Origin of the sequence: Nitratireductor mangrovi (assembly GCF_007922615.2) — a bacterium.
Lineage (GTDB): Bacteria > Pseudomonadota > Alphaproteobacteria > Rhizobiales > Rhizobiaceae > Mangrovimarina > Mangrovimarina mangrovi.
This window is the reverse complement of record NZ_CP042301.2, coordinates 171177-284029: the sequence shown is the minus strand read 5'-3', so window position 1 is coordinate 284029 and position 112853 is coordinate 171177. Positions and strand designations below refer to the sequence as shown.

The 112853-nt window shown below is 64.8% G+C and carries 106 protein-coding genes and 1 riboswitch (2 of these 107 cut by a window edge); of the genes, 56 read left to right on the top strand and 50 right to left on the bottom strand.

Annotated features, from left to right (window positions below; genetic code table 11):
* A protein-coding gene (locus FQ775_RS01320) for an FAD-binding oxidoreductase (protein WP_146299120.1) crosses the window boundary here: on the bottom strand, window positions 1-955 show its 5' portion. The gene continues 476 nt to the left of window position 1, outside the view; 955 of the gene's 1431 nt are visible here — the first part of the coding sequence; it begins with the start codon at window positions 953-955; its stop codon lies beyond the left edge, outside the window.
* A 9-nt stretch (window positions 956-964) separates the two neighbouring features.
* Window positions 965-1939: an L-threonylcarbamoyladenylate synthase gene (locus tag FQ775_RS01315; RefSeq protein ID WP_146299119.1), complete on the bottom strand. Its 975-nt coding sequence runs from the start codon at window positions 1937-1939 to the stop codon at window positions 965-967.
* Window positions 1940-2114: 175 nt separating this feature from the next.
* On the opposite strand from FQ775_RS01315, the gene FQ775_RS01310 reads away from it, so the two are divergent.
* On the top strand, window positions 2115-2747 hold the full coding sequence (locus FQ775_RS01310) for a hypothetical protein (RefSeq protein ID WP_146299118.1): 633 nt from the start codon (window positions 2115-2117) through the stop codon (window positions 2745-2747).
* 41 nt (window positions 2748-2788) lie between these two features.
* On the opposite strand, the gene glyS is transcribed toward FQ775_RS01310, so the two are convergent.
* A complete protein-coding gene (gene glyS / locus FQ775_RS01305; RefSeq protein ID WP_146299117.1) occupies window positions 2789-5260 on the bottom strand; it encodes a glycine--tRNA ligase subunit beta in 2472 nt (823 codons plus the stop codon).
* A gap of 339 nt (window positions 5261-5599) precedes the next feature.
* Between glyS and FQ775_RS01300 the strand changes: the two genes are divergently transcribed.
* Window positions 5600-5776, top strand: a complete 177-nt coding sequence (locus FQ775_RS01300; protein ID WP_167812722.1) for a hypothetical protein — start codon at window positions 5600-5602, stop codon at window positions 5774-5776.
* Window positions 5777-5788: 12 nt separating this feature from the next.
* Here the strand turns inward: FQ775_RS01300 and FQ775_RS01295 are convergent, their stop codons facing one another.
* Together FQ775_RS01295 and FQ775_RS01290 are read right to left on the bottom strand one after the other, a co-directional pair.
* A complete protein-coding gene (locus FQ775_RS01295) occupies window positions 5789-6061 on the bottom strand; it encodes a hypothetical protein (protein ID WP_146299116.1) in 273 nt (90 codons plus the stop codon).
* A 73-nt stretch (window positions 6062-6134) separates the two neighbouring features.
* Window positions 6135-7076 (bottom strand): glycine--tRNA ligase subunit alpha, encoded by a 942-nt coding sequence (locus FQ775_RS01290; protein WP_146299115.1) that lies wholly within the window; start codon window positions 7074-7076, stop codon window positions 6135-6137.
* A gap of 175 nt (window positions 7077-7251) precedes the next feature.
* Here FQ775_RS01290 and FQ775_RS01285 point away from each other — a divergent pair, with 175 nt between their 5' ends.
* A complete protein-coding gene (locus FQ775_RS01285; RefSeq protein WP_146299114.1) occupies window positions 7252-7554 on the top strand; it encodes a hypothetical protein in 303 nt (100 codons plus the stop codon).
* Window positions 7555-7689: 135 nt separating this feature from the next.
* Complete coding sequence (locus FQ775_RS01280) at window positions 7690-7998, top strand: hypothetical protein (RefSeq protein ID WP_146299113.1); 309 nt, start codon at window positions 7690-7692, stop codon at window positions 7996-7998.
* Between the two features lie 19 nt (window positions 7999-8017).
* Here the strand turns inward: FQ775_RS01280 and FQ775_RS01275 are convergent, their stop codons facing one another.
* Together FQ775_RS01275 and FQ775_RS01270 are read right to left on the bottom strand one after the other, a co-directional pair.
* Complete coding sequence (locus FQ775_RS01275; RefSeq protein ID WP_146299112.1) at window positions 8018-9994, bottom strand: tetratricopeptide repeat protein; 1977 nt, start codon at window positions 9992-9994, stop codon at window positions 8018-8020.
* 137 nt (window positions 9995-10131) lie between these two features.
* Entirely contained in the window at window positions 10132-11148 is a 1017-nt protein-coding gene (locus FQ775_RS01270; protein ID WP_146299111.1) for a polyprenyl synthetase family protein, read from the bottom strand.
* A gap of 160 nt (window positions 11149-11308) precedes the next feature.
* Here FQ775_RS01270 and FQ775_RS01265 point away from each other — a divergent pair, with 160 nt between their 5' ends.
* From FQ775_RS01265 to moaB, 6 genes are all read left to right on the top strand, one after another.
* Window positions 11309-11533, top strand: a complete 225-nt coding sequence (locus tag FQ775_RS01265; protein ID WP_146299110.1) for a putative signal transducing protein — start codon at window positions 11309-11311, stop codon at window positions 11531-11533.
* A gap of 1 nt (window position 11534) precedes the next feature.
* Window positions 11535-12329 (top strand): tRNA1(Val) (adenine(37)-N6)-methyltransferase, encoded by a 795-nt coding sequence (locus tag FQ775_RS01260; protein WP_146299109.1) that lies wholly within the window; start codon window positions 11535-11537, stop codon window positions 12327-12329.
* Between the two features lie 105 nt (window positions 12330-12434).
* Window positions 12435-13268: a S49 family peptidase gene (locus tag FQ775_RS01255; protein WP_432420059.1), complete on the top strand. Its 834-nt coding sequence runs from the start codon at window positions 12435-12437 to the stop codon at window positions 13266-13268.
* A gap of 86 nt (window positions 13269-13354) precedes the next feature.
* Window positions 13355-13540: a hypothetical protein gene (locus tag FQ775_RS01250; protein ID WP_146299107.1), complete on the top strand. Its 186-nt coding sequence runs from the start codon at window positions 13355-13357 to the stop codon at window positions 13538-13540.
* Between the two features lie 17 nt (window positions 13541-13557).
* On the top strand, window positions 13558-14436 hold the full coding sequence (locus tag FQ775_RS01245; RefSeq protein ID WP_146299106.1) for a 4-(cytidine 5'-diphospho)-2-C-methyl-D-erythritol kinase: 879 nt from the start codon (window positions 13558-13560) through the stop codon (window positions 14434-14436).
* Complete coding sequence (gene moaB, locus FQ775_RS01240; protein WP_146299105.1) at window positions 14433-14993, top strand: molybdenum cofactor biosynthesis protein B; 561 nt, start codon at window positions 14433-14435, stop codon at window positions 14991-14993. The genes FQ775_RS01245 and moaB overlap by 4 nt, the downstream gene beginning before the upstream one ends.
* On the opposite strand, the gene FQ775_RS01235 is transcribed toward moaB, so the two are convergent.
* Window positions 14986-15504, bottom strand: a complete 519-nt coding sequence (locus FQ775_RS01235; RefSeq protein ID WP_146299104.1) for a glycosyltransferase — start codon at window positions 15502-15504, stop codon at window positions 14986-14988. The two genes, moaB and FQ775_RS01235, sit on opposite strands and share 8 nt — an antisense overlap.
* A 136-nt stretch (window positions 15505-15640) precedes the next feature.
* On the opposite strand from FQ775_RS01235, the gene FQ775_RS01230 reads away from it, so the two are divergent.
* Both FQ775_RS01230 and rnhB read left to right on the top strand, forming a co-directional pair.
* Window positions 15641-16795: a PA0069 family radical SAM protein gene (locus tag FQ775_RS01230; RefSeq protein WP_146299103.1), complete on the top strand. Its 1155-nt coding sequence runs from the start codon at window positions 15641-15643 to the stop codon at window positions 16793-16795.
* 151 nt (window positions 16796-16946) lie between these two features.
* Complete coding sequence (rnhB, locus tag FQ775_RS01225; RefSeq protein WP_146299102.1) at window positions 16947-17648, top strand: ribonuclease HII; 702 nt, start codon at window positions 16947-16949, stop codon at window positions 17646-17648.
* Window positions 17649-17704: 56 nt separating this feature from the next.
* Here rnhB and FQ775_RS01220 read toward each other — a convergent pair whose 3' ends face one another.
* The 9 genes from FQ775_RS01220 to FQ775_RS01180 form a co-directional block, all read right to left on the bottom strand.
* The gene (locus FQ775_RS01220) at window positions 17705-18184 is read right to left on the bottom strand and encodes a F0F1 ATP synthase subunit B (protein WP_146299101.1); all 480 of its coding nucleotides are present in this window, start codon (window positions 18182-18184) and stop codon (window positions 17705-17707) included.
* 9 nt (window positions 18185-18193) lie between these two features.
* Entirely contained in the window at window positions 18194-18769 is a 576-nt protein-coding gene (locus FQ775_RS01215) for a F0F1 ATP synthase subunit B (RefSeq protein ID WP_146299100.1), read from the bottom strand.
* Window positions 18770-18838: 69 nt separating this feature from the next.
* Window positions 18839-19063, bottom strand: coding sequence for a F0F1 ATP synthase subunit C (locus FQ775_RS01210; protein ID WP_146299099.1), 225 nt, complete (start codon window positions 19061-19063; stop codon window positions 18839-18841).
* A 68-nt stretch (window positions 19064-19131) separates the two neighbouring features.
* Window positions 19132-19881, bottom strand: coding sequence for a F0F1 ATP synthase subunit A (locus FQ775_RS01205; RefSeq protein WP_146299098.1), 750 nt, complete (start codon window positions 19879-19881; stop codon window positions 19132-19134).
* Window positions 19882-19920: 39 nt separating this feature from the next.
* Window positions 19921-20268 carry an AtpZ/AtpI family protein gene (locus FQ775_RS01200; RefSeq protein WP_246730242.1) on the bottom strand — a complete coding sequence of 116 codons (348 nt, stop codon included), beginning with the start codon at window positions 20266-20268 and terminating at the stop codon, window positions 19921-19923.
* A gap of 291 nt (window positions 20269-20559) precedes the next feature.
* Window positions 20560-21750: a cell wall hydrolase gene (locus FQ775_RS01195; protein ID WP_146299096.1), complete on the bottom strand. Its 1191-nt coding sequence runs from the start codon at window positions 21748-21750 to the stop codon at window positions 20560-20562.
* 123 nt (window positions 21751-21873) lie between these two features.
* Window positions 21874-23304, bottom strand: coding sequence for a ribosome biogenesis GTPase Der (gene der, locus FQ775_RS01190; RefSeq protein ID WP_146299095.1), 1431 nt, complete (start codon window positions 23302-23304; stop codon window positions 21874-21876).
* 10 nt (window positions 23305-23314) lie between these two features.
* Window positions 23315-23980, bottom strand: a complete 666-nt coding sequence (locus FQ775_RS01185; RefSeq protein ID WP_146299094.1) for a tetratricopeptide repeat protein — start codon at window positions 23978-23980, stop codon at window positions 23315-23317.
* Between the two features lie 109 nt (window positions 23981-24089).
* The gene (locus FQ775_RS01180) at window positions 24090-24662 is read right to left on the bottom strand and encodes an NnrU family protein (RefSeq protein ID WP_146299093.1); all 573 of its coding nucleotides are present in this window, start codon (window positions 24660-24662) and stop codon (window positions 24090-24092) included.
* Between the two features lie 134 nt (window positions 24663-24796).
* Between FQ775_RS01180 and FQ775_RS01175 the strand changes: the two genes are divergently transcribed.
* The gene (locus tag FQ775_RS01175) at window positions 24797-25786 is read left to right on the top strand and encodes a polysaccharide deacetylase family protein (RefSeq protein ID WP_146299092.1); all 990 of its coding nucleotides are present in this window, start codon (window positions 24797-24799) and stop codon (window positions 25784-25786) included.
* Between the two features lie 6 nt (window positions 25787-25792).
* Here the strand turns inward: FQ775_RS01175 and sbmA are convergent, their stop codons facing one another.
* From sbmA to FQ775_RS01160, 3 genes are all read right to left on the bottom strand, one after another.
* Window positions 25793-27085, bottom strand: coding sequence for a peptide antibiotic transporter SbmA (gene sbmA / locus FQ775_RS01170; RefSeq protein ID WP_146299091.1), 1293 nt, complete (start codon window positions 27083-27085; stop codon window positions 25793-25795).
* 177 nt (window positions 27086-27262) lie between these two features.
* Window positions 27263-28441 (bottom strand): YbfB/YjiJ family MFS transporter, encoded by a 1179-nt coding sequence (locus tag FQ775_RS01165; protein ID WP_146299090.1) that lies wholly within the window; start codon window positions 28439-28441, stop codon window positions 27263-27265.
* 93 nt (window positions 28442-28534) lie between these two features.
* The gene (locus tag FQ775_RS01160) at window positions 28535-30148 is read right to left on the bottom strand and encodes a BCCT family transporter (RefSeq protein WP_146299089.1); all 1614 of its coding nucleotides are present in this window, start codon (window positions 30146-30148) and stop codon (window positions 28535-28537) included.
* 295 nt (window positions 30149-30443) lie between these two features.
* Here FQ775_RS01160 and FQ775_RS01155 point away from each other — a divergent pair, with 295 nt between their 5' ends.
* The 3 genes from FQ775_RS01155 to FQ775_RS01145 are packed head-to-tail and all read left to right on the top strand — an operon-like array spanning window position 30444 to window position 31934.
* Window positions 30444-30779 (top strand): ArsR/SmtB family transcription factor, encoded by a 336-nt coding sequence (locus FQ775_RS01155; RefSeq protein WP_146299088.1) that lies wholly within the window; start codon window positions 30444-30446, stop codon window positions 30777-30779.
* Window positions 30763-31209 (top strand): SRPBCC family protein, encoded by a 447-nt coding sequence (locus FQ775_RS01150; RefSeq protein WP_146299087.1) that lies wholly within the window; start codon window positions 30763-30765, stop codon window positions 31207-31209. The genes FQ775_RS01155 and FQ775_RS01150 overlap by 17 nt, the downstream gene beginning before the upstream one ends.
* Before the next feature lie 29 nt (window positions 31210-31238).
* Window positions 31239-31934, top strand: a complete 696-nt coding sequence (locus FQ775_RS01145; RefSeq protein ID WP_146299086.1) for a DUF899 domain-containing protein — start codon at window positions 31239-31241, stop codon at window positions 31932-31934.
* On the opposite strand, the gene FQ775_RS01140 is transcribed toward FQ775_RS01145, so the two are convergent.
* Window positions 31919-32197, bottom strand: coding sequence for a hypothetical protein (locus FQ775_RS01140; protein WP_146299085.1), 279 nt, complete (start codon window positions 32195-32197; stop codon window positions 31919-31921). The two genes, FQ775_RS01145 and FQ775_RS01140, sit on opposite strands and share 16 nt — an antisense overlap.
* A gap of 92 nt (window positions 32198-32289) precedes the next feature.
* Between FQ775_RS01140 and FQ775_RS01135 the strand changes: the two genes are divergently transcribed.
* Window positions 32290-33204: a LysR substrate-binding domain-containing protein gene (locus tag FQ775_RS01135; RefSeq protein WP_146299084.1), complete on the top strand. Its 915-nt coding sequence runs from the start codon at window positions 32290-32292 to the stop codon at window positions 33202-33204.
* Here FQ775_RS01135 and FQ775_RS01130 read toward each other — a convergent pair.
* Window positions 33180-33530: an ArsC family reductase gene (locus FQ775_RS01130; protein ID WP_146299083.1), complete on the bottom strand. Its 351-nt coding sequence runs from the start codon at window positions 33528-33530 to the stop codon at window positions 33180-33182. The two genes, FQ775_RS01135 and FQ775_RS01130, sit on opposite strands and share 25 nt — an antisense overlap.
* Before the next feature lie 184 nt (window positions 33531-33714).
* Between FQ775_RS01130 and FQ775_RS01125 the strand changes: the two genes are divergently transcribed.
* Window positions 33715-34692 carry a sugar-binding transcriptional regulator gene (locus FQ775_RS01125; protein WP_146299082.1) on the top strand — a complete coding sequence of 326 codons (978 nt, stop codon included), beginning with the start codon at window positions 33715-33717 and terminating at the stop codon, window positions 34690-34692.
* A 71-nt stretch (window positions 34693-34763) separates the two neighbouring features.
* On the opposite strand, the gene FQ775_RS01120 is transcribed toward FQ775_RS01125, so the two are convergent.
* The 3 genes from FQ775_RS01120 to FQ775_RS01110 are packed head-to-tail and all read right to left on the bottom strand — an operon-like array spanning window position 34764 to window position 38441.
* Window positions 34764-35816 (bottom strand): substrate-binding domain-containing protein, encoded by a 1053-nt coding sequence (locus FQ775_RS01120; RefSeq protein WP_146299081.1) that lies wholly within the window; start codon window positions 35814-35816, stop codon window positions 34764-34766.
* Between the two features lie 34 nt (window positions 35817-35850).
* The gene (locus tag FQ775_RS01115; RefSeq protein ID WP_246730241.1) at window positions 35851-36909 is read right to left on the bottom strand and encodes an ABC transporter permease; all 1059 of its coding nucleotides are present in this window, start codon (window positions 36907-36909) and stop codon (window positions 35851-35853) included.
* Between the two features lie 20 nt (window positions 36910-36929).
* Window positions 36930-38441: a sugar ABC transporter ATP-binding protein gene (locus tag FQ775_RS01110; RefSeq protein WP_146299080.1), complete on the bottom strand. Its 1512-nt coding sequence runs from the start codon at window positions 38439-38441 to the stop codon at window positions 36930-36932.
* 140 nt (window positions 38442-38581) lie between these two features.
* Between FQ775_RS01110 and mtnK the strand changes: the two genes are divergently transcribed.
* Entirely contained in the window at window positions 38582-39850 is a 1269-nt protein-coding gene (gene mtnK / locus FQ775_RS01105; RefSeq protein ID WP_146301890.1) for an S-methyl-5-thioribose kinase, read from the top strand.
* Complete coding sequence (mtnA, locus tag FQ775_RS01100; RefSeq protein WP_146299079.1) at window positions 39847-40950, top strand: S-methyl-5-thioribose-1-phosphate isomerase; 1104 nt, start codon at window positions 39847-39849, stop codon at window positions 40948-40950. Before mtnK ends, mtnA begins: the two co-directional genes overlap by 4 nt.
* 37 nt (window positions 40951-40987) lie before the next feature.
* Here mtnA and FQ775_RS01095 read toward each other — a convergent pair whose 3' ends face one another.
* From FQ775_RS01095 to FQ775_RS01085, 3 genes are all read right to left on the bottom strand, one after another.
* Window positions 40988-41620, bottom strand: coding sequence for a 2-dehydro-3-deoxy-6-phosphogalactonate aldolase (locus tag FQ775_RS01095; RefSeq protein WP_146299078.1), 633 nt, complete (start codon window positions 41618-41620; stop codon window positions 40988-40990).
* Window positions 41621-41635: 15 nt separating this feature from the next.
* On the bottom strand, window positions 41636-42568 hold the full coding sequence (locus FQ775_RS01090) for a 2-dehydro-3-deoxygalactonokinase (protein ID WP_246730240.1): 933 nt from the start codon (window positions 42566-42568) through the stop codon (window positions 41636-41638).
* A 132-nt stretch (window positions 42569-42700) separates the two neighbouring features.
* On the bottom strand, window positions 42701-43696 hold the full coding sequence (locus tag FQ775_RS01085) for a LysR family transcriptional regulator (RefSeq protein WP_146299077.1): 996 nt from the start codon (window positions 43694-43696) through the stop codon (window positions 42701-42703).
* 231 nt (window positions 43697-43927) lie between these two features.
* Between FQ775_RS01085 and chvE the strand changes: the two genes are divergently transcribed.
* From chvE to FQ775_RS01055, 6 genes are all read left to right on the top strand, one after another.
* The gene (gene chvE / locus FQ775_RS01080; protein ID WP_146299076.1) at window positions 43928-44995 is read left to right on the top strand and encodes a multiple monosaccharide ABC transporter substrate-binding protein; all 1068 of its coding nucleotides are present in this window, start codon (window positions 43928-43930) and stop codon (window positions 44993-44995) included.
* Between the two features lie 86 nt (window positions 44996-45081).
* Window positions 45082-46602 (top strand): multiple monosaccharide ABC transporter ATP-binding protein, encoded by a 1521-nt coding sequence (gene mmsA, locus FQ775_RS01075; protein ID WP_146299075.1) that lies wholly within the window; start codon window positions 45082-45084, stop codon window positions 46600-46602.
* A 12-nt stretch (window positions 46603-46614) separates the two neighbouring features.
* Window positions 46615-47814: a multiple monosaccharide ABC transporter permease gene (mmsB, locus tag FQ775_RS01070; protein ID WP_146299074.1), complete on the top strand. Its 1200-nt coding sequence runs from the start codon at window positions 46615-46617 to the stop codon at window positions 47812-47814.
* A 14-nt stretch (window positions 47815-47828) separates the two neighbouring features.
* Entirely contained in the window at window positions 47829-48830 is a 1002-nt protein-coding gene (gene araD1, locus FQ775_RS01065; RefSeq protein WP_146299073.1) for an AraD1 family protein, read from the top strand.
* Between the two features lie 12 nt (window positions 48831-48842).
* On the top strand, window positions 48843-50585 hold the full coding sequence (gene araD, locus FQ775_RS01060; protein ID WP_146299072.1) for an L-arabinonate dehydratase: 1743 nt from the start codon (window positions 48843-48845) through the stop codon (window positions 50583-50585).
* The gene (locus tag FQ775_RS01055) at window positions 50572-51567 is read left to right on the top strand and encodes a Gfo/Idh/MocA family protein (protein ID WP_246730239.1); all 996 of its coding nucleotides are present in this window, start codon (window positions 50572-50574) and stop codon (window positions 51565-51567) included. The genes araD and FQ775_RS01055 overlap by 14 nt, the downstream gene beginning before the upstream one ends.
* A gap of 57 nt (window positions 51568-51624) precedes the next feature.
* Here FQ775_RS01055 and FQ775_RS01050 read toward each other — a convergent pair whose 3' ends face one another.
* Genes FQ775_RS01050 through FQ775_RS01040 form a run of 3 tightly spaced genes read right to left on the bottom strand, consistent with a single transcriptional unit; the run spans window position 51625 to window position 54576 of the window.
* The gene (locus FQ775_RS01050) at window positions 51625-52104 is read right to left on the bottom strand and encodes a GNAT family N-acetyltransferase (RefSeq protein ID WP_246730238.1); all 480 of its coding nucleotides are present in this window, start codon (window positions 52102-52104) and stop codon (window positions 51625-51627) included.
* Window positions 52101-53933 (bottom strand): ABC-F family ATP-binding cassette domain-containing protein, encoded by a 1833-nt coding sequence (locus FQ775_RS01045; protein ID WP_146299069.1) that lies wholly within the window; start codon window positions 53931-53933, stop codon window positions 52101-52103. Before FQ775_RS01045 ends, FQ775_RS01050 begins: the two co-directional genes overlap by 4 nt.
* Window position 53934: 1 nt before the next feature.
* Entirely contained in the window at window positions 53935-54576 is a 642-nt protein-coding gene (locus FQ775_RS01040; protein WP_146299068.1) for a thiamine diphosphokinase, read from the bottom strand.
* A gap of 123 nt (window positions 54577-54699) precedes the next feature.
* Window positions 54700-54823: riboswitch (TPP riboswitch) on the top strand.
* A gap of 41 nt (window positions 54824-54864) precedes the next feature.
* Here FQ775_RS01040 and thiB point away from each other — a divergent pair.
* The 4 genes from thiB (at window position 54865) to FQ775_RS01020 (ending at window position 59916) form a co-directional block, all read left to right on the top strand.
* A complete protein-coding gene (gene thiB / locus FQ775_RS01035) occupies window positions 54865-55872 on the top strand; it encodes a thiamine ABC transporter substrate binding subunit (protein WP_432420036.1) in 1008 nt (335 codons plus the stop codon).
* Window positions 55848-57485 (top strand): thiamine/thiamine pyrophosphate ABC transporter permease, encoded by a 1638-nt coding sequence (gene thiP, locus FQ775_RS01030; RefSeq protein WP_146299067.1) that lies wholly within the window; start codon window positions 55848-55850, stop codon window positions 57483-57485. The genes thiB and thiP overlap by 25 nt, the downstream gene beginning before the upstream one ends.
* Window positions 57482-58210, top strand: a complete 729-nt coding sequence (gene thiQ, locus FQ775_RS01025) for a thiamine ABC transporter ATP-binding protein (RefSeq protein ID WP_146299066.1) — start codon at window positions 57482-57484, stop codon at window positions 58208-58210. Before thiP ends, thiQ begins: the two co-directional genes overlap by 4 nt.
* Before the next feature lie 209 nt (window positions 58211-58419).
* Complete coding sequence (locus FQ775_RS01020) at window positions 58420-59916, top strand: M48 family metalloprotease (RefSeq protein ID WP_146299065.1); 1497 nt, start codon at window positions 58420-58422, stop codon at window positions 59914-59916.
* A 51-nt stretch (window positions 59917-59967) separates the two neighbouring features.
* Here the strand turns inward: FQ775_RS01020 and FQ775_RS01015 are convergent, their stop codons facing one another.
* Window positions 59968-60834, bottom strand: coding sequence for an RNA polymerase factor sigma-32 (locus FQ775_RS01015; protein WP_256378204.1), 867 nt, complete (start codon window positions 60832-60834; stop codon window positions 59968-59970).
* Window positions 60835-60989: 155 nt separating this feature from the next.
* On the opposite strand from FQ775_RS01015, the gene FQ775_RS01010 reads away from it, so the two are divergent.
* Window positions 60990-62780 (top strand): acyl-CoA dehydrogenase family protein, encoded by a 1791-nt coding sequence (locus FQ775_RS01010; protein WP_146299064.1) that lies wholly within the window; start codon window positions 60990-60992, stop codon window positions 62778-62780.
* Between the two features lie 25 nt (window positions 62781-62805).
* Here FQ775_RS01010 and FQ775_RS01005 read toward each other — a convergent pair whose 3' ends face one another.
* The 4 genes from FQ775_RS01005 to hpaR form a co-directional block, all read right to left on the bottom strand.
* Window positions 62806-64059 (bottom strand): sensor histidine kinase, encoded by a 1254-nt coding sequence (locus FQ775_RS01005; protein ID WP_146299063.1) that lies wholly within the window; start codon window positions 64057-64059, stop codon window positions 62806-62808.
* Window positions 64060-64067: 8 nt separating this feature from the next.
* Window positions 64068-64766, bottom strand: coding sequence for a response regulator (locus FQ775_RS01000; RefSeq protein WP_146299062.1), 699 nt, complete (start codon window positions 64764-64766; stop codon window positions 64068-64070).
* 37 nt (window positions 64767-64803) lie between these two features.
* On the bottom strand, window positions 64804-65352 hold the full coding sequence (locus tag FQ775_RS00995; protein ID WP_146299061.1) for a Spy/CpxP family protein refolding chaperone: 549 nt from the start codon (window positions 65350-65352) through the stop codon (window positions 64804-64806).
* A 359-nt stretch (window positions 65353-65711) separates the two neighbouring features.
* The gene (gene hpaR, locus FQ775_RS00990; RefSeq protein ID WP_146299060.1) at window positions 65712-66284 is read right to left on the bottom strand and encodes a homoprotocatechuate degradation operon regulator HpaR; all 573 of its coding nucleotides are present in this window, start codon (window positions 66282-66284) and stop codon (window positions 65712-65714) included.
* A gap of 387 nt (window positions 66285-66671) precedes the next feature.
* Between hpaR and hpaE the strand changes: the two genes are divergently transcribed.
* The 4 genes from hpaE (at window position 66672) to hpaH (ending at window position 71079) form a co-directional block, all read left to right on the top strand.
* Complete coding sequence (hpaE, locus tag FQ775_RS00985; protein WP_146299059.1) at window positions 66672-68189, top strand: 5-carboxymethyl-2-hydroxymuconate semialdehyde dehydrogenase; 1518 nt, start codon at window positions 66672-66674, stop codon at window positions 68187-68189.
* An 88-nt stretch (window positions 68190-68277) separates the two neighbouring features.
* The gene (gene hpaD / locus FQ775_RS00980) at window positions 68278-69258 is read left to right on the top strand and encodes a 3,4-dihydroxyphenylacetate 2,3-dioxygenase (RefSeq protein ID WP_146299058.1); all 981 of its coding nucleotides are present in this window, start codon (window positions 68278-68280) and stop codon (window positions 69256-69258) included.
* A 154-nt stretch (window positions 69259-69412) separates the two neighbouring features.
* Window positions 69413-70273: a fumarylacetoacetate hydrolase family protein gene (locus FQ775_RS00975; RefSeq protein ID WP_146299057.1), complete on the top strand. Its 861-nt coding sequence runs from the start codon at window positions 69413-69415 to the stop codon at window positions 70271-70273.
* Complete coding sequence (gene hpaH, locus FQ775_RS00970; RefSeq protein WP_146299056.1) at window positions 70273-71079, top strand: 2-oxo-hept-4-ene-1,7-dioate hydratase; 807 nt, start codon at window positions 70273-70275, stop codon at window positions 71077-71079. The genes FQ775_RS00975 and hpaH overlap by 1 nt, the downstream gene beginning before the upstream one ends.
* A 30-nt stretch (window positions 71080-71109) precedes the next feature.
* Here hpaH and FQ775_RS00965 read toward each other — a convergent pair whose 3' ends face one another.
* The 3 genes from FQ775_RS00965 to FQ775_RS00955 all read right to left on the bottom strand — a co-directional run bounded on the left by FQ775_RS00965 (window position 71110) and on the right by FQ775_RS00955 (window position 74051).
* Window positions 71110-72144 carry a LacI family DNA-binding transcriptional regulator gene (locus FQ775_RS00965; RefSeq protein WP_246730237.1) on the bottom strand — a complete coding sequence of 345 codons (1035 nt, stop codon included), beginning with the start codon at window positions 72142-72144 and terminating at the stop codon, window positions 71110-71112.
* Window positions 72145-72295: 151 nt separating this feature from the next.
* On the bottom strand, window positions 72296-73294 hold the full coding sequence (locus FQ775_RS00960) for an ABC transporter permease (RefSeq protein ID WP_146299055.1): 999 nt from the start codon (window positions 73292-73294) through the stop codon (window positions 72296-72298).
* Between the two features lie 10 nt (window positions 73295-73304).
* Window positions 73305-74051, bottom strand: a complete 747-nt coding sequence (locus FQ775_RS00955) for an ATP-binding cassette domain-containing protein (protein WP_146299054.1) — start codon at window positions 74049-74051, stop codon at window positions 73305-73307.
* A gap of 96 nt (window positions 74052-74147) precedes the next feature.
* Here FQ775_RS00955 and FQ775_RS00950 point away from each other — a divergent pair, with 96 nt between their 5' ends.
* The 5 genes from FQ775_RS00950 to FQ775_RS00930 all read left to right on the top strand — a co-directional run bounded on the left by FQ775_RS00950 (window position 74148) and on the right by FQ775_RS00930 (window position 80102).
* Window positions 74148-75128, top strand: a complete 981-nt coding sequence (locus tag FQ775_RS00950) for an NAD-dependent epimerase/dehydratase family protein (RefSeq protein WP_146299053.1) — start codon at window positions 74148-74150, stop codon at window positions 75126-75128.
* A gap of 41 nt (window positions 75129-75169) precedes the next feature.
* A complete protein-coding gene (locus FQ775_RS00945; protein WP_146299052.1) occupies window positions 75170-76162 on the top strand; it encodes a substrate-binding domain-containing protein in 993 nt (330 codons plus the stop codon).
* 307 nt (window positions 76163-76469) lie between these two features.
* The gene (locus FQ775_RS00940) at window positions 76470-77417 is read left to right on the top strand and encodes a sugar-binding protein (protein WP_146299051.1); all 948 of its coding nucleotides are present in this window, start codon (window positions 76470-76472) and stop codon (window positions 77415-77417) included.
* A gap of 123 nt (window positions 77418-77540) precedes the next feature.
* Window positions 77541-79034, top strand: a complete 1494-nt coding sequence (locus FQ775_RS00935; protein ID WP_146299050.1) for a sugar ABC transporter ATP-binding protein — start codon at window positions 77541-77543, stop codon at window positions 79032-79034.
* Window positions 79035-79046: 12 nt separating this feature from the next.
* A complete protein-coding gene (locus tag FQ775_RS00930; protein ID WP_146299049.1) occupies window positions 79047-80102 on the top strand; it encodes an ABC transporter permease in 1056 nt (351 codons plus the stop codon).
* Between the two features lie 150 nt (window positions 80103-80252).
* Here the strand turns inward: FQ775_RS00930 and FQ775_RS00925 are convergent, their stop codons facing one another.
* Genes FQ775_RS00925 through FQ775_RS00910 form a run of 4 tightly spaced genes read right to left on the bottom strand, consistent with a single transcriptional unit; the run spans window position 80253 to window position 84327 of the window.
* Window positions 80253-81602 carry an aminotransferase class III-fold pyridoxal phosphate-dependent enzyme gene (locus FQ775_RS00925; protein WP_146299048.1) on the bottom strand — a complete coding sequence of 450 codons (1350 nt, stop codon included), beginning with the start codon at window positions 81600-81602 and terminating at the stop codon, window positions 80253-80255.
* 15 nt (window positions 81603-81617) lie between these two features.
* Entirely contained in the window at window positions 81618-82274 is a 657-nt protein-coding gene (locus FQ775_RS00920) for an HAD family hydrolase (RefSeq protein ID WP_146299047.1), read from the bottom strand.
* Complete coding sequence (locus FQ775_RS00915) at window positions 82271-83554, bottom strand: Tm-1-like ATP-binding domain-containing protein (RefSeq protein WP_146299046.1); 1284 nt, start codon at window positions 83552-83554, stop codon at window positions 82271-82273. The genes FQ775_RS00920 and FQ775_RS00915 overlap by 4 nt, the downstream gene beginning before the upstream one ends.
* The gene (locus FQ775_RS00910; RefSeq protein ID WP_146299045.1) at window positions 83551-84327 is read right to left on the bottom strand and encodes an IclR family transcriptional regulator; all 777 of its coding nucleotides are present in this window, start codon (window positions 84325-84327) and stop codon (window positions 83551-83553) included. The genes FQ775_RS00915 and FQ775_RS00910 overlap by 4 nt, the downstream gene beginning before the upstream one ends.
* A gap of 148 nt (window positions 84328-84475) precedes the next feature.
* Here FQ775_RS00910 and FQ775_RS00905 point away from each other — a divergent pair, with 148 nt between their 5' ends.
* The 5 genes from FQ775_RS00905 (at window position 84476) to FQ775_RS00885 (ending at window position 90446) form a co-directional block, all read left to right on the top strand.
* Entirely contained in the window at window positions 84476-85420 is a 945-nt protein-coding gene (locus FQ775_RS00905) for a tripartite tricarboxylate transporter substrate binding protein (RefSeq protein WP_146299044.1), read from the top strand.
* A gap of 66 nt (window positions 85421-85486) precedes the next feature.
* On the top strand, window positions 85487-86044 hold the full coding sequence (locus FQ775_RS00900; protein WP_146299043.1) for a tripartite tricarboxylate transporter TctB family protein: 558 nt from the start codon (window positions 85487-85489) through the stop codon (window positions 86042-86044).
* Window positions 86045-86050: 6 nt separating this feature from the next.
* Entirely contained in the window at window positions 86051-87568 is a 1518-nt protein-coding gene (locus tag FQ775_RS00895; protein WP_146299042.1) for a tripartite tricarboxylate transporter permease, read from the top strand.
* A complete protein-coding gene (locus FQ775_RS00890; RefSeq protein ID WP_146299041.1) occupies window positions 87546-89033 on the top strand; it encodes an aldehyde dehydrogenase in 1488 nt (495 codons plus the stop codon). Before FQ775_RS00895 ends, FQ775_RS00890 begins: the two co-directional genes overlap by 23 nt.
* Before the next feature lie 153 nt (window positions 89034-89186).
* A complete protein-coding gene (locus FQ775_RS00885; RefSeq protein WP_146299040.1) occupies window positions 89187-90446 on the top strand; it encodes a glycerate kinase type-2 family protein in 1260 nt (419 codons plus the stop codon).
* 179 nt (window positions 90447-90625) lie between these two features.
* On the opposite strand, the gene FQ775_RS00880 is transcribed toward FQ775_RS00885, so the two are convergent.
* Both FQ775_RS00880 and gcvA read right to left on the bottom strand, forming a co-directional pair.
* Entirely contained in the window at window positions 90626-91792 is a 1167-nt protein-coding gene (locus tag FQ775_RS00880) for an aminotransferase (RefSeq protein ID WP_146299039.1), read from the bottom strand.
* Window positions 91789-92811 (bottom strand): transcriptional regulator GcvA, encoded by a 1023-nt coding sequence (gcvA, locus tag FQ775_RS00875; protein WP_146299038.1) that lies wholly within the window; start codon window positions 92809-92811, stop codon window positions 91789-91791. Before gcvA ends, FQ775_RS00880 begins: the two co-directional genes overlap by 4 nt.
* Before the next feature lie 109 nt (window positions 92812-92920).
* Here gcvA and speB point away from each other — a divergent pair, with 109 nt between their 5' ends.
* The 7 genes from speB to FQ775_RS00840 all read left to right on the top strand — a co-directional run bounded on the left by speB (window position 92921) and on the right by FQ775_RS00840 (window position 99922).
* Complete coding sequence (gene speB / locus FQ775_RS00870) at window positions 92921-93982, top strand: agmatinase (protein ID WP_146299037.1); 1062 nt, start codon at window positions 92921-92923, stop codon at window positions 93980-93982.
* A gap of 64 nt (window positions 93983-94046) precedes the next feature.
* Window positions 94047-95135, top strand: coding sequence for an ABC transporter substrate-binding protein (locus FQ775_RS00865; protein ID WP_146299036.1), 1089 nt, complete (start codon window positions 94047-94049; stop codon window positions 95133-95135).
* Between the two features lie 150 nt (window positions 95136-95285).
* Entirely contained in the window at window positions 95286-96323 is a 1038-nt protein-coding gene (locus FQ775_RS00860) for an ABC transporter ATP-binding protein (protein WP_146301885.1), read from the top strand.
* The gene (locus FQ775_RS00855) at window positions 96320-97171 is read left to right on the top strand and encodes an ABC transporter permease (protein ID WP_146299035.1); all 852 of its coding nucleotides are present in this window, start codon (window positions 96320-96322) and stop codon (window positions 97169-97171) included. The genes FQ775_RS00860 and FQ775_RS00855 overlap by 4 nt, the downstream gene beginning before the upstream one ends.
* Window positions 97171-97968, top strand: coding sequence for an ABC transporter permease (locus FQ775_RS00850; protein ID WP_146299034.1), 798 nt, complete (start codon window positions 97171-97173; stop codon window positions 97966-97968). Before FQ775_RS00855 ends, FQ775_RS00850 begins: the two co-directional genes overlap by 1 nt.
* On the top strand, window positions 97965-98759 hold the full coding sequence (locus FQ775_RS00845) for a carbon-nitrogen hydrolase family protein (RefSeq protein WP_167812719.1): 795 nt from the start codon (window positions 97965-97967) through the stop codon (window positions 98757-98759). The genes FQ775_RS00850 and FQ775_RS00845 overlap by 4 nt, the downstream gene beginning before the upstream one ends.
* Before the next feature lie 26 nt (window positions 98760-98785).
* Entirely contained in the window at window positions 98786-99922 is a 1137-nt protein-coding gene (locus FQ775_RS00840) for an NAD(P)/FAD-dependent oxidoreductase (RefSeq protein ID WP_146299032.1), read from the top strand.
* 175 nt (window positions 99923-100097) lie between these two features.
* Here the strand turns inward: FQ775_RS00840 and guaA are convergent, their stop codons facing one another.
* The 4 genes from guaA to katG all read right to left on the bottom strand — a co-directional run bounded on the left by guaA (window position 100098) and on the right by katG (window position 105982).
* The gene (gene guaA, locus FQ775_RS00835; RefSeq protein ID WP_146299031.1) at window positions 100098-101660 is read right to left on the bottom strand and encodes a glutamine-hydrolyzing GMP synthase; all 1563 of its coding nucleotides are present in this window, start codon (window positions 101658-101660) and stop codon (window positions 100098-100100) included.
* Between the two features lie 144 nt (window positions 101661-101804).
* Window positions 101805-102263, bottom strand: coding sequence for a PaaI family thioesterase (locus tag FQ775_RS00830; protein WP_146299030.1), 459 nt, complete (start codon window positions 102261-102263; stop codon window positions 101805-101807).
* A 99-nt stretch (window positions 102264-102362) separates the two neighbouring features.
* Window positions 102363-103652 (bottom strand): RsmB/NOP family class I SAM-dependent RNA methyltransferase, encoded by a 1290-nt coding sequence (locus FQ775_RS00825; protein ID WP_146299029.1) that lies wholly within the window; start codon window positions 103650-103652, stop codon window positions 102363-102365.
* A gap of 137 nt (window positions 103653-103789) precedes the next feature.
* The gene (gene katG, locus FQ775_RS00820; protein ID WP_146299028.1) at window positions 103790-105982 is read right to left on the bottom strand and encodes a catalase/peroxidase HPI; all 2193 of its coding nucleotides are present in this window, start codon (window positions 105980-105982) and stop codon (window positions 103790-103792) included.
* A 291-nt stretch (window positions 105983-106273) separates the two neighbouring features.
* On the opposite strand from katG, the gene FQ775_RS00815 reads away from it, so the two are divergent.
* The 3 genes from FQ775_RS00815 (at window position 106274) to FQ775_RS00805 (ending at window position 109857) form a co-directional block, all read left to right on the top strand.
* Window positions 106274-107224, top strand: coding sequence for a hydrogen peroxide-inducible genes activator (locus FQ775_RS00815; RefSeq protein WP_146299027.1), 951 nt, complete (start codon window positions 106274-106276; stop codon window positions 107222-107224).
* Between the two features lie 412 nt (window positions 107225-107636).
* Entirely contained in the window at window positions 107637-107888 is a 252-nt protein-coding gene (locus tag FQ775_RS00810; protein WP_146299026.1) for a helix-turn-helix domain-containing protein, read from the top strand.
* A gap of 319 nt (window positions 107889-108207) precedes the next feature.
* Window positions 108208-109857 carry a flavin-containing monooxygenase gene (locus FQ775_RS00805; RefSeq protein WP_146299025.1) on the top strand — a complete coding sequence of 550 codons (1650 nt, stop codon included), beginning with the start codon at window positions 108208-108210 and terminating at the stop codon, window positions 109855-109857.
* Window positions 109858-109873: 16 nt separating this feature from the next.
* Here the strand turns inward: FQ775_RS00805 and FQ775_RS00800 are convergent, their stop codons facing one another.
* The gene (locus FQ775_RS00800) at window positions 109874-111076 is read right to left on the bottom strand and encodes an NADH:flavin oxidoreductase/NADH oxidase (protein ID WP_146299024.1); all 1203 of its coding nucleotides are present in this window, start codon (window positions 111074-111076) and stop codon (window positions 109874-109876) included.
* 195 nt (window positions 111077-111271) lie between these two features.
* Here FQ775_RS00800 and FQ775_RS00795 point away from each other — a divergent pair, with 195 nt between their 5' ends.
* A protein-coding gene (locus FQ775_RS00795; RefSeq protein WP_146301884.1) for a long-chain-fatty-acid--CoA ligase crosses the window boundary here: on the top strand, window positions 111272-112853 show its 5' portion. It continues 65 nt past the right edge of the window; the window shows 1582 of its 1647 coding nt (coding positions 1-1582); its start codon is at window positions 111272-111274; its stop codon lies off the right edge, out of view.

Here is a 112853-nt window from a genome sequence, read left to right as displayed (position 1 = left end):
TCAGGCCCTGTTCCAGTCCGCCGCCGAGCACGTCCTCGATGAGGGCGCGCGCATCCTCGGGCGAACGGCCCGAGGAGATTTCCATCAGCACGTACCAGTCGTGCTCGCCGGCAAGCGGCGCGATGTTGCCCGCAACGTGGCGCGAGGCGAACTCGACTGCGACCCTGGCGCAGAGTTCGAAGCCTGTCAGGGCACTGCCCGCCTTTTCCAGCGCCTGCCCGAACAGCGTCAGCGCATCCCGCGGGGAGGCGATCCCCAGCCAGGCAACCTCCAGGCCCTTCGGCTTTGGGAAAAGCTTCAGCACCGCGGCCGTGATGATGCCGAGCGTGCCCTCGGCGCCGATGAAAAGGTCCTTCAGGTCGTAGCCGGTATTGTCCTTCGTCAGCTTGCGCAGATCGTCGAGCACCTCGCCGGTCGGCAACACCACTTCGAGCCCGAGGCAGAGGTCGCGGGCATTGCCATAGGCCAGCACACCGGTGCCGCCGGCGTTGGAAGAAAGGTTGCCGCCGATCTGGCAACTGCCCTGCGAGCCGAGCGAAAGCGGAAACAGCCGGTCGGCGGCGTCGGCCTCCTCCTGGACATGCTGCAGGATGACGCCGGCCTCCACCGTCATCGTGTTGGAGGCAAGGTCGACCTCGCGGATGCGATTGAGGCGCGACAGCGACAGCACCACCTGGCGACCGTTCCGATCCGGCATCTGGCCGCCGACGAGGCCGGTATTGCCGCCCTGCGGCACGATCGGCGTGCCGGTCTCGCTGGCAAGCGCCATGATGCGTGACACCTCCTCGACGCTTCCTGGCCGCAGCACCAGTTCCGTGCGGCCGGGAAACAGGCCGCGCAATTCGCTGACATGAGGCGCGATTTCGTGGGCCGCCCGCAGCGCGTACCTTTCGCCTACGATCTCGGCAAAACGTTCGGCAAGGACCGGCGGCAGGTGAGGCGCTTCGTCGTTCATGGCCGCAGGCTATTGACCGGCGGGGAGCTTGTCACGCGGCGCCGCGGCACGGCGCAGGCGGTCGTTGATCGCCTCGCCAAGACCCGTTTCCGGCACCCGTTCGGCGGCGATCGCGGTCGCGCCCGAGCGATCGAGCTGTTGCAGCATGGAAAAGAGGTTGGCGGCCGCCTCGCGCAGATCGCCGGCAAGCGAGAGATTGGCCACGGCCACCGCAGCCCCGCCGCCCGCGATGCGCGTCGGCCCGAAGGCGAGCAGCGCCTCGCCGGGCTCAAGGCTGGTCGCGCCGACGCGCAGCCTGGCCGACGGTGCATAGTGGGAAAGCAGCATGCCTGGCGCCTCGACCTTTTCGGACGCGCCGCGCGCCAGCTTCATGCCCGCCACCGCCTCGATTTCCTCGGCGGCAATACCGCCCGGCCTCAGAAGCCGCAATTCGCCATCCGCGACCTTCACGATGGTCGATTCCAGTCCGACGGGCGTCGGCCCGCCGTCGACGATGAGGTCGACGCGCTCGCCAAGGTCGCCCGCCACGGCGGCGGCGCTGGTGGCGCTGATGCGGCCGGAGGAATTGGCGCTGGGGGCAGCGAGCGGACGCCCGGTCTCGGCGATCAGTCTGGCCGCGAAACCGCGCGGCAGGCGCAGGCCGACCGTGTCGAGCCCCGCCGTCACCAGCGGATGCACCGGTGAGGCGGGCGCGAGCGGCACCACCAGCGTCAGCGGCCCGGGCCAGAACGCTTCCGCCAACTTCTCCGACAGGGGATCGAAGCGGCCGATCGTCCTTGCCATCGCCATGTCGGCGACATGCACGATTAGCGGGTTGAAGCGCGGCCGGCCCTTGGCCTCGAAAATGCGCGCCACGGCCTCGCCGCTGGTGGCGTCCGCGGCAAGACCGTAGACGGTCTCCGTCGGCAGCGCGACCGGCCGGCCGGCGAGCACCTGCTCCGCCGCCCATGCGAGCGCCTCTTCCTCTGCAACGATTTGCGCCATGTGTTCCTTCACCGCCGAGCCGCGTGCTGCCTATCCCGCCGGCGAACCTACGACAAGTAACGCTGCGTCATCATTTCGTTAATCGGTCGAATGTTAGCCTTTCCGGCAAGGGGATCGAAAACCCTGTGTGCCAGGATTTCGATGATAGTAACGCCGCGTATCTGGCGGGAGAGCAATGAAGCTTCTGGGAGCGGCAGCGATCGCCACGGGACTGCTTTTGGTGCATGACGCCGAAGCATCGTCCTTTGTCGTGCTCGACGCCCCGCGTTCCGATGTCTCGCGCTCGATCCTGGTTCTGGGCGAACCCGCGCTTGGCGACCCGCCGGTCGTGCACGCGGCGCCGGACGAGACGATCAAGACCGCAGCCCTGGCCACAGGCTCGCCCGCGCACGCGGCGACCGCGCTTTTCGGCGAGGACGTTTCCGAAACCGCGGAAAGGCCCGCCGCCCCGTTGAGCCGCTCCATGATCCTGCTGGGCAAGCCGGCGCCGAAAAACGGCCCGGCTGAAAAGCGCACGGCCGCGCTCGACGGGCGCGCATCGCTGCCGATGGTGATCCGCGGCGGGCTGGTCGGCGAGGCCTTCCCCGTCGCCAGCCGTGCTACGCAACCGCGCGCGACCCAGTTGCCGATCCCGGAAGAAATCGCGCCGGAAGCGCCGCCGACGCCCGAGACGCCGGTCGTCACCGAACGGCGCACCGCATCCAGCAAGGGCCCGCCGCCACCCGGCGGCAACCGGGAGCCGCCCGAACCGCCGGCGCTGCCCGCGGCTCCGCCGCCTCCCCCGCCGCCGACACGGACGCTGGAATAGCCCCGGCGGCCTGGACGCGTCGGCCTCAATGGAACCGGCGATCAGCCTGCGATCTTCGAAAAATCCGCCACCTGGCCGGTGGCCGCGCGGATGCGCGCAAGCAGCGCCAGTCGATTGGCTCGCACTTGCTCGTCCTCGGCGTTGACCAGCACCTTGTCGAAGAAGGCATCAACCGGCCCGCGCAGGCCGGCCAGCGCGCGCATCGCGGCCTCGTAGTCGATACCGGCAATGGCATTTGTCGCATCGGTTTCGGCCATGGTGACCGCCGCGAACAGCGCCTTTTCCTCATCCTCGTCGAAAAGCGCCGGATCGACAGTGTCGGCCATCGCCGTGCCCTTCTTTTCCTCGGCCGCAAGGATGTTGGCGGCGCGCTTGGTGCCGGCGAGCAGGTTCTTGCCGTCCTCGCTGTCGAGCAGTGCGCCCAGCGCCTCCACGCGGCGGACGATGAGCAGGAGGTCGTCGTTCGACGCCTGGCCGATCTCCCCCCTTGTGGGGGAGATACCCGGCAGGGCAGAGGGGGGCAACGTAGAGCGCCCTTCATCAACCTGCGGAGATGTCGGCTGGACAGCGCCCCACTCTGTCGGCTGCGCCGACATCTCCCCCTCAAGGGGGGAGATCGGGCGCGAACCTAGAACAGCATCAATCAGATCATACCGCGCACCCTGGTCGCGGAGATAGACCTTGAGCCGGTCGTGAAAGAAGGAGAGGAGGTCGAGGGTATCACGCCCGGCCAACTCAGCAATTACGGTTGCAGGCGGAGCCAAATCGATATCGCTAGATTCGAGCACATGGTCTGCAAGACCAATCTGGCGAGTTAAATGCCTTATCGCTTCGGTACGTTTGCCTAACTCGTTCTCTCGATGGCGTGCGTACCAAACTTCGAACTCACTGAAGCGCCCTTCAAGCAAATGGACGAGAGGCAACCCCACCCCGTTCTCCACCACGATCCGAATCACCCCCAGCGCCGCTCGCCTCAGCGCGTAGGGGTCCTTGGAGCCGGTAGGCTTCTCATCTATGGCCCAGAAGCCGACCAGCATGTCGAGCTTGTCGGCCAGCGCGACGGCGACCGAGACCGGGTCGGTCGGCACCGCGTCGGACGGCCCCAGCGGGCGGTAATGTTCCTCCAGCGCAGCGGCGACCGAAGCGTGTTCGCCCTGGAGGCCAGCATATTTGCGCCCCATCGCCCCCTGCAATTCTGGAAACTCGCCCACCACCTCGGTCTGCAGATCGGCCTTGGCCAGAACGGCGGCGCGCTGCGCCAGCTTCGGGTCCGCTCCTACGACCGGGGCCAGTTCCTCGGCCAGCCGGGCGATGCGCTCGACCCGCTCACCCTGCGTTCCAAGCCTGGCATGGAAGGTGACGCCGAGATGGTCGAGGCGCGCCATGCGCTGATCGAGCGGCTTCTTCAGGTCGAGCCCGAATTTTTCCGCCGAGGTCGCAACCTCGCCGAGGTCGGGCAGATCGGCCTGGTCGGTCTTCCAGAAATGCACGGCGTCGGACAGCCGGGCCCGCACCACCTTGCCGTTGCCGTGCGCGATCTCGACGCCGCCATCCTTCGCCTCGATATTGGAGACCAGCACGAAGCGGTTGGAGAGGCGCGGCTGGTCGATCTCCCCTTCCGAGGGAGAGAGCGGCCGCGTGACGAAACATTTCTGGTTGGCGCGGATGGTCAGCCGGATGATTTCGGCCGGAATGTCGAGGAAGCTCTCCTCGAATGCGCCGAGCAGCACCACCGGCCACTCGACCAGTCCCGCAACCTCCTCCAAAAGCGCATCGTCCTCGACCAGTTCCAGCCCGCTCGCGAAGGCGAGGTTTTTGGCATCGTCGCGGATGATGGCCTTGCGGCGCTCGGGATCGAGCACCACCTTCGCCGCCTCCAGCCCGGCGACGTAATCGTCGAAGCGGCGCACGGCAAATGGCTCCGGCGCGTGGAAGCGATGGCCGCGGGTGAGGTTGGAGGCACGGATGCCGTCGACCTCGAAATCGACCACCACCGGTTCCTCGGTCTCGGGCCCGAAGGTGCACAGGATCGACTGCAGCGGCCGCACCCAGCGCAGCGATCCGGGCTCCGCAGACGCCTTGCCCCAGCGCATCGATTTCGGCCACGGGAAGTTGCGGATCACGCCGGGCATCAGTTCGGCAACGATCTCCTCGGCCCCGCGCCCCGGTCTCTCGATCACGGCGACGTAGAAGTCGCCCTTCTTCGGGTCGGTCGCGACGCTCAGCTGCTCGGTCGAGGAGAAGCCGGCCTTGCGCAGAAAACCCTGAACCGCCTGCTCCGGCGCCTTCACCGGCGGCCCCTTGATCTCCTCGCGCACATCCTTGGAGCGCGCGGTAACACCGCGAATGTCGAGCGCCAGACGGCGCGGCGTCCAGTATTCGCGCGCCGCCTCGTAGGTCAGCCCGGCCTCGACCAGACCGTCAGTGACCAGCTTCCTCAGGTCACCGGCGGCCTTGCGCTGCATGCGCGCGGGGATTTCCTCGGAACGGAGTTCGAGCAGAAGATCAGGCATTTTCGTACTCCGCGCGCATGCCTTTCCTCACTCTGCGCGTCCGGGCGGCAAAGCCGCCGCGGTCGCGCGGCAGCGCGGGGATTTCCTTCGAACGGAGTTCAAGAAGCAGGTCGGGCATGGAGGGGCTCGCGGGTGCGGTTTCAGGCGAGCCGCATAGCAACTCCCTCCGCGCCTGTCACCTCCGCCGGCACTTCGAAGGCCGTCGCCATGAACGGCCGCTGAACGCCCCGGCCACCGCCGGTTCAGGCCGAATGTGAAAAATTTGCGGCAAGCATGAACCTTCAGCCGCGCTCAGGCGACGAAAGGACAAGGAAGCCGAAAGCGCGAAGGGACAAACCGATGAAGACCGCCTCCACCATGATCCAGGCCATCGCGCTCACCGCCTGCTTCGCCGCCTACGCCGCCGGGACCGGAGAACTCAAGTCGGGTGTCCGCCGCGCCATGCAGACGATCGGCGCCACCGTCGAGATGCCCGCCTCCCAGTCCGACACCCAGAGCGGCTTCGACAACGCCTGAAGAACTTCCCTGTCAGCGAATGGAAATCAGCAGGCAACTGCGTCCGTTGCCTTCGCAACCCGCCTTCGCCTCGCGGTTGGCCTGCTCCTGGCTCGAACTACCCCAGACCGCGTGGCAAAGCCGCCCGTTGGAAGACAGCGCAAAGGCCTTGAAGGCCGGCTTGCCCGACATTTGCGCGAACAGGTTCTTGCAATAATTGCTCTTGATCGTCGTGGTAGATTGCGCGCTCGCGCCCGCTGGAAAGAAAGCCAGTACGACCGCGCCCACGAACAGAAGATTTCGCATTCCAGACCCCGTGAAATTTCGCCCGCGGCGAGCCTCACGGCAGAAACGGGCGAAATTGAGGGATCGCTGAAACTCAGGCGGCGACCAGACCGCCGGCCTCGGTCTTGAGGAATGCTTCGCCGCAGGCCTTTGCGAGATTGCGCACCCGCAGGATGTAGCTCTGGCGCTCGGTGACGGAAATCACGCCGCGCGCGTCGAGAAGGTTGAAGACGTGCGAAGCCTTGATGCACTGGTCGTAGGCTGGCAGCACAAGGCGATGGAGCGCGCCGTCATTGGCGGGCGCGCCAGCGCCAAGCAGCGCCGTGCATTCCTTCTCGGCATCCTCGAAGTGGCGAAACAGCATCGACGTGTCGGCATATTCGAAGTTGAAACGCGAATATTCCTGTTCCGCCTGCAGGAAGACGTCGCCATAACTGACCTTTTCGACCCCCTCGCGGCCGTTGAAGTTGAGCTCGTAGACGTTGTCGACGCCCTGGACATACATGGCCAGCCGTTCCAGCCCGTAGGTGAGTTCGCCCGAAACCGGGGCGCATTCTATGCCGCAGACCTGCTGGAAATAGGTGAACTGCGAGACCTCCATGCCGTCGCACCAGCATTCCCAGCCGAGCCCCCAGGCGCCGAGCGTCGGACTTTCCCAATCGTCTTCGACGAAGCGGATGTCGTGGAGCAGCGGATCGATGCCGATCGCCTCAAGCGAGCCGAGATAAAGCTCCTGCAGGTCGGGCGGGTTCGGCTTCAGGATTACCTGGTACTGGTAATAATGCTGGAGGCGGTTAGGGTTTTCGCCGTAGCGGCCGTCCTTGGGCCGGCGCGACGGCTGCACATAGGCCGCGTTCCACGGTTTCGGCCCCAGCGAGCGCAAGGTCGTGGCGGGATGGAAGGTGCCGGCGCCGACCTCCATGTCGTAGGGCTGCAGCACGACGCAGCCCTTGTCCGCCCAGTAGGCGTGCAGGGCAAGAATGAGCCCCTGAAAGGAGTTCGTCGGGCGCATATGCGGCGGCAGTTCGACGGTCACGCGGTGCCTCGGTCGCTGGGGTGCGGGAACGGCAACCTCCTATTGAGGGGGGCGGGCAAGGTCAAGCGTCGCGGCCGGGCCACCGACGGCAGCGGCGGAATTCGAGGCGCTTCCCTTGCACGGCTTGGATTCAGCGCCAAATAAGCTAAGTCTAGGGGAAATCGAGGAACCGCCGATGATACGCTCCCTTTCCAGGCCGTTCGCTGCCGTGGCGCTCGCCGCCATCCTGGGACTTGCCGCCGCAGGTGCAGCCAGCGCCAGCGCCTGGCCCGACAGGAACAGCAACACGCGCGACGACGTTACCGGCTATCTGTGCATCACGCCGGGCTGCGACGTGGTGCGCCTGCCGCAGACCAAGTGCCTGTGCACCAAGGATAATCCGTCAGAGCGTAACCTGCGCAAGCTGCGGCTCACCTGTCACATCTCGGAAGCCGGCCGCTGGCAGGCCTGCCCGGTGAGCCCGCCCTTCGGAAACTGAGCAAGGCGCGGCCTGCGGCATTGATCGCGCCAAGTTGATGGGCTGGTGAGGACCGGCAAGCCGCATTGTGCTTATAGTAAAGCATGCCGGGAGCTCCGTCGGAGTTCGCCGGCGCTTCTTTCGGGAGTGCCCCCAATGTCCATCCGCGTATCTGCCTGCGTGCGCCGGCTGCTTCCGGTCGCGGCCGCAACGGTATTGCTCTCGCTTTCGGCAAGTGGCCCCGGGTATGGCCAGAACGGCTTCGTCGGCGACGTCAACGACCCGGTCACGGGCTGGCGCTGCGTGACCCCGTTCTGCGACACGCTGCTGATGCCGAAGACGCAGTGTCTCTGCCAGAAGCTCAACCCGACCGAGCGGACGCTGTCGAAGCTGAAGCTGAAATGCGTCCCGCCACGGCGCGATTCGCCTCAGGCCTGCACGCTGCCGCGCGGTTTCGGCGGATAGGCTTTCACCTCGGCCGGGTTCAGTTGGCGGGCAGGATCAGTTCCTGTCCGGGCTGGATGTTGCCCGGGTTGCCGCGCAGTCGCGGGTTGAGGTCGAGAATCTCGATATAGCGCTCGCCACTGCCCAGCCGTTCGTTGGCGATCGACCACAGCGACTGGCCCGGACGAACCACATGGCTTGCCGGCTGCGGCTCGGCCGGAGCGTCGGCAACCGCCGGCGTAACGTCCTCTGACCGCTTTTCCGGCTCGGGCAGCACGATCGGCGGAATCTCGGCCTTGCGCTCCTCGACCGGCGGCAGGCCTTCGGCCAGCTTGCGCTCGACTTCGACGAGAACGTCGGCGTCGGGCTTCATGTCGCGCGCATGCGCCCACTGGAACGTCGCTTCAAGGCGGCGGCCGACACGCCAGTAGGCGTCGCCGAGATGATCGTTGAGGATCGGATCGTCGGGCTTAAGCTGTACCGCGCGTTCGAGCTCGGTGACCGCCTCCTCGAAGCGCCCGAGGCGATAATAGGCCCAGCCCAGCGAATCGACGATATAGCCGTCATTCGGCCGGCGGCTGACCGCGCGGCGGATGAGGTCGAGCCCCTCCTCCAGGTTCATGTTCATGTCGACCCATGAATAGCCGAGATAGTTCAGCACCTGGGGCTGATCCGGATAAAGCTCCAGCGCCTTGCGGAAATTGGGTTCCGCCTTCGGCCACTCCTTGAGCCGTTCGTAGGCGATGCCGCGCTGGTAGAAGATGTTCCAGTCGCCGCGCTCCGGTTCGGCGATGCGCTCGACCGCGTCGTCATAGAGTTGCGCGGCTTCGGCATATTCCTCCTTGGAGGCAAGGACGCCGCCGAGCGCGAGATAGGCGCGCATGTCATCCGGATCCTCTGCCAGCAGTTCGCGCAGATGCGTCTTGGCCTCGTCGTGACGGTCGAGATCGGCAAGGTTCAGCCCCAACTGCAACCCGGCGATGCGGCTGAGCGGCGAACTGTCCTTCACCTTCTCGTAGAACGAGATTGCCTCGGCCGAGTTTTCCTGCTGCTCGGCAACCTGGCCCAGTTGCAGCAGCGCGGCATCGAAATCGGGCTTCAGCGCCAGCGCCAATTGCAGGTACAGCCGCACGAACGCCTCGCCGCCGCCGCGGTTCAGCGCGCTGCCGAGATCGAGCAGCACTTCGGCCGCACCATCCTCGACAGTGGCGACCATGGGTCCGATGTCGGCGCCCGTCTCGATGTCGCGCCGCAACGCGGTTATCGCGGGCCTGCCGGCCGAAAACGCATCGGCGCGATCGAGTTCGGCAAGTGCTTCGTCGTTGCGTCCCTGCCGGACCAGGAGCCGTGCATAAGCCTCGAGCGCGCGCAGATAGGTGTCGGGCGCGGCTCCCCCGGCAACGCCGTTGGCGGCGGTGCGGCCATAGGCTTCGAACGCGTCGTCGACCATGCCGGCGCTTTCGGCGATCAGGCCCTCATGGAAGGAGGTGAAGATCGAGAACCAGTCCGGTCCCTCCAGCGCTCGGATATGCGCGAGGCCGTCCGCCGTCTCGCCTGCCCCGTGCAGCGCCCAGCCGGTCATCAGCCCCGTGATGAGGCGGTCGAGGTCGGATTCGAGCGCAAGCTTGAGATAATTCTCGGCGGCGCTGTAGTCTTTCTTGCGGAAGGCGTCGATGGCGAGCGCCACCCGGGAAAACCGCTCCACCTGGGGAACCGTCTTCAGCTTCTCGGCATATTGCAGCGATTCATCGAAATCGCCGCGCGATATCAGGGCCAGCAGGAGGCTCTGCTGCAGGCCCTCATTGTCGCGGTCGAAGGAAAGCGCACGGCGGTAATATTCGATCGCTCCGTCGAGATCGTTGTCGACCTCGGCAACGCGCGCCGCGAGGAAGGCGCCCGAAAGCGAGCCGATGCGCACATGCCGCTCATTGTCGGCGGCGGCGGGTCCGACCGGTCCGAGAACGAGGAGCGCCGTCAGGGACGCCGCGCTCATGCCACTCAAAATGCTGCGATGCATCTTTCTCCTTCCCGATCGCCCGTTGGCGGCATGCTTATCCCCGTCGAGAATGGCATTTTTGAGAGGTGCTATTCAACGACCGGCCCGCACGCGGAACCAGCATGTCATCGTCACGACCGGCGACAGGCCCGGTCCGGTCATGAAACGCGGTTGACGCAGAAATCGATCACTTCGAGCAGCGCGCTCTTCTGCGGGGTTTCCTTGAGCGGCGCCAGCGCGTCGCGGGCGATGTCGCCGAAGTGCCGCGCACGTGCGATCGTATCACCGATCGCGTTGTAGCGCGACATCAGACCAACCGCCTTTTCGAGGGAGGCATCGTCAGCACGGCCTTCCTCGATGCTGGCCTTCCAGAACTGCCGTTCATCGGCGGAGCCGCGGCGGTAGCAGAGGATGACAGGCAGCGTCACCTTGCCCTCGCGGAAGTCGTCGCCGACATTCTTGCCCAGATCCTTGGCATTGCCGCCATAGTCGAGCGCGTCGTCGATCAGTTGGAAGGCGAGGCCGAGATTGGTGCCGTAGGAACGCAACGCGGCCCGTTCGGCACGGCTGGCCGAGGCGATCACCGGGCCGACTTCCGCCGCGGCCGAGAAGAGCGCCGCGGTCTTGGCGCGAATCACGGCGAGGTACTCGTCCTCGGTCGTCTCCAGGTTCTGCGCGGCGACCAGTTGCATCACCTCGCCCTCGGCGATGATGGACGCGGCCGTCGACAGGATGTCGAGCGCCTCGATCGAACCGACCTCGACCATCATGCGGAACGCCTGGCCGAGCAGGAAATCGCCAACCAGCACGCTGGCCTGGTTGCCCCATATCATGCGCGCCGTCTTCTTGCCGCGCCGCAGGCCGCTTTCGTCGACGACATCGTCGTGCAACAGCGTGGCGGTGTGCATGAATTCGACACTCGTCGCCAGCTTGACGTGGCCTTCGGCGGCGTAGCCGAACATGCGCGCGGCAGCGAGCGTGATCATCGGCCGCAGCCGCTTGCCGCCCGACGAGATCAGATGGTTGGCCACCTCCGGGATCATTTCGACGTCGGAACCGGCCTTGGAAATGATCAGTTCGTTGACGCGGGACATGTCCTGCGCCGTCAATTCCATCAGCGGCCCGATCGAGGCCTGACCCTTCTTTCCATCTTCAAGTGAAACGACGACGCCCACAAAAACTCCCCGCGTTGCAGCCTGCTGCGGTTATCTGCCGGTCTATCTAGGGTGTTGCTCGGGCCCGCCGCAAGTGGCGAATTGGCGCGGGAGATGGGGAACGGATGGCCTTCACGGGGAAATGAAGTTACATCGTCGGCGCAGGAGGCCTTGCAGAGCGATGATCGAACTCGTGCGCACCAACGACCCGGTCGTCATCTCGTTCATCGAGGCGCTTTTGCGCGACGCCAGGATCGAATTCTTCGTTGCCGACCAGAATATGAGCATCGTGGAAGGTTCGTTGGGCGTGCTGCCGCGACGCGTGATGGTCGCTTCCGACGAGATCGAGCGCGCGAAACGGCTGCTCGTCGACGCCGGCATCAAGGACGAAATCCGCGACGCTTGACATGATGGCGCTACCGGACGAACTGGCTGGGTCGGCTTTCACCGTCGATGTCTTTCACCGAGGCGGTTTCCATCTCGTGCAGCCGGCCGGCAACGGCCACCGCGCCGGCATGGATGCGATGATGCTCGCCGCCGCGGTGCCGTCGATTTTCCCCGGCGATGTCGCCGATCTTGGGGCTGGAGCCGGAGCGGCTGGGCTGGCCGTACTTTCGCGCTGTCCGGCAAGGCATTGCCTGCTGGTCGAGCGCGCGCCCGAAATGGCCGACTGCGCCGAACGCAGCCTGGCGCACCCCGGCAACAACCGGCTGGCCGGGCGAGCGAGCGTGCTGGTTACCGATGTCGCCCTCACCGGCAAGGAGCGACGTGCGGCCGGGCTCGCCGACAATTCGTTCGACTTCGTCATCATGAACCCGCCCTTCAACAGGCCAGGCGACAGGCGCAGCCCTGACGCATTGCGCGAAGCGGCGCATGTGATGGAGGACGGGCTGTTTGAAAGATGGCTGCGCACGGCGGCAGCCATCTTGCGTCCACAAGGAAGGCTCGCACTCATCTTCCGGCCGCAGTCTCTTGCCGAGGCACTGGCCGCGCTTCAGGGCCGGTTTGGCGCGGTCGAGATCAAGCCGATCCATCCGCGTCCGAACGCCGCCGCGATCCGCGTGGTGATTCGCGCGGCTCGCGGCGCACGCAGGGCATCGCAGATATTGCCGCCGCTCTACCTGCACGACGCCGAAGGCAACGGGTTCAGCGCCGCGGCGGACGCCATCAACAATGGCCGCGGATCGCTTTTCGGCGACTGAGCGCCCAGGCATTGTGCCGCCGCCCGGAATGCCTACATGCAAGCCACCAGGACACGGGAGCTGCCATTCGTGAGACGCTATCTCCAACCGCTGTTGCCGCCATCGATGCGCGCCGACACTGTGACGATACCCGTCGTCCGGCTGCATGGCGCGATCATGCCGGGCGGCAGCGCGCTCAGGCAGACGCTGTCGCTGGCGGGAACGGCGGGCGTGCTTGAAAAGGCGTTCTCCTTCAAGCGGTCTCCCGCTGTCGCAATCTCGATCAATTCGCCGGGCGGCTCGCCGGTGCAGTCGCGGCTGATCTTCAGGCGTATCCGCGACCTCGCGGCCGAGAAGAACAAGAAGGTGTTCGTCTTCGTCGAAGACCTGGCCGCCTCGGGTGGCTACATGATCGCGATCGCAGGCGATGAGATCATCGCCGACCCGTCCTCGATCGTCGGCTCGATCGGCGTGGTGCACGCCTCCTTCGGCTTCCAGGAGATGATCAAGAAGATTGGCGTCGAGCGCCGCGTCCACACCGCCGGCAAGAACAAGGTGACGCTCGATCCGTTCTCGCCCGAGAAGAAAGAAGATGTCGCGCGGCTCGAAAAGCTGCAGCTCGACGTCCACCAGACCTTCATCGACCTCGTCAAGGAACGCCGCGCCGGCAAGCTGGCCGCCGACGATGATCTTTTCACGGGGTTGTTCTGGAGCGGCACGCGCGGCCTGGAACTCGGCCTCGTTGACGAGCTCGGCGACATGCGCAGTTTTCTCAAGGGCCGCTACGGTGAAAAGACCCAGATGCGGCTGGTGACGCCACCGCGCGGGCTGTTCGGTCGCCGGCTCAATCTTTTCGGCACGCGGGCCGGCCTCGATCCGGCAGCCATTGCCTCGGCCGCTGCTGATGGTCTGGTCGACGCGCTGGAGGAACGCGCCCTGTGGTCGCGCTTCGGACTTTGATCGCATCCAAGGGCACGATAAGATGCTCGTCATGGGAAGACCGTTTTTCGGGCCCATAGTGCCCGGACTCGCTGGAGGAGCGTGACATGCCGCAACTCATCTTCTTCGCTGTCGTCGCGGCCGTTGCATTTTTCGGCTACCGCGCCTTCCTGCGCGAAGCCGAACGGGTATCGGCGCGCGTCAGACGCGCCGAGCGCGAGGCCGCCACGCGGGCGTCCGGCACGCTGGTGAAGGACCCGGAGACCGGCGAGTACCGGCCGGCTAAGGACTGAAGCGGCCGCAAATCTGCATGCACGGGCCAGGCCTTCGAACTCTCGCCCCGGCGAAGATCAATCTCGCCCTGCACGTGACCGGGCGCCGCACCGACGGCTATCACCTGATCGACACGCTGGTGACCTTCGCCGAGGCCGGCGACGCTCTCGAATTGAAGCCGGCGGTTCTCGACAGTTTTACCGTGTCGGGGCGCTATGGCGGCGACGTTCCCATCGACGGCGACAATCTGGTTCTCAAGGCCCGTGACCTCTTGCGACGACGCTTCGGAGTGGTGGCCACCCGTCCCGTCTCGATCCGGCTGGTGAAGAACCTGCCGGTCGCGTCAGGGATCGGCGGCGGTTCGAGCGACGCAGCGGCGCTGCTGCGTGGCCTCGACGCGATGCTGGGCATCGATGCGGGACCGGAGGCACTGGGCAGAATCGGGCTGGAGCTCGGAGCGGATCTGCCGATGTGCGTTGCCGGCCAGCCGCTGACCGCGCGCGGCATCGGCGATGAGACCGATCCGGTCGCGCCATGGCCGCAACTGCCGATCGTGCTCGCCAACCCCGGTGTTGCGGTTGCCACACCTGACGTCTTCGCCCAGCTGACGCGGCGCGACGGCACCGCCCTGCCGCCACTGCCGGAGCGGCGCGACGTCGCTGCAGTCCTTGCCTGGCTTGCTGCGACCCGCAACGATCTCGAGCCTCCGGCCATCGCCCTGGCGCCGGCCATTTCGGAGGCATTGGCGGCGCTGGACGCCAACGGCGCGCGCTTCTCGCGCATGTCCGGCTCCGGCGCGACGTGCTTCGGCGTCTTTGAGACCATGGCCGCGGCCGATACCGCAGCGCGCGCGATCGGAGCGGCGCAACCGGGGTGGTTTGTGGCCGCGACCCAGACCAGAGGAACGACACCATGAACCCCGGACGGCTTGACGAAACCCGCCCCTTCATCCCGGTCGGCATCGCCGTGCTGACGGTGTCGGACACGCGCAGCCTCGAAGAGGACAAATCGGGGCGGGCGCTGGCCGAACGCATCGCGGCGGCCGGGCACCGCCTGGCCGACCGCGCGATCGTGCCCGACGAGGCCGCAAGGATCGCGGAAACCGTGCTCGGCTGGTCGAAGGATACAGCTGTCGACGTGATCATCACCACCGGTGGCACCGGCTTCACCGGACGCGACGTCACGCCCGAAGCAATCGAGCCGCTGTTCGAAAAGCGCATGGACGGCTTTTCAGAGGTCTTTCACCGCATTTCCTACGACAAGATCGGCACGTCGACGATCCAGTCGCGCGCGACAGGCGGCCTCGTCAACCAGACCTTCGTCTTCGTTCTACCCGGCTCGCCCGGCGCGTGCCGCGACGCCTGGGACGGCATCCTTGCCGCGCAGCTCGACTACCGGCATATGCCGTGCAACTTCGTGGAGATCATGCCGCGCCTCGACGAACATCTGAAGCGCGGCGGCAGCCTCACCTGACGGCGCGGCGCGGCGCCGCGGGCCGGATCTCGGCCTTCAGCCGCTTGCGCGGCGAGCGCCGCGCCAGTGCCTCGACGCCGTCCTCGGGACGGAGCCGGGCAAGCGCGTCGCCCTTCATCACCAGGACACCGTCGGCGAGCGGGTTTGCCCGCCTGAAAAGCCGCATCAGCTTTTCCGCACGTCCGTTCGCGGCGCGGGAAAACCGGACCGGATGGCCGGCGCTGCCGGTATGTTCCATCACGGCGTCCATCCAGCCGTCGAGCAGGCGCGCTCCCGGTTCCAGCACCAGGATCCAGTCACCCCTGGCGCGGGCCAGGCTCGACGCCAGCGCGCCCTCCCGCACGAGGGTGCAGCCGGTGTGATCGATCACCGCGGCGGTGCGGTCGGTCGAGCCGCGATCATGGACGAGGACCTCGCGAACGACCCCCTCGACGGCGGCCGAGACCAGCGAGCCCAGCGTGCTCGCCAAGGCGTCCTCATCGTTGCGGGTTTCGATCACCACCGTCAGCATTTGGCGTTGGATAGCGCAAACCGGCGTCGAGCGCCAGTTGTGCAGCGCACAACCAGAAAGTTCTTGCTTTGTTCTCATTTCGCCGATAGGAATAGATTCATCAGGAACACGATCCGATAGCAAGCGGAGAGCGACGATGGAGCAGTTCGACCGCGCCGACACGGCGGCGTTCGGCGGTGGCGGGGCGGCCTTGGCCAACACCGTCATCGACGAAAGCGGCCTGCGCATCGGCGACGATCGCCGCCGTGGGCGCGCCGCCGGCATCAACCCGTCTGGACGGTTCGAGGCGCTGCGCCGCGACGTCTTCGACGATGGCTGGAACACGATCGACGAGCTGCCGCCTTTCAAGACCGAGGTTCAGGTCGAAAAGCCGCGCACGATCATCACCCGCAACGAATCGCCCGACATCTCCTTCGACCGGTCGATCAATCCCTATCGCGGTTGCGAACATGGCTGCGTCTACTGTTTCGCGCGGCCCACGCACGCCTTCATGGGCCTCTCGGCGGGGCTCGATTTCGAGTCGCGGCTGTTTTCCAAACCCGAGGCGGCGAAGCTATTGGAGCGCGAACTGGCGCGCGAGGGTTACGAGCCGCGCACGATCGCGATCGGCACCAACACCGACCCCTACCAGCCGGTCGAGAGGCAGTGGCGCATCATGCGAGAGATCCTCGAAGTGCTGGAGGCGCATGGTCATCCGGTCGGCATTGTGACGAAGTCGGCGCTGGTCGTGCGTGATGCCGACATCCTGTCGCGAATGGCCGAACGCGGCCTGGTCAAGGTCGCGTTCTCGGTCACGACGCTCGACCGCAAGCTCGCCCGTACCATGGAGCCGCGCGCCGCCACGCCGACAAGGCGGCTGGAGGCGATGAAGGAACTCGCCGGAGCCGGCATTCCGGTCTCCGTCATGGCGGCGCCGCTCATCCCGGGCCTGACCGACCATGAAGTCGAGCGCATTCTGGAATCGGCCTATGCTATGGGCGCGCGCGAAGCCGGCTACATCATCCTGCGCCTGCCGCTGGAGGTGAGCCCGATCTTCAAGGACTGGCTGCTCAGGCATTTTCCGGACCGCTATCGACATGTGATGTCGCTGATCCGCTCGATGCGGGACGGCAAGGACTACGATTCTTCCTGGGGCAAGCGCATGCGCGGCACCGGTCCCTATGCCTGGCAGATCGGGCGGCGGTTCGAGATCGCGGCGCGGCGCATCGGCTTCGACCGGACACGGCGCGAACTGCGCACGGACCTTTTCAACCCGCCGCCGCGCGCCGGCGAACAGCTCAGCCTCTTGTAGGCGACGACACTCAGCGTAGAGCGCGGCCTGTCCAAGGCTTCCCGTCCGGCTAATCCCCCCGCCCTAGCCGACGGCCCCTTCCCCGCCTGCCGCCCCCTTCGGGCCGGGAAGGACTTGCGGAGAACCGGAGGCGGTGCGACCATCGCCGCACATGAGTCGCTCGCCTTCCGGTTCTCCGACCCTTTTCGAACTTCCTGACGCGCCGGACTTCGAGGCCGAGGAGCGTGCGATCAGGCGCGGGCAGGCGCCGGTCTGCGGGCTGGACGAGGCCGGCCGCGGGCCGCTGGCAGGCCCGGTGGTGGCGGCGGCCGTCATCCTCGATCCCGACCGCATTCCCGAAGGCCTCGACGATTCCAAAAAGCTCACCGCCGCCGAGCGCGAAAGGCTGTTCGGCGAACTCCTGGGCCATGCGACGGCGATCTCGATTGCCGCCGTTTCCGCCGATGCGATCGACGGCTCCAACATCCTGCGCGCCAGCCTGGAGGCGATGCGGCGCGCCACGGCGCTGCTCGCCCTGACGCCACGGTACGCCCTCGTCGACGGCCGCGACATTCCGCCCGACCTGCCCTGCGAGGCGATTGCGCTGGTCAAGGGCGACCGCCGCTCGCTCTCGATAGCGGCGGCGTCGATCGTGGCCAAGGTGGCGCGGGACCGCATGATGGCGCGCTGCGCGGCCTGCCACGACGGTTATGGTTTCGAAAGCCATATGGGGTATGCCACCGCGGTCCACCGTAGCGCGATCACCGAGCGCGGCCCGCTGGCGCGGATCCATCGGCTGTCCTTCGCGCCGTTTCGCGAGACGGGCGAAGAGCCGGTCCCGGTCGAGGCCGAATTGGTGCCGGCGGCCGAATAGAGAAAGCCGCCCGTCATCGGGGCGGCTTCGGTGCTTTCCCGTCGCTTTCGAGGCGATCAGTTGAGCTTGGTCTTCACGTCCTGCAGCGATGACTTGAACAGGTCGCCCGCCAGCTTGGTGTCGACGCGGTCCTGAAGAATGCGCCGCGCCGCCTCGACCGCGATGTCGGCCGCCTGCACACGAACCTCGTTGACGGCGTCGCGTTCGGCCTGCGCGATCTTCTGCTCGGCCAGCGCGGTGCGGCGCGCGACATATTCCTCGGTCTTCTGTTTGGCTTCCTCGACCATGAGCGCCGCCTCGTGTTCGGCCGCCGACACGATGTCTTCGGCCTCCTTCTCGGCTTCCTTGCGGCGCCGCTGATACTCGGCGAGCACCTCCTGGGCTTCCTCGCGAAGCTTGCGCGCCTGGTCGAGTTCGTTGCGGATGCGCTCGGCCCGGTCGTCGAGCGACTTGGCGATCATGCCCGGCACCTTCAGATAGAAGACGATGCCGATGAAGAGGAAAAGCGCGATTGTTGCCCAGAATGTGGCGTCCATGACCCTCTCCTAGCGCGATGCCTTGACCGCGGCACCGGCATCGGCCTTGGTGACCGAGCCGCCACCCAGCGCCTGCACGATGGCGCCGGCGGTTTCCTCGGCAATGGTGCCGACGTCGCTCATCGCCGACGCCTTGATCTCGGCGATGCGTGTTTCGGCGGCGGCCAGCTTCTCGTCCAGTTCCGCCTCGACGCCGCGGCGCGCCTCGTCGGCCTCCGCCTTGGCACCGTCGCGCGCCTTCTGTCCAATCTCGTTGGCCTTCTGGCGGGCTTCGGCGAGCGCCTGCTCGTAGGCAGCGATCGCTTCGTCGGATTCCTGCTTGAGGCGGGCCGCCTGGTCGAGATCCTGGGCGATGCGGTCGCGGCGCACCTCGATGATGCCCGCCAGCCTTGGCAACGCCACCCGCTTCAGGAACAGGTAGAAAAGGCCGAAGGTGATTGCCAGCCAGAGGATCTGCGAGGGAAACGTCGAGGTCTCGAACGGCGGGAAGCCCGCTTCCGTACCGCCGTGACCCGCTTCCGTCGTTGCGTGCGTATCGCCTTGTGCCGGTTCTTCCGACGCGGCGAATGCCGTTGCCACAAACATGGGTTCTTCCTGTCGTTGTCCCACCGGCCGCCCCATGGCGGCCGGTCACCCAGCGCGAATGGCCGGCTCTTAGGTGAAGAGCAGCAGCAGAGCGACGAGCAGGGAGAAGATGCCGAGCGCCTCGGTCACGGCGAAGCCGAAGATGAGGCGGCCGAACTGGCCGTCGGCGGCCGACGGGTTACGCAGCGCACCGGAGAGGAAGTTGCCGAACATGTGGCCGAGGCCGATGCCGACGCCGCCCATTCCGAGGCAGGCGATGCCTGCGCCAATTGCCTTCGCTGCATCTACTTCCATTGGGAAACTCCTTTTCCAAAGCTTGAGATTGGGTTGATGCTCGTTGAGGGCGCCGCTTCCGGCCAGCCCTAGTGTCCGGGGTGAAGCGCGTCGTTGAGGTACATGCAGGTCAGGACGGCAAAGACATAGGCCTGCAGGAACGCGACGAGGAATTCGAGGCCGGTCAGCGCGACCGTCATGCCGAGCGGCAGCACGGCGCCGGCGACACCCGCGACGCCGTAGGCGGTGAGCGAGGTAACGAAGCCGGCGAAAACCTTCAGGGTAATGTGACCGGCCAGCATGTTGGCGAACAGACGCACCGAGAGGCTGACCGGGCGCGACAGGAACGAGATCACCTCGATCGCCACGACGAGCGGCAGCAGCACGCCGGGCACGCCGCTGGGCACGAACAGGTGCAGGAAGCCGAGACCGTGCTTCCAGAAGCCGTAGACGATGACCGTGCCGATCACGAGGATGGCCAGCGCGAAGGTGACGATGATGTGGCTGGTGACCGTGAAGAAATACGGGAACATGCCGAAAAGATTGGCGACCAGCACGAAGACGAAGAGCGAGAACACGAACGGGAAGAAGCGCATGCCCTGCGAGCCCGCCGCGTCGCGCAGCATGTTGGCCACGAATTCGTAGGCCATCTCCGCCACCGACTGCATGCGGCCCGGCACGAGGCCGCGGCTTGCCGTGCTCAGAAACAGGAACGCGCCGGCCGCAACGACGGTCGCGACCATGAACGCCGACGAGTTGGTGAACGAGAAGTCGAGGCCGCCGATCTCGATCGGGACCAGCTTGCTGATGTGGAACTGGTGGATGGGATCGTTGGCCACCTGTTTACCCCGCCTTCCTGTTGGCGCCCGCGGCGCCGGTCACTTCTTTTCGGTTCCGTCGCCGTCCGACCTGGACCGGCGCGACCCGAATTCGGCCAACTGCCCCGTCGAACGCAGGGCGTTGAGAACTCCGGCACAGAAGCCAAGCAGCAGGAACACGACAAGACCAAAAGGCGACGTCCCCGCCAGCTTGTCAATTACCCAGCCGATGACCGCCCCGACCACGATTCCCGCGATAAACTCGCTGGAAAGCTTCAGCGCGTTGGCGGCACCGGCCATGCTGCCCGACCCAGCGGATTTCCCCTCGTCACTCGGCTCGGGACGGCGCGCCGAAAGCGCTGCCTCCAGTTCCCTTCGCCTGCGATCCAGATCGTCCTCGCGCGCCATCTTTTCAGGATTCCTGCACGGGCCGTTTTCCGCGGGTCTCGCCGGACGTCGGACGCCCGTCTTCGCGACCCATGCCCGCGCAATCCCGGCCGGATTGCCCGCTCCAAAGTCGGGCGCACCATAGTGAGGGCGCATCACACAGTCAAGCCGAAGCAGACCGGGCGGGCGTTGGCACTTTATGCTTTTATTTCAGATATTTAGCCAGGTGCGACACTACGTCCGCGCAGCGAACTCGGCGCCAGCAACGGAATCGGCGGCTCAGGCGTGTCGGCAGGCCGCCGGCATGCCGGCTCAGTTCCAGCCGCCGCCATGCGTGCGATAGAAGACGTGCAGGCCGATCTTCTTCATCTTCTCCATCGCGCGCGCCCAGCGCGGGCGCACATAGGTCGCGTGGTAGTGGGTCGAGGAACCGACCTCGGGAATGAAAATCTTGCCGGCGGTCACCGCCATGGCGATATGCTGCGCGGCCGACCAATGGCGCGGGCTGGCAATGCGGTCGCGAATGCCGTCGCAAGCAAAAGAGAACTGACAGCGATTGCGCCAGTGATCGTTCTGGTAGACCACGCCGCAGATCGAGTTCGGATAGGTTGGATTGCGCACCCGGTTGAGAATGACCTGGGCGACGGCAGCCTGGCCTTTCAGGCTTTCGCCACGTGCCTCGAAATAGACGCCGGCGGCGAGGCAGCGTTGCTCGTCCTGAGAAAACACGGCCGCCGGCAGCGGCTGACCCATCCATTGATGGTCGCCGGAGGCCAGCGGCGGGATGAAGCGTCCGCCGTTCTCGTCTTCTTCCTCATCCTCGCCGAGCAGGCTCGCAAAGGGTGACTTGCGGGCATAGTCCGGTTCCGGCGGCGCATAGGCCGTGGCCAGGATGTCGGCCTTGTTGTTGGTCACGAGGCTCGCCAGCATCGCCGGCACGCCCGGGTCGGGCTTGCGATCCGCGCGCCGGTGAAACGCGGCCGCGATCGTGACTTCCTGGCCCCGGATGCGCGGTTCGTCGAAGGCCATCGCAAGCTTCGGCTCGACCTCCGGACGCACGATCATGCTGGTGCGCTCGAACACCGAACCGGCGTTGAAGGCCTTGGGCGGGGCAACCGGCGCGACATTCATCAGCCGGCCACGCTTTTCCTTGCGGTTGACGCGCTCTTCGTCAGGAACCTCGTTGGCCGCGCCGTGCTTGCTCTTGAAGGCGACAGAGCCGAGACGGTCCGACTTGATGCCGGAGCCGGAGATGGTCCCGGTCACGGTCCGGTCGACAAACGGCATCTCGGCTTCGTGTACAGAGCCTGCGACCGAGCGTTCGATCACCGCGTTCCAGCGATCGCCGGCCCTGTCGAGGCCGGCGACGTAGCTCGCCATGTCCTGATAGGCGGCAACCGTCGGGAAGCCGAGGAAGATCGCGGCGCCGACGAGAAGAGATGAAAGGAAGTTAGACCCCCGTACCGCGGCGGCAGGCCGCCGCGAAACCGTCTTTCGAAGCACCGGAACTCTCCAGAACGCCACTCGAACAGAATTTCTAAGAGTGTGCGGATTTATCGTTGATGGAGGGTTAACGGCGCCAATGCGGCGAAAATGCCGCCCGTATTCGGCCTCATTGCGGCTGCGTCATTTTTTCCGGCGGGCGCGGCCGGCATAGGGATTGTCGGGCGCGCGCAACATGACGCGGATCGGAACGCCCGGCATGTCGAAGGTCTCGCGCAGGCCGTTCACGAGATAGCGCACATAAGACGACGGCATCGCGTCGGGGCGCGAGCACGAGACGACGAAGCCGGGGGGCCGCGTCTTCACCTGGGTCAGATATTTGATCTTCAGCCTGCGGCCGGCGACCGCCGGCGGCGGGTGATGAGCAAGCACGCCCTCGAGCCAGCGGTTGAGGCGGCCGGTCGAAACACGCCGGTTCCAGACCTCGTGGGTGGCAACCACTGCCTCCATCAGCTTGTCGAGGCCGCGCCCGGTTTCAGCCGACACCGGCACGGCGCGCAGACCGCGAACCTGGGGCAGAAGACGCTCTGTCCTTTCGCGCAGTTCGGCGAGCAGTTCCTGCGGATGCTCGATCAGATCCCATTTGTTGAAGGCGATCACCGGCGCCCTGCCCTCGCGCGCGATCAGGTCGGCGATCTGAAGGTCCTGCTTTTCGAACGGGATCGTCGCATCGAGGACCACGATCACCACCTCGGCGAAGCGGATCGCCCGCAGCCCGTCGGCAACAGACAGCTTTTCGAGCTTTTCCTGAACGCGCGCCTTGCGGCGCATGCCGGCCGTGTCGAAGAGCTTCAGCTTGCGGTCGCGCCAGACCCAGTCGACCGAGATCGAATCGCGGGTGATGCCGGCCTCCGGCCCGGTCAGCAGCCGTTCCTCGCCGATCAGGGCGTTGATCAGCGTGGATTTGCCAGCATTCGGCCGACCAACGACGGCAATGCGCATCGGCCTGGACGCATCATATGCGGGCACGTCCTCGGCGTCGGGGTCGGCTATGTCCTCGCCGACCAGGGCCTCTTCGCCGGCCGGAGCATCATCATCCTCTTCCGGCAGCGCCCGCTCCTCTCCGAGCGCGGCGATGATCGCCTCTCTCAGATCGGGCAGGCCTTCGCCATGTTCGGCCGAAATCGGCACCGGCTCGCCGAGCCCCAGCCCCCAGGCCTCGTGCATGCCGGCTTGCGCGCCGCGCGCCTCGGCCTTGTTGGCAATCAGCACGATCGGCTTGCCCGACCGCCGCGCGACGCGCGAAAATGCCTCGTCGCTCGGCGTGACGCCGGCCTTGGCATCGACCATGAACAGGATCAGGTCGGCCTCGGCGATCGCCTGCTCGGTCTGGGCTCTCATGCGGCCCTCGAGCGAATCGTCGGTGACATCCTCGAAACCTGCGGTATCGACCACCTGGAAGCGCAGGTCGAACAGCCGCGCGTCGTGGACGCGGCGGTCACGTGTCACCCCCGGAGTGTCGTCGACAAGCGCCAGCTTGCGTCCCGCAAGCCGGTTGAACAGCGTCGACTTGCCGACATTGGGCCGGCCGACGATGGCGACGGTGAAGCTCATCGGTGGTCGGTCAGGACGCGTCGCCCGAGCCGCGGATGAGCTCGGCCATCAGCGTGGCGCGCTCGCGCGCATTGCGCGGTGCCTCGCTGTCGTCGGCGACCTGATCGAACAGCGCCAGTGCGTCCGCGGGCCGACCCTGCTTCCAGGCTGCAAGCCCAAGCGCCTCGCGAGCGGTGTGGCGCAGCGTGTTGGTGTCGGCGGTCAGCGTTTCCACGCGCGCCGAGACCTCCTCGTATTCGCCGTGGTCGACCAGAAGCAGCGCGGCCCGCAGCCGCGCCATGTCGCGGATCGCGGCCGGCACCGAACTGTCGGTCGCAGCGGCGTCGAAGGCCGCGACCGCTTCGTCGATGTCGCCCTTTTCGGCCATCACGGTCGCGGCGCGCAGGCGGGCCAGAACCGGGTAGGAGCCATAGCCGTCCTGCTCGAGCTGTTCGAGGGCGGCGATCGCCTCGTCGTTCCTGCCTTCCGAAGCCAGTCCGAGCGCCTGGGAAAACGCGTCGCCCGACCGGTTGGCCTGCGCCGTGGTCCAGTAGTTCCAGCCGACGACGCCCGCCGTGACCACAACCACGATCACGGCCGCGCCGATGGCGATCCAGCCGTAGCGATCCCACAGTGCCTTCGCCTGATCCTGGCGGAGCTCCTCGGAAACCTCTCTGATGAAACTGTCGTCGGACATGAAAACTCAACCGGTTGCCCGGGCGCGCCGATGGCACGCCCTGCGGACGCCTTTTAGCGAAAATTCCGGCTTATGGAAGGCGTGGCGGCAAATTTCGCCGGCAATGCGCTCAGGCGGCGAGCGGCGGCACGCCGAACAGCCACAGATGCAGCTTCCAGACGAAAAGCACATAGAGGATCAGGCCGGCGGCCACCGCGATGACGTCGTTGCGCACCGGACCGTCGGCCGGAATGGCCGCGACGCGACGCTTGACCGAAATGCGATCGGCCACCGCCCAGATGAGAAAGGCGCCGAACAGGACGATGGAGGCGAGGTCGCCATTGGCCATCAGATGCGCCAGCGCCCACAGCTTCACCGCGACCAGCATCGGGTGCTTCAGCGCCGGCTTCAGCCGTCCCGCCGGCACCGCGAAGACCATGATGGCGATCATGGCGAAGAGCATCAGCAGCGCTGCCAGATGCTTCAGCCATACCGGAGGTTCGTAGAGAACGGGCGCGGACGCCCAGGCCATCCCGTAGCCCCAGATGATCAGCACGAAGCCGACGATCGACACCAGCGAATAGATGCCGCGCCAGGGCCCCTTGCCCATCGACGACGCGCGTTCGGTGCTCCAGGCGGGCGCCAGGATGCGGACAGAGTGAACTCCGAGGAAAAGGATCAGGCCGACGATCAAGATAAGCATGCGCACCTCGCGTCTCGACGCGGCAGAACCTATCGCGGCGGCGGCGCGTTGAAAACCTGGTCTGTCGTCCGGTTCCGCAGAGCTGCCACATTCGCCGGCCACCAACGGGCGCCCGCAACGAGTCGCCTTTGTTCATGCCGCGTTTTTCCCGCCTGTTCGCCTGCATCTCATCCTTACTGATTCTCTTCCAGCCGGCCGCGTCCGCGGGCGCGGAAAAGCGGCCGCAGGTGGTGGTGATCTCCTTCGACGGCGCGCATGACATCGCGCAATGGAAGCGCAGCCGCGCGCTCGCGGCGGAAACCGGGGCGCGCTTCACCTATTTCCTCTCCTGTGTCTTTCTGCTCTCGCCGGAGACCAGGGAGCGCTACCGGGCCCCCGGGCACAAGGCCGGCCGCTCCAATGTCGGTTTCGCGGCATCGAAGGAAGAGGTCGCCGAAAGGCTGGGTGAGATCGTCGCGGCCCGCGCCGAGGGCCATGAGATCGCGAGCCATGGCTGCGGTCATTTCGACGGCAAGGGCTGGAGCGAGGTCGACTGGAGCGCCGAGTTCGCGCAGTTCCGGACGATCCTGCGCGACGCCTACGCGATCAACGGGATTTCACCGGAGCCGGCTGGCTGGCGCGCTTTCGCCGAGACCGGCATAACCGGTTTCCGCGCGCCCTATCTGTCGGTCAATGCCGCCCTCGGCAGGGCGCTTGCCGCGGAAGGCCTCGCCTATGACGCCAGCGCGGTGTCGCGCGGTCCCGAGATGCCGTCAGGTAAGGGCGGGCTGTGGAATTTTGCCCTGCCGCTGATCCCGGAAGGGCCAAAGGCGCGGCGCATCATCGCCATGGACTACAATCTCTTCGTGCGCCATTCCGCCGGCATCGAGAACCCCGACCGCGACGGCCGCTTCGAGGAACGGACCTACCAGGCTTTCACCGATGCCTTCCGGCGGCAATATGACGGCAAGCGCGTTCCGCTGCAGATCGGCTTCCACTTCACGCTGATGAATGGCGGCGCCTATTGGCGCGCGTTGGAGCGCTTTGCCCGCGAGACCTGTATCAGGCCTGACGTGCGCTGCATCAGCTACCGCGAACTGGTCGACGATCTCGACGCGACCCCGCCGGCCACCGCCGGCGGCTAGCCCAACCTACCCTGGCGTGCCGCCCTGGCGCGCAAGGTATTCCTGCTCGATCTCGGGCAGCGGCTCGCCCTCCAGCGTCGTTTCGAACGCCTTCAGGCGCTTGTAGACCGACATCAGTTCCACGATCGTCGACCAGGAATTGATCAGGTACTGGAAGGAGTTCTCCACCCGCTGGAAGGCGCGGATGATCTGCTGCATGACGCCGAGCGTGATCGTGCCGCTGACGATGGTCGGAGCGAGCGCGATGTAGGGCACCATCACGCCGATCTGCAGGTAGAAGATGCGCACCAGATTGAAATAGAGATAGTTGAGGTAGAGGCGGAAATAGTTCTTGCGGATGTCTGCGAAGAGCTCGACCACCGTCTGCGGCTGGGCGCGCTCGGCATGGTCTTCGCCGTAGACGAGCTCCTTGCGGTAGGCCGCCTCGACGCGCTGGTTGCGGAATTCGAGCCCCGGCAGCCTGATCCCGGCGAGTGCGACCAGCGCCGTGCCGAAGATCGACCAAAGGATTACCACGAAGACCAGCCCCTGGCTGACCTCGCCGATGATCGGCAGTTCCGTCACATTGGCCGACAGTCCCCACAGCAGCGGCAGGAACGCGATCAGCGTCATGATCGCATCGACGAAGCTGACGCCGAGGTTTTCGCTGATCGTGGCGAAGCGCATCGTGTCTTCCTGCACACGCTGCGCGGCACCCTCGATGTGGCGGAGCCGGGGCCAGTGCTGCATGTAATATTCGTTCATCGCCGTGCGCCAGCGGAAGATGAAATGCGAGACGAAGAAGCGGAACAGCGAGGCGACGAAAACGTAGACGAGAGCGATCTGAAGGAAGGTCGCGACCTGCCAGTAGTAGTCTGTCGCCGAGACCGAGTTCGGGGTACCGAGCGCCTTTTGCACCATGTCGTAGAAGGTGCCGAACCATTCGTTGATCATCACGTCGAGCTGGACGAGGAACCAGTTGACGAACAGGATCAGCGCCGAGCCCGCCAGCGACCAACGCTGCCAGGGGTGCGGGGAATAGACCATCCAGAAGCCGATGAAGATGGCCAGGATGGCGATGAAATACTGATAGAACCAGAATTCGAGCGCGCCCGACCGAGCCTGCTCGAAGGCGGCGCGGGCCGCATCGTCCGCCTCGGCGCCGAGTTCGGCGGGAAAGCCGTAGCCGAACCATCCGCCCAGGCTCAGCCAGCCGCCGGCGTCTTTCGCGAAGAAGTACCAGAAGAGCACACCGAACAGCGCCCACAGCGCAGCGGAGGTGAACAGTAGCTTCGGCTTGGGAAAGAACGAGACAAACACCGGCTGCGTCCTCGAGGTTGGGAGATCGGGCGTGGCAGGCGGCCCGGTCGGGAAAGGCGAAGCCGAACGCTATTCGGCAATCGGGCCGGCAACAAGCCGCAGGCACGGCTCCAGCGCACGGGCGCGCTCACTTTGCAGGGGACAACGATCACGAATGCGGCAGGCGGGCCGCCCGGCCTACCGCTCGCCCCTCGCCTCGGCGCTGTCGCGGCCCGCCGACCAGCCGATCAGGCTGCTTGCGAGCAGGATGAGTGCGGCGGCGAGAGAGGGGGCGACGAAGCTGCCGGTCCAGTCGGCGAGATAGCCGGCGCCGATCGGCCCGAGGATCTGGCCAATGCCGAAAGCCGCCGTCATCAGCGCCAGCGCGCGGCGGGGCGCCAGCGAAGCCAGTTGCCGGCCGGCCTGAAGTCCGAGCGCGGTCACCGCTATGAAGGTGCCGCCGAGTAGCGCGCCGCCAAGAAGTGGCCCGAGCGGGCTCGGCAGACCCACGCTGGCGGCGATGCCTGCCGCCTCCACGAGGCAGCCGGCGGCGAAGGCCGCAGTCAGCGACCAGCGCCGTGCGAGCTTGCCCCAAAGCCATACCGACGGGATGCCCGCCAGACCTGTCACCAGCCACACCATTGCCTCGGACACCGGACCCGAGCCTTCCTGGCGGACGATCGCCACCAGAAAGGTGGCGGTGACGATATAGCCGGCGCCGAACAGGCCGTAGGCCAGAATGATGCGCCTCAGCGCCGGGCTCTTCGGCAAAGGCGGCTCGCGCCCCGCCCCGGCGGCGAACAACGGGCCGCCGCGCGCAAGTGGCAAGACCGCCAGGAACGCCACCGTCGCCACCAGCGAGGCAATGAGCCACGGCGCCCGCCAGCCGTGCCCGGAGGCGAACAGGCCGCCGGTGATGAGGGCCGAAACGCAGATGCCGAAGCCGACACCGCCGAAATGCAGTGCCTGCAGCCCGTTGCGCCCAGCCGCCGCGAGCCGGCTGAAGACGATGGCGCTCAGGAAGATCATCAGAAAGGCGCTTGCGAGCCCGGCAAGGAACCGGATCGCCAGAAACGCGGCAAGGCCGTCGGCGACGGCCATCAGGCCGAGCAGGACGGCGTTGGCGCCGAGGCCGGCCAGCATGACCGGCCGCTCACGGCCATGCGCCCAACCACCCGCGGCAATGATGGCGCCGAGGAGATAGCCGAGATAGTTGGCGGAGGCGATGAGGCCGGCCTCGGATGCGTCAAGGCCAAGCCCGTCCATCATGCCCGGCAGGATCGGCGTGAAGACGAATCGGCCGATGCCCATCGCCGCCGCCATACCGATCAGGCCGGCCATGGCAAAGCGCAGGGGCTGGGCGGAATCGGAGCGCATGGCGCCGCAGTAGCCGCGCGGCGGGGCCCCGGCAATGGGGCAGAAAAAGCTTCGGCAGGGCCACGCCCGAAGGCGCGGCCCCGCCGTTGGCAATCAGCCGGCCGAGCCGGTGTCGGCGATCTTCTTTTCCGATCGCAGGCACAGCCAGGTGGCCCAGACCATGAGCAGGAGCAGGAGCGCGAACGGGAACCCGGTCGCGATCGCGCCAGCCTGCAGCGCCGCCAGACCGCCACCGAGCAGCAGCACGATCGCAACCAGCCCCTCGAAGATGGCCCAGAACACGCGCTGGGCGACCGGCGCGTCGATCTTGCCGCCGGCGGTGATGGTGTCGATCACCAGAGAGCCGGAGTCGGACGAGGTGACGAAGAACACGATCACCAGGATGATGCCGATCAGCGAGGTGATCGCCGCCAGCGGCAACTCGGCCAGCATGCGGAACAGCGACAGTTCAGGCACGTAATCCACGACAGTCTGCTGGACGCCGTTGTAGCCTTCAGACAGCAGCTGATAGAGGGCCGTTCCGCCGAAGGTCGTCATCCACAGGATGGAGACCAGCGTCGGGATGATCAGCACGCAGGTAATGAATTCGCGTACCGTGCGGCCGCGCGAGACGCGGGCGATGAACATGCCGACAAAGGGCGACCAGGATATCCACCACGCCCAGTAGAAGGTCGTCCAGCCATGCATGAAGCTGGCATCCTCCCGGCCGATCCAGTTCGAAAGCTCCGGCAGGCTCTTCAGGTAGACCCAGCTGTTGGCAAAGAAGCCGGAGATGATGACCAGCGTCGGGCCGATCGCGATGACGAACGCCAGCAGCAGCAGGGCCAGCACCATGTTGATCTCGGAAAGCCGCTTCACCCCGGCATCGAGGCCGGCAACCACCGAGACCAGCGCGGCGGCCGTGATCAGCAGGATCAGGACCACCTTGGCCGTGTCGGTGTTGGGCACGCCATAAAGCTCGTTCAGGCCCGCGAGCGCCTGCGAGGCGCCGAAGCCGAGCGAGGTCGCAAGGCCGAACAGCGTCGCAAAGACTGCCATCGTATCGATGACATGGCCGACCCAGCCACGCACCGCTTCCCCGAAGATCGGGTAGAAGGCGGAGCGGATCGAAAGCGGCAGGCCCTTGTTGTAGGCAGCCAGCGACAGGGACAAGGCGACGATGGCGTAGATCGCCCAGGGGTGCAGGCCCCAGTGGAAGATCGTCGCGGCCATGCCAGCCTCGCGCGCCGCCTCGATGTTCTCGGCCACGAACTCGCCGTCGGCGAGCGGGGGTGCGACGCCGAGCGGCGGGTTGTTGAAGTGGTACATCGGTTCGAGCACGCCGAAGAACATCAGGCCGATACCCATGCCTGCGGCGAACAGCATCGCGAACCAGCCGGAATAGGAATATTCGGGCACCGCATCGGCGCCGCCCAGCCGCACCGAGCCCACCGGTGTCACGATGAGCAGCAGGCAAAACAGCACGAAGATGTTGGCCGACAGCATGAACAGCCAGTCGAAGGTGGTGGTCAGCCAGGTGCGCAGGCCGCCGAGCACCGACCCGGCCTGCTCCTTGAAGATCAGCGTGATGATGACGAAAGCGACAATTGTCACCGCCGACACGAAGAATACGGGATTGTGGACGTCGAGCCCAAGGACACGGACATTGTCCTGCCCAGGCTCGAGTCCATGGTCCTCGAATCCGTTGTTCGCCTCGATATCGGACATTGGTTTCTCCCTCGTTGTCCGCCCGGCATCTCCGCATGTTCGCGGCTGCTGGATCGTTTGCATTGTCGGGCGAAGCGTTTCGCGAAACGAACGGCACACCGTGTCGGCGTGCCGGGCCCGATAGGGACGAAAACCAACCATAATCGAATTTTGCCCGATGTTTCAAAGGCGTCACCGACTTGTCCAACGGGTTTTTGGAGATTCCGGACCCAAAGATCGCCGTTCCTACTCCCGGATCCTCGAAATCTTGACGGCTTCTTTATTTTATGTTTTTGTTAAATAAAAGGATTCGATCATGGGCATACATGCCGTCTTCGGCGCACTCGCCGACCCGACCCGGCTCGCAATCGTGGAGCGTTTGTTGCAGTCAGGCGACTTGACGGCAGGCGAAATCGCGGCGCCGTTCGACATTTCCAAGCCGGCGATCTCGCGCCACCTCAAGGTGCTGGAAGATGCCGGTTTCATCGAGCGGCGCACGCAGCGCCAGTTCCGGGTTTTCCGCGCGCGCCGCGACGGTTTTGCCGAGATCGAGGATTGGATGGAACGCGGCCGCGCCTTCTGGAACGGCTCGTTCGACCGCCTGGAGAAGATGTTCGCCAACGACGAGGGGCACGATGCCGCAGACGACTGACGACCGCGCGCTGGAGATCAGCCGGACGATCCCGGCGACGCCCGAGGCGGTGTTCGACGCCTGGATCGACCCGGCACAGCTCGTTCGGTGGTGGGGACCTGAAGGCGTCACCACGCCACATTGCGACCTCGACCCGCGCGCCGGCGGAAACTGGACGACGACGATGCGGACATCCAACGGCGAAATGGTCGTATCAGGGGTCTACACCGCCGTCGAAAGGCCGCACCGGCTGGCTTTCAGCTGGGCCTGGACACAGGAAGACGGCTCGCGCGGGCATGAAACAGTCGTCGAGGTGACTTTCGAGGCGGTCGCGGAAGGCACGCGCATGCGGCTGCTCCAGCAGCGCTTCGCAACCACCGAACACCGCGACAATCACCGTATGGGCTGGGGTTCGAGCTTCAACGACCTCGAAAAGCTGTTCGCCTCATAGCCCGACGCAAGCAAACGCAGGAGGTTTCAATGCCCCACCCCGTCGCAAGCAGAGAGGAATGGCTGGCAGCCCGCAAGGCGTTGCTGGCACGCGAAAAGCAACTGACCCGCGAGCGGGATGCGCTTGCCGCCGAACGCCGCGCCCTGCCCTGGGTGCGCATCGAAAAGGCGTATGCGTTCGAGACTGAGGCGGGTGCGAAATCGCTGGCGGGGCTTTTCGACGGCTGTTCGCAACTTCTGGTCTATCATTTCATGTATGCGCCGGACTGGGAGGTCGGCTGCAAGAGCTGCTCGTTCTGGGCCGACAGCTTCGATGGGGCCGTCGCCCATCTGCGTCAGCGCGACACGCGGCTGACCGCGGTCTCTCGCGCACCGCTCATGACGTTGCTCGCCTTTCGCCAGCGCATGGGCTGGTCGTTCCCCTGGGCCTCGTCGCAGGGCTCCGACTTCAATTTCGACTTCGGCGTTTCGTTCCGTCGCGACCAGCAGGACGCTACCTATAATTTCGCTGCCAAGACGTCGGGCGCGGAGGAGCTTCCGGGCCTGAGCGCGTTCGTTCGCGAGGGCGATGCCGTCTTCCATACCTATTCGACCTACGGCCGAGGCCTCGAACCGTTCAACGCAGCCTACGCGCTGCTCGACATGACCGCGAGGGGCCGTCAGGAGGACGGCCTCGACTACACGATGGCGTGGGTCAAGCTGCACGACCTTTACGACGCTGCCTGACAGGCGCGCGGGGACTGGCCCGTCACTGCGCAGAGCCGGACCAGTCCCATGTCTTTTCCGGCCCCGCGGGCCGCGGCGTGGTCTTTGCGAACAGGAGAAGCGGGGCGATCGAAGGGCAGATCGGCGAGCTCGCGCATCGACATGCGCTCAAGCGCGGGATGCGCCAGCGGATCGTTTCGCCACGGCACGTTTTCGCCTTTGTTCGACGCCCCGGCCCGGGTGGCGCTGACAAGCCGCAGGAGCAGGGAGAAAAGCTTTATCATTTTTGCCTCCATGATCGGGACATTGGAGACAATATGCTGTAATCAAAGGGCAATCGATCAAGAGTTCCGGGACGACAGTTTAGTTTTTCTTGATGAAGACGCTCAACACGATCCATCTCAATGGCTTGCGCGCGGTCGAGGCGGTGGCGCGCACGGGGTCGCTTCAGGCTGCGGCCGAAGAGATCGGCGTTTCGGCGAGTGCGATCAGCCAGCAGCTCAACCGCACGGAGAAGCAGCTTGGCAGGGCGCTGTTCGTGCGTTCGGGCCGCGGGCTCCAACCGACCGAACTCGGCACACGCATCTTCGAAAGGCTCAGCGCCGGCTTTGCCGAACTGGCCGGCGCGGTCGAGACTGCGCGGCGTCAGGACGAATGCACCCTCGTGGTTTCTGTCGCGCCCGCCTTCGCCGCCAAATGGCTGATCCCGCGGCTCAGCCGGCTCTTTTCCCGCCACCCCGACATCCTCGTGCGCATCGACACCTCGACCCGGCTCCGCGATCTGGCGCAATCGGATGTCGACGTGGCGATCCGTCTGGGCGACGGCGACTGGCCCGGCGCGGCCAGCGAGTTGCTGATGCCGCAGGACATCTTCCCGGTCTGCACGCCGGCGATGGCGCGCGGGCTCGAAACGATCGCGGACCTGAAGGCCGCCACCGTGATCACGGACGAAGCGGCGATGTTCGGCTGGGAGCAATGGTTCGCCGCCGCCGGCGTCGAGCCGGTCAGCCTCAAACCCGGCGCGCGGTTCTCCGATCCGCTGCTGTGCCTCGACGCCGCGATCTGCGGGAACGGCGTCATGCTGGCCTGGCAGCTGCTCGCCGGCGACGCCCTTGCCAACGGCCAATTGGTGGTGCCGTTCGACATACGCGCTCCGTCCGGGCTGGGCTATTTCCTGTGCACCGAGGCCGGCGCGCGGCCGCAGCGCAAGGTGCGCGCCTTCCGCGACTGGATCCGCGACGAGGTGGTATCGGCGCAGCCGCCGGATCAGGTGGAGAAAAGCGCCTCATAGACGTCGGCGCGAAAACCGACCGCATAGGTGCCGTCGACGTCGAGCACGGGGCGCTTGATCATCGTCGGCTCGGCCAGCATCAGCGTGGCGGCCTTGTTGCCGTCGAGATCGCCCTTGTCGGCATCGGCGAGGCCCCGAAAGGTCGCGCTCGACTTGTTGAGCAATTTTTCCCAGCCGAGCGCGTCGCTCCATCCGGCCAGCGTCGCGGCGTCGAGGCCCTCGGCCCGGTAGTCGTGAAAGCGATAGTCGACGCCCCTCGCCTCCAGCCAGGCGCGCGCCTTCTTCATCGTGTCGCAGTTCTTGATGCCATAGATCGTGACGGACAAGTGAGACCTCGCGGCAGGAATCGGATGGCGCGATCCTGTCGGGCAGAGAGCCGTCGCGCAAGACTGGTTCTGGGGGCCGCGTCGGGCAAGCGCCTGTTCGGCAACGGCAACCGCGAATGCTACGCCAAGGCCATCGTTTGACTTTTTTCAACAACGATGACTATTGTCGAGATCGGGAGGGGCGATGGCTTACCGATCCACCGACCAGATCATACACAAGGCCGCCTGGCTCTACTACACCCACGGGCTGCGCCAGGACGAGGTCGCCCAAAGGCTGAAAATCTCGCGAGCCTCGGTCGCGCTCTATCTCCGGCGGGCCCGCGACAGCGGCATCGTCAACATCTCGACCTCGACCCATCTCTTCCGCCACGACGTCATGGCGCGGCGGATCGAAGACGCCTTCGGCCTCGAGGCGGTGTGGATCGTCGGCCGCGAGGAGCTCGCGCCGGACCCGGCCAACGAAGTGCCGACGCTTGGGGCCAACGTCTTCCTCGAGATGATCGGCAATGGCGACAAGGTCGGCGTCGCCTGGGGCCGCACCGTCTATGCCATGGCCGACGTCATGTCCTATGCCGACCTGGAGCGCGTCACCGTGGTGCAGCTCTGCGGCAATCTCGGCGCGCCCTACTCCTACCGTCCCGACCAGTGCACGATGGAGATCGCCCGGCGCGTCAACGCCAAGGGTCTCAATTTCTACGCGCCGTTGGTGCTGAGCTCGGAGCGGCTGGCGCGCGAACTGCGCGAGGAGCCGGTGATCCGCGAGCAGCTCGACGGGATCGGGTCCTGCGACCTGGCGCTGTTTTCTGTCGGCTCGCTCGACGCCGACAGCCACGTCATCAAATGCGGCGCGCTGAATTTCCAGGAACTGCGTTCGCTCAAGGAGCAGGGCGCGACCGGTGTCATCGCCGGCCAGATCATCTCCGCCGATGGCTCGCTTCTCGAATGCGACTACAATCACCGGGTGATCTCGGCCGACCTCGCCTCGATCAAGGCGATCCCCAGGCGCCTCGTCGTCGTGCAGGAGGAAGCCAAGGTGGAGCCGCTGCGCGCCGCCTTCGCCGGCGGCTTCTGCACCCATCTGGTGGCCAGTGCGGCGATCGCCGACCGGCTGCTGGCCGATCTCCCGGCCAGCGAGGCCGCGATAGCGGCCGGACCGGGCTGAGCGATACACCGGCAACAACCCTCAACAAAAAGGGCGGCCCGCGAGCCGCCCTTTCTCGATAGGCCCGCCGGTCAGTCGCGCGGCGGCAGCGGCATCCAGCCCGGCACCGCGACGTCGGCATGGGCGAACTGCGGCAGCTTGGCGGCCAGTTCCTCCATGTTCTTGATGTCGCCGTCATTGAGCGCCTTCTGCGTGATCAGCGTCGGCGGCACGATGACGTTCCTGCCCGGATCCTCGCCGGCAAGCAGCATGGCGAGCGAACGCACGCTGACCTCGCCGACAACGGCCGGGTTGGTCGCAGCCGTCGCCACCCAGGCGCTGCCCGGCTCGCGCATCGCGGAGATGTCGGCGGTAGAAACGTCGGCCGAGTAGATCTTGATGCTGTCGGAGAGACCGGCCTCGTCGACGGCGATCTTCACGCCCTTGGCGAACTCGTCATAGGGCGCGAACATGACCTGGATGTCGGGATTGGCCGAGACCACGGAGCGCGCCTGGTTTGCGACCGAGTTGGCGATCGGATTGTCGAGCGTGCCGAACTGCGCCACTTCCTCGATGCCCGGATATTTCTCCTTGAAGGCGCGCCAGGTCTCGTCGCGGCGGTCGAGCGGCGCGATGCCGGCAACATAGACGTAACCCGCCTTCCATGCCTCGCCATTGTCCTTGATCGCCTGCTCGAGTGCGAGACGGGCGAGGTCGCGGTCCGACTGCTCGACCTGCGGGATGGCCTCGTTTTCGACATTCACGTCGAACGCGACCACCTTGATGCCGGCATCGACGGCGCGCTGCGCGGCGGCCTTCATCGATTCCGTCAGGCCGTGCTGGATGATGATGCCGTCAACCCCGAGCGCGATCGCCTGGTCGACCATGTCGGCCTGGAGCGCGGCGTCCTGGCGGCTGTCGAGCACGCGCAGATTGACGCCGAGGGCGGCGGCCTGCTTCTCGACGCCGGAGAGATAGGCCTGGAAGAAGTCGCCGGTCGAGAGATAGCGCACCAGCGCGATCTCGACGTCGCCGGGATTGTCGAACGGCGCCGGCTTGTCCTGGGCCAACGCGGCCGGGACGAGCATCGTCGCTCCGGCGAGCGCGACGGCGAGCTTGCCGAAGATCCTGCGTGAAATGTCCATGTTTTCCTCCACTGTTTTCCTGTCAGGCTGGTGACTAGCGAGTGCTGCGACCGAGCAGCGCGAAGGTGAAGATCAGGGCGATGACGAGCACGGCGCCCTTGATGAAATCCTGCGTGTAATAAGGCACGTTCATCATGGTCAGCCCCTGCAGGAGCACGCCGACGAAAAGCGCCCCGATCGCGGTGCCGAAGGCGTTCGGCTTGGCGGCGCCGAGCACGGCAAAGCCGATGAGCGCGGCGGCGACGGAATCGAGCAAAAGGTTGGTGCCTGACGCGATGTCGCCCCGGCCGAGGCGGGCCGCGAGCAGGATGCCGCCGATCGAGGCAAAGACCCCGGAAATGACATAGGCCCAGATCTTGTATGCCTTGACCGGGGCGCCGGCGTACTCGGCCGCGCGCGCGTTCGAGCCGACGGCGTACATCATGCGCCCGAAGCGGGTGTATTCGAGGAAGAACCATATGAGGATCGCCAGCACGATCAGCACCACGACCGAGGCCGGAACCAGGTTCTCGATGACCAGGTCGAAGCGGTGGCGTCCGAGCGCCAGGAAGGCGGGGCTGAACGTGCCTTCGGCGGTGCTGCCGTCGGGCAGCGTCATGCCGGTGGCGATCGAGCGGCCCTCGGTCGGGATGCGCTGCAGACCGATCAGCAGGAACATCATGCCGAGCGTGGCCAGCAGGTCAGGCACACGCATGTAGCAGATGATCAGCCCGTTGACCAAGCCGACGATCGCGCCGATCGCCAGGCAGGCGAGCACGGCCACGAGCGCCCCTTGCTCCCACACCACCATCACGTAGGCCGCCGCCATCATGGCGCTGGTGGCGATCGAGCCGATCGACAGGTCGAAGCCGCCGACGACCAGGGTCGCGGTCACGCCGAGCGCCAGAATCCCGGTGATCGACACCGACTGCAGGATGAAGACGGCCGCCTGCGGCGAGGCAAAACCGCGGGTGAAGGCGGAGAAGAAGATGATCAGGCCAAGCAGCAAGGCGAGGAAGCCGTAGCGGATGGCAAGGTCGCGCGCCGAGGAGCGCTCGCGCGGCAGGTCCGGCGGTGTCTCGCGGTCCTCCTTGTGCTCCGTGCGTGCGTCCATGTCCTGTTTCGCCCCTCCGCTCAATGCGCCCGCGCCTGCTCGCGACCTGCCACCTCGGCCAGCAGCTGGTCGATGTCGATGGCGCCGTTGCGATGCTCGCCGATGATGGTGTGCTCCGACATGACCAGGATGCGGTCGGCGGTCTCCATCGCCTCGTCAAGTTCGGTCAGAAACAGCAGCGTCGCGCGGCTGTCGGCGCTTGCTCTCAGCTTGGCGGCAATGTCTCGCCGCGCGGCAATGTCGACGCCCTGGAACGGCTCGTCCAGCAGCAGAAGATGGCAGGGTTGCGACAGCCAGCGGCCGACGGTCACCTTCTGCTGGTTGCCCCCGGACAGCGTTGCGAGGTCGTCACGCTCGCTGCGGCAGACAATGCCGAGATCACGCACCTGGTCGCGCGCCAGCCGCCGCTCGTGGCCACGCCTCGCGACGCCCAGCCGCGACAGCCGTTCGAGGAACGGCAGGCTCATATTCTCGTAGATGTTGAAGTCGGGCACGATGCCGCTCGTCGCGCGGTCCTTGGCAACGAGGAACACGCCGCGCTCGATGGCCGAGCCCGGGTTGGACGGCGCATAGGGGCGGCCGGCAAGCTCCATGCGGCCGGCGAGCGGCGCGCGCAGCCCGAACAGCGTTTCGGCGAGCGCGGTCTTGCCGACCCCGACAAGACCGGTGATGGCAACCACCTCCCCGGCGCCGAGGGTGAGCGAGAACGGACATGCGCCTTCGGTCAACAGCATATCTTCGGCTGCAAACACCGGCCGGGTCCCCGTGCGGGCCTCGATGGCGCGCCGGTCGACGGCCTGTCCGAGCATGGCGTTGACCGCGCCCTCATAGTCGAGCGGCTTTGCATCGAAGGTGCCGGCAATGGCACCGTCGCGCAGGCTGACAATGCGGTCGGCGAGGCGGCGGATGTCGGACATGCGGTGCGAGATGTACAGGATCGCCACCCCGCGCTCGCGCAACCGATCGATCAGCGCAAACAGCCGTTCGGCCTCATTGTTCGACAGCGACGCAGTCGGCTCGTCGAGGATCATCACCCGCGGCTCGTGCGACATGGCGCGCGCGATGGCCACCATCTGGCGGTCGGCGAGCGTCAGGTCGGAAATGCTCGCCGAAAGGTCGATCGCCAGCCCCATGCGCTCCGCGATGGCTCGCGCCTCGCGGCGCACCCGGCGGCGGCTGAAAAACAGCGGCGCCGCGCTGCCGCTCAACCGGTCGAGCGTCAGATTGGTGGCCACGTCCAGCGCACCGACCACGCCGTCATTGATGTTCTGGTGCACGGTGACCACGCCGGCGCGCATCGCCTCCGCAGGGGTCGCCGGCGCAAAGGGCGCATCGGCCAGCATCATGATACCGCGATCTGCGCGGTAGACGCCGCTCATGATCTTGACCAGCGTCGACTTGCCGGCGCCGTTGGCGCCCATCAGCACCGTCACCTCGCCGGCACGCAACTCGAGACCGATCCCGCCCAGGACCTGGTTGGGACCGAACGACTTGGTCACGCCGGCAATGCGAAAGACGGCGTCCTCGGCCATCAATTCCTCCCGAAGGATGGACGCTACGGAGTGCTCCATCAAATGTCAACAAGCTTGACATTTGACAGGTCGGTTCCTAGCCTCCCCGACAAGCTCCCGTGACAATGAGAGTGATCGGCATAGAGGAGGAGGCCGCCGGCATGCAGGATCGTCCGTTCGAGGCCCTGAACGTGGAAACGCTTGGCGCGCGGCTTGGGGGTCTCGACGCATTGCACACGCGCCTGGGCGGCGAGCCCTCGCAATGGAAGGTGCGCGAGGTCGGCGACGGCAACCTCAATCTGGTCTTCATCGTTGAAGGCGGCGCCGGCAGCGTCATCGTCAAGCAGGCACTGCCCTATGTCCGGCTCGTCGGCGACAGCTGGCCGCTGCCCTTGAAGCGGTCGTTTTTCGAATACCATGCGCTGACGAGGCAGGCGCGGCGCGCGCCGGACAGCGTGCCCGAGATTTTCCATTTCGATGAAGCCCAGGCGCTGATCGTGATGGAGTTTCTGAGCCCGCACATCATCCTGCGCAAGGCGCTGATCGCCGGCCGGCAATTGCCGCGCATCGCCCGCGATCTCGGCCTGTTCATGGCGCGCACGCTGTTCCGTGGCTCAGACCTTGCGATGAAGGCGAGCGAGCGCAAGGCCGACATGGCGCTGTTCGCAGGCAATGTCGAACTGTGCGACATCACCGAAAACCTCGTCTTCACCGACCCCTATTTCGCCGCACCGTTGAACCAGCACAACACGCCGCATCTCGACGGGCTGGTGGCGGAACTGCGCGCCGACCGCGACCTCAAGGTCGAGGCGCAGCGGCTCAAGCACCGGTTCGCCTCGAGCGCGGAAACGCTGGTGCATGGCGACCTGCACACCGGCTCCGTGATGGTAACCGAAGGCGAAACCAGGGTCATCGATCCCGAGTTCGCTTTCTACGGCCCGATCGCATTCGACGTCGGCATGCTGCTGTCCAACTACTGGATGTCGTTCTTTTCCCAGCGCGGCCATCAAGGCGAGGAACCGCGCGACAACATGCGGCAATTCCTGCTGTCGGTGATCGTCGAGACCTGGCAGGTCTTTCGCGACGAATTCGCCCATCTGTGGCGCACCGAACGCAACGGCATGCTCTATCACCGCAGCCTGTTCGAGGATCAGGGCGATCCTCTCGGGGCGGAGCAGGCACTGAACTGCCTGATTCATGATATATGGACCGACATGCTCGGCTATGCCGGCATCGAAATGCACAGGCGCATCCTCGGCCTGGCGCACAATGCCGATTTCGAGGAGATCGGCGACCAGGAACTGAGGGCCGCCTGCGAGGCCAGGGCCCTGAAACTCGGACGGCACCTTGCCGTGAACCGGCATCGGCTCCAGTCGCTCGACGAAATCAACGCCCTGGCGGCCATGCTCGACAAAGGAGACGTCTCGTGAACGTCGGAGATCGTCATTTCCGCACCATCTGGGTGAACGAGGACGGCTGGGGGGTCGACATCATCGACCAGCGCTGGCTGCCGCACGAATTTCGCGTCGAGACCTTGCGCGACGTGAAAGCAACCGCGACCGCGATCCGCGACATGTGGGTGCGCGGCGCGCCGCTGATCGGCGTCACCGCCGCCTATGGCATGGCGCTCGCCATGCGTGCCGACCCGTCCGACACCGCCCTCGACGCTACCTGGGAAAGGCTTCACGCCACGCGCCCGACGGCGATCAATCTGAAATGGGCGCTCGACGGCATGCGTTCCTTCCTGCGCCCGCTGCCGGAGGCCGAGCGCGCGGCTGCCGCCTACCGGCGCGCCGGCGAGCTGGCCGACGAGGATGTCGAGCTCAACCGCGGCATCGGCCGCAACGGCCTTGCCGTCATCCGCGAGATCGCTGGGCGCAAGAAGCCGGGCGAACCGGTCAACATCCTCACCCACTGCAATGCCGGCTGGCTCGCCACCGTCGACTACGGCACCGCCACCTCGCCGATCTACCTGGCAGGCGAGGAAAACATCCCCGTCCACGTCTATGTCGACGAGACCCGGCCCAGGAACCAGGGCGCACAACTCACCGCCTGGGAGATGGCCGGCCACGGCGTGCCGCACACGCTGATCGTCGACAATGCCGGCGGCCACCTGATGCAGCGCGGCGCTATCGACATGGTGATCGTCGGCACCGACCGCACGACCGCCAATGGCGACGTCTGCAACAAGATCGGCACCTATCTGAAGGCGCTCGCCGCGCATGACAACGGGGTGCCTTTCTACGTCGCCCTGCCCTCGCCCACCATTGACTGGACGATCTCGGACGGGCTCAGGGACGTGCCGATCGAGGAACGTGCCGACGAGGAGGTCTCCCTGGTCTGGGGACGCGACGCCGATGGCGAAGTCCGCCAGGTGCGCATCTCGCCGGAGGCAACACCCGCCGCCAACCCCGCCTTTGACGTCACCCCGGCGCGGCTCGTCACCGGGCTCATCACCGAACGCGGCATCGCCGCGGCCTCGACCGACGGGCTCAAGGCGCTGTTCCCGGAAAAGGTTGCCGCGGCCTGATGCATCGGTGGCCGTGCAGCGGCACCCAAGGTGACAGCTACGCCGAAAGAGACTGCCAGGCGGTGACTGCGTTTCTCGCCCGGCGACCAACCTCCGCGGCATCGAAGCCGGGCTGGTAAAGGCTCGTTCCGAGGCCGAACACCGACACACCGGCAGAGCGGTAGGCTTCAAAATCCCGTTCCGAAATGCCGCCGACCGCGCCTACCAGCGCGGCGGCCGGAAGCACCGCACGGATCGCCTTGATGCCGGCCGGCTGCAGCACCGAGGCCGGGAAGAATTTCAGTGCCGTCGCACCGAGGCGCAAGGCGGACAAAGCCTCGCTGGGCGTGAACACGCCGGGCATCGTCACCAGCCGCCGGTCGGCGGCTCTTTGCATGACGTCGACGTCGATGTTGGGACTGACAAGGAGTTCCCCGCCGGCGTCGCAAAGCCGGTCGACATTCTCCGCCGTCAGCACGGTACCGGCGCCGATCAGGCAGTTTTCGGGCAGGTGCTTCGCCAGCACGTCGATCGACTTGAACGGCTCGGGAGAGTTGAGCGGCACCTCGATCGCCGAAATCCCTGCTTCGACCAGCGCCTCGCCAACCGACAGGGCTTCGTGAGGCTTGATACCCCGCAGGATTGCGACGATGCCAACGGGCAGGCTCGGCCAGGGAGCGGTGGGGGACATGGGTTACCTTCGCTTTCAGCCTTTGGGCGCCAGGAGTGTCCGCGCCGCGTCGAGCAGCCCGGCACGCACGGCCGTTTCCGCATCGACGAGACGATAGGGCAGATCGGCGGCGTTCATCGCCGCTTCGTAAAGCGGCACGATGGCGCCGCTCGCGACGAGCACCACCGTGCTGCCGTCACCCGCCAGCCGCGCTTGTACGGCCGCGATCTCGGCGCCGATCAGATGCCCCGAGAGCGCGGCAGCGGCGTCGGTTTGCGACAGGCCGGCGAGCAGGCCGGCGGCGCGGATGGAAAAGAGCCGCGAAAGCAAAACGTCCGGCGATGCCAGCGTATCGCGCAGCCGGTCGAGGAAGACCGGATTGTCGGCGGCGACCTGGCGGCTTGACCCGACCGAGTGCCGCAGGATCGAATGTTCGCACAGCAATGCAAACATCTCGCCGGTCAGGTAGGTCGAAAAGCCGGTCACCGCACCATCCGACACTGTCGCCCATTTCGAGTGGGTTCCCGGCAGGCAGAACGTCTCGGCAGTCGCTGCCGCTACCGACGCCGCGCCGGCGATCTGCGTCTCCTCGCCACGCATGACATCGGGGGCCTCGGGCGACGATTGCGCCAGCCCGGGCAGGATGTAGACGGGCCGCGCCGCCCCGTCGATGGCCAGGGCGCCCCTGGCGAGATTGTCCAACCGTGCCGGCAGGTCCAGATAGGGGACTTCGCGCCAACCCTGGCGGGCGCCGGCCATGCCGCAAATGACGGCCGGCAGCGACGGCGGGGCGTCGAGCCCGGCGAGTTCCTGTTCCAGCACATCGGCGAAACCGCCGGCGGCGACCGTCGCCATGCCGCGCTCGCTGTGCCGCTCGGCCAGCACGCCACCGTCGTCGTCCATGATCCAGATCCGCAGGCGGCTCGTGCCCCAGTCGACGCCCGCGAAACTCGCCCTCTTTCCCGACACTGCCGGCCTCCCGCATTCGGAACCGACGCTCCTTAGCCTTCCCGTCGGCGCTTGGCTACATGGCGGCGGGGATGTCACGCGCCGGGCATAGCAGTACGCGCACCGGAAGCCGGGACGGTGGCAGCCTTCCCCCTACCCGTCCCGCGCCCGCTCACGCTGCGCCTCGATCTGGCCGCGCACCATGTCGAACAGGACCTGAGAAGCTGGCGAAAGGGGACGGCCGGCATGCGTGATCAGGGCGTATGGCTCGACCTCGATGCGGTCATCGACGGGCAAGGCGACGATGCGTCCGCCCAACCCTTCCTCGCGGCGGTAGAAGTCGGCGGCGGCCGACGCCACCGGTGCGATGGCGTTGGTCTGGCTGATATAGGCAAGCGTGAGGAGCAGCGACGAGGTGCTCAGCACCTTCTCCGGAAGCGGGATGCCACGTGCCAGCAGCTGGCTCTCCATGCTCCGGCGCAGCAGGCCGCCGCGCGCCTGCTGCACCCAGTCATAGGCGACGCAGTCGCGCAAGGTGATGATGGGCTGGCGCAGGAGGGGATGGCCGGTGCGCACGATGAGGCTGACCGGTTCGGGGCCGATCTCGGTCAGCGAAAACGATTTGGGGTCGAAATCGCCGAGCAGCCGCCCGATGTAGAAATCGACCCGCGCCGCCATCAGATCCTCGGCCAGCCTGTCGCTGGTGTCGACGACCAGGGTCACCGAAATGAGCGGGCGGGTGACGCGGGCGTGCCTGACCACCGGCAGGACGAGGTCGATGGCCGGTCCGGTGACCGAGCCGATCGCCACCGTGCCCTGGTTGCCGCGTTCGAGTTCGCTCAGTTCGCGCGCCGTGTCATCGAGGCCCTGCAGCATCATTTCGGCGCGCGCCGCCAGCCTTTCGCCATACGGCGTCAGCTCCACCCCGCGTGCGTGGCGGAGGTGGAGCGGAACGCCGACAATGCGCTCGAGATCGGCGGCGAGTCGCGAGGCCGCGGGCTGCGAGATCGCCAGCTGCGCCGCCGCCGCACTCATCTGGCCGGTCTCCCTGAGCGCGCAGATGAGCCGCAGATGGGCAATCTTGAAACCCTTGCGGATCAGTTCGTCGCGGCGTGGCGATGTGGTTCCCGTCTGGACCGGCTCGTCCATGGGCGCTCTTTCCTCCGTCCTTGATATATCATTGCAGGTATATCACACGCAAACAATCGCATTTGACTGGTATGTGTCATTGGTGATCAATCGCGACCTGCGACAGGAGCGGGGCCAGGGTCCCGCCGGCCCGGGAGGACAAGGATCGGGCCGTCTTGTCCGGTTTGCATCATCCGTTCGTCTGACCGGCGGCGCCTACTGCCGTTCGGCCGCTACCTGGGAGGAGACAATATGAGGCTTTTGACAACCGTACTGGCGACGACGGCGCTTGCCGCCACGCTGTTCGCCGGCGCAGCCTACGCGCAGGACAAGGGAACCGTCGGCATCGCCATGCCGACCAAGTCGTCGGCGCGCTGGATTTCCGACGGCAACAGCATGGTCGAACAGTTCGAGGCCGCTGGCTACGGCACCGATCTGCAATATGCCGAGGACGACATCCCCAACCAGCTCGCCCAGATCGAGAACATGATCACCAAGGGCGTCAACGTGCTGGTGATCGCCGCGATCGACGGCACCACGCTTTCCAACGCGCTCGCCAACGCGCATGCGGCCGACATCAAGGTCATCGCCTATGACCGCCTGATCCGCGACAGCGCGAACGTCGACTATTACGCCACCTTCGACAACTTCAAGGTCGGCGTGCAGCAGGCGACGTCGCTGGTCAACGGGCTCAAGGAACGCTACCCCGACCAGAAGCCCTGGCACGTCGAACTGTTCGGCGGCTCTCCGGACGACAACAACGCCTATTTCTTCTACGACGGCGCGATGTCGGTGCTGCAGCCGCTGATCGATTCCGGCGACATCGTCATCCCCTCCGGCCAGATGGGCATGGACGTCGTCGGAACGCTGCGCTGGGACGGCGCCGTCGCCCAGTCGCGCATGGATAATCTCCTGTCGGCCAACTACACCGACAAGCAGGTGCATGGCGTGCTGTCGCCCTATGACGGGCTGTCGATCGGCATCCTGTCGTCGCTCAAGGGCGTCGGCTACGGCTCCGGCGACCTGAAGATGCCGATCGTCACCGGTCAGGACGCCGAGGTTCCGTCTGTGAAGTCGATCCTCGCCGGCGAGCAGTATTCGACCGTGTTCAAGGACACGCGTGAACTGGCCCGCGTCACCGTCGGCATGGTCGATGCCCTGCTAGGCGGCGGCGAGCCAGAGATCAACGACACCGAGACCTACGACAACGGCGTCAAGGTGGTGCCGTCCTATCTGCTCGAGCCGGTTTCGGTGGATGCTTCCAACTGGGAAGATATCCTGATCGGCTCCGGCTACTATACGATGGACCAGATCAAGTAATCTGATCCTCCCGGGCGCGCCCGCGCGAAAACCCAGCGCGCGGGCGCACGCTCGCAAAACCACCGGCGGCACATCGGGTCACGGCGATGAAACCCCTGCTTGAGATGCGCGCGATCACCAAGACCTTTCCCGGCGTGAAGGCGCTGGACACGGTGAACCTCACCGTGGCGGAGGGCGAGATCCACGCGCTCGTCGGTGAAAACGGGGCCGGCAAGTCGACCCTGATGAAGGTGCTTTCCGGCGTCTATCCCGCCGGCACCTACGAGGGCGAGATCCACTACGACGGGGCGCTCGCCTCCTTTTCCGGAATTGCCGACAGCGAGGCGGTCGGCATCATCATCATCCACCAGGAACTGGCGCTGGTGCCGCTGCTGTCGATTGCCGAGAACCTCTTTCTCGGCAACGAGCGCTCTAGGGCAGGCGTCATCAACTGGCGCGAGACGCTGCGACGCACCGAGGCCCTCCTGAAGAAGGTCGGTCTCGCCGAGGCGCCGACCACGCTCGTCGACAATCTCGGCGTCGGCAAGCAGCAACTGGTCGAGATCGCCAAGGCGCTGTCGAAGGACGTGCGCCTGCTCATCCTTGACGAGCCGACCGCGGCACTTTCGGAAAGCGACAGCCAGGCGCTTCTCGACCTGCTGCTCGAACTCAAGGCGCAAGGCGTCACCTCCATCATTATCAGCCACAAGCTCAACGAGGTGCGGCGCATCGCCGACCGGGTGACCGTCATCCGCGACGGCACGACGATCTCGACCCTCGATGCCCGTACCGACCCGATCACCGAGGACCGCATCGTCCGCGACATGGTCGGTCGCGACATGGCGCACCGCTATCCCGAGCGCGAGCGGCGCGCCGGCGACATCCTGATGGAGGTCAGGAACTGGAACGTCTGGCACGCCGAGCACGCGGACCGTCAGGTGATCCACGACGCCAACCTGACTGTGCGTTCCGGCGAAGTCGTCGGCATCGCCGGCCTGATGGGTTCCGGACGTACCGAACTGGCAATGAGCATCTTCGGGCGCAGCTACGGACGCAGGATTTCTGGCGAGGTACGGTTGCGCGGACAGCCGGTCGACGTGTCGCAGGTCGACCGGGCGATCGCCGCCGGCCTTGCCTATGTGACCGAGGACCGCAAGACGCTGGGCCTCATCCTCGACGAAACGATCGAACGCAACGTGACGCTGGCCAATCTCAAGGCCGTCTCCTCGCAAGGCGTGATCTCGGAAACCCGCGAGACGCAGGTCGCGGAAAAATACCGCGCCGCCATGAACATCCGCACCCCGTCGGTGTTCCAGAAGGTGGTCAACCTGTCGGGCGGCAACCAGCAGAAGGTGGTGCTGTCGAAATGGCTCTTTGCCGGGCCGGATGTGCTGATCCTCGACGAGCCGACGCGCGGCATCGACGTCGGCGCCAAGTTCGAGATCTACAGCATCATCAACGAGCTGTCGGCGGAGGGCAAAGGCGTGCTGATGATCTCCTCGGAGATGCCTGAGATGCTCGGCATGTGCGACCGCATCTACGTGATGAACGAAGGATCGCTGGTCGGCGAGCTGACCGCCGCGGAAGCCAGCCAGGAGCGCATCATGTCGCTCATCGTAACGGAATAGGAGGAAGGGCGTATGGAAGCGGTGGAATCCGGCGCCAGGCGCGACGAGCCGTCCAATGCAATCGGCGCCTATCTTGTCAGGCACATGCGCGAATACGGACTGCTGTTCGCGCTGATCGCCATCATGATCTTCTTCCAGATCGTCACCGACGGCACTCTGCTGCGCCCGGTGAACATCACCAACCTGTTTCTCCAGAACAGCTACATCATCGTGATGGCGCTCGGTATGCTGGTCGTCATCGTGTCGGGCAATATCGACCTTTCCGTCGGCTCGGTCATGGGCTTCATCGGCGCGCTCGCGGCCGTCATGATGGTGCAATGGGACTGGCCGGTCATGGCGACGGTGCTCGCCTGCCTTTTCGCCGGCATCGTCATCGGCGGCGCCCAGGGCTACTTCGTCGCCTATTGGCGCATACCCTCCTTCATCGTCACGCTGGCCGGCATGCTGGTCTTCCGCGGGTTGTCGCTGTGGCTGCTGGAGGGCCAGTCGGTCGGCCCGTTCCCCGGCAGCTTCCAGGTGCTGTCGACGGGCTTCATTCCGGACATCTTCGGCATCGGCCGCCCCAACGGCACCGCGATCGCCGCCGGCATCGTCGCTGTCGCCCTCATTCTCTGGCTCGGCTTTCGCGACCGCGCCCACAATCGCCAGTACGGCATCGAGGGCGAACCGATGGCCTTCTTCATCGTTCGAAACGCCATCGTGGCCGGCGCGCTGCTTTTCGTCGCCTACAAGCTGTCGACCTTCCGCGGCCTGCCCAACGTGCTGATCTCGATGGTCGTGTTGACGATCATCTACGCCTTCCTCACGGAGAACACGACCCTCGGCCGCCGCATCTACGCGCTGGGCGGCAACGAGAAGGCGGCCAAGCTGTCGGGCATCAAGACGGAGCGCCTCACCTTTCTCGCCTTCGTCAACATGGGGATGCTGGCGGCACTTGCCGGACTCATCTTCGCCGCGCGGCTGAACACGGCTACGCCAAAGGCCGGCTTCGCAGTCGAACTCGACGTGATCGCCGCGGTCTTCATCGGCGGCGCCTCGATGTCGGGCGGCGTCGGCAAGATCGTCGGCGCGGTCGTTGGCGCCTTCATCATGGGCGTCATGAACAACGGCATGTCGATCATGGGCATCGGCATCGATTACCAGCAGGTGATCAAGGGCCTGGTGCTGCTCGCGGCGGTTTTCTTCGACGTCTACAACAAGAGCAAGAGCTGATCGGGAGACGTACCATGCTTTTGTCCCAGGTCAGGACCACCTCCGGCGACGTTCGTGTCATCGCGCGCGAAGGTACGGAAGCTTACGAGGTCCGCGGGGCGGCCAGCGTCCACGAACTGGCGCTGGCGGCAGCGCGCAGCGGTGAGAAGATCGCCGAAAGGGTCGGGCGCCTCGGCCTCGGTCCCGCAGTCGACCTCGCAAGCGCCTATGATGAGGGCCGCATGCTGCCGCCGATCCACCACGCAGATCCGGCGCATCTGCATCTCACCGGGACCGGCCTGACCCATCTCGGTTCGGCCGCGACGCGCGACGCCATGCATCAGAAGGCTGTCGAGGACGACGGCAAGCTGACCGATTCCATGCGCATGTTCCGCATGGGCGTCGACGGCGGCAAACCCGGCAGTGGCGGCCCCGGCGTGCAACCGGAGTGGTTCTACAAGGGCAACGGCACCATGGTCGCGGCACCTGGCGCGCCGCTGGTCTCGCCGTCCTTCGCCGACGACGGCGGCGAGGAGCCGGAAATCGCCGGCATCTATGTCATTGGCGACGACGGCACCGCCTTCCGCGTCGGCTTCGCGCTCGGCAACGAGTTCTCCGACCACGTGATGGAGAAGGTGAACTATCTCTACCTGGCGCACTCCAAGCTGCGCCCCGCCTCCTTCGGTCCCGAGATCCTGGTCGGCGACCTGCCCGCCGACATTCGCGGTGTGTCGCGCATCAGGCGCGGCGGCGAAACCGTCTTCGAGAAGCCGTTCCTCTCCGGCGAGGCGAACATGTCGCACTCGATCGCCAATCTCGAACATCATCACTTCAAATACGCGCTCTTCCGCCAGCCCGGCGACATCCACGTCCACATGTTCGGCACCGCGACGCTGTCGTTCGCGGATGGCCTGCGCGTCGAACCCGGCGATCTCTTCGAGATAGAAGCCGGACCCTTCGGCCTGCCGCTGCGCAATCCGCTGGCGGTGGCATCCGAACCGGCCCGCGGGTCGCGCGTCGCCGTGGCCGTACTTTGAACTGAGGCGACGATGACTTTCAGGAAGGCCGACTGGCCGCGCAGGCTGCGTTCGCAGGAGTGGTATGGCGGCGACAGTCGCGACGCCATCTATCACCGGTCATGGATGAAGAACCGGGGCCTGCCGGCCGACCTGTTCGACGGGCGCCCGGTGATCGGCATCTGCAACACCTGGTCGGAACTGACGCCCTGCAACGCGCATCTGCGCGACCTTGCCGAACGGGTCAAGCACGGCATCTATGAGGCTGGCGGCCTGCCCCTGGAATTTCCGGTCTTTTCGCCGGGGGAATCGTCGCTGCGCCCGACGGCAATGCTCTACCGCAACCTGGCTGCCATGGACGTCGAGGAGGCGCTGCGCGCCAATCCGCTCGACGGCGTCGTGCTTCTGGCCGGCTGCGACAAGACCACGCCGGCGTTGCTGATGGGCGCGGCCAGCGTCGACCTGCCGGCGATCGTCGTTTCCGGCGGCCCCATGCTCAATGGCTGGTTCCGCGGCGAGCGCGTCGGCTCCGGCACGGCGCTCTGGCAGATGTCGGAGGACATCAAGGCCGGCAAGATGTCGCGCGCCGACTTCCTCGAGGCCGAGCAGTCGATGTCGCGCTCGCCGGGCTCCTGCAACACGATGGGCACGGCCTCGACCATGGCCTCGATGGCCGAGGCGCTCGGCATGGCGCTTTCTGGGAACGCCGCCGTACCCGCAGTCGACAGCCGCCGCCGGGTGATGGCACATCTGACCGGGCGGCGCATCGTCGACATGGTCAAGGACGACCTTAAGCCGTCCGATATCCTGACCCGGGAAGCGTTTGCGAACGCGATCCGCACCAACGGCGCGATCGGCGGATCGACCAACGCGGTCATCCATCTGCTGGCAATTGCCGGGCGCGCAGGCGTCGAACTCACGCTCGATGATTGGGACCGGCTCGGCCGCGACGTTCCGACCATCGTCAACCTGATGCCGTCGGGCCGTTATCTGATGGAAGAGTTCTTCTATGCGGGCGGCCTGCCGGTGGTGCTCAAGTCGCTGCTCGACGGCGGCATGCTTCACGGCGACGCCCTTACCGTTTCCGGCCAGACGATCTCCGCTGAGATCGCCGGGGTACGCAACTGGAACGAGGACGTGATCCGGCCCGTCGACAAGCCGTTGACCGCTCAGGGAGGCATTGCCGTCTTGCGCGGCAACCTGGCGCCCAACGGCGCGGTGATCAAGCCGTCCGCGGCGAGCGCGCATCTGATGAAGCATCGCGGCCGGGCCGTTGTGTTCGAGGACATCGAACACTACAAGGCGAGGATCAACGACGAAGCACTCGATATCGACGAAACCAGCATCATGGTCCTGAAAAACTGCGGGCCGCGCGGCTATCCCGGCATGGCGGAGGTCGGCAATATGGGCCTGCCGCCCAAGGTCCTGAGAAAGGGCATCACCGACATGGTGCGCATCTCCGACGCACGCATGTCGGGGACCGCCTACGGCACGGTCGTCTTGCACACCGCGCCTGAAGCGGCCGCGGGCGGACCACTGGCGGTCGTCCGGGATGGCGACCTGATCGAACTCGACGTCAACGCCCGCCGCCTCCACCTAGACATACCGGCGAACGAGTTGGCGGCACGCCTCGCCGCGTGGCAATCCACGGTGCGGCGGCCCGAAGGCGGCTACATTCAGCTGTTCCACGATCATGTCGGCGGGGCCGACACGGGTGCCGATTTCGACTTCCTTGCCGGCGCCCGGGGAAAGGCCGTACCGCGTGAAAGCCACTGAGCCGTTTCCGATCGCCATCGTCGGCGTCGGCAAGATCGCGCGTGACCAGCATGTGCCTTCGATCACCAGGAACCCCGATTTCCGCCTTGCCGCGACGGTGAGCCGCCACGGCACGGTCGAGGGCATCGACGCCTTCGAGGCCATGGACGCGTTTCTCGACGCCCGGCCTGATGTCCCCGCAGTCGCGCTTTGCGTCCCGCCCCAAGTCCGCTTCGGCCTGGCGCTGCAGGCGCTCGAGGCCGGGCGCCACGTGCTTTTGGAAAAACCTCCCGGCGCGACGCTAGCCGAGGTCGACGCGCTCGAACGCCTCGCCGCGGCCAGAGGCCTGACGCTGTTCGCCACCTGGCATTCGCGTTTCGCTCCGGCGGTGGCGCCGGCGAAGTCCTGGCTGAAGGGAAAGACGGTTCGTCGCGCCGAGATCGTGTGGAGGGAGGATGTGCGCCGCTGGCATCCCGGGCAGCAATGGATCTGGGAGCCGGGCGGCATCGGCGTCTTCGACCCCGGCATCAACGCGCTGTCGATCATGACGGAGATCTTGCCCGAGCCCGTCCATCTCGTGTCGGCGACGCTCGATTTCCCGAGCAATCGCGCCACGCCGATCGCCGCGCGGCTGGAGTTCAGGGACGCGAATACGGCCACCATTCTGGCCGATTTCGACTGGCGCCAGACCGGGCCGCAACGCTGGGACGTTTCGGTGATCACCGACAACGGCACCTTGCGGCTCTCGGAGGGCGGGGCCGTGATGGAACTCGACGGCCGGGTCACCTTGAAGGCGAACGCAGCCGAATATGACGGTATCTACGCCCGTTTCGCCGAACTGCTGAAGGCGGCCGAGAGCGATGTCGACGTCTCACCCCTCGTCCACGTCGCCGACGCCTTCATGCTCGGGCGGCGCACCTCGGTTGCGCCTTTCCACGACATCGAGGACGGTCAACCGGAGGCGGTGCGGATCGAGCACACCGCGCGCAAGGCGTCGGCCTAACGCGTTCCATCGCCGTATGTCGGGAGCGCGATGCCTCTGCGGGAAGATGAGCCGGGCTTAGAGATCGATGACCAGCCGGGGCAGCACGCGCCCCGGGATCGATTCAGAAGGCGCTTGCCCGGCGTCAACGGCCCCGCAGCGGCGATAGAAGGCGGCGGCGCCCGGATCGGCGTCGATCACCAGCCGCCGCGCGCCTCGACCCCGACAAGCCTCAACCGCCCATTCCAGCAGCAGCCGACCGGCCCCCTTGCCCATCGCCTCCGGTGCCACGAACAGCTTTTCGAGGATGCCGTCCTCACCTTCCAGCGATATCTCCGCCACGCCGATCGCCCTGCCCTCCAGATCGGCGATCCTGACCTTCCCGGACGACAGATTGACCTCGCTCAGCGTCAGTTCTTCACGACAAGCCGCCATGAAGGCCGCGTCGTAACCCCAATACGCTTTCGAACGCAGGCAGAGCGTGGTGAGGGCTTCGGCTTCACCCGGCAGCGGTGCCCGCAGCCGAAGCGCGGGATGGTCGTCACTGCCGGTTGTCACCCGCCCTCGACCTCCTCGCGCAGCATCTCCAGTTCGAGCCATTCCTCCTCCATGGCGGCGAGGCTCGCCCGTTTGTCGTCGAGCGTCTTCGCCAGCCTCGAAAACCCGTCAGGATCGCGGGCAAACAGCGAAGAATCCGCGAGTCTGGCCTCCAAATCCGTGATTTCCGCACCGGTTTTCGCGATTTTTTCCGGCAGATTCTCGAGTGCGAACTTCTGTTTGTAGGACAGTTTCTTCGCCGCCGGCCTCGGAGGCTGACGCTCAACCGTCCTTGATGCGGGCTTTCCCTTAGCCGCGGCCGCGGCCTCGACCTTGCCCGCTTCCTGCAATACGAAGCGCGCGCTGCCGCGCTGCGCGAGCAGATCGCTGTAACCGCCTGCATACTCGACCCAACGCCCGCCGCCTTCCGGCGCGATCGTGCTGGTCACCGTGCGGTCGAGGAAATCGCGGTCATGGCTGACCAGGATCACCGTGCCCGCAAAGCCGGCGACAAGTTCCTGAAGCAGATCAAGAGTTTCCATGTCGAGATCGTTGGTCGGCTCGTCGAGCACCAGAAGATTGGCCGGCCGTGCCAGCAGCCGCGCCAGGATCAGCCGGGCCTTCTCGCCACCTGAAAGTTCACGCACCGGCGTCCGCGCCTGCTCCGGCTTGAACAGGAAGTCCTTCATGTAGGAAACGACATGGCGCTCCTCACCATTGACCACGACGCTGTCGCCGCGCCCTCCGGTCAGAAAATGCGCAAGCGTTTCCTCGGGATCGAGGCTGGCGCGGCGCTGGTCAAGCGTCGCGATCTCGAGATTGACGCCAAGCCGCACCGTTCCTTCATCCGGCGCAAGCTCGCCGGTCAGCATCTTCAACAATGTCGTCTTGCCCGCCCCGTTGGGACCGACGAGGCCGATACGGTCGCCGCGCTGGATGCGGGTGGAAAAGCCCTTCACGACGGTCAAGTCGCTGAAACTCTTGCCGATTCCCTTGGCTTCAATGACCAGCTTGCCGGACTCGGCGGCGTCGCTCGCCGCCATGCGGGCGGTTCCGTCCTGACGCCGGTGGTTGCGAAAGCGCTCGCGCAAGGTCGTCAGTTCGCCGAGTCGGCGCATGTTGCGCTTGCGCCGGGCGGTGACGCCGTAACGCAACCAGTGCTCCTCGCGCACGATCTGACGGCCGAGCTTGTGCTGCTCGCGTTCCTCCTCCTCGAGGATTTCGTCGCGCCAGGCTTCGAAATGAGCAAAGCCCTTGTCGAGGCGGCGGGAAGTACCGCGATCCAGCCAGACGGTGGCGCGGGTGACCTTTTCCAGGAAGCGCCTGTCGTGCGAGATCACGACGACCGCCGATTGGATGCGTGACAGCTCGTCCTCCAGCCATTCGATGGTGGAGAGGTCGAGATGGTTGGTCGGCTCGTCAAGGAGCAGGATGTCGGGTTCCGGCGCCAGCACTTTGGCGAGTGCCGCGCGCCGCGCCTCGCCGCCCGACAGGTTAGCCGGATCAGCGGACCCGGAAATCCCCAGACTTTCAAGCAGATAGTCGGCACGAAAGGCGTCGTCGGCCGGCCCGAGACCTTCCTTCACATAAGCTTCGACCGTCTCGAAGCCCTCCATGTCAGGCGCCTGCGGCAGATAGCGCACCGTCGCGCCGGGGTGGCGGAAGACCTCGCCGTCCTGCGGCTCGATCATGCCAGCCGCGATCTTGAGCAAAGTGGACTTGCCAGAACCGTTGCGGCCGACCAGTGCGATCTTCTCGCCCGGCAGCACTGAAAGTGTCGCAGATTCGAGCAGTGGCGTGCCACCAAAGGTGAGAGCGATGCCGTCGAGGCGAAGCAGCGGTGGCGCCATCTCAGTCTCCGACGCCCAGCGGATGCGCAAGCAGCAGCGCTCGACCACTGCCGAGCGAAACCGACAGCGCACTTTCGACCTCGTTCGAAAGCGTACGGGAAGAGCCGAAGGCGATCTCGACCTGATCGAGCGGCCATTTGGCGCCGGTCACGGTAAGGCCGGAAAGGTCGGAAAAAGCGAGCAGGCTGAACAGCGTGCCGGGCGCATAGTCGAAGGACGCCGCGCCGGGCAGCACCGGATGGCCTTCCTCGCGCCCACTGGTCAAAAGCGTGGTGATGCCTCGCTCGACAAGACCGATCGCGGCAGTCAGGTGGAGGAAGGTATGGTCGGCTCGCGGCCCGCCGAAGGCGCCTACAAGCACAATTGAGCCAGCGCCGCGCTCGATCGCGGCCGCAATCGCCAGCTCGCCGTCGGTCTGGTCCTTTTCTGGAGGGAAGACCTCGCGTTCTACATTCGGATGGCCGGCAATCTCCGCCTCGCCGACCGAATCGAAATCGCCGATCCAGAGTTCCGGTTGGAGCCCCAGTTCGGCGGCATGCCGGATGCCGGAATCTGCCGCGATCACACGTGCCCCCGCAAGGGCCGCGTCAAGTCGCGGCGTCCGCTGGACATCGCCGCCAAGAAGAATGGCAAAAAGGTTCATGGGCCGAGGCCTCTATCAGGCAGCGTTGACGAGCGGAAGCCGGAACATCGCCAGCCGGCTCGCGTTGGCTTTGGAGAAGAGGCCTGCGACTTGCGTGGCCTCGCGCGAAAGCCTAAGAGTCTTGCCGCTCTAACGGGGTGCCGGCGGTCCCGACCGACCGGCTGAGAGGCTTCACGGACCTTGGTCCGGCCAACCCGCAAAACCTGATCCGGTTCGTACCGGCGGAGGGATTAGACGCTCTTCAAAGGCGCCTGATGTCCCTTTCAACGCGAAAAGAGGAGGCGCCAGATGCGCTTGCGATCGACCCTGCCAATCGTCACCGCCGCGATCGTCGCGGTTCTTGGACTGCCCGCAGCGGCGCAGGACAAGCTTACCGTCTACACCTATGAAAGCTTCACCGCGGACTGGGGCCCGGGACCGCAGGTAGAAAAAGCGTTCGAAGCGGAATGCGGCTGCGATCTCGAATTCGTCTCTGTCGCCGACGGTGTGGCGCTGCTCAATCGGCTGAAGCTCGAGGGCGACTCGACCAAGGCCGATATCGTACTTGGCCTCGACACCAACCTGACGACCGATGCCAAGGCTACGGGTCTGTTTGCGCCGCACAACATCGATACGTCCCGCATCTCCGTGCCGGGCGAGTTCGCCGACGACGTGTTCGTGCCTTATGACTATGGCTATTTCGCCGTGGTCTACGACACGGAGGCGATCGACAGCCCGCCGCAAAGCCTGAGGGCGCTCGTCGAAGGCGATCCCGAAGAAAAGATCCTGATCCAGGATCCCCGCACCTCGACGCCGGGGCTGGGGTTGCTGCTTTGGATCAAGGCCGTCTATGGCGACGAAGCCGACAAGGCCTGGGCCAGGCTCCAGGACCGCGTTCTGACCGTGACGCCCGGCTGGAGCGAGGCCTATGGCCTGTTCACCAGCGGCGAAGCGCCTATGGTGCTTTCCTACACGACCTCGCCGGCCTATCACATGATCGCAGAAGACAGCGAACGCTATCAGGCAGCGGCCTTCGAAGAGGGTCACTACCTGCAGATCGAGGTCGCCGGCATCACCATCAAGGGAGCCGAGAATCCGCTGGCAGGGAAATTCCTGTCCTTCATGACCGGGCCGGGCTTCCAGGATGTCATTCCTGAAACCAACTGGATGTTTCCGGCCGGTGAAACCTCCACGCCGCTGGACCCGGTGTTCGGCAAGCTGGTCGAACCGGCAAGGGCGCTTCTCTTCAGCGCCGATGAGGTGGCGGAGAACCGCAAGGCCTGGGTGGACGAGTGGCTTTCCGTGATGAGCCGCTAAGGGCGGCCTCGACAACTGGCGGCGCGCGCGCCGGCCTGCTGGCATTGTCGCTGGTCGCGATACTGGCGGGCGGCGCCTTCGCCGGCCTGCTCATCGAGGCGGCACGCCAGCCGGGCGCGGCGCTCGGCGCCTTCGACGGCTATCTTGTCCGCATCGCCCGCTTTACGCTGTCGCAGGCCGTATTGTCCACGCTGCTTTCGGTACTGCCGGCAATCCTGGTGGCGCGGGCGCTGTCGCGGCATCCGGCGTTTCCCGGTCGCGGCATCGTGCTGCGTCTTTTTGCACTGCCGCTTGCGCTACCGCCACTGGTCGCCGCACTTGGCGTATTGGCGCTGCTAGGACGCTCCGGGCTTGCCGCCGACATGGCGGACGCGCTCGGCGCGGGACGATGGCCGGGAATCTACGGGCTTTCCGGCATCCTCGTCGCGCATGTCTTCTTCAACCTGCCACTCGCGACCCGCTTTTTCCTGCAGGCGCTCGACACCGTGCCGGCGGACCAGTGGCGCCTGGCGAGCCAACTCGGCATGGGCGCGCGAGCCAGCTTTCGCTTCATCGAGTGGCCGGTGATAAGGGCAAACCTGCCGGGCGTCGCCGGTCTCGTGTTCATGCTCTGCATCACCTCCTTCACCATCGTGCTGACGCTTGGCGGCGGCCCGGCTGCAACCACCATCGAAGTGGCGATCTACCAGGCGCTGCGCTTCGACTTCGACCCGGCACGCGCCCTGGTGCTCACCCTTGTGCAACTCCTTCTCACGGTGGCGGCGGTCGCGATCCTGTTCAGGCTCGGCGCGGAAATGAGTGGCGAGGCCGCAATGTCGGTTTCCTCACGCCGCTACCTGTCGCCGACCGCGCCGGAACGTGCAGCCAACGTCGCCGTCATCGCCGTTGCCGTCCTTCTTGTCGCGGCCCCGGTGGCGGCAATTGTGATCTCCGGCCTCGATGCGGAACTAGGGCGACTCGCCCGCGAGCCGGCCGTGCAGCGGGCGTTGGCGACAAGTCTCTTGCTCGCAGTGTTGGCCGCGCTGCTGTGCGTGCTGCTCACTTACGCAATGGTGTCCGCGCGTCACTACCATGCCTCGCGAAGACGGCCTGGAAGCCGGCCATCGATTTTGGAAAAAGCCTATGATCGCGGTTCGGGCCTGATACTCATTGTGCCCCCGATCCTGATCGGCGCCGGCTGGTTCATCCTGCTCCGGCATTTCGCCGACGTCTTTGCGCTCGCTCCGATCATGGTTGTCGCCGTCAACGCGGCGATGGCGATCCCGTTTGCCGTCCGCGTGCTTCGCCCGGCGCATGACGCGGCCGCCGAACGCCACGATCGCCTATGCACCGCCCTCGGAATCTCCGGCTGGAATCGTATCCGGCTGATCGACTGGCCGGTGCTGCGCCAACCGTTCCTGACCGCTACGGCTTTCGCAATGGCACTGTCCCTGGGTGATCTCGGTGTGATCGCGCTATTCGGCAGCGACCAGGTCCAGACCCTGCCCTATCTGCTTTACGCACGGCTGGGCAGCTATCGCACCGCCGACGCTGCCGGGCTCGCCCTGCTGCTGGCGGCGCTCTGCTTTGCCCTGATGATGATCGCCGACCGACGCGGGGGGCTTGGCCGATGAGCGCAACAGGGCAGGGGCAAGCCATCCGCATCGAGAACGTCGCCTTCAGCTACGGCGGCCCGACGATGCAGTTCGACCTCGATGTGCCAGCCAGCACACTCATGGCACTGATGGGACCGAGCGGATCGGGAAAGTCGACGCTGCTCTCACTGATCGCCGGTTTCGAAACCCCGCTGCAAGGCGAAATCCGGATCGGCGACATCGACATTACCCCTCTTCAGCCAGCGGCGCGGCCGGTGTCGATGGTGTTTCAGGAAAATAACCTCTTTGCCCATCTCGACGTCGCGGCGAATGTCGGCCTCGGACGCTCGCCGTCACTTCGCCTCGGCGCGGCAGATCGCGAGGCGATCGCGATGGCCCTTGCCAAGGTGGGCCTCGCCGGCAAGGAAAAGCGCCTGCCGCGCGAGCTTTCCGGCGGCGAGCGTCAGAGGGTGGCGCTGGCGCGCGCGCTCGTCCGCGACAAGCCGGTTCTGTTGCTTGACGAACCTTTTGCCTCGCTCGGCCCTGCCCTGCGGCGCGACATGCTGGAACTGGTCGCGAGGCTGCACGCCGAGACGGGCATGACGGTCGTCATGGTGACCCATGATCCAGACGACGCACGAACGGTCGCACCGCTTCTGGCGTTCCTCGATGAAGGCCGGGTGCTTGAATTCGGCAAAACCAGCCACATCTTGTCCGAATACGGACCGGATTCGGTGCGCCGATACCTCGGAGATACGACGTAAACCAACGGGTAACGCAAAATTGCCCGCAAGCCGCCAAAATTGTAGGGCAGGAATGCGGTCACGCGGTAAAAGCGCTATCATTCGCCGTCACAGGGCGCGACTCGCGAAAGTGCGGGCAAGCGACGGCGACGGCCCCAGGATAACCCCAGCGAATCGGGCGGATTCGCGTTTTCGGGAAAGGTATCGCTCTGATCCGACCGGTAGCCACGATGTCGAAGGCGCCAGCCGGGGCGCCTGGTGCCCGTGCGGCCCTGCCGCGCGCGGTGGCACTGGCGCTCGCGTTGGTATTGGCCGGCTGCCAGAGCCTCGGCGGCACGATCAGCGAGCAGGCCTTCGTTCCATCGGCCAACCCGGTCACCGTCGACACGGTCACCCGCAACGACCGCATGGTCGAACTCGCCAGGGCCCAGCATCCGCGCATCCTTGCGACCTATGGCGGCGAATATTCGAACCCGAAACTGGAGCGTATGGTCGCCAAGGTGGTCGGCAGCCTGACACTTGTATCCGACAACCCACAGCAGACCTACCAGATCACCATCCTGAATTCGCCGAACGTCAACGCCTTCGCGCTGCCGGGCGGTTTCCTCTATGTCACTCGCGGCCTGCTGGCGCTCGCCAATGATTCGGCCGAACTGGCCGCGGTGATCGCCCACGAGATGGGCCACGTCACCGCCAATCACGGTCTGCAGCGCCAGCAGAAGGAGGCCGAGGAACTACTCGCCTCGCGCGTTGTCAGCGACGTGCTCGGCGGCAACCAGACCGCCCGTGCCGCCCTTGTGCGCGGCAAGCTGCGGCTGGCGCAGTTTTCACGCAACCAGGAGCTCGAAGCGGACAAGATCGGTATCGGCATGATCACGGCCGCCGGCTACGACCCGTTCGCGGCGGCGCGCTTCCTGCAATCGATGGCCTCGTACTCGGATTTCAGGAGCGTAAGCGGCGCCTCTGATGCCAGCCTCGACTTCCTCGCCTCGCATCCCAACGCGCCGCAGCGCATCGAGCTGGCCCAGGGCCATGCCCGCCGCTCGGGCGCGGTGGCCGCCGAGGACCGCGACCGCGACTCCTTCCTGGAGGGCATTGACGGCATGCTGTTCGGCGATACGCCCGAAGAGGGCTACGTGCGCGGCAACACGTTCCTGCACCCCAAGTTGGGCATCGCCTTCGCCGTCCCCGACGGCTTCGTCATCGACAATTCGGCTGCGGCGGTCACCGCGGCCGGCCCGGGCGATGTCGCGGTGCGCTTCGACGGCGTGGCGGTCGCCCGGTCCGTCGCGCTTGCCGACTACATCCAGTCGGGCTGGGTGACCGGGCTCGAAGTCGGCAGCATCCGCCCGGCGACGATCAACGGCATCGAGGCCGCCACGGCGACGGCGCGCGCCGAAGGCTGGCGTTTCCATATCGCCGTGTTCCGCGCCGGCAGCCAGATCTATCGCCTGCTCACCGCAGCACCTGAAAACAGCGACCGGTTGCTGCCAACGGCGCAGGCCGTTTCCGGCAGTTTCCAGGTTCTCTCGGCGGCGCAGAAGCGCGCGCTGAAGCCGTTGCATGTTCGTGTCGTGACGGTGAAGCCGGGCGAAACGGCCGGATCACTCGCCGCGCGCATGAGCGGCGTCGGGCGTGCCCTCGACCTGTTCCGACTGCTCAACGCGCTGCCTCCGGGCGGAGGCGTTTCGGCTGGCGATCGCGTGAAGATCATCACCGACGAATAGGCCGCACCCGGGAGGGGAGGCCGAGGCGAGGCCGTTGCCGGCGCCTGCCACTCAGGCGGTGAAGACGGCCGGGTCCGGGTTGGCCTTTAGAAGTGCGATCTTCAGCTTTTCGAGCGCCCTATTCTCGATCTGTCGAACGCGTTCCTTGGACACACCAAGGCGCTTGCCGAGTACCTCGAGCGTGGCGCCGTTTTCGTCAAGGCGTCTGAGACGAATGATGACGCGCTCGCGCGGCGTCAGCACGTTGAGGGCATCGTTGAGCCAGAGGTTACGCCGAGCGCCGTCGATCGCGGCTCCTACCGTCTGATCCTGCAGCGGGCTGCCTGAGGCCAACAGATCCATGCGCTCGCTGGATGTGCCGTCGCTTTCGCCGACCGGGGCGTTGAGCGACTGGTCAGGAGCGGCGAGCCTTGCATCCATCAGTGCGACATCGGCCGCCGGCACGCCGACCACCGTCGCGATCTCGTCGAAGATCATGCTGTCGGGGGCGCCGGGGAACTGGCGCGCCAGCCGTGAGCGCAATCGCCTGAGGCCGAAGAACAGTGCCTTCTGCGCAGAGCTGGTGCCGCCGCGCACGATCGACCAATTGCGCAGGATGTAGTCCTGGATCGAGGCGCGAATCCACCAGGTGGCGTAGGTCGAAAACCGTACGCCGCGGTCCGGCTCGAAGCGCGCCGCGGCCTCCAGCAGGCCGACATGGCCTTCCTGGATCAGATCGTTGATCGGCAAGCCGAATTTGCGGAACTTGCTCGCCATGGAGATCACGAGCCGCATATGGGCGGTCACCACCCGGTGCAGCGCTTGCTGGTCTTTCTTTTCCTTCCAGCGAACCGCGAGGTCGTGCTCCTCCTCGCGGTCCAGGTAGGGCGCCTTCATGGCGGCTCGAACCATGCTGCTCCTGGCCGGGTCGTTGCTCACGTTTCGCCTCCGCTTGCGATGGCATTCGCCACCCTTTACGGTCCCCGTCCGCGGTGGTTCGGCGGAGGGCAGGGACACTGATCCGGGCAGCCGGGAACGTTCAAGCGCACACGCCCGCCCACGTCGTATGAACGCATGAAGGCAGGAAGCGTTCCATGATCACGATCGACCGTACCGACCTCGCATTTCAGCTTCACGACGTTCTAGGCGTTGCCCGGCTTGCCGAACAGGCGCGGCATACCGACTACGACCGCGAAGCGATCGACGGCGTGCTCGACACGGCCGAGCGCATCGCCGTCGATCATTTCCTGCCACATGCGGCACAACTCGATGAGCACGAGCCGGAATTCGTCGACGGCAAGGTGGAGATGGACGCTGCCGTCGCAGACGCCTTGAAGCACTACCGTGAGGCCGGTTTCTTCGGCGCCGCCTTCGATGCCGAATGGGGCGGCATGCAGATGCCGGAAACGGTGCGGCTGGCCACTTCCTTCATGTTCATGATGGCCAATGTCGGCACCTCCAGCTACCCCTTCCTGACCACCGGGGCGGCCAACCTGATCGCGAGCTTCGGTTCGGACGAGCAAAAGGAGCGCTTCCTGAGGCCCATGGTCGAAGGGCGCTTCTTCGGGACGATGTGCCTGTCGGAGCCGCAGGCCGGATCCTCGCTCACCGACATCTCGACCACCGCCGAGCCGCGAGAGGACGGCTCCTACAGCATCACTGGCCGCAAGATGTGGATTTCAGGCGGCGACCAGGAGATCTCCGAAAACATTGTCCACATGGTGCTCGCAAAGATCCCGGGCGGTCCGGCGGGCGTGAAAGGCATCTCGCTGTTCATAGTGCCGAAATTTCTGGTCGGCGACGACGGCGCGGTCACGCAGAGGAACGGCGTTGTGCTGGCCGGACTCAACCACAAGATGGGTTATCGCGGCACCACCAACACGCTGCTCAACTTCGGCGAAGACAGCCCGTGCATCGGCTACCTGGTCGGGGAGCCACACCATGGCCTCTCCTACATGTTCCAGATGATGAACGAAGCCCGTATCGGCGTCGGCCTTGGCGCGGTCGCGCTGGGCGCGGCCGGCTATCGCGCCTCGCTTGCCTATGCCCGTGAGCGCCCGCAAGGCCGCCATCCCGACAGCAAGGATCCCGAAAGCCCGCAGGTGCTGCTGATCGAGCACGCCGACATCCGCCGGCTTCTGCTGGCCCAGAAGGCCGCTGTGGAGGGTGCCCTGGCCCTGAGCCTTTATTCCGCCGATCTCGTCGACCGCATCCGCACCGAGGAGGACGAGGATTCGCGTCGCCAGAACGAGCTCCTGCTCGACCTCATTACCCCGATCGCCAAGTCCTGGCCGTCCGAATACTGCCTTGAGGCCAACAAACACGCGATCCAGGTGTTGGGCGGCTATGGCTACACCCGCGACTACCCGGTCGAACGGCTTTACCGCGACAACCGGCTGAACCCGATCCACGAGGGTACCCACGGGATCCAGGCGATCGACCTGCTCGGCCGTAAAGTCCTCCAGGCGCAGGGTGCCGGGGTCAAGACACTTGCGGGACGTATCCTGGCCGATATCCGCGAAGCCCATGCCGCTGAAGGGTTGGCCGAACACGCCGAAGCACTGGCCAACCATCTCTCCGAGACGATCGCCACCACTGGCAAGCTGGTTCACGCCGTGGCCGAAGCGCCGCGTGCCGGGTTAGCCAACGCTTCGGTCTATCTCGACATGCTTGGGCATGTGGTGATCGCTTGGATGTGGCTGCGCCAGGCCGTCGTGGCCGCGCGCAAGAAAAGCGAACGCGATGGCGACGCAAATTTCCTCGATGGCAAGCTCGCCGCATGCCGCTATTTTTTCGCCTTCGAGTTACCGAAGACGAGCGCCCAGCGCGCGCTTCTGGACCGCCTCGACGACACGACGATCACGATGCGTCCAGACTGGTTCTGAGCGGCAAGATACGCGGGACCCTGCCCTAACCAGCAGCGATAAAGTCGACGATGAACCGCGCGCCGCCGCCTGGCGCCTTTTCATAACGCACAGTCGCGCCGTGGCGTTCGGCGATCTGGCGCACCAGCGACAGGCCGAGGCCCCATCCGCCACCTGTCTCGCTGCGGCCGCGCGGCCGATAGAAGGGCTCGAAAACGCGGCCGCTCTCGTTCTCAGGAATGCCCTCGCCTCCATCCTCGACACTCAGGCGGACGAGGTTGCCCGCGCGTGCAACCTCGACGGTGACCGGTGGCGCACCGTGACGAATCGCGTTCTGCATCAGGTTGCGCACCAGCCGGGTGAGAAGGCGCGGCTCGCCCGCGACGATCGCCGGCACGCCGGTCACCTTGAGTCGGTGGCGGGTGCCTTCTTCGGTCACGAGCGCCAAAAGGTCGACGGGTTCGCTTCGGTTTCCAGTCTCGCCGTGTTCGAGCCGGCTCGCCAGCAAAATCTCGTCGACCAGTTCGTCGATCTCGCCGAGATTGCGGACGATTTCCGTTCGCGTCGCATCGTCCGGCTTCTGCTCGAAGAGATCGATGGCCATCCGCAACCGGGCGAGCGGCGAGCGCAACTCGTGGCTGGCATTCGCAAGCAGGGTGCGATGCGCCGCAATGAGTTCCTCGATCCGCGCCGCTGCCTTGTTGAAGCTGCGGGCGACGGCGGCCACCTCGTCACGGCCATCGTCGGCGACCCGCGTGACCAATGCGCCCTCGCCCCAGACGTCGACGCCCCTGCGCAAGCGTTCCAGCCGCCGCGTGAGATGGCGAACCACCGGATATGCCGCAAGCCCGATCGCGGCGGCGATTGCCGCGAGATAGGCGAGCGGATTGCGGCCGGGCGGCCAGAACGGGCGATCCATTCGCACGGCCAAGGCGCGCCCATCGGCCAGCCGCATCACCATGACGTGATGCTTCTTGCGGAACTCCTTCCAGCGGCGTTCACCTTCGTCACCGAACCCGGCATCGAAGACTTCCCCGGCGCGAGCTATCAGGCGTCCCTCCGGATCGAAGAGTGCAAGATCGGCGTCAAAAGACTCGGAGAGGCGCCGGAGCGTCGCCTGCAACTCCGCGGTCGACTGGTCGGCAGGCAGGATAGCGGTGACAAACAGGTCGCGGCGGTCGCGCCAGCCCGACTGCTGCTCATCGTCACCGAGACGCACGAAGACGGCGCTGACCAGCGCCACCACGGCCAGACTGGCAAGCAGCGTAAGATAGACCTTAAGGAACAGGCTGTTACGCATCGGCGAGCCTAAACGTCGTCCTGGAAGCGGGCGAAAACGTAGCCAGCACCGCGCACGGTAATGATGCGACGTGGATGTTTGGGGTCCGGCTCGATCGCGGCCCGAATGCGGGAGATATGGACGTCGATCGACCGGTCGAATGCTTCGAGTTCCTCGCCGCGTACCAGGTCCATCAGTTGCTCGCGCGAAAGTGTGCGGCCGGCATTGCCGGCAAGCGCCACCAGCAGGTCGAACTGGTGGCTGGTCAGCGCGAGTTCGCGGCCGTCGAGGGTCGCGAGCCGCGATCCCGGATCGATCTCCAGCCGCCCGAAGCGCAAGGTCCTCGCGCCGCCCTGGGCAAGACCGTGACGGCGCCGCAGAATCGCCTTGAGGCGAGCAAGCAGTTCGCGTGGATTGAACGGCTTGGGCAGATAGTCATCGGCACCCAACTCCAGACCGACGATGCGATCGGTCTCCTCGCCCTTGGCGGTCAGCATAAGCACGGGAACGTCGGAAAAGGCGCGGATACGTCGGCAGGTCTCGAACCCGTCGAGATCGGGCAGCATGATGTCGAGAATGACCGCGTCGGGGGCCCGCCGGCGCAGTTCGGCGAGGCCAGCCTCTGCTGTAGGGGCGGCCAGGACGTCGTAGCCGTTACCTCTCAGATAGTCGGCAAGCATGGCGGACAGGCGCGTATCGTCGTCGACGATCAGAACCTGTTCCGCCATCTTGCTGCTCCGAATCCCTGCCCGCTCAGGAGGTCTTCTACCACTTGCGGCGGGATTTACGCTCCTTGATGTGCTCGGCCAGCTTGGCCCGCTGCTCGGCGGTCAGCACTTCCGCCGCGTCGAGGAGCGCCGCGGTCATCTTGCGCGATGCCTCGTCTATGGCGGCGATGCGCTCACTGCGCAGCTTTTCGGCCGCTTCGCGATCGATCGTGGCCGCGCCGATGATGTCGATCACTTCCTCACGGGTGCCGTGGAATTCACGTGCCATCGGTCGCAACTCGGCGCGCGCCGCGTCGATGATCTCCCAGAGCTTGTCCTCTTGCTCTTGAGTAGCGTCGAGTTCGTCGAGCACGTGTCCGATCCTCCGCTCCATCATGAAGCCGCCCATGCGCGCATGAATGAAATGTCCGCCGGCACGCATCGCCGAGCCGTTGTCGCCCCCGAAGCCGCTGCTGGTTGCCGTCAAAAGTCCGGCGCCAGCCAACCCGGCAAGCACCACACCGCCGGCGATCGCGCCGCGTAGCCAGCCCCTGGAGCGGCCAGGGCCGCCGTCGATGGAATCGTCGAAATGATTTTTGTGATCCATGATCCTGATCCTTTCCACGCAACGTCGCTCGTTGCGATGATGCCATCATGGACGCCCTAGGTTTCGGTGGTTGCAGGCCGACGTAAAGTTATGTGAAGTTCGTTCCGCTTCCGACCAACCTGCGTGTAGCGGCCATTCGGCTTCCTCGCAGGGCCAATCGCCGGCGCATGGGCACCTGACGCGTGCGGCGATTTCACCGCCAGGCTGGCCTCGTGGGGCGCCGGATTCCACAACGGTATGAGGCAGCGAAACGTCGGGCTGCTCAGGGGTGGCGATGAGATGTGCGGCTCAGACGATTGTTGCCCTCGGCCACCTTGCCTAGCAAAGCCAGAAGCTGTGCCCGCTCGCCGGCGCTCGGGTCAGTCACCCATGCGCTTGGCATTGGTGGACGCCTGCCCTTCTCCATCGGCTGACGACCGGTCATCAATCCCGATCGGGTCCGCGAGAACCGTCTCAAGCTCCCGCAACATCGCCTGAAGTGCCGCGAGTTGCGCCGCGCCGTAGCGGCGTGTAATTTCGGCGTAGATGGCCTCCGAATGGGCCCCCGCCAGATCAATGAGCTGGCGACCTTCCTCGCTGATGGAGATGATACCGCGCCGCATGTCTTCCTGCGACGTGCGACGGTTGACGAGCCCGCGCTCGTCCAAGTCCTTCAGAATGCGCGAAAGCGATGGCGGCAGCAGGAACGTCGCCTCGGCGAGAGCCATCACTTCAATGCTTTCCACCGTCGTCAGCGCACGCAGAACGCGCCATTGCTGCTCCGTGATGCCAAATCGCAGAAGGCCCGGACGAAAGTGGCGCATGACCGCCTCGCGCGCCTTGAGGAGCGACATCGGTAGTGATCGCGAGAAGTCACGCAAACGCGCCCGCGATCCGGCTCTCGCCGCGACCCTCTTTTCCTGACCTCCTTCCGGCCCGCTTTCCTTGTCCATGGATCGTCTCCGGGGGTGCATTCGCAGGATGGCACGGTTTCAGGTCACATGTTAATCGGTTTCCGTGACCATGCCCCATCTTTCTCCACAAACGCGAGGTGCCGTGTCGCACACCAGCCCTCGACAAAGCTTCAAGATCGACTATTATATTAACATGTTAAATATTTGGCGACCAGAACCCGCCCAGGGTGCCATGCCTTACCCGAACGTCCTGCCGTCGGCTTTGCCAAGGCGGCCGCGCCCATTCGCGGCGATAGAGGAGATTCAGATGACATCAAAGGTGAGCCGGCATTTCACCCGTCACTGGCAATGTGCGAAATAGACGTCGAATTGGACTGAAACCGCAATGCAAGCAACGGCTGTGCAAGGGACAGGACAAGGTTGAAGATGTCCGATCTGGAAGAAAACATCGCCAAGGCAGCAGGATATCTCAACCGGTTCCGCGATCGGGACGTGCTCAACCAGATCGGCGGTGAAGCAGTGCCGGCGCTGGATGGCGAGACATTCGAAACGGTTTCGCCGGTCGATCTGAAACCCCTCGGCCGGATCGCGCATGGCAAGGCAGCAGACATCAATCGAGCGGCAAAGGCGGCAAAGACCGCTTTTTCCGCATGGGCGGCGATGCCCGGCGAACAGCGCAAGAAGCTGCTTCACCGGATAGCAGACGCCATTGAGGCGCGCGCGGAAGAAATCGCCTTCGTCGAATGCATGGACACCGGACAGGCGCTAAGGTTCATGTCCAAGGCGGCATTGCGCGGCGCCGAGAACTTCCGCTTCTTCGCCGACCGGGCGCCCGAGGCCCGTGACGGCAAGACGCTACGCGCACCTGGCCAGGTCAATATGACGACCCGGGTGCCAATAGGGCCGGTCGGGGTGATCACGCCCTGGAATACACCTTTCATGCTGTCGACATGGAAGATCGCCCCTGCTCTCGCGGCGGGCTGCACCATCGTCCACAAACCGGCGGAATTTTCACCCCTAACCGCGCGTCTACTTATCGAGATCGCCAAGGAAGCCGGGTTGCCAGAGGGGGTGTGGAATCTCGTCAACGGGTTCGGCGAGGACGCCGGCAAGGCGCTGACGGAACACCCCGACATCAAGGCGATCGGCTTCGTGGGCGAGAGCCGTACCGGTTCGCTGATCATGAAGCAGGGTGCCGATACACTGAAGCGTGTGCATTTCGAACTCGGCGGCAAGAACCCGGTGATCGTTTTTGCCGACGCCGACCTGGATCGCGCGGCCGATGCCGCTGTCTTCATGATCTTTTCGCTGAACGGCGAGCGCTGCACGTCGTCATCGCGACTGCTGGTGGAAGAAGGCGTCTACGACCGCTTCACGACGATGGTCGCCGAAAAGGCCAAACGGATCAAAGTCGGCCATCCACTCGATCCGGAAACGGTCGTTGGTCCGCTCATCCATCCCATTCACGAAGCCAAGGTGCTTGAATACATCGCGATCGGCAGATCGGAAGGTGCGGAAGTCGCTACGGGCGGCGAGAAACTGGCTGGCCCAGGCGGAGGCTGCTACGTAGCCCCCACCTTGTTCACCCGCGCGACCAACGCCATGCGCATCGCACAGGAGGAGATTTTCGGTCCGGTCCTGACCGCCATTCCTTTCAAGGACGAGGACGAGGCCCTCACACTCGCCAACGACGTTCGATACGGCCTGACCGGCTATCTGTGGACGTCCGACGTCACGCGTGCCTTCCGCTTCACGGACCAACTGGAGGCGGGGATGACCTGGGTGAACTCGGAAAACGTGCGCCATCTGCCGACTCCCTTCGGAGGCGTGAAGAATTCCGGCATCGGTCGGGACGGCGGCGACTGGTCGTTCGACTTCTACATGGAAACGAAGAATATCGCCTTCGCCACGACAGCGCACGGCATTCCCAAGCTGGGCGCATGAGCCGCGCCGTTCGATCCAGGCACGGCAGTTAACTTGTGCATCATGTAAGCCCTGATCGCGGGCTGTCGTGATCCATCGGAGGAAGAGAATGCCCGTACCGGCTCCGAATCTGTACCCGCCCTTCAACATCGTGCGCCTCGCCTATGTCGAACTCTTCGTCACGGACCTAATCAAATCGCGCACTTTCTACGTCGATGTGCTTGGGCTTCAGGTGACGCACGAGGAAGCCGACCGCATCACGCTGCGGGCCATGGAGGAGCGCGGCCATCATTGCATCGTGCTGTGCGAGGCGGAGCAGCCGTCGGCCAGCGTCCTGGGGTTCAGGCTTTATGACGACCCTGACCTCGACAAGGCTCATGACTGGTTCCAGGCTCAGGGCCTGCAGGTCGAATGGGTCGAACGCTCCTGGCAGGGACGCACGCTTCGGACACGCGACCCCCAAGGCATTCCGATCGAGTTCTATGTGAGGATGGATCACCTGGAACCGATCCACCAGAAATATGCCCTCTACAGGGGCGTCAGGCCGCTCCGCATCGACCACTTCAACTGCTTCTCGCCCAATGTCGACGAAGCGGTTGCCTTCTACAACTCAATCGGCTTCCGCGTGACCGAGTATACCGAGGACGAGGAGACCAAGCGCCTTTGGGCCGCATGGATGCACCGCAAGGGCGGCGTCCATGACATGGCCTTCACAAATGGCGTCGGCCCGCGCCTGCACCACACGGCCTTCTGGGTGCCCAATCCGCTCGCCATCATCGACCTGCTGGACCTCATGTCCACCACCGGATGGCTGTCGAACATCGAGCGCGGACCCGGGCGGCACGGCATCTCCAACGCCTTTTTTCTCTACATCCGCGACCCCGACGGTCATCGCATCGAGATCTATTGCTCGGACTACCTGACCGTCGATCCCGACCTCCCGCCCATCAAATGGGATCTGAAGGATCCACAGCGCCAGACGCTCTGGGGGGCGCCGGCGCCGCGGTCGTGGTTCGAGGAAGGCAGCGTCTTCGCCGGCACGCCTGTACGCGAAGCCGATCTGAAAGCCCAGCCGATCGTGGCACCGTGAACGGTGGAGAGCCCGTTATGACGCACGACGATCTGACGCTTCCTGGGCAGGCCGCACCTCTCGGCTACCGCCGGGTCGAAACCGACGCCCAAAGCTCGAGCGCTACCCGGTGCGGGGTGGTGAGGAGAGTCGGCCGCGGGAGGTGGGGTATCCAATGAACCTGGCCACGTTCACAGCCGGCAACGAGCAATTGTGGGGCGTCACGGTGCCGGGAGGCGTCCTCGCGCTGTCGCCGGAATTCCCACAATGGAAAACCCTGCGCAATGTGATCGAGGCAGGCGCGGTCGAAACGCTTCTCGAGCGTGCGGCGGGTCGCGCGGCCACGCATGACGACGGCAGCTTCGTCTGGAATATTCCGATCCCGGACCCCGAGAAGATCGTCTGCGTCGGCGTCAATTTTCCAGACCGCAATGCCGAGTACAGGGACGGGCAGGAAGCACCACCCAACATGTCGCTTTTCCCTCGCTTCCCACGCAGCTTCACCGGCCACCAGACGCCGCTGATCCGACCGCCCGAAAGCCAGCAACTCGACTATGAGGGCGAGATGGCCATCGTCATCGGCAAGGGCGGCCGCCGCATCCCCGAGCCGGAGGCGCTGTCGCACATCACAGCACTGAGCCTTTGCAACGAAGGCACCATCCGCGACTGGGTACGTCACGCCAAGTTCAATGTTACACAGGGCAAGAACTGGGATTCGTCCGGCGCCATCGGTCCCTGGCTTGTGCCCTATGTCGATCCCGCGCAGATCGTCGACATCGGCCTGACCACAAGAGTGAACGGCAACTTGCGTCAGCAGGATCGGACGGGACGCATGCTCTTCCCCGTCGCACGGCAGATCGCCTACATCTCCACTTTCACCACGCTGGTACCGGGGGACATCATCATCACAGGTACACCAACCGGTGCCGGCGCCCGCTTCGATCCGCCGATCTGGCTCAAGCCCGGTGACGTCATCGAGGTCGAGGCCGAAGGAATCGGACTGCTCCGCAACACAGTCGCCGACGAGGTAGTCTGATGCTGGACAGCCAGATGATCTGCGATGCCGCCCAAGCGCTGGTTCGGGCGGAGGAAAACCGGACCCAGATCGGCCTGTTGTCCCTCAAACATCCAGGCATGACGATGGACGACGCCTACGCCGTGCAGGCGGCGTTCGTCGAGGCCAAACTCAATTCCGGACGCAAGGCGATCGGCTGGAAGATCGGCCTGACCTCAAAGGCCATGCAGTATGCGCTGAATATCGACATTCCCGATTCCGGGGTGTTGCTCGACGACATGATCTTCGAAGACGGGTCGACAGTTCCGGCCGACCGCTTCATCCAGCCGCGTATCGAGGCGGAAGTAGCTTTCGTGATGAAAGCGCCCCTGCGCGGTCCGGGGGTTACCGTGTTCGACGTCCTGAACGCCACCGACTATGTCGTTCCGGCGTTGGAAATTCTCGACACACGCGTCATGCGCGTCGATCCCGAGACGAAGGCGGCGCGAACAATCGTCGATACCATCGCCGACAATGCCGCCAATGCAGGGATCGCCTGGGGCGGCCGTGCGATGAAGCCGGACGACATCGACCTGCGCTGGATGGGCGCTATCGTTTCCCGCAATGGCGAAGTTGAGGAAACCGGCCTTGGCGCGGGGGTGTTGAACCACCCGGCGCGAGGCATCGCCTGGCTCGCCAACCGCCTGTCGCAGTATGGCGATGCTGGGATCGAAGCGGGCCAGATCGTGCTTGCCGGCTCTTTCATCCGACCAATCGAGGCCTCCCACGGCAGCACGATCCACGCGGACTTCGGGCCGTGCGGCTCGGTCAGCCTGTTTTTCGCGTGAGAGGCCGAGGCGCCTGTCCCGCGGCAGAGCTTAGACGGAATCACGCTCCACCAGCGTGCATTCCACCTTGATCTGTGTCGGCCCGCCCTTTAACCCGCCGGCCGCATCGATCAGCAGTTCGGCTGCGATCTCACCCATTTCATAATGAGGCAGCAGCAGCGTTGTCAGCGGCGGCCGCGTGAACTGCGCGATCTCGCGGTCGTCGAAGCCAACAACGGAAACATCATCCGGCACCTTCAGGCCGAGTTCCCGCAACGCGTCGAAGCAGCCGACTGCCATCATGTCGTTGGCGCAGAAAATACCATCCGGCGGGCTGTCCAGCGCCATCAGCAATTGCGTCATCTCGTAGCCGGACGAGGGCTCCCAGTTGCCTGGGCGAACCAAGGCCGGATCAAACGAAATATCGTTGCTGGCAAGCGCCTGGCGGTACCCCTTGAGTCTGTCCCGGCTGGCGTCGAGGCCCTCCTGACCGTTGATGAGGGCCACGCGCTTCCTGCCGGCCTGGATCAGCCGCTCCGTCGCAACCCGCCCTCCAACCAGTTCACCCGGCAACACGGAAGGCAGCTTGCGCTTGCCATCATAACAATTCAGCAGCACGGTGCGATGCTTGAACAGGGCGGGCGACGGCTCCGCGCGCCGGGTCAGTGTTGTTCCATAAATGATGCCCAGCAATTGCTGTCCCATCTGGCTGAGGATCATTGCCTCCGCATCCGGATCACCGCGCGTCACGGTCAGGCAAACGGTCAGACCGTATTCGAGCGCCTTTTCGCGGGCGCCGTCGAAGGCGATCGACATCCAGGGATCGGTGGCCATCTCGTCGGCGATGAACGCGATGAGGTTCTGGTCGGCGGGAGCGCGCCGCTGGCCGCGACGCACCAACTTGTAGCCCAGCTCCTCTGCCGCCTGGCGCACGCGTTCGCGGGTGGCGTCGCTCAGGCGGACACCGGGACTGTCGTTCAAGACGAGGGAAACGGTCGCCTGCGACACGCCCGCCCTGGACGCGACATCCATCATGGTGGGCTTCAGGCGGTTGCCTCCGTGCCTTCCTTTGGTTTCGGTATCCACGCCTGCCCCAGTCTCCCGATTCCTGCCTTCAAGTCCGACGCACTGCTATCCGAAAGCCCTGCCGAAGCGCAAAAAGCTTGGCACCACGGTGAAAAGCCGCCATCGGTTCGATGGCTGACGTCGAGCAGATATCGGGTTTCAAAGCCATCTCCTAGTCCTGCCCGCGCAATCTGCGAATGCGGTCAAATGCCACTGCGATCACGATAAAGCAGCCGATGAAGGCGCCCTGCCAGAAGGTCGATATGCCGAGCAGGATCAGCGAGTTGCGGATGACCTCGATCAGCAATGCGCCGACGACCGCACCGAAGACGGTGCCCTCGCCGCCGGCCAGATTGGCCCCTCCGATGACCGCGGCCGCGATCACCGTCAGTTCCATGGCAGTGCCGAGGTTGGTGGTGACGCTGCCGAGCCAGCCGACCATAAGGATGCCGGTCACGCCCGCCGTGAAGGCCGAGAACACGTAGACGGAGACCTTCATTGTGCGGACCGGGATGCCGGTCAGGATCGCGGCATTCTCGTTGCCGCCAATGGCGAAGACATGCTGCCCCCACCGCGTCCATTTGAACACAAACCCCATGATGACCGCCAGGATGACGAGCGCGATCAGCGGGTGCGGAATGCCGAATGTCGAGCCGCCGCCGAGCCACAGGAGTAGCTCGTGATCCGGTCCGAACTGGTAGATCATCTTGTTGTTGGACAGCACCAGTGCCATCGACCGCGCGAAGGAAAGCATGCCTAGCGTCACGACGAATGGCGGCATGCCGACGAAGGCGATCAGCACCCCGTTGACCAGCCCAACCAGCAACGCCGCGCCTATGGCGAACATAGCCGCCGCCCAGATCGGATAGCCGGCCTCCATGGTGGCGCCTATCACAACGGCCGACAGAACGACCGACGCACCGACCGAAAGGTCTATGCCGCCCGACGCGATCACCGTGGTCATTCCGATCGCGATGATGGCGACGAAGGCGAAGTTCCGGGTGACGTTGAAGAGGTTGCGCTCGGTCGCGAAGGTGTCGGTGATCAGCGAGAGGGTGACGCAGGCCAGAACAGCCGCGAAAAATATCCAGAAGACCTGAAGGCTCATCACTCGCGACAGCAGGGAGCGGTGCTGGCTCTGACCGATGGCCTGTTCTAGCGTCGTTGTCATCCGTGCCTCCCTACGCCGCCTGTATTGCGCCAGTGATAAGTCCGGTTACTTCCTCGGGCGAACTGTCCGCCGTGTCCTTGTGCGCTACCAGTTCGCCCCGCCTCAGCACGGCGATCCGGTCGGATACGGCGAACACGTCGGGCATACGATGACTGATCAGGATGACCGAGATGCCGCGGTCGCGCAGGCGGCGGATAAGGTCCAGCACCTCCGCCACCTGGCGTACCGAAATGGCTGCGGTCGGCTCGTCCATGAGCACGACCTTGGCATCGGAAAGGAGCGTCCGGGCGATGGCCACGGCCTGGCGCTGGCCACCGGACATCCGGCGCACCAGGTCACGCGGGCGCGTCTCCGACTTGAGCTGGGTGAACAATTCGCCGGCGCGGGTATGCATCGCCCTGTAGTCGATGATTCGCAACGGTCCCAGCTGTCGTCGCAGTTCGCGTCCGAGGAAGACGTTCGAAGCAGCGCTGAGATTGTCGCACAGCGCCAGGTCCTGATAGACGATCTCGATACCCGAGCGCTGTGCGTCCTTGGGATGGCTGAAATCGCAAGGCTCGCCGTCAAGCTCGATCTTGCCGGCTGACGGCCTGAAATTGCCGGCGATGATCTTGACCAGCGTCGATTTGCCGGCGCCGTTGTCACCCATCAGGCCCAAGACCTTACCCTCTCCGACGGACAGCGACACGTCGTCGAGCGCACGTATCGCTCCGAAGTGCTTGCTGATGCCGGTCAATGTCAGGCGTTGCGCCACCATGCTTCCTCCCCACTCCAGCTTACGCGCTTTGCGATCGCCCCTTAAGAAATAGTTGACGGCTGATTATTAGTAAATATTATCAGAAAAGGAGGAGAAATGAAGCTGCTTATTACCGGAGCAACCGGAAAGGTTGGCAGCCACTTCCTGCCGGCCTTCCTGGCGAGCGGGCGTTTCGCCGGCGCCGAAGTGGTTGCCATTTGCCACAATCGCGATCTGCCTCCGCATGACCGCCTCACGGTGATCAAAGGGTCGCTGTCGGAACGCGCCACCGTGGTGAAGGCCATGACCGGGGTCAGTCATGTCGTGCACATGGCCGCAGTCAAGGAATCGCCCGACCTCGTGATCGACGTCGCGGTGAAGGGCATGTTCCATCTGCTTGAGGCGTTCCGCGCGTCACCTTCCGCGAAACAGTTCATCCTCATCGGTGGCGACTGCTCGGTCGGACACATCTTCCATCGCTACGACACGCCGGTGACGGAGACCTCGCCGCGACGCGCCTACCCCGGCTGCTACGCCCTCACCAAGGTCATCGAAGAAGTGATGCTGGAGCAGTACCAGATCCAGTACGGCATCAACGCCTGCTGTCTGCGTGCGCCATGGATCATGGAAAAGGACGATTTCCGTTACGCGCTGAGCTTCGGCGAAGAGCAGTTCGGCGGGCCACCGTGGGGAGAACTGCTGCCTCAGGCGGAGGTTGCGCGGCTGTCCGGGCAGCAGGTGGTCCCCCTCATGCTGGACGAGCGCGGGACGCCGCTGAAACGAAATTTCGTCCACGTATCGGACGTCGTGGGCGCCATCATGGCCGCTATCGACAACCCGGCAACCAATGGCGAACTGTTCAACATCTCAATGGACGAACCTGTCGATTATGGCCGTGTGGCCGAATACCTGAAAGACACGCGCGGGTATTCGGCGATCGAGATCCCCACGCGCTTCTTCAGCAACTGGCTCGACAACGCCAAGGCACGGCTGTGGCTCGGCTGGCGCCCCGTTTATGAACTGGGGCCGCTGATCGAGGATGCGTGGAACTACGTGCGGGCGCAAAACGACCCACGACAGATCTGGTACCCGGGCTGACGGTGCGGGTGTCGCGACAACAACCCAAGGGAGGAAAAGTTATGAAAGACATCAGGAATCTGGCCTCTGCAGCAGCGGTGTTCGCAATGATAGCCGGCGCCGCCCAGGCCCAGGACAAGGAAACGCTGGCGATCGTGGTCAAGGGCCTCGACAATCCGTTTTTCGAGCAGATCAATCTCGGCTGCCAGAAATGGATGTCGGAAAATGCCGACAGCAAATATGAGTGCCTTTATACCGGCCCGGCCTCCTCAGCCGACGAAGCCGGCGAGGTGCAAATCGTCGACGATCTCCTGACCCGCGGCGTGGCCGCCATTGCCATTTCGCCGTCGAATGCGCCGGCGATGGCCAATCGGGTCCGCCAGATCAATCCGCAGGTGCCGGTGATGACCATCGACGCCGATTTCCTGGCAGAAGACCGCGACATCCGCGCGACCTATCTCGGCACCGACAATTACCTGATGGGCGTGAAGATGGCCGAGGAGTCGATGAAACTGAAGCCTGACGGCGGCACGGTCTGCCTTCAGCTCGGCAATGTGGCGGCCGACAACATCAACGCCCGTGCGCAGGGCTATCGCGACACCATCGCCGGCGAGAAGGACGTCGAGCGGCTGACGGGGCAGAACGGGTGGACAGAAATCGACGGCTGCCCGGTCTTCACCAACGATCAGGCCGACCTCGCCAATCAGCAGATGGCGGACACCTTCACCGCCAATCCCGATCTCGATGCCTTCATCCTGATCGGCGGCTGGGCGCAGTTTGCACCGCAGGCGTACGCCCAGGTGACGGACCAGGTGATGGACAAGCTGAAATCAAAGGACCTGATCATCGTCGCCGGCGATACGCTGCCGCCGCAAACCCAGGCGTTCCGTGACGGTCGCAGCCACGCGCAGATCGGCCAGCGGCCCTTCGAAATGGGGCACCGCGCACCGGACGTCATGATCCAGCTCATCAACGGCGAAAGCGTTGAAGACCCGCTCTACACCGGCCTTGACGTGTGCAATCAGGACGATCCCGGCTTCTGCGCCGACAATTGATCGATCCAAGATCAAAGGAGAGCCGGGCCGTACGCGGCCCGGCTTCTTTTGGACGCGTCGCCATGCGCATGATCGACGCGATCTTCGAGAGCGAAAAAGCCGAGGGCTGACCTCAGTCCGATGGCGAGCAAAAACACGAGCGGGAAAAGCACGATAGGCCGACGCTCCCCTTTGCGCGGCCGCGCTCCTCCTTCTCAATGCCGGTGTTTTCTTCGTTGATAACGATGCTAATTTATATTAATAATCAACTGACGCTGATTGGCGTCCACCAATCGAACAATCAACTAAGAAGACGAAGGGAGGAACGATGAAACTCAGGCTTATTGTCAGTGTCGCGGCACTCGCGGCCACGCTGTGCGGAACCGCGCACGCGCAGGAAAAACCCCAGCTCGCATTCGTCGTCAACGCGGCATCCGACTTCTGGAAACTGGCCGAAGCCGGCGTCAAGGCGGCCGAGCCGGAGCTTCCCGGCTACGAACTGCAGTTCCGCTATCCGGCGCAGGGAACGGCCGCGCTGCAGAATGCGCTGATGGATGACCTCGTGGCCGCGGGCACCGACGCGATCATGATTTCTTCGGTTGATCCGAAGACGTCGATCGACGCTTTCAACCGGATCGCCGCCCGCGTGCCGCTGTTCACCACCGACAGCGACGCGCCGGACAGCGACCGAATCGCTTATCTTGGCTCGTCCAACACGGCCGCCGGCATCCAGGCCGGCGAAATCGCGGTAAAGGCCTTGCCGAATGGCGGCACTTGCATGGGCTTCGTGGGCTTTCTTGGAGCCGACAACGCCGTCGAGCGGATCGCCGGCTTCCGTCAGGCGGTTGAGGGTCACGGGATCGAACTGGTCGATGTTCGTGGTGACGATGTCGACTTCGCGCGGGCGCGTGCCAATGTCGACGACGTGCTCGTCGCCAATCCGGAAGTTGACTGCATGGTCGGCTTCTATTCCTACAATCCCCCGAAGATCTATGAGGCGCTCCAGGCTGCCGGACGTCTCAACGAGATCACGGTGATTGCCTTCGACGAAGATCCGGTGACGCTCGGCGCGGTGCGGGCCGGCAACTTCGCCGGTACGGTCGTTCAGGATCCCTATCAGTGGGGATACCAGGGCATGAAGCTGATGGCCGCCTTCCTGGAAGGCGACAAGTCCGGCATTCCCGAAGACGGGCTGATCATCGTGCCAACCAAGGTCATCGATCAGTCGAACGTCGACGCTTTCGAAGCCGAGTTGCGCGAACGGATAGGCGGGTAGGTACCTCCCGGGACCTGCCCTGAACTGCGCGGGCGCGTCGCTGGCGCGTCCGCGCAGAGCTGGTGGCATTGCCCGCGGCAGGTGCCATGCAGGCGCAAATTCGTGGCCCGACAGGCAGCGTCGATGAAATCCGGTTTCACCATCAGCCTATCCGGCATTACCAAGGTTTATCCCGGCGTCGTCGCACTCGACGACGTCGACCTGATCATTTCGGCCGGTGAAATCGTCGGCCTGATCGGCGAGAACGGAGCCGGCAAGTCAACGCTGATGAAGGTTCTCGGCGGCAGCATCGCGCCCGACCGAGGCCGGATCGAGATCGACGGGCAAGGCGTCGCCAGCCTCACGCCCGCCGAGGCGACCGCCCGCGGCATCGCTTTCGTCCATCAGGAACTCAACCCGTTCACCAATCTTGACGTTGCAGGAAACATCCTGCTCGGTCGTGAGATCACACGGGGCCCGCTGGGCTCACTCGATCGTCGCGCCATGGCACGGGCCGTGCGGCCCATCCTCGACATGCTGGCGGCGCCATTCGGACCGGACGACCCTGTCTCCGGGCTCTCGCTGGCTGAGCAGCAACTGCTCGAGATTGCGCGCGCGCTCTCCATTGACGCGCGGCTTGTGATCATGGACGAACCGACCTCGAGCCTCACGCTTTCCGAAACTCAACGATTGCTCGGGGTCATGCGTGAACTCCGTGAGCGCGGCGTGGCGGTGCTTTTCATCAGCCATCGCCTCAACGAAATCGAGGCTGTCGCCGATCGCGTCAGCGTCCTTCGAGACGGCAGGAATGCCGGTGAACTGGCCGCCTCCGACATCAACCGAGACCGCATGATCGGCATGATGATCGGCCGTGACCTCAACCAGTTCTATGACAAGCCGACGCGCGCGCTTCGCGAGCCGGTCCTCGAAATAGGGAATCTGGCCACGCTGACCTTTCCCAACGCGCGGGCCAGCATCACCGTACACAAGGGCGAAATTCTGGGCCTTGCCGGCCTCGTCGGAGCCGGGCGCACCGAACTGGCACGCGCCATCTTCGGCATCGACCCGGTTGTAGGCGGAGCCATCCATCTCGATGGCCGCCCCCTGCCCTCCCACTCGGTCGCTGCGGCCATCAAAGCGGGCATCTGCCTCGTACCGGAAGATCGCAAGGGTCAGGGCCTGCATCTCGATTTTTCGATCGCCGAGAACATCGCGCTCCCCAGTCTGCCGAACCTCTCGAGCGGCGGCACCGTCGTCCGTTCGCGCGAGGTCGAGCTCGCGGAAGCCTCGCGCGAACGCTTCGGTATTCGCGCCGCGTCCGTTCGCAATCCCGCTGCCGAACTCTCCGGCGGCAACCAGCAGAAGGTAGTGCTGGCCAAGTGGCTGGCGCTTGAGCCGCGGCTCCTCATCATCGACGAGCCGACGAGGGGGATCGACGTCGGCGCCAAGGCGGAAGTCTACCGCCTGCTGCGAGCGCTCGCGGACCGGGGCGTCGGCATCCTGATGATCTCGAGCGACATGGAGGAACTGATCGGCGTTGCCAGCCGCGTTGCGGTGATGCGCCGCGGTGAGATCACGGGTATCCTCGAAGCGGATGAATTGACGGAACTAGCCATCCTCAATCTGGCTGTCGGGTAGGACGGGGAAGCCATGCACAAGAAGGACCTTGGCCTTGCGGTGCTGATCTTGATCGTCGGCAGTGTCGTCGCCTTCATCAATCCACGCTTCCTGTCGCCGATCAACCTGGCCAACACGGCGAACCTGATCGGGCTATTCGGCCTATTCTCGGTCGCCGAGGCCTTCGTCATCGTGACAGCCGGTATCGAGTTGTCGGTCGGTTCCGTCATCGCCTTGCTCGGCGTCATTTTCATCGACCTGATCGTCAACCAGGGGGTGCCGTGGCCAATCGCCTTCCTGATCGTGCTCGTGATTGGCGGCATCCTCGGTGCCGTCCACGGCTGGCTCGTCACGCGCATGCGCCTCCAGCCCTTTGTCGTGACGCTGTGCGGGCTCCTGATCTATCGCGGCATCGCGCGTTTCTATACTGCGGACGGCACGGCCGGCTTCTCCTTTGGCGACAGCTTTCCCATGCTCGAATGGGTGGTATCGGGCCGCACCGGCGGCGTGCCGCACTCCATCATCGCCTTCACCATTATTGCGGCGGTCGCCTGGTACGCGTTGCACCGGACGGTGTTCGGGCGCCACCTGTTCGCGGTCGGCAAGAACGAGGAGGCCGCGCGCTTCGCGGGCATCAACACGACACGGACGATCATCGCCGCCTATGTGATCTGCCTCGTGCTGACGGGCATCTCCGCCGTCTTCTTTGCCATGTACACGCGCTCCATTCATCCCGCCTCGCACGGCAATTTCTACGAACTCTATGCCATCGCCGCCGCAGTGCTCGGCGGCTTCTCGCTGCGCGGAGGCGAGGGTTCGATCGTCGGTGTCGTGCTCGGCGTTATCCTGCTCCAGGTGCTGCAGAACCTGGTCAACCTTCTCGGCATTCCCTCATCACTGAATTTTGCGGTGATGGGCAGTGTCATCCTGATCGGCGTGCTGGCCGACAATCAGTTCTCGCGCTACCGGGAACGCAGGCGCCAGGCCGCAAGCATGGCGGCGGCATCAGCGCAACAACATGCGTCGGCGGCTGGGATGGCGGTCCAACGCTCTGCCAAAAGCGAAAAGGACGCGAACGCTTTTCCCTGACGTCAAAGCAGCCTGCCTGTAAGCCCGAAGATCTTGACCGGTTGTTGAGAAAGGCGGCTGCGCGAGGCCATTTCAACCTCTTGGGGGAAGTGTCGTGCCTGGGCGCAATCCCGTCAAGCCGTCAGAACAGAGCCCGACAGGATCGCTTCATCAGGCCGCTGCGAGGCCTGCGCCGAGCCCGTCGGCGAGTTCCCGCACCTGCTCGGTCGTCAGAATGAGCGGCGGCGAGAGGATGATGTTTGATCCGGAAACACGCAACATCACTCCGGCATCGTAGGCCGCGTCTGCGACAACCTTCATCAGCGCCTTGTCGGCGGCTTTCTTGGTCGTGCGGTCCGAAACCAGTTCGACCGCCGCCATCAACCCCTTGTAGCGCACGTCACCGACAACATCGTGCCTGGCCTTCAGGTCCTCCAGCAACGAAGCCAATTCCCTACCGCGTGCCGAGGCGTTTTCGTCGAGCCTGAGCCTCTTCGTCTCGGCAAGTGCGGCGATGCCGGCCGCACAGCCGACGGGATGGCCGGAATAGGTGTAACCGTGACCGATCGCGCCGAAGCTTGTCCTGTCGGCCTCGAAGGCCTCCGCCATGCGCTCGCCGATCATGGTCGCGCCCAGCGGAAAGTAGCCGGATGTGATGGCCTTGGCGATGGTCATCATGTCGGGTCTGACGCCAACACCACGCGACCCTGACCATGATCCGGTGCGACCGAAACCGGTCACCACTTCGTCGGCGATCAGGAGTATCTCGTGCCGGTCGCAGATCTCGCGCACACGCGGCATGAAGCTTTCATGGGGAACGATCACGCCGCCGGCGCCGAGTACCGGCTCCATGATGAAGGCCGCGATCGTGTCGGCGCCCTGGAAGGTGATCTCGTCCTCGAGAGCCTTCACGCACAGCGTCGCGAGTCTCTCCGGATCCGGCTCGTCGAACGGGTTCCTGTAGGCGTTAGGCGCCGGGATATGGAAGACGCCGGGCAGCAAGGGTTCGTAATTGCGGCGGAAATTGGCGTTGCCGTTGACTGACGCACCGCCGAAATGCGTGCCGTGATAACCTTTCTTCAAGGCCAGGAACTTGGTTCGGTCTGCCTGCCCCCTGATTTTCCAGTACTGGCGCGCCAGCCTCAGTGCCGTCTCGACGGAATCCGACCCGCCCGAGGTGAAGAAGGCGCGGACCATGCCTTCGTGCGAAAACCACTCGGTCAGTTCCCAGGCCAGTTCGATCGACGGGCCCGTCGAGGTTCCCCGGAAGCCGGAATAGTAGGGTAGCGCATCGAGTTGATCGGCGATGGCCTTCTTTATCGGATCGCAACTATAGCCGAGATTGACGTTCCAAAGGCCCCCGACAGCGTCGAGCACGGTGCGGCCCTCAAGATCGGTCACGTAGGCACCCTCGCCCTTCATCACCACCCGCGGCGGGTCGTCGTGCAACTCGGCCGGATGCGCCATCGGGTGCCAAATCCGCCTGGCATTGTTTTCGACGAGGAAGTTGGTGTCGCGCATCTCTGCTCCTGTCTGTCACGCCGCGAGGCCGAACTGGCCCAGAGCCCTGGCAAAGGACGGCCCGGGTTCACGAACGTCGAAATGGACCGTACGCATGCCGACCGCCATAGCGCCGTCGACGTTGCGCTTCTGATCATCCACGAAGACACAAGCTTCCGCCGGCAGTTCCAGCGCGTCGGTGATGGCGGCATAGGCAAGCGGGTCCGGTTTCAGGATGCCGGTGTAGGTGGCATCGACGATGACCTCGAACAGCGACAGCAAAGGCAACCGGTTGCGAAACTCCGCGCCATAGAAGAGGTCAAGCTCGTTGGAAAGGATGGCCAGCCGCACGCCCGCCGCACTGGCGACATGAACGGCGCGCGCGGCCTCCGGGCGGATCACGGCCTCGGGGTCGGCACCGCGAGCCCGCTGCACGAAAATCTCCATCCGATCCCACTCTTCGCCCACCATACGGCCGACCTCGCCGGTACGTTGACGCCAGTACTCGCGCTCACTGATTTCGTCGGCCTGCATCGCCCGCCAAAGGTCGTCGCTGTCGGGCGCGAAGGGGCCGCGCCAGGCAAGCGCGCCCGCGGGCAAGCCCAGGGCCTTCTCGGTCAGGTCATGGGTCTCGAACAGGGTCCGCGTCACCACGCCGCCGAAATCGAGAACGAGCGCCTGTGGAGAGGTCATGCCGAAGCCGCCCCACGGGTGACACCGGGCGGGACGATACCCTCCGTTACCCAGGCGTCGAAGATAGAAAGGGCCTTGTCGACAAAGGCGGCACTGTTGATGTGGCCGGAAATCTCGTGCAGCGCGACGTTGCCGGGCACACTGCGCCGCATTTCCTCGACGAAGGCTTGCAAGGCATCAGGCTCGTGGAGTGGCTCGCCCTCCTGGTCCCATTGCTGGATGCCGCCTGTCGGGAGGATGAAGGCAGTGGGTCCCCGCGCCAATGCAAGCTTGGCGCCGATCGCCCGCGCGATCGCGCGTCGGCCCTGTGCATCGCTGGTGACGGAGCCGAGCAGCCTGTTGTGGGCATGATATGGACGATCGGCGAAACGCTCCGGTACCGGCTGCCAAGCCGGAATATCGACCATGTCGATAGCGCCCGGCGCCACGATCTGGGGCACGCCCGCACGGCCGGCATTCTCCAGGCGGTCGGCGCCGGACGTCACAACCGAGTCCGACAGGTGGTTGGCGAGTTCCTGGAGGCTGAAATCCATCACTGCCGCGAAGCCGCGTTGCTCCGCAATCGCCTCCAAGGCCCTGCCGCCCATGCCCGTCGTATGGAAGATGACGGTCTCGTAGCCACGTTTGTCCAGTGCAGGCTTCAGGTCGACCATGTAGGTCAGGCAGCTCTTGCCCAAAGAGCTGATGCCGACGACCGGCCGGTCGACGTCAGGCTTTCGGCCGACCCGTGCCGCCCCGACAACAGCTCCACAGGCTTGAGACAGCGCTGACCGGCAGGTGGAGTTGAGCCCGTAGAGCCCGCCGGCCCAAAGGATCATCATCAGGTCTGTGGCAATCCGCTCAGGCGGTAGCAGGTGCGAATAGGCGATCGTCGAGACGACGAATTTGGGCACGCCGAGCGGGAGCGCAAGCGCGACATCCAGCGCCAGATCGGTCCCCATGGTGCCACCGAGAGCGATGAACCCGTCGATCTCGCCCGCATCGTGAAGCCGTTTCGTCAACCGGGCCGCACCTTCGGCCATCAGTGTCATGGCGCTGTTTTCGTCACCCGAGGCAACGATTGCGGGGATCGTCGTGCCGGCGGCGGCCGCGACCGCATGCTTGTCATGCTCGGGAAGATAGGGCGGATCACCGAGCACGCTGACATCGAGCATGAGTGGTACGCCGCCGGCCTCCGCGACCTTCGCCCGCATGAAATCGAGTTCGTCGGCCTTGGTATCGCCGGTCCCGATCACCAGGATCCTGGGAGACCGTTCCCCACTGCCAGCTCCCGCACTCATGCCAGCGCCCTGCTGCTCAGAGCATCAAAGACTTCGCCATTAAGCTGTTCGGTGATGCGGCGCGCGGCCGCCGAGACCGCCTTGCCGCGCTCATTGGCGGCGGCTTTGGACGTGCGCACGACGGGTGCCGCGACTGCCAGCGTTCCAATCGCGTAGCCGTCGGGCCCCAGAACCGCCGCGGCAACGCCGAATACCCCTTCCTCGTAGCCCTGGTCACTCATCGAATACCCGCGTTTGCGCGTGACCTCGATCGCTTTCATGATCGTTGCCGGATCGGTGATGGTCCGGGGTGTGTGCGGCTGCAGCGGCCCGGAGAGTGCTGCTTTCAGCGCCGGCCCGCGCATGTGCGCCAGGTATGCGACACCCGAGGCCGTCGAATGCAGCGGCAGAAATTCGCCCACGTTGACATTGATCCTGTTGGCGCGCGCCGAGTGTTCGACATGAATGGTCAGCAACGTTCCGTTGCCCGCCTCCGAAAGATGGACGGTTTCCGCCGACTCGGCAGCAAGTTCGCGAACAAACGGCAGGGCGATCTGCAGGAACGGGAACCGCGCCTCCCGAATGCGGGCAAGCCGCGTAAGCCCGGGCCCCAGCCGGTAGTGGCGCGTTTCCGCATCCTGTTCGACAAAGCCGGCGTGGGTTAGCGAAACCAGAAGACGCCGGGTCGTCGCCTTGTCGAAGGAAGCCCGGCGCGCAATCTCGCTGAGCCCGAGTTCCGGCTCGTCCACAGTGAACAGATCCAGCAGCGAAATCGCCTTGCCGACCGTGCTCAAACACTCCTCCCATTGGCTGCGACGTCACCCGTAGATTCAGGTTGACAGCAAGGATAGCGATTTGCAAGTCTATATTTGAAACTAGAGTTCAAATAATGAACCACCGGGAACAAGCGAACGAGGATCGTTTGCGACACAGGAGGACATCATGAAAAGACTGACAGGCGTTCTGCTTGCGGGTGCCGCCTTGGCCCTCGCGGCTGCCGGCGTGGCCAGAGCTGAGTATCCGGAAAAGCCGGTCAGCTTCATCGTGCCCTTCCCGCCGGGTGACCTGGAAGACGTCCTTACGCGCATGATCGCCGAAGACTTTCAGGCCAAATACGGCCAGGCGGCCGCAGTCGTGAACAAGCCCGGCGGAGGCGGAGGCCCGTTCCCGGGCGCGGTCGAGGTGGCGAATGCACCGGCGGACGGCTACACGATAGGCTCCTTTGTCGTCGATGTGCCGGTCATTGGTCCCGAAATCGGCATTCCGGAGCTGAACCCGAACCCGTTCGAACCGGTCGGCATCTTCCTGACCTACCCGTTCGTGATCGCGACCTCCAAGGATGCGCCTTACCAGTCGATGGGCGAACTGGCCGATTACGCCAAGTCGAACGACGTTGTCCTTGGTCATTTCGGCGCGTTCCTGCTGCCGACGCAAGCAACGCTGGCGCTCGCGAAGAAGATGGGTTTTTCCTATGCATCCGACGCCGGCTTCGACGCGCTCGATTGCAATACTCTGGCCTCCGGCGATGTCGACGTCATGAACACGACGATCCAGCAGATCCTGCCCTGCCTGGACGAGGTCACATTGCTGGCCTCTGTCACCGGGGAGCGAATTTCCACCGCGCCCGACACGCCGACCGTCAGTGAGCTCGATCCGCAACTCGACATATCGCTGTGGAACGGCCTTTTCGTGCACAAGGACACACCGGCGGACATACGCGAGAAGATCGCAGCATCGGCGAAGGAGACGATCGCCAGCGAACGCGCTCAGCAATTCGCCAAGGAAACCGGCGCTCAGATCTATTGGAAGGACGCCGAAAACTCCGCCGCACAGATCAACGCCGACATCGAAACCGTCGGGGAAGTCGGCGGCATCCTGGAGAACTGAACTTGGCGGCGTTCCGCACCGCGCGGACCGCTGTTGTCATCGATACCGGACAAGGCGGTTCAGGCGATGACCGACGATCGTGACGAGAATGGTGTTGCCGATACCGACGCGCCGCCCCATCACGGCGCCCAGCTTGTCTTCGCTGTTGCATCTTTCGGCTTCGCTCTGTTCCTGGCCGCCAACATCCCATGGCAGACGGAATGGGCGAAGCGCCTGGATGTCGTCCGGCAACCTGCCTTCTGGCCGACGGTCGCGATAACCGCCATGGCCGGGTTCGGCGCGCTCGAACTATGGTTCTGCCTGCGCCGCAACCGGGAGCGCAGCGCCGATGGCACGCTGGGCGAGGTACGCCGGTGGCTCGGCGCGGCCGAATATGTCGGCTGGTTCATGGTCTATGTCTGGCTGGTGCCGCAGACGGGCTACTTCCCGACAACGCTTGTCTTCACGGGAGCTCTGACACTGAGGCTGGGGTACCGGTCGCCGGCAACACTTGCCGCCGCCCTGCTGACAGGAGCGACGACAGTTGTCGTCTTCAAGTCCTTCCTGGGCGTGCGGATCCCAGGCGGCGCAATTTACGAGTTCCTGCCGCCTGCGCTGCGCAATTTCATGATCCTTTACCTCTGAATGATCATGGATGTCCTTTTCGCCAGCGTCGATATCCTGCTGCGGCTCGACGTGATTGCGGCTTTGCTGATCGGATCGGTCGGCGGCGTGATCATTGGCGCCATTCCGGGCGTCGGGCCGGCGATCGCCATCGCCATCCTGCTTCCCGTCACCTTCGCGCTCGAGCCGATTGTCGGACTGACGCTGCTGCTCGGCATCTACGGCTCGGCCATGTTCGGCGGCGCGATCCCCGCAGTACTGATCAACACGCCAGGCACACCGGTCAACGCGCTGACCACTTATGACGGCTACCCGCTGACGCGCAAAGGTGAAGGTGCGCGGGCGTTGTCGCTGGCCTATGGCGCCTCCTTCTGCGGAGGCGTCTTCTCCGTCGTTTGCCTGATGGTGCTGGCGCCGTTTCTCGCCAAGGTCGCGCCACTGTTCGGCTCGCGCGAGATTTTTCTCGCTTGCCTGCTGGGCATGATCCTTGTCGTGATCGCGCATCGCGGGCAAAATCTTGCTGCCGGCGCGCTCCTTTCCTTCGGCATCTTTCTTCAGACCGTAGGCTTAGAGCCCGTTCGCTATTCATCGCGTTTCACGTTCGGCCAGAGCTGGCTTGCCTCCGGTATCGACCTGATCGTTGTGGTTCTTGGCCTCTTCGCCATCTCGCAGGCGTTGCTACTGTTGTCGGGACGCGATTCCGGCAATACTGCGCCGCAGGTCAGCGGTGGCCTGTTCCGTGGCCTGCGCGAAGTCTTCCGCTTTCCGCGCGTGGTTCTGCCTGCCGCGAGCTTCGGAACCATCATGGGCATCATTCCGGGCGTCGGCGAGTTCACCGCCCAGTTCCTCTCTTACACGTTGGCGCAAAAGACCTCGCCGGCCCCCGAGCGCTTCGGCAACGGGGCGCCGGAGGGCGTGATCGCGTCCGAGGCCGCCAACAACGCGGTGCCGGCAGCGGCCATGATCCCGCTTCTCGCGCTCGGCATACCTGGCGAGGCTCTGACGGCAATGATGCTGTCGGTCTTCTACGTCCACAATGTCGTCCCCGGGCCGGGGCTTTTCCGCGATTCGATGGATTTCGTCCTCGCGCTTTATCTGTGTCTGCTGGTCCTCAACATCCTCGCACTCGGCTTCCTCATGTTCGCGACGAAGCCGCTTCTCAAGGTGATCGCCATCCCCAACCGCTTTCTCGGAATGGCCATTCTCACGCTCTCCTTCGTCGGCGTCTATTCGCTGCGCAACTCGGCGACAGACTGCGCGGTGGCGGCCGTTTTCGGACTGCTGGGCCTGGTGCTGAAGCGTCTGAAGCTGCCTGTCGTACCGATCATCCTCGGCATGGTGCTCGGCCGTATCATGGAAGAACGCTTCCGCACCTCCCTGCCCCGCATCCAGTCGCCGCTCGACTGGATCGACCGTCCCATCGCCGGCACGATCTTCACCATGATCGTGCTCGTTCTCGTGGTTCACATCTGGTCGCTGTGGCGGGCGCGCAAGCAAGGTATCGACACCAGCAGAGGCCTCCATGAGCGACCAAACGGCAATTGACCGGCTTCGGACCGAAAAGATCGCAGCGCAGTTCCTGTTCATTGACGGCGACAGGCATCCGGCGATGGCCGGCGGCACGCTTGACGTGATCTCGCCGATCGATGGCAGCCTGCTCACGACCATCGCCGACGCGCAAGTCTCGGACGTCGACCGGGCCGTGAAATCCGCCCGTGCGTCTTTCGATCGAGGTATCTGGTCGCGCGCCGCACCAGCCTACCGCAAGAAGGTGATGCACCGGATAGCCGACATCGTCGAGAAGCACGCGCTGGAACTGGCCGTACTTGGCGTACGCGACAACGGCACGGAGATCTCGATGGCGCTGAAGGCGGAACCCGGAAGTGCGGCCGGCACGTTCCGCTACTACGCCGAGGCAATCGACAAGGTCTATGGCGAAATCGCGCCGACCGCGAACAATTTCCTCGGCCTGATCCACCGCGAACCGGTCGGCGTCGTCGGCGCAATCGTGCCGTGGAACTTCCCGATGATGATCGGGTCCTGGAAAATCGCCCCGGCGCTTGCGGCAGGCAACTCGGTGGTTCTGAAACCAGCCGAGACGGCTTCACTCACGCTGCTGCGACTGGCCGAACTCTGCGTCGAGGCCGGCTTGCCGGAGGGCGTCTTCAATGTCGTGACAGGTCGCGGCGCGGTCGCCGGAGAGGCGCTGGGGCTTCACATGGATGTAGACGTGCTCGCCTTCACCGGCTCGGGCGGCATCGGGCGGCGCCTGCTCGAATATTCCGCCCGCTCTAACCTCAAGCGCATCTACCTCGAGCTCGGCGGCAAGTCGCCCAATATCATCTTCGCCGACGCACCCGATCTGGACCAGGCCGCCAGGATCGCAGCGCATGGCATCTTCCGTAATTCCGGCCAGGTCTGCGTCGCCGGCTCGCGGCTTCTCGTTGAACGCTCGATCCACGAAGCCCTTGCGGAAAAGGTCGGCGCCATCGCAGCGGCCATGAAGGTCGGCGACCCTCTCGATCTCGTGAGCGAGGCGGGGGCGATCAACAGCGCCGAGCAGTTGTCGAAGAATCTCTTGCATGTGGAAAGGGCCGCCTCGGAGGGCGCCAGCCTGAAGACCGGCGGGAAACGCATCCTGGAAGAAACGGGCGGCTTCTACATGGCGCCCACGGTTTTCGACGCGGTGCGGCCAGAGATGACGCTGGCGCGCGAGGAGGTGTTCGGCCCGGTCCTGGCGATAATGCCGTTCGACGGTGAGGAGGACGCCATCCGCAAGGCCAACGCGACCTCGTATGGCCTCGCTGCCGCGGTTTGGACCAGCAATCTGTCGCGTGCGCATCGCATGATCGCGGCCATCAAGGCAGGCGTGGTGCACGTCAACACCTATGGCGGTGCAGACGGCACCGTGCCGCTCGGAGGCGTCAAACAATCCGGAAACGGCCACGACAAATCGTTGCACGCGCTCGACAAATACGTCGACCTCAAGACTGCGTGGATCGCCCTTTGATCGCGCCCATCTCGGCAGGCTGGCGTGCGGCCCACGCGAAACGCACGCTTGGCGTCCCACAAGGGTGAGGCAAACGCTGTGAGAAACGCATTTTCCCAGACTTCACAGGTATCCCATTTCCAAGCCGCTTCCCTCGTGACATAGACAGCCTCGATGCAAGAGGCGCAGGCTTTGTATCTTTTGAAGCGCATGTTCGGTGCGGCCGTGGCTGCCGCCGACCCCATGCGCGTGGTTGCGGATAGGCTAACCGAACGCGCGAGCGGCCGCACGGTCGTCGTCGGGGCCGGCAAGGCCAGCGCTCGTATGGCCGAGGCGGTTGAAGACGCTTGGGGCCCTTGCAGCGGTCTGGTCATCACACGCGACGGCTACGAACGGCCGCTGCGCGGGATCACGCTCAGGAGCGCATCCCATCCGGTTCCTGATCAGCGTGGCCATGAAGCAACCTGCGAGATGCTGAATATCCTCGACAGCCTCGGTGAAGGCGACCTGGCACTCGTCCTGATCTCGGGCGGTGGTTCCGCGCTGCTGGTCCAACCGGCCGGCAACATCACCCTTGCAGAAAAGCAGCAGGTCAACGAGGCGTTGCTCTCCAGCGGTGCGCCGATCGGCGAAATGAACGTGGTGCGGCGCCATTTGAGCGCGGTCAAGGGCGGGCGTCTTGCGGCCCGCGCCTACCCCGCACGGTGCCACACCCTTGCCATCTCCGACGTGGCTGGCGACGACCCTGTCTCGATCGCATCCGGCCCGACGGTCGGCGACGTCACCACTGCGGCGGATGCTTTGCGAATCCTGGCCAGGTGGAAGATCGACCCTCCCGACAACGTGCTACGGCATCTTCGTAGCGATCCGTCGTCATTGAACCCGGGCAGTCCCGAACTTTCGCGCACCAGCTTCGAGATCATCGCGGCACCGTCGCAGTCGCTGGAAGCTGCGTCGGAACTGGCGCGCGCCGAAGGGGCGAGGATCGTCAATCTGGGCGATGCGATCGAAGGCGAAGCCCGTGAGGTGGCCAAATGGCATGCGGCGAAGATGCGCGCCATCGCGAATGAAGCCGCGGACAGCGGCCGTCCGCTCGTGATCATTTCCGGCGGCGAATGTTCGGTCACACGAACGGGCAAAGGCGTCGGCGGCCCGAATGCCGAGTTCGCCCTGGCGCTGGCGATCGAGTTCGATGGACGCGCGGGCATCTATGCCCTGTCCGGAGACACCGACGGAGTCGATGGCGGCGACGAGATCGCGGCATCCATCATCACGCCGTCGACCCTTCAGCGCGCCCGGGACATCGGGATCGATCCGGCAGCATCGCTGGCCGACAACGACGCCCACACATTCTTTGCCAGACTGGGTGACCAGGTCATCACCGGTCCGACACTGACCAACGTCAACGATTTCAGGGCGATCATCGTGACCTGAGCGTCGCTGCGGCACGCTTACACCCACCCCGTCGGCTGTCGCGCGACAACTCGGCGTAGCCTTTTGGCGCGTGGGTGGCGTCCCCGGGAACGACACTCGACCTGCACCGAAACCTGAAGGCGCCACGCCGGTGTTGAGCGGCCGCGCGCAATGGACGAAGGCAATCATCCCGCCCTATATCAGAGCGAGAAACGCGTCAGGCGATCAGCGAACCGATGCAATCCATCGGCATCCGCATTGGCGAATGCGATGCGCAGGTAGTCGTCCTGGCCGGCGCCGAAGAAGCCGCCAGGGATCGTCAAAACACCGGCCTTGCGCGCCAGCGCCTCGGCCACCTCTCGCGAATCCTTGCCGGAAAACGGATGGCGGGCGAAGGCGAAATAGGCACCCACCGCATCGAGCCGCCAGCCTGGCGCAGCTGCCATCACGTCGCGCAGTACATCCGCCCGCGCCGCGATCTCGCGCCGATTTGCCTCGCGCCATCCCGTCAGGGCCGGAAGGCCTCGCGTCACGGCCACCTGCGGCGCCCGCGGCGCGCAGATCTGCAGGTTGTCCATGATCCCGGCGACATGGCCAACGATCCCTTCACCTGCGGTCACGGCGCCGAGCCTGTGGCCCGGAATGCAGAAGGACTTCGAGAAGCTGTAGAGCGAAATGAACGTATTCTCCCAACCTCGCCGTGAGAACAGGCCGTGCGGCGGCCCTTCGCCCGGCAGCAGGAAGTCGCGATAGGTCTCGTCGAGGATCAGCCAGATGCCGCGACGGTCGCAGAGATCGAAAAGCTCCGAAAGCAGGTCCGGCGGATAGACGGCGCCGGTCGGATTGTTGGGCGAGACCAGCGCCAAGGCGCGTATGTCGTCACCGATCGCCGCCGCGACGGCCTCCGGTTCGGGCAAGAAACCGTTCGCAGCGGTGCAGGACACGTAACGTACACCGATGCCGAGCATGGCAAGCGTGGTCTCGTGGTTGAAATAGCAGGGATTGGTAAGCAACAGACTGTCGCCGGCGCCGGCGACAGTCATGGCGGCGGTGACGAAAGCCTGGTTGCAGCCGGACGTGATATGCACATTGGCCGCGGCGAGATCGGCACCAAAGAGCTCGGCCTGGTGGCTCGCATAGGCGTGGCGCAGCGGCGCCTCTCCTTCGATTGGCCCATAGCCGGCGCAGGCGGCCGAGCCGGCGGCTTCCGCGAGCCAGGCAAGCAAGTCGGGATGCGGCGGATAGCCGGGCACGGCTTGCGAAAGGTCGATAACCGGTCCTAGATCGCCATCGTAAGCTTTGGCCCAGCGTTGCACCTCCGGGACCGGCGGCGTCGCCAGATTTGCGACAAGCGAATTTACCCTCATGGCCTGCTTACGGCTCCCTTGCCGGCTCTCGACCGCGCGCGTTGACCGGGCGGCTCGTCGCGGCGCTTGCTTCTCGACTGCGAGGCGGTGCGTCGCAACAACTTCTGGGCGGCGGCATGCGGCTCTGCCCGCGCGCCGTCGTCCTGCATGGCGGCAAAGAGCCAGTCAATGAATACCCTCACGATGGGCGCGGCCCGCGCCTCGTGGCGGCAGGCGACATAGAAAGCATCCACAGCCGGGACCGCGAGGTTGAATGGCGCTACGAGCAGACCGCGGGCCAGCAGCGACGACGCGGTGACCGTGTCGCCCAGCGCCACGCCGTGGCCGTGCACCGCCGCCTCGATCGACAGGCGGGCGTCGCTCATGTGATGCTGGCGGCCGCGCGCGATTTCCACCGCGTCGGCATGGGCGAGCCAATTATGCCATTCGCGCCCGTCATCGGCGTGCAGCAGCGTGTGTTCGCCGAGATCGCGAATGCTGCGGATCGGCTTGGTGTTGGCAAGCGTCGGGCTGACGACGGGAAAGAGATCGAGCTTCGACCATGGGCGAACCCAGAAGTCGGGCCAGTTGCCGTCGCCGTAGAGAATGCAGATGTCGGTTTCGGCGGAAGACAGCAGCGCGGGATCGTTGGCGGCATGGAGAGTGAGCTCGATCTCGGGATAGCGCGAGGTGAAGCCGTCGAGCCTGGGAATGAGCCAGTAGGAGAGCAATGCCGGAACGCAGGTCACCGCCAGCGTCCCCGTGGTCGTCGGCCGGGTCATGCGCGCCGTCGCCGATGCAATCGACTCAAAGGCAAACGACACGGCGGGCAGGAGTTCGGCGCCGTGCGGCGTCAATCGGAGGCGCTGACCCACCCGGTCGAACAGCTTGACGTCAAGCGAAGCCTCCAGCGCCCGGATCTGGTGGCTCACCGCTCCATGGGTGACGCAGAGTTCGCCGGCCGCCTTGGTCAGCGAGCCATGCCGGGCGGTCGCCTCGAAGGCCCGCAGCGGATTGAGTGGAGGAAGTCGCGCAGCCATAATTGCATCTCTGTGTGAGTTATTCTCACATTGTATTGCTTAACAATATCAATTGAATTTTCAATCCAGTCGAGCAACAATTTTCCGGTCGTGAAGGGAGATGGCGCTTATGGCATGGGACAGGGCAAGGCTCGACGCGCTGCGCGACAAGTATGGCGAGAGCCACGGCGGCGAACTGTTCGACCCGAGGTTCCGCCGCGTCGCCGACAAGATCTTCTCCGCCAGTGGCACGCGCCTCGCGCCCTATGCCGGCGTTCCGACCTTCCTGGCCGCGCCCTATCATGCGGTCGATCCGGCGACGCCCGATTTCGGCGACCTGCAGGTGGCGATCGTCGGGATTCCCATGGATCTCGGCGTCACCAACCGCAACGGATCGCGTTTCGGCCCGCGCTCTTTGCGCGCGATCGAACGCATCGGCCCTTACAATCACGTCCTCGACTGCGCGCCGGTGTTCGACCTCAGAACGGCTGACATCGGCGATGTGCCGTTCCGTAGCCGCTACCGCCTCGAGCAGAGTCATGAGGACATCGAGACGCATATCCGCCGCATCGTCGATGCCGGCGTCGCGCCGCTTTCGGTCGGCGGCGATCATTCGATCACACATCCGATCCTGAAGGCCGTGGGGAGGGACCGGCCGGTGGGAATGATCCATATCGACGCCCACTGCGACACAGGCGGTGCGTTCGACGGCACCAAGTTCCATCATGGCGGGCCTTTCCGCAACGCGGTGCTCGACGGCGTGCTCGATCCGACGCGCACCATCCAGATCGGCATTCGTGGTTCGGCGGAATATCTGTGGGAGTTTTCCCACGAAAGCGGGATGACCGTGATCCACGCCGAGGAAATGCCTGCGATGGGCATTCCAGCGATTATCGAAAAAGCGAGAAAGGTGGTCGGCAACGGACCGGTCTACCTTTCGTTCGACATCGACAGCCTCGACCCGGCCTTCGCGCCCGGAACCGGCACGCCGGAGATCGGCGGCCCTTCGACGCGCGAGATTCTCGAACTGATCCGGGGCCTCAAGGGGATCGACCTCGTCGGCGGCGATGTCGTGGAGGTCGCGCCGCAATACGACGCCACGAGCAATACCGCGCATGCCGGTGCCCAGGTTCTGTTCGAGATCCTGAGCCTCATGGTGTTCAGCCCTTCCATCGGTGCAAAGGCCGATTGATAGAGCTACGATCCAACGAAGAACGGGAACGCCGGGTGTCCGGCAAAGACAGAGGAGAACGAGAATGAACGGATTTCTTCGCAATTCGGTGAGTCGGCGCGCCGTGCTCGGTGCCGGCGTCGCGACGGCCGGCATGCTCGCCATGCCATCGATCCTGAGGTCGCAGGACCGCTCGATCAAGGTCGGCGTCTATGGCGGCTACTTCAAGGATTCCTTCGACAAGAACATCTTCCCGGAATTCACCAAGGCGTCCGGCATCGCCGTCGAGTCGATCGCGGAGCCCACGGGCGAGGCATGGCTGGTGCAACTCGAACAGGCGGCCCGTGCCGGCCAGGCGCCGGCTGATCTTTCGATGATGTCGCAGACGTCGACCCTGAAGGGTCAGGAAACGGAACTGTGGACGCCGCTGGACCCCGCCAAGGTTGCCAACTACGACGACCTGCTGCCGCATTTCGTATCGAAGTATGAGGATGGCCGTGTCGCCGGTATCGGCGCGGTGGCGTGGTACATCACGCTGGTCAGCAACACCGACGCCTATCCCGAAGCGCCCGACAGCTGGGCCGCGCTCTGGGACCCGGCCAACGCGGACAAGCTCGGGCTGCTCGCCCTGGTCTCCAACTCTTTCCTGCTCGAGGTGACCGCCAAGACCTTCATGGGCGGCACGGACGCGCTCGACACGGAGGAAGGCCTGTTGAAGGCATTCGAGAAGCTCGCCGAGGTCAAGCCCAATGTCAGGCTCTGGTACCGCGACGAAGCCCAGTTCGAGCAAGCGCTCAAGTCCGGCGAAATCCCGATGGGCCAGTATTACCATGACGTCACAGGCCTTGCAGCAGCCGACGGCCACCCGGTCCGTTCTACCTTCCCCAAGGAAGGCGGCATTCAGGATTCGGGTAACTGGGTCCTGTCAAAGGCATCCGGGAAGGTCGAGGAGGCGCACGTCTTCGTCGACTACATGTCGCAGCCGGAAATCCAGAAGCTGATGTCGCTCAAGGTCGGTACCGCGCCTACTCTTAAGCGCAGCGCGCTGGACATGACGGACGAGGAATTCGCGTCCGTCTCCTCCGAGATCGAACCGATCATTCCCCGCTACGATCTCTACACCAGCAAGTCCGACTGGCTGAACCAGAAGTGGACCGAACTGATCGTCGGCTAGACGGGGTTCGCAGGCGGCGGCATGCCCACTGCCGCCTGCCCGAAAAGCGCATCCGGGAGGGGAACCACCCCAGCGGGTTTCGTTCCTCTCCCGCCCGGAAAGCATCTAATGCGCCACCGCGCCGAGGCTGCGGCTATGGAAGGGTTGACCATGTCGGGATTGGCACTTCGCGAGGTTTCAAAACGGTTCGGCACCTTCAAGGCGGTCGACAATGTCGACCTCGAAGTTCCGCATGGCACCTTCGTCTGCCTGCTCGGTCCGTCGGGTTGCGGCAAGACCACGCTTTTGAGGATGATCGCCGGACTGGAAGAGCCGAGCGAGGGAGCGATCCTGCTCGACGACAAGGACATCACGCCGGTCGCCACCCATAATCGCGATTTCGGCATGGTGTTCCAGTCGCTGGCGCTGTTCCCGCATCTCGATGTCGGCGAGAACATCGCCTATCCGCTGCGCATTCGCGGCCAGTCGCGCGAGGCGCAGAAAAAGCGCGTCGAGGAACTCCTGGCCCTCATCCACCTGCCCGGCTACGCCGACCGCCCCGTTTCGCGGCTTTCCGGCGGCCAGCGCCAGCGCGTCGCGATCGCTCGGGCGCTGGCTCTTTCACCGCGCCTGTTTCTGCTCGACGAGCCGCTTTCGGCCCTCGACGCCAAGCTGCGCGAGGCGATGCAGGTAGAATTGCGCCAGTTGCAGGAAAAGCTTGGCATCACGACCATCGTCGTGACCCACGACCAGCGCGAGGCCATGACCATGGCCGACCTCGTTGTCGTCATGGGCCAGGGGCGCATCCATCAGGCGGCGTCGCCGGTGGAAATTTACCGCCGCCCGGCCGACAGCTTCGTCGCCGATTTCATCGGCTCCACCAACCTGATCGAGATCGAGGCGGACCGCGCTGGCCGCGCCACCGCCTTCGACGCTGCGTTGCCCGGTATTGAGCTTCCCGACGGCGCGACCAAGGCGCTCGTGTCGGTGCGCCCCGAGGACGTGCGGCTCGTCGCCAAGGATCAGGGTGCGTTTACCGGCCGGGTGAACTTCGTGCGCGATCTCGGCGGCACCATCGAGACATTTGTCGAGATCGGCGACAAGACCATCGTTGCCGTCACGACGCCGCGCGAGCGCACCGCGACGGTCGCCGGCGACGAGGTCGGCGTTTCGCTGCCGGCGGAATCCTGCGTGGTGTTGAAGCAATGAGACGCGAACCGCCCCGGACGCTGGTCGATTACGCGCCGATCGCCTTTCCGGCCCTGATGCTGATCGTCTTCTTCGTGGTGCCGTTTTCCACGATGATCGCCGTGTCGTTCTTCCGCCGCCAGCAGGGAGGCTTCTACACACCCGATTTCGTCATCGACAACTATGCGCGCTTTGTCTCCGCGTTTTTCGGCGGGGTGCTCGGCTTCTCGCTGATGCTGGCGATCATGGTCGCGGTCTGCTGTGTCGCCATCGGTTTTCCCTTCACCTACCTGCTCGCCCGCGCCTCGCGCCGCGTCCAAATCGTCTGGCTGGTCGGGCTGCTTTCGGTGCTGTCGCTCTCCGAGGTCATCATCGGCTTTGCCTGGTCGACGCTTTTCTCGCGCACGGCTGGGCTGACCAACCTGCTCGTCGCGATCGGCCTGATGGAGGCCCCGCGGGCGCTGCTGCCCGGCTTCGGCGCGGTGCTGACGGGTATGGTCTACCAGGCGCTGCCCTATACGGTTTTGGTGCTGTACCCGGCGATCGTGCGCCTCGATCCGACGCTTCTTGAGGCGGCGCGCACGCTGGGGGCGTCGCCGGCACGCGCGTTCTTCAATGTCGTGGTCCCGGCCCTGCGCAACACCATCGTGGCCACGTTGATCATGGTCTTCGTGTTTGCTCTTGGCTCTTACCTGCTGCCGCAAATACTCGGCCGGCCGCAGCACTGGACGCTTTCGGTGCTGATCACCGACCAGGCGATCTACCAGTCCAACATGCCGTTCGCCGCGGCGATGGCGGTCTTCCTCGTATTGATCTCGCTGGCCCTGGTGGCGCTGACGCTCTATCTCGGGCGGAAGGAGACCGCGTGATGGGCAGGCATCTCTCCAGACTGTACCTCGCGGCTGTCGCGTTGTTCCTGGCTCTTCCGCTGGTCGTCGTCGCCGGCGTCTCGGTCAACGAGAAACAGTCGCTGACGTTTCCGCCAGAGGGCTTCTCGCTGGCATGGTATGCACAGATATTCGTCGATTCCGGCTGGCGCAGCGCGCTGATCAATTCGGTGGTGCTGGCGATGACCGCGGCGGCGCTGGCTGTCGCCATCGCCTTCCCGCTGGCATGGTTTCTGTGGCGCCGCATCGCGCCCTGGGCCAACATCTTTCAGGTGCTGGGACTGGCGCCTTTCATCCTGCCGCCCGTCATCACGGCACTCGGCATGCTCACCTTCTGGGCGACACTCGGCTTCTACGGACAGGCCTGGACGGCGGTGATCAGCCACGCCATCTTCTTCGTCACCCTGCCGCTGGTCACGCTGTCGCTGGGCTTCTCGTCGATCGACCGCTCGCTGGTCGAGGCGGCGGCGACGATGGGCGCCGACGACCGCATCGTGCTCAGGACCGTCGTGTTGCCGCTGATCCTGCCCTACATCGTGTCCGGCTTCGCCTTTGCCTTTGTGCTGTCGCTCAACGAATACATCGTCGCCTACATGACCGTCGGTTTCACCGTGGAGACGCTGCCGATCAAGATCTTCAACGCGCTCCGCTACGGCTACACGCCCACCATGGCCTCGGTTTCGATCTTCTTCGTTGTGGTCGCAGCGGTGGTGTTTGCCCTGATCGCCCGTTTCGGCGACCTGCCGAAGCTGCTCGGCGCCTTGTCGGACGGCAAGTGATGCGTATCGCGGCCCTTCAGCTGCGCGCCGTTGCCGGCGACGTCGAGGCCAATCTCGACCGTATCGCCGCGGCGGCGCACGACGCCTACGGCGCCGGCGCCAGCCTGCTGGTTGCGCCGGAACTGGCACTGATCGGATACGGTGCCGGCGAGGCCATTCGCTCGCTTGCCGAGCCCGCATCCGGTCCGCAGATCGACCGGCTACGCCAGATCGCATCTGAGGCGAAGATCGCGATCGTGGCCGGTTTTGCCGAGCGCGACGGAGGCAACATCTACAACAGTGCCGCTGTCGTCGGCCCGAAGGCTCAATCACGTGTCTACCGCAAGTCGCATCTCTACGGCGACTATGAACGCTCCCTGTTCCGTCCCGCGCCGCCGTCGACCGTCACCTTCGATGTCGGCGGCATGAGGCTCGGCGTGCTCATCTGCTACGATGTGGAGTTTCCCGAAAACGTGCGACGGCTGGCGCTTGCCGGCGCCAAGGCGATCGTCGTTCCGACGGCATTGCCTGCCAGCAACCACGCTCGGTTCATCGCCGACCGAATGATCTCGGTGCGCGCCTTCGAGAACCAGGTGTTCGTCGCCTATGCCAATCACTGCGGTTCGGACCGGCTGTTCAGTTATGCCGGGCTTTCGCATGTCGCGGCGCCCGATGGCGGCACGCTCGTGCTGGCAGGTCCGCGTGGCGAAAAGCTTCTGATCGCCGACATGCGCCCCGGTGATTATGCCGCCTCGGCGGACGTAAACACCTATCTGAGGGACCTCGTGCAGCCGCCCGTTCCGGCGCAATAGACGCACGTTTTTCATGGGAGAACCGGATGTCGCGCAAAGTTGACGTCGCGATCATCGGCGGCGGCATTGCCGGCGTGTCACTGGCGTACTTCCTGGCGCCGCATCGATCGGTCGCGGTACTCGAACGCGAAGAGGCGCTCGGTTACCACTCGACGGGACGCTCAGCGGCTGAGTTCTCTCGACGCTTCCATACGCCCACCGTCGGCAAGCTAGCCGAGATCAGCTACCGGTTCCTAACGGAGCCGCCCGCCGGCTTCGCCGAGATCGGGTTGCTAAAGCCCCGCGGCAATCTGGTGATCGCCGATGCCGAGAACAGAACGCGGCTGCAGGAAATATTCGCCGGCGAGAGCGCCACCAGCCCGGATCTGGAAATGCTGTCGGTCGAAGAGGCATTAACGCGCGCCCCGATCCTCAATCCCGGATACGTAGCCGCGGCCTTCTTCGACCCCGAGTGCTGGGACATGGAGGCCGATAGCCTGCTGCAGGGTTTCGCAAAGGGCGCGCGTGTCGCCGGGGCCGAAATTCTCAACCGCGCCGAACTTTTGTCCGTCGCGCGCCAAGGCAAGCAGTGGGTGCTCGACACAGGCGCCGGGGAAGTGCGCGCCGACATAATTGTCAACGCGGCCGGCGGTTGGGCCGACACGGTTGCGCAAGTCTGCGGCGTTGGCGCTCTTGGCATCCAGCCGCTGCGCCGTACCGCCATCACCGTCGACGCACCGGACGGGGTCGATGTCGGCAGCCTGCCCGAGATCAGCGAGGTCAGAGATAAGTTCTACATCAAGCCGGAGGCCGGCCGTCTGCTCGTCTCCCCCTCCGACGAGACGCCGGTGGATCCATACGATGCGCAGGCCGAAGAAATCGACGTCGCCTACGCAGCCTGGTATCTGGAGCAGGCGACCACGGTGCAGGTGCGCCGTGTCGCCCATTCGTGGGCCGGGCTGCGCAGTTTCGCGCCAGACCGGGCACCGGTCGTTGGCTATTCGGGCAAGGCCGAAAGTTTCTTCTGGCTCGCCGGCCAGGGCGGCTTCGGTATCATGACATCGCCGGCGCTCGGTCGCCTAGCCGCCGAACTCATGGTCGACGGCACGCCATCGGATATCTTTGCCGAACATTGTCTGGAGTCCGCGGCGTTGTCGCCGAAGCGGCTTGAGGGCGATCCGTAGGTGATCCAACGCGCGCCTTCGGGAAAGGCGAAAACGTACCCAGTTCGGCACCACTCTGGGCATCACGGCCCCGTTCATCGGCGCATCGCGGTCCGCCGAACCTTACGACATGGAGGACGCGCGCGGGCTCCGGCCAAGCGCCACGACATCAGCCGGAAGCTCGATACGACTTGGGTTACTCCCACTCGATGGTGCCGGGCGGCTTCGATGTGACGTCGTAGACGACGCGGTTGATGCCGCGTACCTCGTTGATGATCCGGGTAGCGGCGCGGCCGAGGAACTCCATGTCGTAGTGGTAGAAGTCGGCGGTCATGCCGTCGACCGAGGTGACGGCCCGTAGCGCGCAGACATACTCATAAGTGCGGCCGTCACCCATCACGCCGACGGTCTGCACCGGAAGAAGCACGGCGAAGGCCTGCCAGATAGCGTCGTAGAGCCCTGCCTTGCGGATCTCGTCGAGGTAGATCGCGTCGGCCTCGCGCAAAATGTCGAGCTTGTCGCGGGTGATCCCCCCCGGGCAGCGGATCGCCAGTCCCGGACCCGGGAACGGATGGCGACCGATAAAGCTCTCCGGCAGGCCAAGTTCCTTGCCGAGCACCCTCACCTCGTCCTTGAAGAGCTCGCGCAGCGGCTCGACCAGCTTCATGTTCATGCGCTCGGGCAGGCCGCCGACATTGTGGTGCGACTTGATGGTGACCGAGGGTCCGCCGGTGAAGGACACGCTTTCGATGACATCCGGATAGAGCGTGCCCTGAGCTAGGAAATCGGCGCCACCGAGCTTCTTTGCCTCCTCCTCGAAAACCTCGATGAAGAGCCGGCCGATCGTCTTGCGCTTTCTTTCCGGATCGGCCTCACCCTCAAGCGCGCCGATGAAGCGGTCCGATGCGTCGACCGCGACGAGCGGCAGGTTGTAGTGACGCCGGAACATCTCGACCACTTCGGCAGCCTCGTTCTTGCGCATCAGACCGTGGTCAACAAGGATGCAGGTCAGCTGGTCGCCGACGGCCTCGTGAATCAGGAGCGCGGCGACGGAGGAATCGACGCCTCCGGACAGTGCACAGATAACCCGCCCTTCTCCCACCTGGGCACGGATTGCAGCTACCGCCTGCTCGCGATAGGCAGCCATCGTCCAGTCCCCCTTGAGCCCGGCAATCTTCACGACGAAGTTGCTGAGCAGCTTGGCTCCGTCCGGCGTATGCACGACCTCAGGATGAAACTGCACGGCGTAGAAGCGCCGGGCTTCATCGGCGATGGCTGCGAAAGGCGCGCCGGTGGACGTGCCGACAACAGAGAAACCGGGCGGCAGTTCGGTCACGCGATCGCCATGGCTCATCCAGACCTGATGGCGCGTGCCGGCGGGCCAGACCCCATCGAACAGCCTGCACTCCTGCTTCACCTCAAGGAAAGCGCGACCAAACTCACGATGGTGTCCGCCCTCGACCTTGCCGCCGAGCTGGGCGCACATGGTCTGCTCGCCGTAGCAGATGCCAAGAACGGGGACGCCAGCTGCGAAAATTTCATTCGGCGCTCGCGGCGAGCCTATGTCGATCGTCGAGGCCGGGCTGCCGGAAAGGATCACCGCCTTCGGCCTTATGCGGGCAAAAGCCTCGGCAGCAGACTGGAACGGAACGATTTCGGAATAAACCCCGGCCTCGCGTACTCGCCGGGCAATCAGCTGGGTAACCTGACTGCCGAAATCGATGATGAGGACGGTATCGGGATGGGCGGTCTCTGTCATGCAAGGGGACTATGCGGAAAAGCGCATGCGCGCAATGGCCACCGTGGCAGAGCAGCCTTGCACACACAGAAATGCGGGCTCGCGCTTCGGCAACTCTTGGAAGACATGCCAGTGGGCGCGAGAGGCGGCGCCGGCGGATGACCGCTAGCCCGCGATCCCCTCGCGGCCCTGGACGGTCATCATGGTGCCGGTCATCGTGGCGACGAGCTTGGCTTCGCCGCCATCGTCAAAGGCATAGGCCTGGCCGTCGGCAACGATGATCGTTCGACCCGGCTTGGTCACCGAGCCGCGGAACAGGAAACGTTCGCCCTTGCCTGGCGCTAGGAGATTGACTTTGAACTCGATGGTGAGGACCGCGGCGTCCGCCGGCATCAGTGAAAAGGCCGCATAGCCGCAAGCTGAATCGAGAGCGGTCGAGATGATCCCGGCGTGCAGGAAGCCATGCTGCTGCGTAAGCTTGTCATCGTAGGGCAATTCGATCTCGATCATGCCGGGCGTCACCCGTGTCAGTTCGGCGCCGATCGCTGTCATCGCCTTCTGGCGCGCGAAGCTGGATCTGACACGCTCCTCATAGCCGTCCTGCGGGACGATCATTGCCGCCATCGTTCACTCCTTCGGCTAGCTTGCTGAAGCTTATCGCAAAGCGATTTCGCAACGCAATCGATCTTGTTGCACCGCAACAAATCGGATCGAGCCGGGCGGTCAGCCTGCTTTGTGCAGCATCGAAAAGAAGAAACCATCGGTCCCCGAACGAAGCGGCGACAGGAGGATGCCCTTCGCGGCGTCAATGCGGGCGCGCGCGGCATGGCCAGGGAACCTGGTGTCCCAAAGACCTTCGTGATCGATGGCTGAGAATTGCGGATGGCGCGACAGGAACGCCTCGATCTGGTGATGGTTTTCCTGTGCGAAGACCGAACAGGTGATATAGGCGAGCCGGCCACCCGGTCGGACGTAAGCGGATGCCAGATCGAGGATGTCGGATTGCTCGGCAAGCCGCACTTCCAACTGGCGTGGCGTCAAGCGCCATTTGGCATCCGGACGCCGGCGCCAGGTTCCCGATCCGCTGCACGGCGCGTCGACGAGCACGAGGTCCATCCGGCCGGCCAGCGACTGCAGTTCGTCGTGTCGCGCCATCACCTGTACATTGCGGCTTTCGGAACGCTTGAGCCGCTCGAAGATCGGTGCAAGCCTTTGCTTTTCCGAATCGTGCGCGAAAATCTGTCCGCTATTCTCCATCGCAGCCGAAAGCGCCAGCGTCTTGCCGCCTGCCCCGGCGCAATAGTCGAGCACCTGCATTCCGGGCCTGGCGCCGGCAAGCTCGGCGGCCAGTTGAGAACCCTCGTCCTGGATTTCGAACCAACCCTTGCGGTAAGCGGGCTCTGCCTGAACATTGGGATGGCGTCCGCTACCCTCGATCGGCGCAATACGTATCCCGTGCGGGGCGAGATCAGAAAGCAAGGCGCCGGTATCCGATAGCTCCTGCAAGATGCGTTCGCGCTTCGCCCGCAACGGATTGACACGGAGATCGAGAGGTGGACGCGAGGCCAGCGCGCCAGCCTCGGCGATCCATTCGTCGTCGAAAGCCTCGCGCAACTGTTCTACGCACCAGTCCGGGCAGTCGCCTCTCACCGCACCGGGTGCATGGTCGAGTCCGTTGGCGGCAATGGCGTTGCGCTCGACAGCGGTCAAGGCCGGCGGCCCGAAACGGTCGTCGACCAGTTGCGCCTCAAGCGCGTCCGGAACGAGACCCCATTCCAGCAGCAGGGCACCGAAAGCCAGGGCGCGCGAGGTTTCCTCGCCGAAGAGCCATGCGGCCGACCGGCGACGACGGAGGGCGTCATACACAATGTTGCCGATTGCGGCGCGATCGCCGGCGCCGGCGAAGCGATGCGACAGGCCCCATTCGCGCAGCGCGTCCGCGGCCGGGCGGTGACGTGCTTGGATTTCCTCGATGATTTCGATGGCTGCGGCGAGCCTTCCGCCAAGACGCATTCCGGTTTTCCCGATTCGGCTACCCGATCGGCGGTTCCTAGCGAGTGGCTGGACAGTGAACAAGGGAAATATCGGCTGATGAAGAAACGGGCGCGGATTGTTCCGCGCCCGTTTCTGCAGCAGTTCGTTTGTCCTCGTCAGGCGAGGTCGAAACGATCGGCGTTCATTACCTTGGTCCAGGCCGCGACGAAAGCGGCCACGAACTTCTGCTTCGAATCGTCCTGGCCGTAGACCTCCGCGAGTGCCCGAAGCTGCGAGTTGGCGCCGAAAACGAGATCAACGCGACTGGCGGTCCACTTCAACTCGCCGGTCTTGCGATCACGACCCTCGAACTCCTCCTCCTCTTCGGACACCGGCTCCCAGACCGTACCCATGTCGAGCAGATTGACGAAGAAGTCGTTGGTGAGCGTCTCTGGCCGATCGGTAAAGACGCCTTGCCTGGAGCCGCCATGGTTGGCGCCGAGCACGCGCAGGCCACCGACAAGAACCGTCATTTCCGGCGCCGTAAGCGTCAGGAGCTGCGCCCTGTCGATCAGCAACTCCTCCGCCGGGATCGTGAACCGGGTCTTCTGGTAGTTGCGGAACCCGTCCGCGACCGGCTCGAGAACCGCGTAGTTCTCTTCGTCCGTCTGTTCCTGACTGGCGTCCATGCGACCCGGCGTGAATGGCACCTCGACTTCGTGGCCGGCGGCCTTGGCAGCTTTCTCGACGCCGACACCACCGGCGAGCACGATCAGATCGGCCAGCGAGACCTTCTTGTTGCCCGACTGGGCATCGTTGAAAGCCTTCTGAACGCCCTCGAGCGTCACCAGCACCTTGGCCAGTTGTTCAGGCTGGTTGACCGCCCAGTCCTTGGCTGGTGCCAGCCGGATGCGGGCGCCATTGGCGCCGCCACGCTTGTCGGAGCCCCGGAAGGTGGCTGCCGACGCCCAGGCGGTCGAGACCAGTTCGGAGACGGTCAGGCCGGTCTCGAGAATCTTGCTCTTCAACCCGGCAATGTCGGTAGCGTTGACAAGCTCATGATCGACGGCCGGGATCGGGTCTTGCCACAGCAGATCCTCGGACGGCACTTCCGGACCGAGATACCGGGTCTTGGGGCCCATATCGCGATGGGTCAGCTTGAACCAGGCGCGCGCGAACGCATCGGCGAACTGGTCCGGATTCTCGTAGAACCGGCGCGAGATCTTTTCGTATTCGGGATCGAAACGCAGCGAAAGGTCCGTCGTCAGCATCATCGGCTTGCGATGCTTGGACCGGTCATGCGCGTAGGGGATGGATTCAGGAGCATCCTTGGCGACCCATTGCTTGGCGCCGGCCGGGCTCTGTGTCAGTTCCCATTCGTAGCCGAACAGGTTTTCGAAAAAGTTGTTCGACCATTTTGTCGGCGTCGTGGTCCATGTGACCTCGGGACCGCCGCCAATCGTATCGTCGCCCATGCCGCTGCCGAAGCTCGACTTCCAGCCGAGGCCCTGCGCCGCCAGGCCGACCGCTTCGGGATCGGCGCCCACCAGCCCGGCATCCCCGGCGCCATGTGTCTTGCCGAAAGTGTGGCCGCCGGCAATCAGCGCCACCGTCTCTTCGTCGTTCATCGCCATGCGGGCGAAGGTTTCGCGGATGTCCCTGGCGGCGGCAACCGGATCGGGATTGCCGTTCGGCCCTTCCGGGTTCACGTAGATCAGGCCCATCTGCACGGCGGCAAGCGGATCTTCGAGGACGCGGTCTCCCGAATAGCGGTTGTCGTCGAGCCAGGTCTCCTCGGAGCCCCAATAGACGTCTTCCTCCGGTTCCCATACATCGGCCCGCCCGCCGGCAAAGCCGAACGTCTTGAAGCCCATCGATTCCAGAGCGACGTTGCCGGTGAGAATCATCAGGTCGGCCCATGAGATGCTGTCGCCGTATTTCTGCTTGATCGGCCAGAGAAGCCGGCGCGCCTTGTCGAGATTGACATTGTCCGGCCAGGCATTGAGCGGTGCGAAACGCTGCTGGCCGGTACCGCCGCCGCCGCGGCCGTCGCCGGTGCGGTAGGTGCCGGCGCTGTGCCATGCCATGCGGATGAAGAGGGGCCCATAATGGCCGAAGTCGGCCGGCCACCATTCCTGGCTGTCGGTCATCAGTTGGGTGAGATCCTTCTTCAGCGCGTCAAGATCGAGCTTCTTGAATGCCTCGGCATAATCAAATGCCTTGCCCATCGGATCCGAAAGCGACGAATTCTGGTGCAGTATCTTGAGGTTCAGCTGGTTCGGCCACCAGTCACGATTCGACCGCATGCTCACATTGGTGGCGCCGTGAACCACCGGGCACAGTCCTTGTCTTTCTACCTTCACGTCCATTTTCTTCTCCGTCTGTTCCTGCTCATTTTCTAGCGGCTGTCGCTCCCGAAATCACCCTCGCGATGGAGCAGCCGCCGTTCAAACCTGTTGCCCCGGGCGCGAGCGCGAACCGCTCAACGCCCGGCCTTCACACTGACCATCTTAACAGCGTCGCTTCCCTGCCGCGGCGCGGCTTTGACACAGGACAAGGCGGTGGGCGATGGCGCCCGCTGTTGTGGAACAGTTTTAAACTACGCCGCACTCGTGATAGATACAAATTGCGTTTTCTGTTCGTTTCGATAATTTTTTCCTATGTTGAAAGTCACGCTGCGGCAGATGGAATATTTCGAGGCATTGGCCGAGACGCTGCATTTCGGGCGGGCTGCGGCGCTGGCCGGCGTGACCCAGCCCGCTTTGTCGGTGCAGATCGCCGAGATGGAGGAAAAGCTCGGATGCCGGCTGTTCGAGCGCGGGCGGTCCGGCGTGCGGCTGACCGAGGATGCCCGCTCGCTGCTGCCGCGCATCGACACGGTCCTGAACGCCGCCCGCGACATCGAGGCCAGCACACGTCGCGAGCGACTTCCAATGACGGGCCGGTTTCGCCTCGGCCTGATACCGACGATCGCGCCCTATCTTCTGCCGCGCGTCCTGCCGCGGCTGAAGAAACAGTTTCCCGCCCTGCGGCTGGAGTTGCGGGAAGCCGTGACGGCAGCGCTGGTCGAAGAGACCGCGGCGGGCAAGCTTGACGCCTTCATCGCCGCACTGCCGATCGAAGCGCCCGGTATCGTCGCCTCGGTACTGTTCGAGGATCGCTTTTTCCTGGCGGTCCCCGCAGCAGATGCCGACTTCGACGCGCCGCCGGTACCGCCGGAGAGTCCTGCGCTAGAGCGACTGATGCTCCTGGAAGAAGGCCATTGCCTGCGTGAGCAGGCGCTGGCCGTGTGCGGCAGCGTGAAGCCGATTGCCATGGCCAGTTATGGCGCAACGAGCCTTACAACCCTCCTGCAGATGGTTGCGCACGGACTCGGCGTGACGCTGATCCCCGAAATGGCTCTGGCCGCCGGCGCTACGACACGAGACCTGAAAGTCGTCCCTTTCACCGCGCCGATGCCGGCACGTACGATCTGCCTCGCGCGTCGCAAGAACAGCGAGCGGGTACAGGAATGTGACGCACTTGCGGCCGCCATCTCGACGGTGCACGGCAAGGCCGGTGTCAGCGCGTCGCGGAATGCTCAGGCAAACAAGCGTCTCTCGGCTCGATAAGGGCGCAATCGCAGACCCTGGAACGCCAAGGAGACAACCTCGTTCTGGGGCGGGGCGTTGGATGGGTAATAAATGCGGAATGTCAGCCAGGAGATATCGTTTCAAATGAGGGACGGTCCGGGTAACCGCGAACCGGGACCGGATCGGCTCAAGCCGGACTGATGGCACAGTCGACCGGCATCGTTAGGTGTGCTTCCGTTTCGGTTTGGCTCGACGAGGCAGGCAAAGTGATCGATCTGCGATCGCGGCAACTGATATCCGAACCCGATTTGCCGCCTTCGTCGCCGTCTCGCAGACCTGTTCCTCGCTTCTCGCACCAGGGACGTGGCACAGCATAGAGGATACGGGCCTTAGTGATCTGACCTTCATAGTTGTCACGACGCCGATCAACGACATCTGAAAGGCGGCGGACATGACCGACACGGAGGTCGGCAACAGGCTGAAATCGCTTAAAGGCGGTATCCAGTCGCTTGAGCGCGCGGCGTCGCTGCTCGACGTGGTAGAAACCACGGGCGAAGCGGGCACAAGTTTGGCTGACCTGTCGGAAGTGCCCGGACTTCATGTGTCGAGCGTCTTCCACCTTGCGAAAACTCTGGAGGACCTCGGTTTCTTGGCGCGACTTGGCGAGGGAAAGCATTTCTCCATCGGGCCACGGCTGTTTTAACTTTCCGCGTTTCTTGCCGCCATGTGCCAGCAATGAGTCGTCAAGAATTCACATTCATGAAACTTTCCTTCCCGTCCGCGTCATCGTTGACTTGTCGCGTACGGGAAATGATCCTTTGTTTCGCGCCGGTGGAAATCGGCTGCTGGAGGACATGCAAGAACCGGTCACCTTGGAACGGCACCGCCCTCTCGGGCGGTGGCAAGGCTTTTTGACCCCTGATCGCCACGATGATCCGAGGCCTGCAGCCGTTTTCAAGCGTCACAAGCGCCCGCTTCGGTGCTGCTGATTTCGACCGGTCATGGGACGGAGGACGCGCGAGATGGCGCAAGACAGCAAGACGCCTGCTCCTGGAACACCGAGCCGTCGCGTCGACGTGATCGTCGTCGGGGCCGGGTTCGCGGGCATGTACGCGGTCTACAGGTTCCGCGAGATGGGGAAGCGGGTTGCCGGCGTCGAGGCGGGCAGTGATGTCGGCGGCGTCTGGTACTGGAACCGTTACCCAGGCGCACGCTGCGACCTGATGAGCGTCGACTACAGCTACGGCTTCTCTGACGCGATCCAGCAGGAATGGACGTGGTCGGAGCAGTTCGCTGCCCAGCCTGAGATCCTCGCCTACGCCAATTTCGTCGCGGACCGGCTCGACCTGCGCAAACACTTCGCCTTCAACACCCGCGTCGTCAGCGCGGTGTGGGACGATGATGCCAGGCTGTGGCGGGCCACGACCGACAAGGGCGACGTGATCGAGGCGCCCTATTGCATCATGGCAACAGGGCCGCTCTCGATCCCCAAGGATCCCGACATTCCCGGCATCGCGCGCTTCCAGGGCCAGTTGCTGCGCGCTCAGAAGTGGCCGCACGAGCCTGTCGATTTCGCGAACAAGCGTGTCGGTGTGATCGGCACCGGCTCGACCGGCGTCCAGATCGTCCAGACGCTCGGCAAGGAGGCCGGCGAACTCTTCGTCTTCCAGCGCACGCCGAGCTACACCCTGCCGATGCGCAACCATGTGCTCGAGCCCGACTATGTCGAGGAGATGAAGCGCAACTATCCGGCCCTGCGCGAGGCCATGCGCAACAATCCCACCGGCGGCACGCGCCCTGTCTCGACCCGGCCGTTCTTCAGCCTGCCGCCTTCGCAGCGTCGCCAGGTCATGGAACAAGCATGGGAGAATGGCGGCCACACCTTCCTCGGTTCCTTCGCCGACCTGATGATCAATCAGGAGGCGAACGACCAGGTCGCCGATTTCGTGCGCGGCAAGATCAGCGAGATCGTCAGCGACCCGGAGACGGCGGAGGCCCTGAAGCCGCGCGGCTACCCAATCTTTGCCCGCCGGCCGTGCCTCGATACCGAATATTACGAAACCTACAACCTTCCGAACGTTCATCTCGTCGACTGCCTCAAGGCGCCGATCGTGGAGATCACCGAGAAGGGTGTGCGCACCGAGGCCGGCGAGACCGAACTCGATATCCTCATCTTCGCCACGGGGTATGACGCGCTTACCGGCGCGCTGCTCGCCTTCGACGTGGTCGGACGCAACGGTCTGACGCTCAAGGAAAAGTGGAAGAACGGACCGGTCTCTTATCTCGGCTTCATGGTTGCGGGCTTTCCGAACCTTTTCGCGCCGAGCGGTCCGAACGGTCCGGCCGCGCTGGCCAATCTGATCACGATTGCCGAACACGACGTGGACTGGATCGCCGATGCCATCGAGCACATGGAAGAGAACGGTATCGAGACCGCGGAAGCCACCAGCAAGGCCGAAACCGAGTGGATGCAGATGGTTGCTCAACTCGCCGAGCGCTCGCTGATCCGCAAGGCCAAGACCTGGTGGGTCGGCTCCAACGTCAAGGGCAAGCCTCAGGGCCTGACGATGTTCGTCGGTGGTTTCAACAAATATCGCGATCTCTGCACCGCAGCGGCCGACGGCTATGAGGGGCTGTCCTTCGAACAGGCCAGGAAAAACGCAGCGGCTTGAGCCAGGAGGACCGGCTTCATGAGCCGGTGCGAACCGGCGCGTCGGGTCGATCCCAGGCGGCGACGCTTCTCGGCCGGTCGAGTTGCAACGCCGTCGCGGGCGGCCTCGCGTCCGGGTGGGCGTGGCTAAAGCCCAGCCAGTTGTTCGGCCTCGCGCGCAGATATTGCGGCGGGTAGCCGATGTCCTGACCAAGCATCGCGGCCGCATGAAGACCCCAGCGCGGATTGTCGAGCATGGGCCGCGCGAGAGCCACGAAATCGGCGGCCTCCGAAGCGATGATTTCCTCCGCCCGATGCGGATCGATGATCATGCCCACAGCCATGGCGGCAAGTCCGGTGTGCTCGCGGATGGCGGTCGCGAACGGCACCTGATGACCGGGTGTTGCCGGCGGGATCGCGATTCCAGGCCTGATGTTGCCGGAGGACATGACCGCATAGTCGAGCCCTTCGTCTTCTAGCGCCCGCGCAAGCGCCAAGGCATCCTCGAGCGATGACCCTTCTGCAGTCCAGTCGGTCGAATTGAAACGAAAGCCAAGTGCTCTGTCGGTCGGCACCACCTTGCGGACGGCCTCCACGACTTCGACGGCAAAGCGGTTGCGGTTTTCGAGGCTACCGCCCCAGCAGTCGCTCCGCAGGTTGGTGATGGGCGAGAGGAAACTGTGCATCAGGTAGCCGTGAGCGCCATGGATCTCCACCAGATCGAACCCTGCGCGCACCGCCCGGGCAGCCGACTGTGCGAAGGCCGAGATAATGCGCGCAATATCTTCCTCGCTCAGCGGCTCGGGCGTTTGCCATCCCTCGTCATAGGCCAGTGCGGACGGGGCGACGGGCGTCCACGCGCCCTCCTCCAACGGAAGCGGTTCGCCGCGCCAACGGTCAGGAATCGTGCGGGTCGCGGCCTTGCGTCCGCAATGGGTCAGCTGGATGCCGATGCGGGCCGATGACAAGCGCCTGAGTTCGCCTACCAGCCGGGTGAGCGCGTTTTCCTGCCCATCGTTCCAGAGGCCGAGATCGCCGAGTGACCCGCGGCCGGTCGCTTCCACCGCCGTAGCCTCGGCGATAACCAGACCGGCGCCGGACATCATCATCGAGCCCAGGTGAACGAGATGCCAGGTTTGTGCGACGCCATCGATGGCGCTGTATTGACACATCGGCGAAACGACAATGCGATTGTCGAGCGTCAGGTCCCCAAGCCGTCCTTCGCTAAACAAGGCGCTCATCGACACCTCCCGTCCTCCAAGTGGCGCCAGTCTCAAGCGGCGTGGAGCGGAACGCAAACTGCGGACGGCTGCCTCCCTCCAATTTCACAACCATGAAAGAACCCTTCTCCCATGGGTCTCGAATTGACTTGCGACTGGCCCGTCGCAAATTTGTCGCCTTGGCCTAGAGGGGTGGCCGATCGGGAGGATTTGACCATGCACGGTTTGATGCAGGACAGGCAGCTTCTGGTTTCCGGGCTGATCGAACACGCCGCGCGCTACCATCCCGAGGTCGAGATCGTCAGCCGCACTTGCGAGGGGCCGATCGTCCGAACAAACTGGGCGCAAGTCCGCTCGCGGGCCGCAAAGCTTGCCAATGCGTTGCGGCGGCTCGGCGTTCAGGCGGGAGACAGGGTCGCCACCTTAGCTTGGAACACACACCGGCATCTCGAGCTGTATTTCGCCGTGTCGGGAATCGGGGCCGTCCTGCACACGGTCAACCCACGCCTGTTTCCCGAGCAGATCGACTATATCCTCAACCACGCCGAAAGCCGGGTACTGTTCTTCGACATCACATTCACCGGACTGGTGACAAACCTCCGCCCCAGTCTCGTGAAGATCGAGCATTTCGTTGCAATGACGGACACGGCAAATCTCGAAGAAGATCTTGCCGGTTGCGAGGCTTACGAGGCGCTCGTCGAGAAAGAGACGGACGAGCTGATTTGGCCCCAGTTCGATGAACGTTCCGCCTCGTCGCTTTGTTATACGTCAGGAACGACGGGTAATCCCAAAGGGGTACTGTACTCCCACCGCTCCACCGTTCTGCACTCCTTCGCGGCTTGTGCAGCCGATGGACTGAGGCTGTCGAGCGCCGACAGCGTGCTTCTGGTTGTGCCGCTCTTCCACGTAAACGCCTGGGGCATCCCCTATGCCTCCGCGATGTGTGGCGCGAAACTCGCGCTACCGGGACCGCACCTCGACGGCAGAAGCCTGTTTGAACTCGCGGTAGCAGAGGCCTGCAACTTTTCCCTTGGCGTGCCGACGGTCTGGCTCGGTTTCTTCAAGCATATAGACGAGACACCGGGCCTCGACCTCGCCGGTCTGAAGCTGGAGCGCGTGGTCATCGGCGGATCTGCCGCGCCACGTGCGATCATCGAACGTTTCCGGCGTGATCTCGGTGTTTTCGTCATCCATGCCTGGGGCATGAGCGAGACCAGTCCTCTCGCCACCATCGGCAACCTGCTGCCTAAGCACATCAGCCTGTCGGATGACGACCAATCGGACGTTCAGGTCAGGCAGGGTCGCGCGATCTACGGTGTGGAGTTGAGGATCCGTGGCGAGGACGGCGAACCCCTCGCACATGACGGGTCGAAAGCCGGCGACCTGGTCGTACGGGGTCCGTGGGTCGCTGCGGGCTATTTCAGAGGCGAGGGCGGAGAAGTGCTGGACGCCGACGGCTGGTTCCCCACCGGGGACGTCGCAAAGATCGATGCCGACGGCTACGTACAACTGACCGACCGTTCGAAGGATGTTATCAAGTCGGGCGGCGAATGGATTTCGTCGATCGATCTGGAGAACGCCGCGGTCGCCCATCCGGACGTGGCCGAGGCGGCGGTGATCGGCATTCACCATGCGAAATGGCAGGAGCGGCCGCTCATGATCGTCGTGCCCAGGCCCGGTAGCATGCCCGACCATCAGGAACTGATGAGGTTTCTATCGAGCCGGGTGGCGAAATGGTGGCTGCCGGACGACATCGTCTTCGCCGAGGAACTCCCTCACACGGCGACCGGGAAGCTGC

Coding starts and splice junctions, on each gene's coding strand:
- FQ775_RS00850 (WP_146299034.1), top strand. CDS start 97,171: ATGGGCAGGCATCTCTCCAGACTGTACCTCGCGGCTGTCGCGTTGTTC.
- FQ775_RS01045 (WP_146299069.1), bottom strand. CDS start 53,933: ATGGCGCCACCGCTGCTTCGCCTCGACGGCATCGCTCTCACCTTTGGT.
- FQ775_RS01115 (WP_246730241.1), bottom strand. CDS start 36,909: ATGGACGCACGCACGGAGCACAAGGAGGACCGCGAGACACCGCCGGAC.
- FQ775_RS01235 (WP_146299104.1), bottom strand. CDS start 15,504: ATGCTGACGGTGGTGATCGAAACCCGCAACGATGAGGACGCCTTGGCG.
- FQ775_RS01155 (WP_146299088.1), top strand. CDS start 30,444: ATGGGCATACATGCCGTCTTCGGCGCACTCGCCGACCCGACCCGGCTC.
- FQ775_RS01180 (WP_146299093.1), bottom strand. CDS start 24,662: ATGCTTATCTTGATCGTCGGCCTGATCCTTTTCCTCGGAGTTCACTCT.
- guaA (WP_146299031.1), bottom strand. CDS start 101,660: ATGACAGAGACCGCCCATCCCGATACCGTCCTCATCATCGATTTCGGC.
- FQ775_RS01185 (WP_146299094.1), bottom strand. CDS start 23,980: ATGTCCGACGACAGTTTCATCAGAGAGGTTTCCGAGGAGCTCCGCCAG.
- chvE (WP_146299076.1), top strand. CDS start 43,928: ATGAGGCTTTTGACAACCGTACTGGCGACGACGGCGCTTGCCGCCACG.
- FQ775_RS00920 (WP_146299047.1), bottom strand. CDS start 82,274: ATGACCTCTCCACAGGCGCTCGTTCTCGATTTCGGCGGCGTGGTGACG.
- FQ775_RS00925 (WP_146299048.1), bottom strand. CDS start 81,602: ATGCGCGACACCAACTTCCTCGTCGAAAACAATGCCAGGCGGATTTGG.
- FQ775_RS01310 (WP_146299118.1), top strand. CDS start 2,115: ATGAAGCTTCTGGGAGCGGCAGCGATCGCCACGGGACTGCTTTTGGTG.
- FQ775_RS00860 (WP_146301885.1), top strand. CDS start 95,286: ATGTCGGGATTGGCACTTCGCGAGGTTTCAAAACGGTTCGGCACCTTC.
- FQ775_RS00975 (WP_146299057.1), top strand. CDS start 69,413: ATGAACCTGGCCACGTTCACAGCCGGCAACGAGCAATTGTGGGGCGTC.
- FQ775_RS01175 (WP_146299092.1), top strand. CDS start 24,797: ATGCCGCGTTTTTCCCGCCTGTTCGCCTGCATCTCATCCTTACTGATT.
- FQ775_RS00840 (WP_146299032.1), top strand. CDS start 98,786: ATGTCGCGCAAAGTTGACGTCGCGATCATCGGCGGCGGCATTGCCGGC.
- FQ775_RS01095 (WP_146299078.1), bottom strand. CDS start 41,620: ATGTCCCCCACCGCTCCCTGGCCGAGCCTGCCCGTTGGCATCGTCGCA.
- FQ775_RS00915 (WP_146299046.1), bottom strand. CDS start 83,554: ATGAGTGCGGGAGCTGGCAGTGGGGAACGGTCTCCCAGGATCCTGGTG.
- glyS (WP_146299117.1), bottom strand. CDS start 5,260: ATGCCTGATCTTCTGCTCGAACTCCGTTCCGAGGAAATCCCCGCGCGC.
- FQ775_RS00890 (WP_146299041.1), top strand. CDS start 87,546: ATGAGCGACCAAACGGCAATTGACCGGCTTCGGACCGAAAAGATCGCA.
- FQ775_RS00805 (WP_146299025.1), top strand. CDS start 108,208: ATGGCGCAAGACAGCAAGACGCCTGCTCCTGGAACACCGAGCCGTCGC.
- FQ775_RS00945 (WP_146299052.1), top strand. CDS start 75,170: ATGAAAGACATCAGGAATCTGGCCTCTGCAGCAGCGGTGTTCGCAATG.
- araD1 (WP_146299073.1), top strand. CDS start 47,829: ATGCTTTTGTCCCAGGTCAGGACCACCTCCGGCGACGTTCGTGTCATC.
- FQ775_RS01145 (WP_146299086.1), top strand. CDS start 31,239: ATGCCCCACCCCGTCGCAAGCAGAGAGGAATGGCTGGCAGCCCGCAAG.
- FQ775_RS00865 (WP_146299036.1), top strand. CDS start 94,047: ATGAACGGATTTCTTCGCAATTCGGTGAGTCGGCGCGCCGTGCTCGGT.
- FQ775_RS01285 (WP_146299114.1), top strand. CDS start 7,252: ATGATACGCTCCCTTTCCAGGCCGTTCGCTGCCGTGGCGCTCGCCGCC.
- FQ775_RS00955 (WP_146299054.1), bottom strand. CDS start 74,051: ATGGTGGCGCAACGCCTGACATTGACCGGCATCAGCAAGCACTTCGGA.
- hpaH (WP_146299056.1), top strand. CDS start 70,273: ATGCTGGACAGCCAGATGATCTGCGATGCCGCCCAAGCGCTGGTTCGG.
- FQ775_RS01010 (WP_146299064.1), top strand. CDS start 60,990: ATGATCACGATCGACCGTACCGACCTCGCATTTCAGCTTCACGACGTT.
- mtnK (WP_146301890.1), top strand. CDS start 38,582: ATGCAGGATCGTCCGTTCGAGGCCCTGAACGTGGAAACGCTTGGCGCG.
- FQ775_RS01280 (WP_146299113.1), top strand. CDS start 7,690: ATGTCCATCCGCGTATCTGCCTGCGTGCGCCGGCTGCTTCCGGTCGCG.
- FQ775_RS00930 (WP_146299049.1), top strand. CDS start 79,047: ATGCACAAGAAGGACCTTGGCCTTGCGGTGCTGATCTTGATCGTCGGC.
- FQ775_RS00885 (WP_146299040.1), top strand. CDS start 89,187: ATGCAAGAGGCGCAGGCTTTGTATCTTTTGAAGCGCATGTTCGGTGCG.
- FQ775_RS01265 (WP_146299110.1), top strand. CDS start 11,309: ATGATCGAACTCGTGCGCACCAACGACCCGGTCGTCATCTCGTTCATC.
- FQ775_RS01110 (WP_146299080.1), bottom strand. CDS start 38,441: ATGGCCGAGGACGCCGTCTTTCGCATTGCCGGCGTGACCAAGTCGTTC.
- FQ775_RS00995 (WP_146299061.1), bottom strand. CDS start 65,352: ATGGATCACAAAAATCATTTCGACGATTCCATCGACGGCGGCCCTGGC.
- FQ775_RS00815 (WP_146299027.1), top strand. CDS start 106,274: ATGTTGAAAGTCACGCTGCGGCAGATGGAATATTTCGAGGCATTGGCC.
- thiB (WP_432420036.1), top strand. CDS start 54,865: ATGCGCTTGCGATCGACCCTGCCAATCGTCACCGCCGCGATCGTCGCG.
- der (WP_146299095.1), bottom strand. CDS start 23,304: ATGAGCTTCACCGTCGCCATCGTCGGCCGGCCCAATGTCGGCAAGTCG.
- FQ775_RS00825 (WP_146299029.1), bottom strand. CDS start 103,652: ATGCGTCTTGGCGGAAGGCTCGCCGCAGCCATCGAAATCATCGAGGAA.
- FQ775_RS00895 (WP_146299042.1), top strand. CDS start 86,051: ATGGATGTCCTTTTCGCCAGCGTCGATATCCTGCTGCGGCTCGACGTG.
- FQ775_RS01315 (WP_146299119.1), bottom strand. CDS start 1,939: ATGGCGCAAATCGTTGCAGAGGAAGAGGCGCTCGCATGGGCGGCGGAG.
- hpaE (WP_146299059.1), top strand. CDS start 66,672: ATGTCCGATCTGGAAGAAAACATCGCCAAGGCAGCAGGATATCTCAAC.
- FQ775_RS01220 (WP_146299101.1), bottom strand. CDS start 18,184: ATGGACGCCACATTCTGGGCAACAATCGCGCTTTTCCTCTTCATCGGC.
- FQ775_RS01150 (WP_146299087.1), top strand. CDS start 30,763: ATGCCGCAGACGACTGACGACCGCGCGCTGGAGATCAGCCGGACGATC.
- FQ775_RS01020 (WP_146299065.1), top strand. CDS start 58,420: ATGTCGAAGGCGCCAGCCGGGGCGCCTGGTGCCCGTGCGGCCCTGCCG.
- FQ775_RS00935 (WP_146299050.1), top strand. CDS start 77,541: ATGAAATCCGGTTTCACCATCAGCCTATCCGGCATTACCAAGGTTTAT.
- FQ775_RS01210 (WP_146299099.1), bottom strand. CDS start 19,063: ATGGAAGTAGATGCAGCGAAGGCAATTGGCGCAGGCATCGCCTGCCTC.
- mmsA (WP_146299075.1), top strand. CDS start 45,082: ATGAAACCCCTGCTTGAGATGCGCGCGATCACCAAGACCTTTCCCGGC.
- FQ775_RS00810 (WP_146299026.1), top strand. CDS start 107,637: ATGACCGACACGGAGGTCGGCAACAGGCTGAAATCGCTTAAAGGCGGT.
- FQ775_RS00855 (WP_146299035.1), top strand. CDS start 96,320: ATGAGACGCGAACCGCCCCGGACGCTGGTCGATTACGCGCCGATCGCC.
- araD (WP_146299072.1), top strand. CDS start 48,843: ATGACTTTCAGGAAGGCCGACTGGCCGCGCAGGCTGCGTTCGCAGGAG.
- FQ775_RS01120 (WP_146299081.1), bottom strand. CDS start 35,816: ATGGACATTTCACGCAGGATCTTCGGCAAGCTCGCCGTCGCGCTCGCC.
- speB (WP_146299037.1), top strand. CDS start 92,921: ATGGCATGGGACAGGGCAAGGCTCGACGCGCTGCGCGACAAGTATGGC.
- FQ775_RS01300 (WP_167812722.1), top strand. CDS start 5,600: ATGAAGACCGCCTCCACCATGATCCAGGCCATCGCGCTCACCGCCTGC.
- FQ775_RS00830 (WP_146299030.1), bottom strand. CDS start 102,263: ATGGCGGCAATGATCGTCCCGCAGGACGGCTATGAGGAGCGTGTCAGA.
- katG (WP_146299028.1), bottom strand. CDS start 105,982: ATGGACGTGAAGGTAGAAAGACAAGGACTGTGCCCGGTGGTTCACGGC.
- FQ775_RS01255 (WP_432420059.1), top strand. CDS start 12,435: ATGCGCGCCGACACTGTGACGATACCCGTCGTCCGGCTGCATGGCGCG.
- FQ775_RS01295 (WP_146299116.1), bottom strand. CDS start 6,061: ATGCGAAATCTTCTGTTCGTGGGCGCGGTCGTACTGGCTTTCTTTCCA.
- gcvA (WP_146299038.1), bottom strand. CDS start 92,811: ATGGCTGCGCGACTTCCTCCACTCAATCCGCTGCGGGCCTTCGAGGCG.
- FQ775_RS00950 (WP_146299053.1), top strand. CDS start 74,148: ATGAAGCTGCTTATTACCGGAGCAACCGGAAAGGTTGGCAGCCACTTC.
- FQ775_RS01135 (WP_146299084.1), top strand. CDS start 32,290: ATGAAGACGCTCAACACGATCCATCTCAATGGCTTGCGCGCGGTCGAG.
- mmsB (WP_146299074.1), top strand. CDS start 46,615: ATGGAAGCGGTGGAATCCGGCGCCAGGCGCGACGAGCCGTCCAATGCA.
- FQ775_RS01140 (WP_146299085.1), bottom strand. CDS start 32,197: ATGATAAAGCTTTTCTCCCTGCTCCTGCGGCTTGTCAGCGCCACCCGG.
- FQ775_RS01085 (WP_146299077.1), bottom strand. CDS start 43,696: ATGGACGAGCCGGTCCAGACGGGAACCACATCGCCACGCCGCGACGAA.
- FQ775_RS01230 (WP_146299103.1), top strand. CDS start 15,641: ATGGAGCAGTTCGACCGCGCCGACACGGCGGCGTTCGGCGGTGGCGGG.
- thiQ (WP_146299066.1), top strand. CDS start 57,482: ATGAGCGCAACAGGGCAGGGGCAAGCCATCCGCATCGAGAACGTCGCC.
- hpaR (WP_146299060.1), bottom strand. CDS start 66,284: ATGGACAAGGAAAGCGGGCCGGAAGGAGGTCAGGAAAAGAGGGTCGCG.
- FQ775_RS00880 (WP_146299039.1), bottom strand. CDS start 91,792: ATGAGGGTAAATTCGCTTGTCGCAAATCTGGCGACGCCGCCGGTCCCG.
- FQ775_RS00900 (WP_146299043.1), top strand. CDS start 85,487: ATGACCGACGATCGTGACGAGAATGGTGTTGCCGATACCGACGCGCCG.
- FQ775_RS01160 (WP_146299089.1), bottom strand. CDS start 30,148: ATGTCCGATATCGAGGCGAACAACGGATTCGAGGACCATGGACTCGAG.
- FQ775_RS00800 (WP_146299024.1), bottom strand. CDS start 111,076: ATGAGCGCCTTGTTTAGCGAAGGACGGCTTGGGGACCTGACGCTCGAC.
- FQ775_RS00960 (WP_146299055.1), bottom strand. CDS start 73,294: ATGACAACGACGCTAGAACAGGCCATCGGTCAGAGCCAGCACCGCTCC.
- FQ775_RS01005 (WP_146299063.1), bottom strand. CDS start 64,059: ATGCGTAACAGCCTGTTCCTTAAGGTCTATCTTACGCTGCTTGCCAGT.
- FQ775_RS01275 (WP_146299112.1), bottom strand. CDS start 9,994: ATGCATCGCAGCATTTTGAGTGGCATGAGCGCGGCGTCCCTGACGGCG.
- FQ775_RS01215 (WP_146299100.1), bottom strand. CDS start 18,769: ATGTTTGTGGCAACGGCATTCGCCGCGTCGGAAGAACCGGCACAAGGC.
- FQ775_RS00905 (WP_146299044.1), top strand. CDS start 84,476: ATGAAAAGACTGACAGGCGTTCTGCTTGCGGGTGCCGCCTTGGCCCTC.
- rnhB (WP_146299102.1), top strand. CDS start 16,947: ATGAGTCGCTCGCCTTCCGGTTCTCCGACCCTTTTCGAACTTCCTGAC.
- FQ775_RS01245 (WP_146299106.1), top strand. CDS start 13,558: ATGCACGGGCCAGGCCTTCGAACTCTCGCCCCGGCGAAGATCAATCTC.
- FQ775_RS01250 (WP_146299107.1), top strand. CDS start 13,355: ATGCCGCAACTCATCTTCTTCGCTGTCGTCGCGGCCGTTGCATTTTTC.
- FQ775_RS01260 (WP_146299109.1), top strand. CDS start 11,535: ATGATGGCGCTACCGGACGAACTGGCTGGGTCGGCTTTCACCGTCGAT.
- FQ775_RS01000 (WP_146299062.1), bottom strand. CDS start 64,766: ATGGCGGAACAGGTTCTGATCGTCGACGACGATACGCGCCTGTCCGCC.
- FQ775_RS01125 (WP_146299082.1), top strand. CDS start 33,715: ATGGCTTACCGATCCACCGACCAGATCATACACAAGGCCGCCTGGCTC.
- FQ775_RS00940 (WP_146299051.1), top strand. CDS start 76,470: ATGAAACTCAGGCTTATTGTCAGTGTCGCGGCACTCGCGGCCACGCTG.
- FQ775_RS01165 (WP_146299090.1), bottom strand. CDS start 28,441: ATGCGCTCCGATTCCGCCCAGCCCCTGCGCTTTGCCATGGCCGGCCTG.
- moaB (WP_146299105.1), top strand. CDS start 14,433: ATGAACCCCGGACGGCTTGACGAAACCCGCCCCTTCATCCCGGTCGGC.
- hpaD (WP_146299058.1), top strand. CDS start 68,278: ATGCCCGTACCGGCTCCGAATCTGTACCCGCCCTTCAACATCGTGCGC.
- FQ775_RS01040 (WP_146299068.1), bottom strand. CDS start 54,576: ATGAACCTTTTTGCCATTCTTCTTGGCGGCGATGTCCAGCGGACGCCG.
- FQ775_RS01200 (WP_246730242.1), bottom strand. CDS start 20,268: ATGGCGCGCGAGGACGATCTGGATCGCAGGCGAAGGGAACTGGAGGCA.